Annotated in this window: 94 protein-coding genes and 1 pseudogene (1 of these 95 running past the window's edge); 46 read left to right on the top strand and 49 right to left on the bottom strand. The window is 56.3% G+C overall.

What is annotated here, in order from left to right; translation table 11 throughout:
- Window positions 1-293 precede the first annotated feature (293 nt).
- A complete protein-coding gene (locus tag AB6T85_RS02200; protein WP_253454042.1) occupies window positions 294-1,481 on the top strand; it encodes a CynX/NimT family MFS transporter in 1,188 nt (395 codons plus the stop codon).
- A 375-nt stretch (window positions 1,482-1,856) separates the two neighbouring features.
- Complete coding sequence (locus AB6T85_RS02195; RefSeq protein WP_253454040.1) at window positions 1,857-2,312, top strand: hypothetical protein; 456 nt, start codon at window positions 1,857-1,859, stop codon at window positions 2,310-2,312.
- Window positions 2,313-2,404: 92 nt separating this feature from the next.
- Here the strand turns inward: AB6T85_RS02195 and ahr are convergent, their stop codons facing one another.
- Window positions 2,405-3,421: an NADPH-dependent aldehyde reductase Ahr gene (gene ahr, locus AB6T85_RS02190; RefSeq protein WP_253454038.1), complete on the bottom strand. Its 1,017-nt coding sequence runs from the start codon at window positions 3,419-3,421 to the stop codon at window positions 2,405-2,407.
- Between the two features lie 165 nt (window positions 3,422-3,586).
- Entirely contained in the window at window positions 3,587-4,903 is a 1,317-nt protein-coding gene (locus AB6T85_RS02185) for a methyl-accepting chemotaxis protein (protein ID WP_253460967.1), read from the bottom strand.
- Window positions 4,904-5,181: 278 nt separating this feature from the next.
- Between AB6T85_RS02185 and AB6T85_RS02180 the strand changes: the two genes are divergently transcribed.
- The 3 genes from AB6T85_RS02180 to AB6T85_RS02170 are packed head-to-tail and all read left to right on the top strand — an operon-like array spanning window position 5,182 to window position 12,046.
- Window positions 5,182-6,684 carry an SrfA family protein gene (locus AB6T85_RS02180; RefSeq protein WP_301250764.1) on the top strand — a complete coding sequence of 501 codons (1,503 nt, stop codon included), beginning with the start codon at window positions 5,182-5,184 and terminating at the stop codon, window positions 6,682-6,684.
- 2 nt (window positions 6,685-6,686) lie between these two features.
- Window positions 6,687-9,668 (top strand): virulence factor SrfB, encoded by a 2,982-nt coding sequence (locus AB6T85_RS02175; RefSeq protein ID WP_253460964.1) that lies wholly within the window; start codon window positions 6,687-6,689, stop codon window positions 9,666-9,668.
- The gene (locus AB6T85_RS02170; RefSeq protein ID WP_253454033.1) at window positions 9,665-12,046 is read left to right on the top strand and encodes a virulence factor SrfC family protein; all 2,382 of its coding nucleotides are present in this window, start codon (window positions 9,665-9,667) and stop codon (window positions 12,044-12,046) included. Before AB6T85_RS02175 ends, AB6T85_RS02170 begins: the two co-directional genes overlap by 4 nt.
- Before the next feature lie 164 nt (window positions 12,047-12,210).
- Here the strand turns inward: AB6T85_RS02170 and AB6T85_RS02165 are convergent, their stop codons facing one another.
- The 6 genes and pseudogenes from AB6T85_RS02165 to AB6T85_RS02140 form a co-directional block, all read right to left on the bottom strand.
- The gene (locus AB6T85_RS02165) at window positions 12,211-14,676 is read right to left on the bottom strand and encodes a putative mucin/carbohydrate-binding domain-containing protein (RefSeq protein ID WP_369894694.1); all 2,466 of its coding nucleotides are present in this window, start codon (window positions 14,674-14,676) and stop codon (window positions 12,211-12,213) included.
- Between the two features lie 370 nt (window positions 14,677-15,046).
- Complete coding sequence (locus tag AB6T85_RS02160) at window positions 15,047-16,627, bottom strand: methyl-accepting chemotaxis protein (protein WP_369894693.1); 1,581 nt, start codon at window positions 16,625-16,627, stop codon at window positions 15,047-15,049.
- A gap of 118 nt (window positions 16,628-16,745) precedes the next feature.
- Complete coding sequence (locus tag AB6T85_RS02155) at window positions 16,746-17,765, bottom strand: AI-2E family transporter (RefSeq protein ID WP_253454027.1); 1,020 nt, start codon at window positions 17,763-17,765, stop codon at window positions 16,746-16,748.
- 252 nt (window positions 17,766-18,017) lie between these two features.
- Window positions 18,018-18,353, bottom strand: a complete 336-nt coding sequence (locus tag AB6T85_RS02150; RefSeq protein ID WP_125287612.1) for a helix-turn-helix domain-containing protein — start codon at window positions 18,351-18,353, stop codon at window positions 18,018-18,020.
- A 284-nt stretch (window positions 18,354-18,637) separates the two neighbouring features.
- A complete protein-coding gene (locus tag AB6T85_RS02145; RefSeq protein WP_253454025.1) occupies window positions 18,638-19,120 on the bottom strand; it encodes an RrF2 family transcriptional regulator in 483 nt (160 codons plus the stop codon).
- A gap of 203 nt (window positions 19,121-19,323) precedes the next feature.
- Window positions 19,324-20,192, bottom strand: a pseudogene (locus AB6T85_RS02140) (NAD(P)-dependent oxidoreductase).
- A 342-nt stretch (window positions 20,193-20,534) separates the two neighbouring features.
- Between AB6T85_RS02140 and AB6T85_RS02135 the strand changes: the two are divergent.
- On the top strand, window positions 20,535-21,716 hold the full coding sequence (locus tag AB6T85_RS02135) for a sugar transporter (protein ID WP_369894692.1): 1,182 nt from the start codon (window positions 20,535-20,537) through the stop codon (window positions 21,714-21,716).
- Window positions 21,717-21,794: 78 nt separating this feature from the next.
- Here the strand turns inward: AB6T85_RS02135 and rhaM are convergent, their stop codons facing one another.
- Genes rhaM through rhaB form a run of 4 tightly spaced genes read right to left on the bottom strand, consistent with a single transcriptional unit; the run spans window position 21,795 to window position 25,676 of the window.
- A complete protein-coding gene (gene rhaM / locus AB6T85_RS02130) occupies window positions 21,795-22,109 on the bottom strand; it encodes an L-rhamnose mutarotase (protein ID WP_253454018.1) in 315 nt (104 codons plus the stop codon).
- Window positions 22,099-22,941 (bottom strand): rhamnulose-1-phosphate aldolase, encoded by an 843-nt coding sequence (rhaD, locus tag AB6T85_RS02125; RefSeq protein ID WP_125287617.1) that lies wholly within the window; start codon window positions 22,939-22,941, stop codon window positions 22,099-22,101. Before rhaD ends, rhaM begins: the two co-directional genes overlap by 11 nt.
- A gap of 9 nt (window positions 22,942-22,950) precedes the next feature.
- Window positions 22,951-24,207 (bottom strand): L-rhamnose isomerase, encoded by a 1,257-nt coding sequence (locus tag AB6T85_RS02120; protein ID WP_253454016.1) that lies wholly within the window; start codon window positions 24,205-24,207, stop codon window positions 22,951-22,953.
- Window positions 24,204-25,676 carry a rhamnulokinase gene (rhaB, locus tag AB6T85_RS02115; protein WP_253454014.1) on the bottom strand — a complete coding sequence of 491 codons (1,473 nt, stop codon included), beginning with the start codon at window positions 25,674-25,676 and terminating at the stop codon, window positions 24,204-24,206. Before rhaB ends, AB6T85_RS02120 begins: the two co-directional genes overlap by 4 nt.
- A gap of 300 nt (window positions 25,677-25,976) precedes the next feature.
- Between rhaB and rhaS the strand changes: the two genes are divergently transcribed.
- Both rhaS and rhaR read left to right on the top strand, forming a co-directional pair.
- On the top strand, window positions 25,977-26,804 hold the full coding sequence (gene rhaS / locus AB6T85_RS02110; RefSeq protein WP_253454013.1) for an HTH-type transcriptional activator RhaS: 828 nt from the start codon (window positions 25,977-25,979) through the stop codon (window positions 26,802-26,804).
- An 8-nt stretch (window positions 26,805-26,812) separates the two neighbouring features.
- The gene (rhaR, locus tag AB6T85_RS02105) at window positions 26,813-27,664 is read left to right on the top strand and encodes an HTH-type transcriptional activator RhaR (RefSeq protein WP_253454011.1); all 852 of its coding nucleotides are present in this window, start codon (window positions 26,813-26,815) and stop codon (window positions 27,662-27,664) included.
- 25 nt (window positions 27,665-27,689) lie between these two features.
- Here rhaR and rhaT read toward each other — a convergent pair whose 3' ends face one another.
- A complete protein-coding gene (gene rhaT, locus AB6T85_RS02100) occupies window positions 27,690-28,724 on the bottom strand; it encodes an L-rhamnose/proton symporter RhaT (protein ID WP_253454009.1) in 1,035 nt (344 codons plus the stop codon).
- 351 nt (window positions 28,725-29,075) lie between these two features.
- Between rhaT and aldA the strand changes: the two genes are divergently transcribed.
- From aldA to AB6T85_RS02085, 3 genes are all read left to right on the top strand, one after another.
- On the top strand, window positions 29,076-30,512 hold the full coding sequence (gene aldA, locus AB6T85_RS02095) for an aldehyde dehydrogenase (RefSeq protein ID WP_369894691.1): 1,437 nt from the start codon (window positions 29,076-29,078) through the stop codon (window positions 30,510-30,512).
- Between the two features lie 366 nt (window positions 30,513-30,878).
- A complete protein-coding gene (locus tag AB6T85_RS02090; RefSeq protein WP_369894690.1) occupies window positions 30,879-32,156 on the top strand; it encodes an HAAAP family serine/threonine permease in 1,278 nt (425 codons plus the stop codon).
- Window positions 32,157-32,190: 34 nt separating this feature from the next.
- Window positions 32,191-33,558 (top strand): L-serine ammonia-lyase, encoded by a 1,368-nt coding sequence (locus AB6T85_RS02085; RefSeq protein ID WP_369894689.1) that lies wholly within the window; start codon window positions 32,191-32,193, stop codon window positions 33,556-33,558.
- 231 nt (window positions 33,559-33,789) lie between these two features.
- On the opposite strand, the gene AB6T85_RS02080 is transcribed toward AB6T85_RS02085, so the two are convergent.
- Both AB6T85_RS02080 and AB6T85_RS02075 read right to left on the bottom strand, forming a co-directional pair.
- Window positions 33,790-35,097, bottom strand: a complete 1,308-nt coding sequence (locus AB6T85_RS02080; protein WP_253454001.1) for an MFS transporter — start codon at window positions 35,095-35,097, stop codon at window positions 33,790-33,792.
- Window positions 35,094-36,524, bottom strand: a complete 1,431-nt coding sequence (locus tag AB6T85_RS02075) for a M20 family metallopeptidase (RefSeq protein ID WP_253453999.1) — start codon at window positions 36,522-36,524, stop codon at window positions 35,094-35,096. The genes AB6T85_RS02080 and AB6T85_RS02075 overlap by 4 nt, the downstream gene beginning before the upstream one ends.
- Window positions 36,525-36,675: 151 nt before the next feature.
- Here AB6T85_RS02075 and AB6T85_RS02070 point away from each other — a divergent pair, with 151 nt between their 5' ends.
- On the top strand, window positions 36,676-37,584 hold the full coding sequence (locus AB6T85_RS02070) for a LysR family transcriptional regulator (protein ID WP_301251701.1): 909 nt from the start codon (window positions 36,676-36,678) through the stop codon (window positions 37,582-37,584).
- A gap of 31 nt (window positions 37,585-37,615) precedes the next feature.
- Here AB6T85_RS02070 and AB6T85_RS02065 read toward each other — a convergent pair whose 3' ends face one another.
- A complete protein-coding gene (locus AB6T85_RS02065; RefSeq protein WP_369894688.1) occupies window positions 37,616-39,172 on the bottom strand; it encodes an ABC transporter substrate-binding protein in 1,557 nt (518 codons plus the stop codon).
- A gap of 418 nt (window positions 39,173-39,590) precedes the next feature.
- Window positions 39,591-40,019, bottom strand: coding sequence for an OsmC family protein (locus tag AB6T85_RS02060; protein WP_125287630.1), 429 nt, complete (start codon window positions 40,017-40,019; stop codon window positions 39,591-39,593).
- Window positions 40,020-40,143: 124 nt separating this feature from the next.
- On the opposite strand from AB6T85_RS02060, the gene AB6T85_RS02055 reads away from it, so the two are divergent.
- The gene (locus AB6T85_RS02055; RefSeq protein ID WP_125287631.1) at window positions 40,144-40,323 is read left to right on the top strand and encodes a GDFGVC terminal motif YodC-like protein; all 180 of its coding nucleotides are present in this window, start codon (window positions 40,144-40,146) and stop codon (window positions 40,321-40,323) included.
- 48 nt (window positions 40,324-40,371) lie between these two features.
- Window positions 40,372-41,610: a peptidase T gene (gene pepT / locus AB6T85_RS02050; RefSeq protein ID WP_369894687.1), complete on the top strand. Its 1,239-nt coding sequence runs from the start codon at window positions 40,372-40,374 to the stop codon at window positions 41,608-41,610.
- A 45-nt stretch (window positions 41,611-41,655) separates the two neighbouring features.
- On the opposite strand, the gene AB6T85_RS02045 is transcribed toward pepT, so the two are convergent.
- The 3 genes from AB6T85_RS02045 to AB6T85_RS02035 form a co-directional block, all read right to left on the bottom strand.
- Window positions 41,656-43,314 carry a methyl-accepting chemotaxis protein gene (locus tag AB6T85_RS02045; protein ID WP_369894686.1) on the bottom strand — a complete coding sequence of 553 codons (1,659 nt, stop codon included), beginning with the start codon at window positions 43,312-43,314 and terminating at the stop codon, window positions 41,656-41,658.
- A gap of 206 nt (window positions 43,315-43,520) precedes the next feature.
- Window positions 43,521-45,050: a carboxylesterase/lipase family protein gene (locus tag AB6T85_RS02040; protein WP_369894685.1), complete on the bottom strand. Its 1,530-nt coding sequence runs from the start codon at window positions 45,048-45,050 to the stop codon at window positions 43,521-43,523.
- A 439-nt stretch (window positions 45,051-45,489) separates the two neighbouring features.
- Entirely contained in the window at window positions 45,490-46,818 is a 1,329-nt protein-coding gene (locus AB6T85_RS02035; RefSeq protein WP_301251694.1) for an MFS transporter, read from the bottom strand.
- A 309-nt stretch (window positions 46,819-47,127) separates the two neighbouring features.
- On the opposite strand from AB6T85_RS02035, the gene AB6T85_RS02030 reads away from it, so the two are divergent.
- Window positions 47,128-48,051: a LysR substrate-binding domain-containing protein gene (locus AB6T85_RS02030; protein ID WP_253453985.1), complete on the top strand. Its 924-nt coding sequence runs from the start codon at window positions 47,128-47,130 to the stop codon at window positions 48,049-48,051.
- Here AB6T85_RS02030 and smrA read toward each other — a convergent pair.
- Both smrA and AB6T85_RS02020 read right to left on the bottom strand, forming a co-directional pair.
- Window positions 48,048-48,614, bottom strand: coding sequence for a DNA endonuclease SmrA (smrA, locus tag AB6T85_RS02025; protein ID WP_253453983.1), 567 nt, complete (start codon window positions 48,612-48,614; stop codon window positions 48,048-48,050). The genes AB6T85_RS02030 and smrA overlap by 4 nt on opposite strands.
- 72 nt (window positions 48,615-48,686) lie before the next feature.
- Window positions 48,687-49,640, bottom strand: coding sequence for a sugar-binding transcriptional regulator (locus AB6T85_RS02020; protein WP_369894684.1), 954 nt, complete (start codon window positions 49,638-49,640; stop codon window positions 48,687-48,689).
- Window positions 49,641-49,806: 166 nt separating this feature from the next.
- Between AB6T85_RS02020 and dalD the strand changes: the two genes are divergently transcribed.
- The 5 genes from dalD to uspE all read left to right on the top strand — a co-directional run bounded on the left by dalD (window position 49,807) and on the right by uspE (window position 56,327).
- Entirely contained in the window at window positions 49,807-51,201 is a 1,395-nt protein-coding gene (dalD, locus tag AB6T85_RS02015) for a D-arabinitol 4-dehydrogenase (protein WP_253453980.1), read from the top strand.
- A gap of 10 nt (window positions 51,202-51,211) precedes the next feature.
- Window positions 51,212-52,681, top strand: coding sequence for a xylulokinase (xylB, locus tag AB6T85_RS02010; RefSeq protein ID WP_369894683.1), 1,470 nt, complete (start codon window positions 51,212-51,214; stop codon window positions 52,679-52,681).
- Between the two features lie 55 nt (window positions 52,682-52,736).
- Window positions 52,737-54,029, top strand: coding sequence for an MFS transporter (locus AB6T85_RS02005; protein ID WP_253453976.1), 1,293 nt, complete (start codon window positions 52,737-52,739; stop codon window positions 54,027-54,029).
- 147 nt (window positions 54,030-54,176) lie between these two features.
- The gene (gene fnr, locus AB6T85_RS02000) at window positions 54,177-54,932 is read left to right on the top strand and encodes a fumarate/nitrate reduction transcriptional regulator Fnr (protein WP_125287641.1); all 756 of its coding nucleotides are present in this window, start codon (window positions 54,177-54,179) and stop codon (window positions 54,930-54,932) included.
- 444 nt (window positions 54,933-55,376) lie between these two features.
- Window positions 55,377-56,327, top strand: coding sequence for a universal stress protein UspE (uspE, locus tag AB6T85_RS01995; protein ID WP_253453971.1), 951 nt, complete (start codon window positions 55,377-55,379; stop codon window positions 56,325-56,327).
- Window positions 56,328-56,382: 55 nt separating this feature from the next.
- Here uspE and pntB read toward each other — a convergent pair whose 3' ends face one another.
- Together pntB and pntA are read right to left on the bottom strand one after the other, a co-directional pair.
- On the bottom strand, window positions 56,383-57,771 hold the full coding sequence (pntB, locus tag AB6T85_RS01990; RefSeq protein WP_369894682.1) for a Re/Si-specific NAD(P)(+) transhydrogenase subunit beta: 1,389 nt from the start codon (window positions 57,769-57,771) through the stop codon (window positions 56,383-56,385).
- Between the two features lie 10 nt (window positions 57,772-57,781).
- Window positions 57,782-59,314, bottom strand: a complete 1,533-nt coding sequence (pntA, locus tag AB6T85_RS01985) for a Re/Si-specific NAD(P)(+) transhydrogenase subunit alpha (protein WP_253453967.1) — start codon at window positions 59,312-59,314, stop codon at window positions 57,782-57,784.
- Window positions 59,315-59,830: 516 nt separating this feature from the next.
- Between pntA and ydgH the strand changes: the two genes are divergently transcribed.
- Window positions 59,831-60,781, top strand: coding sequence for a DUF1471 family protein YdgH (gene ydgH, locus AB6T85_RS01980; protein ID WP_253453965.1), 951 nt, complete (start codon window positions 59,831-59,833; stop codon window positions 60,779-60,781).
- A 265-nt stretch (window positions 60,782-61,046) separates the two neighbouring features.
- Window positions 61,047-62,438, top strand: a complete 1,392-nt coding sequence (locus AB6T85_RS01975) for a basic amino acid/polyamine antiporter (protein WP_369894681.1) — start codon at window positions 61,047-61,049, stop codon at window positions 62,436-62,438.
- On the opposite strand, the gene AB6T85_RS01970 is transcribed toward AB6T85_RS01975, so the two are convergent.
- Window positions 62,435-62,848 carry a hypothetical protein gene (locus tag AB6T85_RS01970; protein ID WP_125287647.1) on the bottom strand — a complete coding sequence of 138 codons (414 nt, stop codon included), beginning with the start codon at window positions 62,846-62,848 and terminating at the stop codon, window positions 62,435-62,437. The two genes, AB6T85_RS01975 and AB6T85_RS01970, sit on opposite strands and share 4 nt — an antisense overlap.
- Before the next feature lie 178 nt (window positions 62,849-63,026).
- On the opposite strand from AB6T85_RS01970, the gene rstA reads away from it, so the two are divergent.
- Window positions 63,027-63,758 carry a two-component system response regulator RstA gene (gene rstA, locus AB6T85_RS01965; RefSeq protein WP_369894680.1) on the top strand — a complete coding sequence of 244 codons (732 nt, stop codon included), beginning with the start codon at window positions 63,027-63,029 and terminating at the stop codon, window positions 63,756-63,758.
- A gap of 1,024 nt (window positions 63,759-64,782) precedes the next feature.
- Complete coding sequence (locus AB6T85_RS01960; protein ID WP_369894679.1) at window positions 64,783-65,577, top strand: DUF4225 domain-containing protein; 795 nt, start codon at window positions 64,783-64,785, stop codon at window positions 65,575-65,577.
- On the opposite strand, the gene AB6T85_RS01955 is transcribed toward AB6T85_RS01960, so the two are convergent.
- Window positions 65,568-65,891, bottom strand: a complete 324-nt coding sequence (locus AB6T85_RS01955) for a hypothetical protein (RefSeq protein ID WP_369894678.1) — start codon at window positions 65,889-65,891, stop codon at window positions 65,568-65,570. The two genes, AB6T85_RS01960 and AB6T85_RS01955, sit on opposite strands and share 10 nt — an antisense overlap.
- 624 nt (window positions 65,892-66,515) lie before the next feature.
- Between AB6T85_RS01955 and rstB the strand changes: the two genes are divergently transcribed.
- The 5 genes from rstB to AB6T85_RS01935 all read left to right on the top strand — a co-directional run bounded on the left by rstB (window position 66,516) and on the right by AB6T85_RS01935 (window position 71,056).
- The gene (gene rstB, locus AB6T85_RS01950) at window positions 66,516-67,817 is read left to right on the top strand and encodes a two-component system sensor histidine kinase RstB (RefSeq protein ID WP_253453955.1); all 1,302 of its coding nucleotides are present in this window, start codon (window positions 66,516-66,518) and stop codon (window positions 67,815-67,817) included.
- 25 nt (window positions 67,818-67,842) lie between these two features.
- Window positions 67,843-69,324 (top strand): carboxypeptidase M32, encoded by a 1,482-nt coding sequence (locus AB6T85_RS01945; protein ID WP_301251684.1) that lies wholly within the window; start codon window positions 67,843-67,845, stop codon window positions 69,322-69,324.
- A gap of 153 nt (window positions 69,325-69,477) precedes the next feature.
- Entirely contained in the window at window positions 69,478-69,993 is a 516-nt protein-coding gene (gene asr, locus AB6T85_RS01940) for an acid resistance repetitive basic protein Asr (protein ID WP_369894677.1), read from the top strand.
- A gap of 78 nt (window positions 69,994-70,071) precedes the next feature.
- Entirely contained in the window at window positions 70,072-70,155 is an 84-nt protein-coding gene (gene ydgU / locus AB6T85_RS23790; protein ID WP_495849197.1) for a small membrane protein YdgU, read from the top strand.
- A gap of 100 nt (window positions 70,156-70,255) precedes the next feature.
- Entirely contained in the window at window positions 70,256-71,056 is an 801-nt protein-coding gene (locus AB6T85_RS01935; RefSeq protein ID WP_253453949.1) for a trypsin-like serine peptidase, read from the top strand.
- 208 nt (window positions 71,057-71,264) lie between these two features.
- Here AB6T85_RS01935 and hrpA read toward each other — a convergent pair whose 3' ends face one another.
- Entirely contained in the window at window positions 71,265-75,161 is a 3,897-nt protein-coding gene (gene hrpA / locus AB6T85_RS01930; RefSeq protein WP_369894676.1) for an ATP-dependent RNA helicase HrpA, read from the bottom strand.
- 223 nt (window positions 75,162-75,384) lie between these two features.
- Here hrpA and AB6T85_RS01925 point away from each other — a divergent pair, with 223 nt between their 5' ends.
- Window positions 75,385-75,990 carry an FMN-dependent NADH-azoreductase gene (locus tag AB6T85_RS01925; RefSeq protein ID WP_253453945.1) on the top strand — a complete coding sequence of 202 codons (606 nt, stop codon included), beginning with the start codon at window positions 75,385-75,387 and terminating at the stop codon, window positions 75,988-75,990.
- 47 nt (window positions 75,991-76,037) lie between these two features.
- Here the strand turns inward: AB6T85_RS01925 and AB6T85_RS01920 are convergent, their stop codons facing one another.
- Both AB6T85_RS01920 and AB6T85_RS01915 read right to left on the bottom strand, forming a co-directional pair.
- Window positions 76,038-76,229, bottom strand: a complete 192-nt coding sequence (locus AB6T85_RS01920; protein ID WP_253453943.1) for a YnbE family lipoprotein — start codon at window positions 76,227-76,229, stop codon at window positions 76,038-76,040.
- Window positions 76,226-78,844: a YdbH family protein gene (locus AB6T85_RS01915; protein ID WP_369894675.1), complete on the bottom strand. Its 2,619-nt coding sequence runs from the start codon at window positions 78,842-78,844 to the stop codon at window positions 76,226-76,228. Before AB6T85_RS01915 ends, AB6T85_RS01920 begins: the two co-directional genes overlap by 4 nt.
- Before the next feature lie 177 nt (window positions 78,845-79,021).
- On the opposite strand from AB6T85_RS01915, the gene AB6T85_RS01910 reads away from it, so the two are divergent.
- Complete coding sequence (locus tag AB6T85_RS01910; protein WP_301729496.1) at window positions 79,022-80,014, top strand: 2-hydroxyacid dehydrogenase; 993 nt, start codon at window positions 79,022-79,024, stop codon at window positions 80,012-80,014.
- A gap of 9 nt (window positions 80,015-80,023) precedes the next feature.
- Here the strand turns inward: AB6T85_RS01910 and AB6T85_RS01905 are convergent, their stop codons facing one another.
- Window positions 80,024-80,287, bottom strand: coding sequence for a putative hemolysin (locus AB6T85_RS01905; RefSeq protein WP_125287660.1), 264 nt, complete (start codon window positions 80,285-80,287; stop codon window positions 80,024-80,026).
- A 395-nt stretch (window positions 80,288-80,682) separates the two neighbouring features.
- On the opposite strand from AB6T85_RS01905, the gene AB6T85_RS01900 reads away from it, so the two are divergent.
- Entirely contained in the window at window positions 80,683-80,970 is a 288-nt protein-coding gene (locus AB6T85_RS01900; RefSeq protein WP_253453937.1) for a putative quinol monooxygenase, read from the top strand.
- 44 nt (window positions 80,971-81,014) lie between these two features.
- On the opposite strand, the gene dbpA is transcribed toward AB6T85_RS01900, so the two are convergent.
- From dbpA to zntB, 4 genes are all read right to left on the bottom strand, one after another.
- Window positions 81,015-82,394, bottom strand: a complete 1,380-nt coding sequence (gene dbpA, locus AB6T85_RS01895) for an ATP-dependent RNA helicase DbpA (RefSeq protein ID WP_301251679.1) — start codon at window positions 82,392-82,394, stop codon at window positions 81,015-81,017.
- A gap of 194 nt (window positions 82,395-82,588) precedes the next feature.
- A complete protein-coding gene (gene ttcA / locus AB6T85_RS01890) occupies window positions 82,589-83,482 on the bottom strand; it encodes a tRNA 2-thiocytidine(32) synthetase TtcA (RefSeq protein ID WP_369894674.1) in 894 nt (297 codons plus the stop codon).
- A 156-nt stretch (window positions 83,483-83,638) separates the two neighbouring features.
- A complete protein-coding gene (ynaL, locus tag AB6T85_RS01885; RefSeq protein ID WP_301251677.1) occupies window positions 83,639-83,830 on the bottom strand; it encodes a proline-rich small protein YnaL in 192 nt (63 codons plus the stop codon).
- A gap of 242 nt (window positions 83,831-84,072) precedes the next feature.
- Window positions 84,073-85,056 carry a zinc transporter ZntB gene (zntB, locus tag AB6T85_RS01880; protein ID WP_253453929.1) on the bottom strand — a complete coding sequence of 328 codons (984 nt, stop codon included), beginning with the start codon at window positions 85,054-85,056 and terminating at the stop codon, window positions 84,073-84,075.
- A 321-nt stretch (window positions 85,057-85,377) separates the two neighbouring features.
- On the opposite strand from zntB, the gene bglF reads away from it, so the two are divergent.
- From bglF to AB6T85_RS01865, 3 genes are all read left to right on the top strand, one after another.
- Window positions 85,378-87,255, top strand: a complete 1,878-nt coding sequence (bglF, locus tag AB6T85_RS01875) for a PTS beta-glucoside transporter subunit IIABC (RefSeq protein ID WP_369894673.1) — start codon at window positions 85,378-85,380, stop codon at window positions 87,253-87,255.
- Between the two features lie 17 nt (window positions 87,256-87,272).
- A complete protein-coding gene (ascB, locus tag AB6T85_RS01870) occupies window positions 87,273-88,667 on the top strand; it encodes a 6-phospho-beta-glucosidase (protein ID WP_369894672.1) in 1,395 nt (464 codons plus the stop codon).
- Between the two features lie 158 nt (window positions 88,668-88,825).
- Window positions 88,826-90,139, top strand: coding sequence for a carbohydrate porin (locus AB6T85_RS01865; RefSeq protein ID WP_369894826.1), 1,314 nt, complete (start codon window positions 88,826-88,828; stop codon window positions 90,137-90,139).
- A gap of 204 nt (window positions 90,140-90,343) precedes the next feature.
- On the opposite strand, the gene licT is transcribed toward AB6T85_RS01865, so the two are convergent.
- From licT to AB6T85_RS01850, 3 genes are all read right to left on the bottom strand, one after another.
- The gene (gene licT / locus AB6T85_RS01860; RefSeq protein ID WP_369894671.1) at window positions 90,344-91,225 is read right to left on the bottom strand and encodes a BglG family transcription antiterminator LicT; all 882 of its coding nucleotides are present in this window, start codon (window positions 91,223-91,225) and stop codon (window positions 90,344-90,346) included.
- A gap of 160 nt (window positions 91,226-91,385) precedes the next feature.
- A complete protein-coding gene (locus AB6T85_RS01855) occupies window positions 91,386-91,715 on the bottom strand; it encodes a hypothetical protein (protein ID WP_253453922.1) in 330 nt (109 codons plus the stop codon).
- A 151-nt stretch (window positions 91,716-91,866) separates the two neighbouring features.
- Window positions 91,867-93,486 carry a peptide ABC transporter substrate-binding protein gene (locus tag AB6T85_RS01850; protein WP_369894670.1) on the bottom strand — a complete coding sequence of 540 codons (1,620 nt, stop codon included), beginning with the start codon at window positions 93,484-93,486 and terminating at the stop codon, window positions 91,867-91,869.
- Window positions 93,487-93,652: 166 nt separating this feature from the next.
- On the opposite strand from AB6T85_RS01850, the gene mpaA reads away from it, so the two are divergent.
- The gene (gene mpaA, locus AB6T85_RS01845; RefSeq protein WP_125287670.1) at window positions 93,653-94,360 is read left to right on the top strand and encodes a murein tripeptide amidase MpaA; all 708 of its coding nucleotides are present in this window, start codon (window positions 93,653-93,655) and stop codon (window positions 94,358-94,360) included.
- Here mpaA and ycjG read toward each other — a convergent pair.
- Window positions 94,340-95,320: an L-Ala-D/L-Glu epimerase gene (gene ycjG / locus AB6T85_RS01840; RefSeq protein WP_253453917.1), complete on the bottom strand. Its 981-nt coding sequence runs from the start codon at window positions 95,318-95,320 to the stop codon at window positions 94,340-94,342. The two genes, mpaA and ycjG, sit on opposite strands and share 21 nt — an antisense overlap.
- Before the next feature lie 158 nt (window positions 95,321-95,478).
- Between ycjG and tpx the strand changes: the two genes are divergently transcribed.
- Window positions 95,479-95,982: a thiol peroxidase gene (tpx, locus tag AB6T85_RS01835; protein WP_253453915.1), complete on the top strand. Its 504-nt coding sequence runs from the start codon at window positions 95,479-95,481 to the stop codon at window positions 95,980-95,982.
- Between the two features lie 348 nt (window positions 95,983-96,330).
- Window positions 96,331-96,972, top strand: a complete 642-nt coding sequence (locus tag AB6T85_RS01830) for an acyl-homoserine-lactone synthase (RefSeq protein ID WP_253453913.1) — start codon at window positions 96,331-96,333, stop codon at window positions 96,970-96,972.
- A 3-nt stretch (window positions 96,973-96,975) separates the two neighbouring features.
- On the opposite strand, the gene AB6T85_RS01825 is transcribed toward AB6T85_RS01830, so the two are convergent.
- From AB6T85_RS01825 to pspA, 8 genes are all read right to left on the bottom strand, one after another.
- On the bottom strand, window positions 96,976-97,692 hold the full coding sequence (locus tag AB6T85_RS01825) for a LuxR family transcriptional regulator (RefSeq protein WP_301729489.1): 717 nt from the start codon (window positions 97,690-97,692) through the stop codon (window positions 96,976-96,978).
- Window positions 97,693-98,085: 393 nt separating this feature from the next.
- Window positions 98,086-99,654, bottom strand: a complete 1,569-nt coding sequence (tyrR, locus tag AB6T85_RS01820; protein ID WP_369894669.1) for a transcriptional regulator TyrR — start codon at window positions 99,652-99,654, stop codon at window positions 98,086-98,088.
- Between the two features lie 91 nt (window positions 99,655-99,745).
- Window positions 99,746-100,783, bottom strand: coding sequence for a TIGR01620 family protein (locus AB6T85_RS01815; RefSeq protein WP_369894668.1), 1,038 nt, complete (start codon window positions 100,781-100,783; stop codon window positions 99,746-99,748).
- A complete protein-coding gene (locus AB6T85_RS01810; protein WP_369894667.1) occupies window positions 100,780-102,177 on the bottom strand; it encodes a YcjX family GTP-binding protein in 1,398 nt (465 codons plus the stop codon). The genes AB6T85_RS01815 and AB6T85_RS01810 overlap by 4 nt, the downstream gene beginning before the upstream one ends.
- Before the next feature lie 49 nt (window positions 102,178-102,226).
- Window positions 102,227-102,451 carry a phage shock protein PspD gene (gene pspD / locus AB6T85_RS01805; protein ID WP_253453899.1) on the bottom strand — a complete coding sequence of 75 codons (225 nt, stop codon included), beginning with the start codon at window positions 102,449-102,451 and terminating at the stop codon, window positions 102,227-102,229.
- A gap of 16 nt (window positions 102,452-102,467) precedes the next feature.
- Window positions 102,468-102,809, bottom strand: coding sequence for an envelope stress response membrane protein PspC (gene pspC / locus AB6T85_RS01800; RefSeq protein WP_253453896.1), 342 nt, complete (start codon window positions 102,807-102,809; stop codon window positions 102,468-102,470).
- Complete coding sequence (pspB, locus tag AB6T85_RS01795) at window positions 102,806-103,033, bottom strand: envelope stress response membrane protein PspB (protein ID WP_253453894.1); 228 nt, start codon at window positions 103,031-103,033, stop codon at window positions 102,806-102,808. Before pspB ends, pspC begins: the two co-directional genes overlap by 4 nt.
- Before the next feature lie 54 nt (window positions 103,034-103,087).
- The gene (pspA, locus tag AB6T85_RS01790) at window positions 103,088-103,753 is read right to left on the bottom strand and encodes a phage shock protein PspA (RefSeq protein ID WP_253453892.1); all 666 of its coding nucleotides are present in this window, start codon (window positions 103,751-103,753) and stop codon (window positions 103,088-103,090) included.
- A 154-nt stretch (window positions 103,754-103,907) separates the two neighbouring features.
- Between pspA and pspF the strand changes: the two genes are divergently transcribed.
- Entirely contained in the window at window positions 103,908-104,900 is a 993-nt protein-coding gene (gene pspF / locus AB6T85_RS01785; protein ID WP_301729487.1) for a phage shock protein operon transcriptional activator, read from the top strand.
- A gap of 6 nt (window positions 104,901-104,906) precedes the next feature.
- On the opposite strand, the gene AB6T85_RS01780 is transcribed toward pspF, so the two are convergent.
- Complete coding sequence (locus AB6T85_RS01780) at window positions 104,907-105,428, bottom strand: O-acetyl-ADP-ribose deacetylase (RefSeq protein ID WP_253453888.1); 522 nt, start codon at window positions 105,426-105,428, stop codon at window positions 104,907-104,909.
- Between the two features lie 461 nt (window positions 105,429-105,889).
- Between AB6T85_RS01780 and sapA the strand changes: the two genes are divergently transcribed.
- The 6 genes from sapA to AB6T85_RS01750 all read left to right on the top strand — a co-directional run bounded on the left by sapA (window position 105,890) and on the right by AB6T85_RS01750 (window position 112,476).
- The gene (gene sapA / locus AB6T85_RS01775; protein WP_369894666.1) at window positions 105,890-107,512 is read left to right on the top strand and encodes an ABC transporter substrate-binding protein SapA; all 1,623 of its coding nucleotides are present in this window, start codon (window positions 105,890-105,892) and stop codon (window positions 107,510-107,512) included.
- Window positions 107,509-108,474, top strand: a complete 966-nt coding sequence (gene sapB / locus AB6T85_RS01770; RefSeq protein ID WP_125287685.1) for a putrescine export ABC transporter permease SapB — start codon at window positions 107,509-107,511, stop codon at window positions 108,472-108,474. The genes sapA and sapB overlap by 4 nt, the downstream gene beginning before the upstream one ends.
- Entirely contained in the window at window positions 108,461-109,351 is an 891-nt protein-coding gene (gene sapC, locus AB6T85_RS01765; protein ID WP_253453884.1) for a putrescine export ABC transporter permease SapC, read from the top strand. The genes sapB and sapC overlap by 14 nt, the downstream gene beginning before the upstream one ends.
- Complete coding sequence (sapD, locus tag AB6T85_RS01760; protein WP_253453882.1) at window positions 109,351-110,343, top strand: putrescine export ABC transporter ATP-binding protein SapD; 993 nt, start codon at window positions 109,351-109,353, stop codon at window positions 110,341-110,343. The genes sapC and sapD overlap by 1 nt, the downstream gene beginning before the upstream one ends.
- Window positions 110,343-111,149, top strand: coding sequence for a putrescine export ABC transporter ATP-binding protein SapF (gene sapF / locus AB6T85_RS01755; RefSeq protein ID WP_253453880.1), 807 nt, complete (start codon window positions 110,343-110,345; stop codon window positions 111,147-111,149). Before sapD ends, sapF begins: the two co-directional genes overlap by 1 nt.
- 190 nt (window positions 111,150-111,339) lie before the next feature.
- Complete coding sequence (locus AB6T85_RS01750) at window positions 111,340-112,476, top strand: CMD domain-containing protein (protein ID WP_369894665.1); 1,137 nt, start codon at window positions 111,340-111,342, stop codon at window positions 112,474-112,476.
- Window positions 112,477-112,488: 12 nt separating this feature from the next.
- On the opposite strand, the gene AB6T85_RS01745 is transcribed toward AB6T85_RS01750, so the two are convergent.
- Entirely contained in the window at window positions 112,489-113,388 is a 900-nt protein-coding gene (locus AB6T85_RS01745; RefSeq protein WP_253453876.1) for a LysR family transcriptional regulator, read from the bottom strand.
- Window positions 113,389-114,135: 747 nt separating this feature from the next.
- On the opposite strand from AB6T85_RS01745, the gene AB6T85_RS01740 reads away from it, so the two are divergent.
- Complete coding sequence (locus AB6T85_RS01740) at window positions 114,136-114,333, top strand: YkvA family protein (protein WP_301251719.1); 198 nt, start codon at window positions 114,136-114,138, stop codon at window positions 114,331-114,333.
- A 125-nt stretch (window positions 114,334-114,458) separates the two neighbouring features.
- On the opposite strand, the gene AB6T85_RS01735 is transcribed toward AB6T85_RS01740, so the two are convergent.
- Window positions 114,459-115,343, bottom strand: partial view of a methyl-accepting chemotaxis protein gene (locus AB6T85_RS01735; protein WP_369894664.1) — the 3' portion only. It continues 762 nt past the right edge of the window; the window shows 885 of its 1,647 coding nt (coding positions 763-1,647); its start codon lies beyond the right edge, outside the window — the gene reads right to left on this strand; the stop codon is at window positions 114,459-114,461.

Raw genomic sequence — 115,343 nt, 5'->3', positions numbered from 1 at the left:
CTTTTACCGACGCTGCTACCCCGGCGATCGCCGAATGATACGGCCATCTACAAATGCGAATGAGAACTATAATTTTTTTTATTTCTTATGTAAAAGACTATTAATGAACTTTTCAGGATTTTGTAAGACGTAAGCCATGACGGGTAAACCGGCTACATAAGGGCATTCTGAAAAGGTTTACAACGGCGCTTTTTAGCCGTTAACATAGCGCCCAGACAGCCGGGCCAGCTCGGTTGCGTAAGCGTTAACGTCAACCAACGCATAATCAGCGGGCCGCGCCTGCTCTTTTTGCGATGTCGATAATGTCCCCAATTTTTACCCGTTCCGGTTTTTTCCTTACTGTTTTACTGCTTACCGCAGCCTGTTTGCGCGCCCCCCTGACGTCGATTGGCCCGGTGCTGGAAGATATTCGCCTGACCTTTAGCCTGACGGCTACCGACGCTGGCCTGCTTAATTTTATTCCGCTGATGATGTTTGCCCTGCTCGCGCCACCTGCAGCGTGGTCAGGCAATCGCTTTGGACTGGAGAAAACGCTGTGGCTCGCGGTCTGGCTGATCTTATCCGGTTCCGCTCTGCGCATTGCCGGCAGCAGCGCTGCGCTATGGCTGGGCACGGCGATCCTGAGCGGTGGTATTGCCGCCGCCAACGTGCTGCTGCCGCCGCTGATTAAGCGTGATTTCGCCCGGCATTCCGCCCGCTATATCGGTCTTTATGCCTGTGTCATGTCGATTACCGCCAGCCTGGCTTCCGGTATCGCGGTGCCGCTGGCATCGTTAACGAATGCGGGCTGGTTTTTTTCGCTGGCCGTCTGGCTGATCCCGGCGGCCATCGCGCTGGCGGCCTGGCTACCGCTGCTGAAACGCGCCCGGCAACGACAAACGACGCGCACACCGCTGGCGGTTTCTACGCTGCGCTCGCCGTGGCGTGCCGCATTAGGCTGGCAGGTTTCGCTGTTTATGGGATTGCAGTCGCTGGCCTTTTACACGCTGATTGCGTGGTTTACGCCCTGGGCTGAGGCGCAAGGATTCAGCCAGTTTGCCGCCGGCTGGCTGCTGTTTCTCTATCAGATTGTGGCAATCGTCGCCAATCTTGCCTGTATGCGGGCGCTGAAACGCCTGGCCGATCAGCGCGCTATCGCCCTGCTGGCTTCGCTGGCAATTTTTACCGGGCTGTGCGGCCTTTATCTGTTCCCTGCCCTGGCCGTGTTTTGGTTGATTATTGCCGGACTGGGCGCGGGCGCCTCTTTGGTGATAAGCCTTTCTCTGTTTGGTCTGCGTTCGGGCGATCATCATCAGGCTTCGCGCTTATCAGGCATGGCACAATGCGTAGGTTACGGTCTGGCCGCGCTGGGCCCGCTGGTTTTCGGCGTGCTGCACGAGCATTTTGACAGCTGGTCGGCCCCGCTGCTGTTTATGATTGCGTTAAGCCTGTTACAGGTGGCGATTGCGCCGCTGGCGGGAAGAAATAAGGTGATAGGTTAAGCCATTTGCCGCTTCGTTCCTGATTCGAAGCGGCACTTTACCCGCAAAAAATGCCTTTCTTACTGATAGTCTGTATCTGATTTAGCTGCGTTTTAGCCTGTATGAATGCGTGTTATCTCTGGGGTTCAGGTATGGGATTATTATCAGCACCTTTAGTATGATGTAACTAAAGTGCGATCATGACTCCCGTTAGCCGGTTTTTATCCATCACGATTATCGGAAAACTGAGATCTTGCCTGCTCAGGCACGTCAGGTCTTTGTCTGCGCCGGTTAAAAAATGCGATAAGGCACATTTTAAGAAGAGACCTGACTGTTTTCAGACGCGGCCAGGCGCTAAAATAGCGCCTTAAAAGCCGTAGAGGATAGTGAGGTATAATGATCTGTCGTTTCACCCTGGCCGTAGCGATGGCCGCCATAACCCTGACCGGCTGCACCAGCCACAAGAAAGATGAACCGGCCACAACATCGATAACGGCATCGGCTAAAGATTTCTTTAAAGGCCCGGCCGTGGTTTCGGCCGAAGATTTCTCCACGGGGCCAACTCAGGTTGACGTTTCCCACGTGACCAGCCGTACCGATGACGGCTCTGCCGTTTATGTCACAGTGGACGGTAAAGATGCCGGCGCGCTGATCCGCGGTCAGAGCCTGCAACTGCATTTGCCCGCAGGCGAGCACCAGGTTGGCGGCTATGTCCCTACCCTGCTCGGCTTTGGGCGTGTCACTATCCCGGCGGTAAAAGTGACCACCACGCCGGAAAAAGTAAAAAAGGTAGCCTACTCCACCGGCCTGAAGACCCCTGCTTTTACTGAAACGGACGCAGGCCAGGGCTAAGTACACATCATGGTTGTATCCGGCCAGGGCAGGCTAAAAAAAACGGCGACCGCAGGGTCGCCGTTCAGCATATCAGCAGCTAAAAGACCGCATCAGAAATCCGCTTTCAGCACCACACGATAGTTCGCCTTACCGGCGCGCACGTGATCCAGCGCTTCATTGATTTTTGACATCGGGAAATACTCCACGCGCGGCGCGATATCGCGGCGTGACGCCAGCTTCAGCAGCGAGCGCAGCTGGCCCGGAGAACCGGTAGACGAGCCGGTCAACGCTTTATCGCCCATAATTAGCTGGAAAGCGGAGACTTCAAACGGTTTCAGCACGGCGCCCACGGTGTGGAATTTGCCCTGCGGCGCCAGCGCGTCGAAGTAAGGTTTCCAGTCCAGATCCACTGCTACAGTGCTGATAATCAGATCGAAACGGCCCGCCTGGCTTTTCAGCGCTTCCGGATCGCGGCTGTTGATGACCTCGTCAGCGCCCATTTCCAGGATGGACTGCTTTTTATCTGGCGTGGAGCTGAACGCCACCACTTCCGCGCCCATCGCGCGCAGGATCTTGATAGCGATATGGCCCAGGCCACCAATGCCGATGACGCCCACGCGGCTGGTCGCCGTGACGTTGCTCATCAGCAGCGGTTTAAAGACGGTGATGCCGCCGCACAGCAGCGGGCCAGCGGTCGCCGCGTCCAGGTTTTCCGGCAGCGGAATAACCCATTGCCAGTCGGCGCGAAGCTTCTCGGCAAAGCCGCCGTTGTTCAGAATGGTAGGGATTGAACCCTGCTCGCAGTTAACCTGCTCGCCATTAATACAGGCGTCGCAGTGCTGACAGCTTTTCGCCGTCCAGCCAATGCCCACGCGCTGGCCAACGGAAAGCCCTTTGGACTTCGCTGCTTCGCCCATGGCGGACACGCGACCAATCACTTCATGGCCGGCAATAGTCGGATAGCGTGAGATGCCCCACTCGTTATCGATCATTGAGAGATCGGAATGGCAGACGCCGCAATATTCCACTTCGACTTCCACTTCCTCGGCGCTCAGCTCCGGCGCATCATACTCATACAGCTCCAGGGCCTTACCGGCTTCCATCGCTGCATAGCTTTTGATTTTCATGCTCTCTTCCTCTGTTTCGTTAACGGACTGAGTTTAGCAAAGCTCGCCGGATGGTCAGGGAGCGAAACGAGTCATTAGCGGCAGGGAGTGTATCAGGATGTAAAAATTGACGATCTGCGCCGCAATATGTCCACTATTGCGGCAGCCCGCCGGAAGATGAAGCCGCTATTTGGTCAGATGCTGCGTCACGTTGCCGATGGCGTCAACCACCTGCTCGGAGTTGTTCTGAATATTTACGATAACGTCGCCCGCTTCTTTTACCAGCGCCACGCCGCTGTCGGCCCGCGCCAGGTTTGCGGTAATATTTTTTTGCGCCAGCTGTGCCAGCTGCTGGTTACGATCGACCACGCTCGCGATCTCCTGGCTGGCGCTATTGATATTGGCCGCCAGGCTGCGCACCTCGTTAGCCACGACCGCAAAGCTGCGTCCATGCGTGCCCGCTCTGGCCGCTTCAACGGCGGCGTTTAACGCCAGCAGGTTGGTCTGATTGGCAATAGAACGGATCGTTTCCACTATCTCGCCAATTTGCGCGGACTGGGAGCTAAGGCCGTTGATGTCTCCTGAGACTTTATGCATCTCGCTGGCGACTTCGTTCATGCGCGCCACGCTGTTTTCAATCACGCTGACGCCGAGCCGCGTGTTTTGACTGGTTTCCACCGCCGCTTTATACGCGTGATCGACCGCTTCGCGCTCCTGCTGGTTTTTCTCTACCTGTGCCGTTACGTCGGTAGCGAATTTGACAACCTCATAAAGCTCGTTGTTAGCATCGAAAATCGGGTTATAGGTGGCGCGTAGCCAAATCGTTTCGCCCTTGCTGTTAACGCGGGGGAATTGCCCGGCGACAAAGTCGCCCTTTTGCAGCTTGTGCCAGAACTCGCTGTATTCACGGCTATTATACACTTCCGGCGCGCAAAACATGCGGTGATGACGCCCGATAATTTGCTCATGGCTATAGCCGGTGGTTTTTAAAAAGTTCTGGTTGGCGCGTAATACTTCACCCTTCAGGTTAAAAGCAATCACCGCCATTGAGCGGCTGATAGCAGTCGTCATCGCCCGCTGCTCCTGCGCATCCTGAATATGGCTAGTAATATCGGAGGCTAGCTTAACGATTTTAATCACCCGGCCGTGGCGATCCTGTACCGGCACATAGTTAGCTTCAAGCCAGATCGGGCGCTGATTTTTTGCCAGCCGCAGGAACTTATCGCTGAAACTTTCGCCACGCGCAAGGCGCTGCCAGAACTGACCATATTCCGGCGAGTGAATCAGCTCGTCGGTACAGAAAAGCCGATGATGCTTGCCAACGATTTCGCTCAGTTTGTAGCCCATTGTCTCTAAAAAAAGTGCATTTGCCGTCAGGATATGACCCTGTGGCGTAAATTCGATCATGGCGATGGCGTTGTTCAGCGAGCTGAGCGTTGCGCGTAAATGGCTGGCGTTGGATTTCAGCCAGGATAATATCCCCGATTTGGTAGAGCCGATCATGTTGTAACCTTTTGTCATATTTATGGTATTCGTCACAAAATCGTTATCGGCACTTTGGGTAAAAAATTAACCTCGGCCGCGCCTGTTATTGCGATAGGCGCTGCTTTTTCCAGCTATTTTCCTTAAAAATTAACCTGTTCCTGACTTTTTTTTGCGTCATGAGCTGAGTAAAACACGCTTTACCCTCTTATTTCTGCATTTGATTTAAGTCCACTCGACTACAGTAAATAGAAATTTGGATTAAAACTTATTGAATCCTGACTAAAAAAGGTCTTTGCGTGGCTAAACTATTTTTACGCAGCGGAAGCCTGGACGCGGTTCTGCCTCTTGGCGAAAACGGTCAGCCCGTTTATTTATCAGCCCTGCAGCTGCGCGAGACGCTGCGCCTGCGGAAACAGCAGCAGATAGCTGACTGCCTGGCTATCCCTCAACCCAACGATGCCGGTGACCGTCTGGACTGGTATTCGCCCATTTCCGGCAAAGTTATCTCCTGGGCTGCGGCCAGCGACAGCGCACGCGCGCACGCGTTAAATCAGCTGGTTGCCTGTCAGCAAACGGTGGCCGACCTGTGCCAGCGTGCGCTGCAGTCGGATAAAAACAGTCAGAAACTTTTTGGCGCGCTGCTGGCTAAAGCGATTCAGTTTCCCGATCAAAACTTTGTCTATCTGGTCGGCGGCAAACCCGTTCTGACCTTCTGGGGATTTGTCAGCCTTGAGAAAAAAGGCCAGCTGGATCCGCTGGATTGTCTGCGCGCCGTCGAAGAAGAAGTGCCGTTGACGCTGTCGAAAATGACGGCGGCCGCGCCGGTGGTTGCCGTCGCGCCTGCGGTAAGCGCGCCGCCTGTCGCTGCCGCCGTCGCGCCTGTCGTTACGCCTGTCGTTACACCTGCCATTGCGGCTTATCAGACCTCCGCCGAGCCGGAAAATGCGCCTGAGCCGCCGCCCGCTGCATCAGCGCCCGTTAAACCCGAGCCTGTGAAAAATACGGCTAAGCAAAACCTGCTGCGCTATGGCTGGATACTGCCTGCTGCCGCGCTGCTGGTTGTGTTTGGCGTGCAGATGAAAAACTATTTTTCCGCCATGCGTCAGGAAGTGACAGCGTCACAAGCCGCGAACGTAAATGAGCCGAAACCTGCGGTTGCGCCCGAGAAAACCGCTGCTGATATCAAGCAATCTGCTGCCGAACCGGCTAAACAAACCGCTGAGACGAAGCCGGCTGCCGATGCGGCTAAACAACCTGCCGAAACGCAGCCTGCTGCTGATGCGGTTAAGCAGTCTGCCGTTGCGCTGCCGGTAGCACCCGCCAGCGTCGCGGCCGTTACGGTGACGCCGGCGCAGTCCGCTGCTGAGACCACGCCAGCCCCGGTTGAACAGCCGCCTGCCGTGCCTGCGGGTAAAGATGATTTAGTGCTGCCTGCGGACGCGGTCAAGCTAGGCTCTACCCGTTTCCTTAACGGCAACTGGCGCGTGATTGTCGGCATTAAAACCCCGCTCACCGGCAAGCCGCCCGTGCTGCGCTATCAGCTGCGCAACGGCAAAGGCCAGGCGCAGATGACCCAGGGCGACGGCACGGTTTGTCGCGTGGAGGTCTACGCGGGCGTGATGAAATCCGGCAACCTGGTAATCAATAGCCGCACCCGAGCAAAATGCAGCGACGGTTCGCGCTACCACATGCCCGAGCTGACCTGTGTACAGGGCGCCGAAGGCACCGCCGCCGCCTGTAGCGGCCAATATGATGCCGATACCGTATTACCGATGACGATGAAGCGCGAGAGTAAATAATGATGCTGGCGACCGCAGATTTTAAACCGAACATGACGCTGATTCAGAACAGCGGCATCCAGTTCCTGGATTTTGCCCTGACGCCGGATCCGGAAAACGATTTGCCGGGCAAATTTGTCCGCCAGACGGCCAACGGCCCGCTGCTGCGTCTGAACTTTAACGCGCAGAGCGGCAAATATTTGCTGCCGATCGCGGTGGGCGGCATGCCGGAAGTGGTGAAGCCCGAGTTTAGTTTCCCGCTGGCGCAGTCGCTGGCGCTGCTGGACGGCGTGTGGCTGCCGCTGCCCTTCTTTCGCTTTAATCCGCCCCGCACTTTTATCGGCGGGCCTGATAACTGGGCGCGCGTGCAGATTGTCGCGCTGGATAAGCCCGATCAAAACGGCAAGACGCATCGCATTTGCCTGGCTTTCGAAACCCGCACCTGGCAGGAAGGCGAAGACGAGTCGCTGGCGCTGGTGGAGAGCGACGTCAAAAACGGCGTCAGCTTCGCGCTGGCTTATCGCAGCAACGAGCTGGGCGAGTTTCTGGATCATACCTGGATCGACGGCTGGCTGCGCGAGGTCTTCAGCCAGCAGGCCGCCGCCGTCGAGCAGCGTCCGCAGGTTAATATCCGCACAGCGCTGCGCGAATTCGAATACCAGGCCCATTACCTGAATATTCTGCATATGCTCGGCCACCAGCTGGCGATGCCGGAGCTGAAGATCAGCGCCGCCACGCTACAGGAGCCGGCCATCCCGGTCGATTTGATCCTGGACGTTGGCAACTCGCATACCTGCGGCATTATGGTGGAAGATCACGTTGACGATCATCACGGCCTCAAGCACACCTATGAGCTGCATCTGCGGGATCTGGGCACGCCGCACCGCGTCTATAACGAGCTGTTCGAGAGCCGCGTTGAATTTGCCCAGGCCAGCTTTGGCAAGCAGAACTTCTCGATGGAAAGCGGACGCGATGACGCCTTTATCTGGCCTTCGATTACCCGCGTAGGCCGCGAGGCGAGCAACCTGGCGCTGCAGCGTTTAGGCACGGAAGGCGCAACCGGCATTTCCAGCCCGCGCCGCTATCTTTGGGATGAGGATGCCTACACGCCAGGCTGGCGCTTCAGCCGCACGCCGGGCAACGCCGCGCTGGAGCCGCTGGCAACCGCCGCGCCGCTGACTAATCTGGTTAATGACGAAGGCGAGCCGCTGTTCAGCCAGCCGCTGGAGGAGCGCCTGCCGGTCTTTACGCCGCAGTACAGCCGTAGTTCCGTAATGACGTTTATGCTTGGCGAACTGTTGGCGCAGGCGCTGCTGCAAATGAACAGCGCGCTGCAGCGCCAGAAGATGCTGCACAGCAGCGCGCCGCGCCAGCTGCGTAATATTATCCTGACGCTGCCTTCCGCTATGCCTAAACCGGAGCGCGAGATTTTCCGTCGTCGGATGCAGGAAGCGATCGCGCTGATCTGGAAAGCGATGGGCTGGCATCCGGCGGATGACGACTTTACCAGCGCCAAAGACAAGGCAAAAAGCAGCGTGCCGGTGCCGGAAGTCCAGATGGAATGGGACGAAGCGACCTGCGGCCAGATGGTTTATCTCTATAACGAAACGCAGGTGAACTTCGGCGGTCGCGCCGAGGCGTTCTTTGTCAGCATGGCGCGCCCCGATCGCGTTCGCGCGCCCGACGAGCCGGTGGGCAAAACGCTGCGTATCGCCTCCATTGATATCGGCGGCGGCACCACCGATCTGGCGATCACCCAGTATCGCCTGGATGACGGCGTCGGCAACAACGTGAAGATTATGCCGCGCCTGCTGTTCCGCGAAGGCTTTAAGCAGGCCGGCGACGACATTCTGCTGGATGTGATCCAGCTTTACGTGCTGCCCGCCTTGCAGCACGCGTTCAAAGAAGCCGGTATGGTGAACCCGGAAGGCGTAATGACGCGGCTGTTCGGCCATGAAGGTCGTCTGGACGGACATTCCACGCTGCGTCAGCAGGTTACGCTGCAAATTTTCATTCCGGTAGGCCAGGCGATTCTGGAAGCCTATGAAAAATTCGATCCGCTGGAGCTGAACGCCGAGCTGGATGCCCGCTTTGGCGAGCTGCTGGCCCAGGCGCCGACGCAAAAGCTGCTCGACTATATCAACCGCGAGATCCAGCGCGAGCTGCCGAACGAGGCGGAAGCTTTCGATCTGCTGCGTGTCCCGCTGGTGGTCAGGCTGAGCAAGCTTCATGCGGAGTTCCTGTCGCCGCGTATGAATATTACCCAGAGCCTGCGCTCGATGTCGGAAGTGGTCGCCGTGTATGACTGCGATGTGCTGCTGCTGACGGGTCGCCCTTCGCGCTTCCCTGGCGTGCAGGCGCTGTTCCGCCATCTCCAGCCGCTGCCGGTCAGCCGTATTCTGTCGCTGGACGGCTACCACACCAACGACTGGTATCCCTTTAACAAACAGGGCCGGATTGAGAACCCGAAATCCACGGCGGCGGTCGGCGCTATGCTGTGCCTGCTGTCGCTGGATTTAAGGCTGGCGAACTTCTGGTTTAAGGCAGGTGATTTTCAGCCGTACTCCACTATTCGCTATCTGGGCATGCTGGACGGTAACGGCAGCCTGAGCGCCGAGAACGTCTGGTATGCCGATATCGATCTGGATGACGATAATTTCCGGCTCGACCCACGCGAGCGTTTTCAGGTTCGCGGCGCGCTGACGCTGGGATTCCGGCAGCTGGATAACGATCGCTGGCCCGCTTCGCCGCTTTACACCCTGTCGATCGCCGATCCGCAGCTGGCCCGCAGCGTGGCAGGCGACAAGGTGCTGAAGATCAAGCTGGCGGTGGCGGAAACCAAAGGCGAATTCGGCCCGGAAAGATTTGCTATTGCCGAGGCAACGCTGGACGACGGCAGCCGCGTGCCGCTGGAACATCTGCGGCTCAGGCTGAATACGCTGGCCAGCAGCGGCTCAGGATTAACCCATTACTGGATTGACAGTGGGAGCGTATATAAAAAATGAAAGCGTTGACGCCTAAGCCATCGGGGCAGTTCGGCAAAAAACTGGAAAACGTGACCAAGGGTATCGATCGCGCGCTGATTTGGCTGGAAAGCGCCCGTACCACCGCCCCACGTCTTAATATGGAAGCGGATCGCCTTGGCGTCCGGCTGCGGCATCAGCATAACAAGGCAACCCGGCTGAATGAGGCCGCGAGCAATGAGTGCGCGGTCGGCTTTTTCGGCCTGGCGCAGGCGGGCAAAGCCTGGCTGATCGCCGCGCTGGCCGCCAGTGAAAAAGGCCGGATGGAGCTGGCGCTGGGCAATACCACCTTTGACTATGCGCAGCTTAATCCGCAGCAGCAGAGCGCCACCATGGTGATGCGCTTCAGCGGCCGGCAGACCAGCACCGATAACGAATGGCCGGTGCAGCTGTCGCTGATGAGCGAAGAAGAGATCGCCGGCGTGCTGGCGCAAATCTGGGCCAAACGCAGCGGCAGCGAAACCATCGCGCTGGATGAGCAGCAGATTGCCGAGCGCATGAAAAGCGTCGCCGTTTATCGCCAGGCGCAGAGCGTGGAAGGCATGAGCAGCAATAACGTGGTGGCGCTGTGGCACCGTCTGAACGCCGCCCAGATTTGCCGCAGCAAGGCGCTGGAAAGTCATTTCTGGCCGCAGGCCGTGGAGCTGGCGCCGATGCTGGGCGTGGACGATCGCGCCCGCCTCTTTTCCCTGCTGTGGAATGAAGACCGCGATCTTTCCGCGCTTTATCGCCAGCTGGCGCACGTGCTGCATCATCTTTCCGGCGCGCGACGCGTGCTGGCGCCCATCAGCACGGTGGACGATCCCGGCCTGAGCGTATTAAACAGCAGCGGCCTGCGCTATTTTAACGCCTCATCGGATCGCGTTATTCAGGTAGTGCCGCAGCATAACGGCCGCAGCCTGAGGCCGGTTAACCTGGCGCTGGGCGAGCTGAACCTGCTGAGCCGCGAAGTGCTGCTGCCGTTCTACAGCGCGCCGCGTGAAAACCTGTTTGAACAGGTCGATCTGCTGGACTTTCCCGGTTTTGAAGAACCGTCAGTTCTGCCGGATGACAGCGCGCACGAACTGGCGCTGGCCTTTACCACCGCCAAGCGTCCTTTCCTGTTAACCCGCGCCGCAGAACGGCAGGATGTCGACTTGCTGATGGTCTGTAACGCTTCCAGCCAGCGCGCGGATACCCGCATCGTGGGCCGTGTGCTGGACAACTGGGTGAAGCAGACCCAGGGCCAGCCGCACAGCGGCCGCAAACCTGCGCTAATCTGGGCGCTGACGCCTTTTGACCAGCGTATTACGCACGGTCAGAACCACGACGCCGCCGTACAGCGCTACGTGGGCAATCCCGGCGATGCCTGGGGCACCATGCTGACGATGGACGATAAGGGCGTGAAGCGGATGGCGGGCTGGCTGACCAGCGAAGTCAGCCGCGAAAACAAAATGACGCGCTTGCAGGAACAGCTCAGCGAGATCCGTCGCGAGCTGAGCGATAACCTGCTGGGCCGCTGGTATCTGGCGGCGGAAAAAGAGGAGCCGGAGGCCCGCCTGCGCGTTGCCGAATCGCTGCTGAAGGCGTTGCAAACCAGAACCGGCGTGCACGGCGAGCTGCTGGAGCGGCTGCTGCCGACGCGCGAAACGCTGCGTCACCTGTTTATGCAGCAGCAACACCCCGCCGAGCGCCGCAGCAACGAAGAGTATGCCCTGACGGAAGAGGATCCCTTCGGCATTGGAATGAGTATCGATCTGTTGAGCAACGATCCTTTACCGCTGCCGCTGGATGCGCAGCAAACGGGCGAGGAGAGCGAAGCGGAAAATGGCTTTGCGCAACAGGTCTACCGTTACTGGATCAACCTGCTGGGACAGCTGCCCGAACAGGACGCGCTGCTGGAGCTGCTGGGCGTGACGCGCCCCACGCTGGAGATGCTGACCGAAGAGCTGACCACGGCCAGTATTCGTCTGGATATTGAAGGCGCGCTGGTGAAAATCCTGACGGATAAAGATGCGGCGAATACCCCGGCCGAGATGCTGGCCGATCGCCAGGTCTCCCGCGCGCTGAGCGTGCTGGGCGATTTCGTCGCCTGGCTCGGCTTCCAGCATCTGCCAGAGTCGGCGCGCCCCGACAGTAAAATCAATCGTGGCCAGAAGATCTTCGCCCGTCCGGAAACCCAGGCCGCCAGCCTGGGGCCGGGCCAGCGGCTGACAAAGCTGGCGCTGAAGCCTAATAACCATGCCGCCTACTATATCTATGACTGGCTGGTGGGGCTGAATGAAACCATTCTGCTGAACGCCGGTTATTCCGCCGCTCGGGAGATTGACGGCGAGCACCGCGCGCAGCTGGCTGAGATTTTGAAGCAGACAGGTAAGTAGCAGGCACGGGAGAAAGCCGTTGCAGGATGGCGGCGGTTTAGTTGAACCGCTGGTTACTTTCAATAAAGGTAAAAAACGCAGAGTACCCTTCCCATGTGCTCTGCGTTGCCATTTAACAGCAGCCCGAAATGAATACTTTTCAGGCTGCCTGACTCAGACCTGGGTTAGATCTCTGTCCATGGACGGCCGTCGCCGTCTGCCGCCCCGGTCGTGCTCTCCAGGCCGGGTTCGGTGCCCTGCCCAATCCACCATTTAGCCAGATAGTTTCGTCCTTTGTGCGTCACCCTGTCGCCTCCGACGTATATGCGACCGGCTTCCCAAAGCGGATAAAGCGGCGGAGCCGGCGCCACCGGTTCTTCAGGCACTTCAGGCACTTCAGGCACTTCAGGCACTTCAGGCACTTCAGGCACTTCAGGCACTTCAGGCACTTCAGGCACTTCAGGCACTTCAGGCACTTCAGGATGCTCCGTCAGCTCGTTATGCATAGAAAGATAAATATAATATTTTGCAAACAGGATATCGCGCAGCGGACGGCTCAAAGCCATGACGGCCAGCCAGAGATCGTCTTTAGCCGCCGCATAATCCGCGCCCACAACCGCATCGTTAGCGGCAATCGCCAGCGAAGCGCTTTCCAGCCTTTCGGCCAGATCCGTCTCTGGGTTGTTGTTTAATTTTTCATTTTTCAGGCCGCTGGCCGTAATAACAAAATGATTGGTTTCGCCAGTAGCATCGATTATGCCGGATACGGCGGGCGACAAACGTAAACGAGAAGGTTCACGATGGTAGATTTCAATCCGATCCCCGTAAGAGAAAGCGATTTCGTCGTGAGCAATAAGGCGATCGTTGCCCAGAAAAGTTCTTTTATAGATTTCTCTGTTGCTGCCGTCGCGGATCGTAATCTGAGCATAGGTTTGATCCGGGAAATAAACGTGCGGACTGTTTCCACCCGCATTAATGCTGAGCAGGCCTTTGCTGTGGTCCAGCTCGACGCTGGCAAAGCTGACATCGCCCAGCCCCAGCAGGTTAAATACCTGATTAAGTAACGGTGAGGCTATTTTACGCTGGTAGTGAATAACCTGCGCTGACTGCCCGGTTTTAACTTTCAGATAGCCTGGCTGCACAGCATACTTTTGGCTTTTACCGGTGGGTAAATGCAGCGTGTAAACGCCAACAGGCAGATCCTCAAGCAGCACTTCCTGCCGGTTAATTTTTACCTGCCGTACGACCGTTGCGCCGTCAAGCAGCGTCAGGGTTTCATTTTCAATCTGACGGAAGTCATCGATATCCAGTTTCAGGCTGACGCTGCCGGTCAGACCGGTTATTTTCAGTTGCTGAACATCCACCAGCGCCAGCGGACTACGCAAATTCAGCTGCTGCTGCAACGCCGCCAGTCGTCCCTCTTCTACCAGCTGATTTAACGGATAAACCGCCTTACCCTGGCAAAACAGATTATTGTCGCGCTGCTGGCGAGTGAGTGGCGCGCCAACCAGCTGCATAAAAGGCGTAACGTCAATTTTGGCGCCCGCTTCGGCAAAGCTGACAGAAAGCATATCCAGCAGCGAATGTTCTTCAGCAATAAAGCCGTCGCGGTTACTGAGCAGACGGTACTGCTGATTAAAGTGGGTAAAGGCTTCCATGCCCGCCTTGTTGACCATCTGCATCATAAAGTAGAGTTTCGAGCGCAGATCCCACTGATTTACTGGCGTGCCGTTACGCACAAAATCATTGATAACTTTTTCCACCGCAGCCTGTCTGCCGTAGTCGTACAGCCAGCCTTCCTGATATTGCCTGTCGCCCATTGTAAGATGCTGGTAGCAGGCACAGTGAATATTGTTCCAGACCTCGCGCACGTCGATAAATCTGTCCGACATGAATTTGCCTTCATAACCATGGGCAATTTCGTGCAGGCAGCCCCAGCCGGGCTCTTTGCTGAACAGCCAGAAGTCGCTAACGGTCGGGCTGGTTTCGGCGGTCCAGCGATCGCTGTAATAAGCCGCGCCCGGGCCGCTTTTGTCCGCCTTGATAAAGTAGCGGTTGCGGATATTCCTATCGGTAATAACAGGCGTCTGGAAAGAAAGGCCAAGCAGCGTGTTATAAAAATTAAAGATATTGCTGTAGCCTTCGATTAAACGGTCGATGCTATTTTGCGCGTGGAGCGTACGCAGTTTTTGTTTATCGGCTGCCGGAATTAAAATATTCACAAACTCGCTGCTGATTAATGCAAACTCAGCGTTCTGGCTGTCCCACAGCTGAAAGAAAGCGCTTTCGCTGCCGCCTTGCTCATAGACAGGCAGCGTGTTAGCCCTGTCGTCATATTCATATTCCACAACGGCAGTGGAAAGATCGTAAGGGGTATCAATAAAAGGCACAGAGGCCGCGCCGGCACTTAACTTCACCCAGGCGGAGCCAAAGCTGACAGAAGCTTCAGTTTGATCATCATTATTCAGTAAACGCAGCGTCAATGAGCCGTTATTGGGCGATAGCTGGCGGACTTTGATCGCCTGCCCTGCAGACAGGATAATTCCCAGATGCTGACGGTCATGATTAATTCCCTTACTCAGACCGGCCGCATCCATCCATACCGGCCTTTCCAGGGAATATATGTTTTTTACTTTACTCAGGGTTGCCATGATTATTTTCTCTTCAGGGGTTATGTCCAAAGAAAGATATCAGGCAAGCGTTATCGCCAGGCGGCAATTATTGATAACAGGTCAGCATTAAATGAAGGAGGTGGCTATATATTTAACTAATTAAAGGGTAAACGCCATGAAAAAAAGAATAGAAAAATATAATTACCCTGCTGGCTTAACAATAAAAGGTGACGCTCTTAACCCTGTCGCTAAATAATTTATTTTTTTAATAGTGAAATAATGGTTATTTAACAGGGTACTCTGTGGCAAAAATAGCAGAACGAAAAGGTACGTTGGGCAGGTCTTCCGCCTATTTATTTAGTAAAGAGAGAATGCGACAGCAGCCGGGCCGCCGTCGCGTTTCTGTGTCCTATACAATAGCGGAAAGCTTAAACACGCTGACGCTACACAGCAGATTTTCAGCCTGCTGCTGCAGGGACTGCGCCGCTACGGTCGATTCCTGCGACAATGAGGCGTTCTGCTGAGTGGCATCATCCATTTGCGTTACCGCGAGGTTAACCTGATCGATACCGACGCTTTGCTCATTACTTGCCAGCGAGATCTCTGCCACCAGCGAGCTGACGCGGTGCACGTTTTCCACAATATTTTCCATCGCCTGACCCGCGCGTTCGACCAGCGCGTTACCCGTATTGATACGGCTGACCGAGCTGTCAATTAAGGTTTTAATATCCCTGGCGGCAGCGGCAGAACGTTGCGACAGCGCCCGCACTTCAGCGGCCACCACGGCAAAGCCCCGCCCTTCGCTTCCTGCCCTTGCGGCTTCAACGGCGGCGTTCAGCGCCAGAATATTGGTCTGGAAGGCGATGCCATCAATCAGGCTGATAATATTGCTAATTTGGCTGGAAAAATGCTGAATCTCGCCCATCGTATGTACTACTTCCTTCACCACGCTGCCGCCCAGCTGCGCGGCTGACGTGGCATCCTGAGCGATATCGCTGGCATGACGTGCGTTGTCGGCATTTTTTCTGACTACGGATGTTAACTGCTCCATCGAGGCCGCCGTTTCTTCCAGCGCGCTGGCCTGTGCCTCATTACGACCGGAGAGATCCTGACTGCCCAGGGCAATCTGTGACGAAGCCGAGGCGATAGTTTCCGTGCCGTCACGCACGTCGGAAACGATACGCGTAAGATTGGTGTTCATCTCTTTCAGCGCGGCCATGAGCGAGGCCGTTTCATCACGGCCTTTCACCACGATTTGCGTCTGCAGATCGCCGGCCGCCACCGTCTGGGCGATTTTTACTGCCTGCGCCAGCGGCTGGGTGATGCTCCGTACCAGCCACCAGGTAATGATGCAGCCGGTCAACAGCGCTAACAGCATCGACAAGGCCAGGATCAGTCTGGTGTGCTGATAACTTTGCTGATTAGCAGCGGCGATCTGCTTATGTAAGCTTTGCGTGTGCGTCAGCACGTTGGCTACCACTTCGTCGATCATTTTCGTCGGCAGACGATCGACGCCGGTGACCAGACGATCGACGCGCTGCGCGCTGTCGGCATCACCCTGCTGGTAAGCCTGTAGCGCGCTGAGATAGCGCTCTTGCAGCTCGCCATGAAGCTTACGCGTCTCTCGCGCTTCACGGTTATCCATGCCTACCGTCGGCATCGTTTCGATCAGCGTGGCAAGCAGCTGCTGAGTCTTGTCGCCCTGTTCAATAAAAGCCGTCCTGTACTTAGCAAAAGCCTCCGGACTCTGGCCGCCGCGCAGCAGCGTATTTTTCCACTCCTGTACCTGAATCTTAAACTGCACTTGTGCATTTCGCGCGGTGTCGATAACCCGCTCAATCTGCATTTCCTGCTGCATGATCTGACTGCTTTGCTCAAGCGCGTTTTCGTTGATAGCGAGGCCGCGCAGGCCGATAAATAGCGTGGCGCAAAGCAATACTGCGGCCAGCAGGCCTAAACGCACGCCGATCTTATAATTAGAGAGTTTCATTTGATGCCCTGGTAGATGAAGCGGAAGCAATTTTCCGGTTCTTCAGGAGAAGTTATCGGCAGAAGAATAAAGAAGCTTTATAGCGGAGACTGGCCCCGAACGGGGCCAGTAAAGCAGCTTAAATCAGGCGGGCGTGGCGCAGTTCGCTTTTCAGATAGGCGTAAAACACCGGCGCGGCAACCACGCCCGCCAGGCCAAAGGCGGATTCAAACACCAGCATCGCCAGCAGGATTTCCCAGGTTTTGGCGTTGATACGGGTGCCAAAGATACGGGCATTGATGAAGTATTCCAGCTTGTGCACCAGAATCAAGAAAATCAGCGCGATCAGCGCTGCCTGCAAAGAGATGGAAAGCCCAATCAAAACAATAACCGTGTTGGAGATCAGATTGCCGATCACCGGCAGCATTCCGGCAATAAAGGTCAGGACGATAACGGTTTTGGCAAACGGAAAGTGCAGCCCGAACAGCGGCAGCACGCCGAACAGAAAGCCACAGGTCAGCAGCGTGTTGACCAGCGAGACTTTGATTTGTGCGAAAACCACATCGTGAAAAGAAGCCGCAAGCAGCGTCAGACGTTTTAGCATTGCCTGGGTTAGCGGCGCGTTGCTGGTATCGCTGCCGCTGATGCGCAGCGAGATAATCGCGCCCAGCAGCATTCCGATAAGCATAGTGGCAAAGGTGTGCGCGGCGGTACGGCCCAGCGTTTGCACCACAACCAGATGCTCGCGCAGCCAGGCCATAACCTGATGCTGCAGTTCATCGATATCTGCGGGCAGATAGCGCGTGACCACCGGCGACAGCGTATCCTGCGCATCTTCAAGCAGCTTGCTGGCGGCGGCATGGAAAGCCGCCGGACTGTGGAAGTCGTGCAGCAGAAAGCCAATCAGTTTGGTGATACCGCCCGCCAGCGCTAACAGCACCACCACGGTAAGAAAGAAAATGGTGATCCAACGCGCCAGCGGCCCTTTGACCAGCCTCTCTATCCAGGGCGTCAGCGCCAGAATGGTTTCGTAAACGATAAATCCGGCCAGAAAACACGGCAGCAGGCGTAAAGGAAAAATCATCAGCAGCGCGATAAAGACCAGCAGATAGCTGGCGGCTTCGCAAAGCTGGCGTTTGGTGAGGTTCCGTATCTCCATAGGGATTCCTGTCTGTCTGAAGTCAAAAAGCATTACAATTCAGACAGTATACAATCCTCCGCGTTTTTTCAGGCCTGTTTTGATTTGGTCGAACCTATATTTATGCACTGCGGCAGGAGAACGAAACGGAGGCGGGACGGAAAAGTTAGTTTTGCCCTGGTCGAACTGATATTTATGCGATGCGGCGAGGAACGAAACGGAGGCGGAACGGAAAAGTCAAAGCGGGCCGCTACGCCCGCCATTGAAAAGCAATCAGGCGCTGACCTGCACCTGACGACGCCATGCGCCCGGCGACTGGCCGAACTGACGTTTGAAGCTGCGGTTAAAAGATTGCTGGGAATCGAAACCGAATGAAATCGCCACGTCCAGAATAGGCTCGCCGCCTTTAGCCAGGCGCTCGGCGGATTTTTTCAGACGACGCGCGCGGATATATTCGCCTAAAGCGTGGCCGGTATGCTGCTTAAACATACGCTGCAGATGCCATTTGGAGTAGCCTGCCCGGCGGGCCACGGTATCCAAATCCATCTTGCCTTCAATATGCGTGTCGATCCACATTACCAGGTCGCTGATAAAATCATCATGGCTCATTGTCTTCCCCTTAGAATTATAACCTGTTTTTGCTGTTGACCTCCGCCGCCGGGCGGGGTAAAAGGTAACTGTCATTAGTGCATTTAGTAACGGTAAAACAGACGCGCGCTTAATGCAAGTATAATTGTTGCATTAAATGCGATCGCGAAGCGGCAAAAAGAGAGCGCACAACAAGCGGCGTAGTGCGTAAAGATTACGGCAGCCGTGGCGGCCCGACAGGATTTAAGACAATAAAAAAGCCGGGCATTGTCAGTGCCCGGCCATATTCAGGGTTATCTTGCCCTTCAGGTTTCAGCATTTTCACGGGTTTTCATCGCCTCGCAGCTGCCTTCGGGATAGCGGCGGTCGCGCTCATAGATTTCCCGTAGCGCGTCGGCAACCGTCCGCTTCGCCAGCACGTTGAGCGACGCCTGCTCGGCCTCGTGAGCCAGCTCTTTAAAGAACCAGCAGGTGTTGGCGCTAACCAGACAACGCGCCGGCACTTCCGGGCGGCCTGCCAGCAGCGGTTTATCCTCCAGCACGGAAGTATAGATATCGCAAAGCGTAATCTCCTCCGCCGGACGCCCCAGCCGGATAGTTCCGGTACGGCCCAGCGTAGAGACGATAATGCCATCGCGGGTCAGCGGCACCATCATTTTACGGACAAAACTGGGGTTGGCCTCAAGGCCCATTGCCAGAATTTTGCTGGTGCTGCGTTTACCTTCCCGCTCCGCCTGGGCTATGCAGAGCACCATTTGTAAAGCTGTAGGAAAACGAATATCAAGCATGTTCAGATCCTTGCTTTTAGCTGTGCCTCACCGTGTCGGCGGTGATCTAAAAAAGCATTAAAATCAATCAACTAATAAAGATGATAGTAAATTAATATACCAAATAGTGTTGCACTTTAGAAGAAAGCCGTTAAGCAGTTCCTGCTATTTACGCTATAACCCTGAATAACAGAGGGATTATTCCCTCTGTTTTGACAAGAAACTTACCTGTTTTCCTGCAAATAGCGATAGATGACCGACAGATCTTTTTCGCCATAGCCTGCATCCACGGCCTGCTGCCACAGTTCGGCGATGGTGGTTAATCCCGGCAGACGGCTTTCTTTTGCCGCCGCCAGCGCCAGGCGAGCATCTTTTAACGCCCAGGTCAGGTGCATTTGCGGTTCATAGCTGCCCTCTTTGATCATGCCCAGTTTCGCTTTGGCATAGGGAACCGCCAGCGGCCCGCCGTCCAGTACGTCCCAGAATTCATCCGGTGTAAAGCCAAACTCTTCCGCCATTTGGGTACTTTCCGCCAGCCCCTGCACCATAGAAATAAGCCAGGCGTTGACCACCAGCTTCATGCGCGACGCCGCGCCCGCCGCCCCCAACCACTTCACGCCTTTTGAGATGGCGGCAAAAACCGGCTCGACGGCCTGCGCTTTCTCCCGGTCGCCGCTGGCCAACACCAGTATTTGCGCGTTTTCTGCAGGTGCTTTAGTGCCCGAAACGGGCGCATCCAGAAAATCACGTCCGGACGCTTCTCGTGCAGGGTTGCGAGCAGCTTTTCCGTCGCCTCTACGCCAATCGTGCCCATTTGCACCAGGATCGCGCCCTGTTTCAGGCTCGACAGCGTTTTTTGCAGCACTTCCTCGGTGATTTCCGCATTCGCCAACATGCTGATGACCACGTCGGCCTCTTTCACCGCCTGTTCCGGCATTTCCGCCAGCCGCAGGCCGGCGCTTTGCAAATCTTCACCGCGCGCGCTGGTACGGTTCCAGCCGCTGGTGACAAAGCCGTTTTTCAGCAGGTTCGCGGCAAAAGCGTGCCCCATCGCGCCCAATCCCAATACGGCTACAGCGGAACGTTGATTCATTACAGACTCCTTATCGTAAGCGATAAATAACGGTATTCTCTTTCCAGGGTAGCGCAACCCCGTGCGAAATGCTGATTTTCCCGCAGCGGTTATGTAAGAAGGTGTTCCCTGCCTGGCGCATCCCGTAATTGTGGCTATACTCACCGGTCGACAGATTTTTCGCCGTTAAATCAAGAAACAAGGGTGAAAAGCGGTGAATGACCTTCGCCACGCGCCGATTATGCTGATTTACATAAAAACGGCGTTTTTCAATGTCATCTGTCGCACAAATCAAACACAATATGGACACTTTTCTGTTTTCGCGTAACGCGGAACTCACTTATCAACAAGTCGTTAAACCTGATGCAATCAATAACCGTTTCTCGCAAGACCGCATGGCTACGCGTCATTATGCTGGCCATCGCCGCATTTATTTTTAACACCACCGAGTTCGCGCCGGTTGGCCTGCTTTCCGATATCGCCAGCAGCTTCGCCATGCAGACCGCCCAGGTCGGCCTGATGCTGACGATTTATGCCTGGGTGGTGGCGCTGATGTCGCTGCCGATGATGCTGCTCACGCGGCAAATCGAACGGCGTTTTCTGCTCATTGCCATCTTCCTGCTCTTTATCGCCAGCCATGCGCTTTCGGCGTTCGCGTGGAGCTTCAACGTGCTGGTGGTTTCGCGCATTGGCATCGCGCTGTCACATGCTATTTTCTGGTCAATTACCGCCTCGCTGGCTATTCGCGTGGCGCCAGCCGGCAAGAAAACCCAGGCGCTGAGTATGCTGGCGACCGGTACGGCGCTGGCTATGGTGCTGGGCCTGCCGATTGGCCGCGTCATCGGACAGTATCTTGGCTGGCGTATCACTTTTGGCGTAATCGGCGTGGTGGCGCTGATGACTATGCTAACCCTGGCGAAACTGCTGCCGAAGCTACCAAGCGAACATACCGGCTCGCTAAAAAGCGTGCCGATGCTGTTCCGTCGCCCTGCCCTGGTCTCGCTGTACCTGCTGATCGTGCTGATTGTTACGGCGCACTATACGGCCTATAGCTATATCGAACCCTTTATTCAGGCCGTGGCGCAGATGGGTGGCAATTTCACCACCTTCCTGCTGCTGATTTTCGGCGCGGCGGGCATTATCGGTAGCGTGCTGTTCAGCGCGTTGGGCAACAAGTTTCCGGCGACGTTTCTGCTGGGCGCGATTACGCTGGTGTCGGTCTGTATGCTCGCGCTGTTAATCGCGGCAACGCATACCGTGGCGATCTCGACGCTGTGCGTTATCTGGGGGCTGTCGATGATGATTATCGGCCTGGCGGTTCAGGTCAGGGTTCTGACGCTGGCGCCGGACGCCACCGACGTGGCGATGTCGCTGATGTCGGGCATCTATAATTTGGGCATTGGCGGCGGCGCGCTGCTGGGCAATCAGGTGAGCCTGCATTTGGGCATGGCGCATATCGGCTATGCCGGCGGCGCAATCGGCCTCTTTTCGCTGGCCTGGTGCGCCTGGAGTATGAAACGCTATCCGCAGCTGCGGATTAACTAACGAAAAGGCTCATCAAATGATGAGCCTTATTTTTAGATGCGTTGTTGTCAGTCCTGAAGGCCCATCCAGGGCTTTTTACTATGCCAGATAGAATACCGGCTTAAGCTCTTCGCTGACCGGGCTGAAATCCGGGTTTGACGGCATCAGTTCACACATCGACCGCCACCAGCGCTGGCACACTTCCGTGCTGGCGACCGCGTTCCAGCGCGCTTCCGATTCGATCTCCACCACCGCAAACAGCAGATGGCGAGACTCGTCCAGAAAGATGCTGTAATGATGCGCGCCGTGCGCTTTCAGCGTCTGCGCCAGTTCTGGCCAGATGGGATTATGCCGCTGCTCGTACTCCTGATGCTTATCAGGATGCACCTGCATCACAAAAGCCTTACGCAACATGCGGATGCCTTGCTTCCAGCGCGGCGTGCCATGGCTGCACATTGAACCGTTCACCCAGCGCGACCAGCTGTTCCGTGGTAATGCTCTGGCGCATTCCGCCCATCGACAGCACTTTTACCACCACCTCGGAAGATTTCTCCGCCGTGTCGATCAGGCCAAAGGTTTCGTCCAGCGTCGGGCCTGCGCCGAAAATGCCGTGGAACGGCCACATCACCAGGCTGTGCGACGCCATCTGCTCCGCGGTTTTTTCGCCGATGCCGTCGGTGCCCGGCACCATCCACGGCACGATGCCCACGCCGTCCGGGAACACCACCAGACATTCGGTGCTGCCTTCCCAGAGCAGGCGGGTAAACAGCGCGGAGTCCAGCTCCACCACATAGCTCAGCGACATAAAGTTAGTGGCATGGCAGTGCATGATGACGCGATCGGCGCCGTTGGTCACTTTCATGCGCACGCTGTGCGACTGGAAATGGGAGGCCAGCTCGGAAGTGGGCAGGCCGCCGTTGCTCAATCCCCAATAAATGCTGTAGGCGCGGCCGTCTTCGCTGACGCGCAGCAGCACCAGGCAGTCCGCCGGATCCAGCTGCACGTTGCGGAAAAATTTGCCGGAGCCGGTGACGATAAACCAGCAGTTTGCCAGTTCCGGTACGGGCTGCGTCAGTTCAACCGTGCGCGGCTCACGGTAGAAATCCTGAGCAAACGGCCGGACTTCTTCATCAAGTAAGCGGTAGCTGACGTTGCCGCCGTTGCGTTCATCCCACCCTTTTAACCACATATCCGTAGTGGCTTTTACCATTCCCTGGACGAACCATGAAGTCAGAATGTGTTGCATGTTGCATCCTTAACGTTTGCTGAGAGTTTGTTGTTCATAATGGCGAACGCTGTCAAGCCAGCCTGCGCCCGCCGGGACGTCGTGACGTACGCAGTACGCTTCCCACACCGCCTGCCACGGCAGCGATTTTTGTTCTTCCAGCAGGGCCAGACGCGCGGTGTAGTCGCCTTCCAGCTCCAGCTTTTTCAGTTTGTCCACCGGCTCCAGCAGCGCCCGCAGCAGCGCTTTTTTGGCGTTGCGCGTGCCGATAACCCAGGCGGCGATACGGTTGATGGAGGCGTCAAAGAAGTCGAGACCAATATGCACCTTGTCAAACAGGCGCTGACGCACGATTTCATGCGCGATGGCCTGGGTTTCGTCATCCAGCAGCACCACGTGATCGCTGTCCCAGCGCACCGGGCGGCTGACGTGCAGCAGCAGACGCGGCACGTAGAGCATGGCAGTTGAGATCTTGTCGGAGATAACTTCAGTCGGATGAAAATGACCGGCATCCAGCGTCAGCGCCGTCTGGCGGCTGGCGGCATAGCCCAGGCAGAATTCGTTTGAGCCAACGGTATAGCTTTCCGCGCCGATGCCGAAAAGTTTGCTCTCTACCGCATCGATATGGTGCGCCGGATCCAGCTTCTCGCTGATGATCTCGTCAAGCGAGTTCGCCAGGCGTTCGCGCGGCGCAAAGCGATCGATGGGCAGATCTTTCATGCCGTCCGGGATCCAGATATTCATAATCGACGGCGTGCCCAGCTGTTCGCCAAACGCGGCCGAAATTTTGCGGCTGGCTTTACAGTGTTCGATCCAGAATTCACGGATCTCTTTATTGGCGCTGGCCAGCGTAAAGCCGTTTTCGCTCAGCGGATGCGAAAAGCAGGACGGGTTGAAATCCAGACCCAGGCCGTTGGTTTTTGCCCATTCCACCCAGTTGGCAAAGTGCTGCGGTTTGATTTCGTTGCGTTCGACCCGGCTGTCGCTTTCCAGATAAATGGCGTGCAGGTTCAGCCTTTTGGGGCCAGGGATCAGCGACATCGCCTGTTCCAGATCGGCGCGAAGTTCGACCGCCGTTCTGGCTCTTCCCGGATAGTTGCCGGTCGCCTGGATGCCGCCGGTCAACGCGCCCTGAGGATTTTCAAAACCGCGGACGTCATCGCCCTGCCAGCAGTGCATTGAGATCGGCAGCTGATCCAGCTGCTTCAGTGCGGCGTCAACGTCCACGCCTTGCTCGGCAAAGCGTGATTTTGCCAGTTCAAACGCCTGCTCAATTGCTTGGGTCATACGCATAGCTCCTTAACCGAATGTGTCAGTGACTGAAAAAGCGCCCAGCTGCGGCTGTAAGCGTCACTGGCCTGTGGAATAAAAGTGTTCAGCGGGAAATTTTGGGTGACCAGCTGGCGGAAATGGGTGACATCCCTGACGCTGCCGTGGGCGATCAGCTGGCTGCCGATATTGCCAAGCGTGGAGGCTTCGACCGGCCCGGCAACCACCGGAATACCGCAGGCGTTGGCACAAAGCTGATTCAGCAGCGGATTCTGACAGCCGCCGCCAACGATGTGCAGCTGGCTGAAAGGCGCGCCCCGTACGGCGGCAAGCTCTTCCAGCACGAAGCGGTAATAGAGCGCCAGACTGTCAAAAATACAGCGAGCCAGCGCGGCGGCCGTGGCAGGCGTCGGCATCCCCTGTCCGGCGCAGGCGTCCTGAATTTCACGCACCATATTGACCGGATTGATAAAGCGTTCATCGTTGGGGTTAATAAGCGACCGGCAGGCGGGCTGCGCTTCTGCCTCGCGCACCAGCGCCGGCAGATCGTCGATAGCCAGTTCGCGGCAGACGCGCTGCAGCAGCCAAAGGCCCATAATATTTTTCAACACGCGGTAGCGCCCTTCCGCGCCGCCCTCGTTGGTAATGTTGGCGGCCAGCGCGGCGGCATCGTTATAAGGTTGCAGGCTTTCAAAGCCCATCAGCGACCAGGTGCCGGAGCTGAGCCAGGCGACGTTGTCCGTGGTGAGCGGCGCCGCCAGCACGGCGCTGGCCGTATCGTGCGTAGCGACGGCGATGACCGGGACGGATAAGCCGGTGCTGGCCTTCCAGTCGCCAATTTTTACGCCGGGCGCGGTGGGCTTGCCGAACCAGGCGGGATTGGCACCCGTCCATTCCAGCAGCGCATTATCCCACTCGCCGCTCTGGCTATTCAGCAGCTGCGTGGTGGTGGCGTTGGTGTATTCCCAGTTAAGCTTGCCGGTCAGGCGATAGTGGAAATAGTCCGGGATCAGCAAAGCGTGACGTACGTCATTGAGCCATTCCGGCTGGCTCTCGCACAGCGCACGCAGCTGATAAAGGGTGTTGAAAGGCAGGAACTGGATTGCGGTGCGCTGGTAGATGGCTTCCCGACCCAAATCGGCGCAGGCCTTCTGCATTACGCCCCAGGTCCGGTCGTCACGATAGGAAACCGGCAGCCCAATCCGCTCACCCTGCTTATTCAGCAGCACGTAATCCACGCCCCAGGTATCAATACCGATACTGTCCGGCGCAATGCCCTGCTGAATCAGCTTGTCCAGCGAAGCAAGGATAAATTTTTCCAGTGCATCCACATCCCAGCATTGCCGCTCTTCCCTGACGACCAGGCTATTGACGCAGCGGGCGACCTCTTCCAGCGCCAGCTTGCCGCTTTGCAGATCAAAGCGGCCCAGCATCACGCGTCCGCTGGAGGCGCCCATGTCGATGGCAACACAATTTTGTAGGCTCATGGCGATGGCTTCCTGTCTGTTTAGTGCCCCCTAGTCTAAAAGCCGCTGCTTTTGGCACCTTCCTGCCAGTGCCAGGCGTGATCCCTCGCTGGCAACAGGGCAAAGGTGAACGTGAAGCAGCTCACATTTCCTGCTGAGGCGCCGGCAAATTAACGGTGTGACGCGACGCGCACTTCCCAACTTGCCTGCGCACTTTCTTGAAAAACAAGCGGATTTGCCGATGTTTCCGGTCAAAAAATCAAGGCAGCAACGCAGGCGGCGGCGGTAAACTGACCCCAGAGTCGACCCAGGAGATGCACCATGACCCTACTACATAGCGTGGACTTTTTTCCCGGCGGCGGCCTGCCCGTTGCCATTGAACCTCGTATGCCGCAGAGCGCCTTTCCTGAACATCACCACGAGGATTTTCACGAAATTGTGCTGGTTGAACAGGGTGCGGGCGTGCACGTGTTCAACGGCGAACCCCGTACGCTTTGCGGCGGATGCGTTTGCTTTGTGCGCGATCATGATCGCCATCTTTATGAAAAAACGGATCGTCTGATCCTGACCAACGTGCTTTATCGTGGGCCGGAGGCGTTTCGCTTTATTACCAACTTCCAGCATCTTTTACCTCAGGAAAAAGAAGGACATTACCCCTCGCACTGGCGTATCAGCGGCCGGGTGATGGAACAGGCGAAAACGCTGATTAAAGAACTGGGCGCGCCGGTAGATCCGAAACAGCCCGAAGCGAGGGCCGAGCAGGAGCTGCGCTTTATGCAGCTGCTGGTGCTGTTGCGGCGCGGATGCAGCGAGCAGCCCGGTGACGATCAGAGCGGGAGAATGCGCGGTCTGCTGGACTGGCTGGCCGACCATTACAGCGAGGAAGTGGACTGGGACGCGCTGGCGGATAAGTTTTCACTTTCGCTGCGCACGCTGCATCGCCAGCTGAAACAACAGACGGGCAGCACGCCCCAGCGTTACCTTAACCGCCTGCGTCTGTTGCAGGCGCGGCATTTGTTACGCCACAGTGAAATGCGTATTACCGATATCGCCTACCACTGCGGATTTGGTGACAGCAATCACTTTTCTACCCTTTTTAAGCGTGAATTTGGCTTTTCTCCGCGTACCATCAGGCAAAATGACCTGTGAGGTGACACGTGAGCAAGCCGCTTTGTCTGGCGAAAGCCGACTATTTTCCGTCCGGGCTGATGCCGGTCGCTATTGCCGACCGCGCGCCCCAGCAAACTTTCCCGTCCCATATTCATGAGTTCTGCGAGCTGGTGATCGTCTGGCGCGGCAACGGGCTGCACGTGATGAACGATCGCCCCTGGCTTATTACCTGCGGCGATCTGTTCTACATCAGTCCTGAAGACTGCCACAGCTATGAGTCGGTCAACGAGCTGGTGCTGGACAACGTGATCTACTGCCCGGAGCGCTTTCGTCTTGGCCTGGACTGGTCGCAGTTTCTGCCGCAGGAAAAAAAGGCCTGGCGGCTGACGACGCGCGGCATGGCTTTGGCGAGAAGCGTGATCCAGCAGCTGGCGCAGGAGAGCGCCAAAAGCGATCGGCTGTCGCGTCAGCTGACGGAGGCGCTGTTTTTACAGCTGGTGTTGATCCTACAGCGTCACCGCTACGCAGCGGACGTTGCCTGGCAGCTGCCTGAGGGCGAACAGCTGGATCTGCTAATGTCGGCCATTCAGGGCCAGCTGGCCCATTTCGATCTCAGCGATTTTTGTCTTCAGCATCAGCTGTCGGAGCGCGCGCTCAAGCAGCTGTTTCGTCAGCAGACCGGCATGACGCCAGGCCAGTATCTGCGGCAGCTGCGCATGTGTAAGGCTAAATTTTTGCTGCGCAGCACGCCTTCGCTGATTGGCGACGTGGCCGCGCTGTGCGGCTTTGAGGACAGCAACTATTTTTCCGTCGTGTTTACCCGGGAAACCGGCATGACGCCCAGCGCCTTTCGCCAGCAGTTCGAACAGCACCGTCAGAAAAAAGCCGCCGCATGGTAAGCGCCACATCCCTGTGGCGTTCCGATCAGGAGATCATCCCCAGACCAACGATGTTGGCGGCAAGAATAATAACCAGACAGCCGCCGCACAGCACGCTGACCGGACGTTTGCCGACGTTCTTCCACTCTTTCAGCACCAGCCCGACCAGCCCTCCGCAGAGCACGTAGAAACTCATGTGCAGCATCCAGCTGATAAAGTCATACTGCGCGGGAATGCGGGCGTGGCCCCAGGCATAGAAGAAGAATTGCAGATACCACATGGTGCCGCCCAGCAGCGACAGCAGCAGATTGCTGACCAGCAGCGGTTTCGCTACCGAGAAATCCGCCTTTACCGACAGGCTGGACTGGGTAGCCAGACGGATAAAGCAGTAGCCCAGGTTAACCAGCGCGCCGCCGCCCATAATCACCACATAGCTGGGCAGCGCGGCATATAAAGGATTGATGCCCAGCTCCAGGGCGGCGTCTTGCATCGGTTTGGCGGCGTTCATCGCAAACGACATGCCGGCGGAGAAAATTCCGCAGAACACAGCCAGCACCAGCCCTTTTTTAAGGTTGAACTCTTCCGCCGTAATGCCCATTGCCCGCTCTTTCAGCAGCCCGGCGCGGGAAACAATCGCCACGCCGCACAGCGCCACCAGTACCCCCAGCAGCGTCAGCCGGCCGCCCGTGGAGCTGAACAGTTCGACAAATCGCCCCTGTAACAGCGGCGTCATCAGCGTGCCGACCACCAGCGTTACGCCGATAGCGATCCCTATTCCCATCGACATGCCCAGGTAGCGCATGGTTAAACCATAGTTAATATTGCCAATCCCCCACATGGCGCCGAACAGAAAAACAGGCAGCAGCTGCGCGAGCGAAAAAGAGCCGTAAAATTCCCAAAAATCAGGCAGCAGCGCGGCGCTGACGGCCCAGGGCAGAATAAGCCATGACATGATCCCGCCTACGGACCACATGGTTTCCCAGGACCAGTGACGCACTTTTTTAAATGGCGCATAGAAGCAGGCGGCGCTGGCCGCGCCCACCAGATGCCAGAAAATGCCTGCAAAGATAAGGTGGCTCATGCTTTTTTTCCTTCGTAGGAGGGTAAAATTCCCGGTAGGCTGAGTCTACGAAGGTTGCCTCTCTCCACACCTTTGGCTGGCTGCCTGCGCCGGCATGAAAATGGCAAAATCCACCGTCTTATCCCGTCTGCGATCACAGATACAGGTTATCTGTCTTTGTTCTGAAAAACAGCCAAATATCTCCATTAACCTGCTGTTTATTCAGCAATCTTCGTCAAATCTCTTTGTCTTTTTGCCAGTTTCACGCGTGGCGTGGCGCTCAGAGAAAGGCATTAACTCTCTCAATGCGGCAGCATAACTGCAACATTGCATTAACTAAAACACAAAATATCATTTACGGAGACGACGCCTGTGACGCGCCTGCATCATTGTTTTATTAACGGCCAGTTTGTTGAGAATCGCAGCGATCGCTGGATTGACGTAATTAACCCCGCTACCGAAACGCTGCTGTGCCGCATCCCGCAAAGCGATAAAGAAGAGGCCGATCGCGCCATCAGCGCGGCCAAAGCTGCCCAACCCGCCTGGGAAGCGTTACCGGCCGTTGAACGTGGCCGCTGGCTGCGCCAGATTGCGGCAGGCATTCGTCGTCGTGAAGCGGAGCTGACCGCCACTATCGTGGCGGAAGGCGGCAAAACGCAGCAGCTGGCCCAGACGGAAGTGCTGTTTACCGCAGACTATCTGGACTATATGGCCGAATGGGCGCGCCGTTATGAAGGGGAGATTGTGCAAAGCGATCGCCCTGACGAAACCATCCTGATATTGAAAAAAGCGATTGGCGTGACCACGGGGATCCTGCCGTGGAACTTCCCTTTTTTCCTGATTGCCCGCAAAGCCGCTCCGGCATTGATAACCGGCAATACCATTGTGATCAAACCCAGCGAGCTGACGCCGGCCAACGCGATAATATTTGCTGAAATCGTTGAAGAGATTGGGCTTCCGCCGGGCGTGTTTAATCTGGTAACCGGCTATGGGCCGGAGGTAGGACAGGCTCTGGCCGCCAGCCCGGAAGTGGGAATGGTCAGCCTGACCGGTAGCGTAAACGCCGGGATCGCCACGCTGGAGGCGGCAGCGAAAAACGTCACCAAAGTCGCGCTGGAGCTGGGCGGCAAAGCGCCCGCCATCGTCATGAACGATGCGGATCTGGATCTGGCGGTAAAAGCCATCGTGGCTTCGCGCATGATCAATACCGGGCAGGTCTGCAACTGTACGGAGCGCCTTTATGTCCAGGAAGGCGTTTATGATGAGGTGGTGCGCCGCCTGACGGCGGCTTTTAATGCGGTCAGCTGCGGCGATCCCGCGCAGGACGACACGCTGGATATGGGCCCGCTGATTTCTGCCGACGCGCTGGCGCGGCTGGAGCACAAAGTGGCCCATGCTGTGGAACAGGGCGCGACTGTAGCGGCTGGCGGCAAACGCAAAGGCGATCGTGGGTTCTTCTTTGAGCCAACGCTGCTGACCAACGTACGCCAGGACATGGCTATCGTCCGGGAAGAGACTTTTGGCCCGGTGCTACCGGTTATCCCCTTCGCAACGCTGGATGACGCGATCGCGCTGGCTAACGACAGCGAATATGGGCTGACCTCCTCCATTTTTACCGAAAACCTGAATACGGCGATGCAGGCGATGAAAAAGCTGCGGTTTGGCGAAACCTACGTTAACCGCGAAAATTTTGAAGCGATGCAGGGTTTCCATGCTGGCTGGCGTAAATCCGGCATTGGCGGCGCCGACGGTCGCCACGGCCTGGAAGAATATCTACAGACCCATGTCGTTTATTTGCAGGCACGCTGAATAACCAGGGCCGATGGTAGTCGGCCTTTTTCTTCTCACTCAAAAGTTACCACGCGCTTATAATTCTGCGTGTTACCTCCGCTTAATTAATTTTTTTAAAATATAAAATATATTTTATTTCCAGCCTGATTTTTATCCCTCCTGATTATTAATCCTCAACAAACCCTCTCAGCAAAATAATAAAGTGCGCGTTAAGACTTTTTTAATATCCGATGCGAGATCCGGATCACTGTTTATCCGTCGCGTTCAGGTTAGTTTCCTTGCCGCCGCCTGAGTAGTTTAATATCGCGCTCCGAGCGGAATAACCCATACTAAATTTTGATAATTTGGCAGCTTTTTAGATTATTATTTTAACCGGAGAGTACAATGCATATTCCTCAGGCAGCCGCAGAACCGCTTGCCGCTACGACGTGGCGTAAAACCGATACCGTCTGGATGCTGGGACTATACGGCACCGCCATCGGCGCAGGGGTGCTTTTCCTGCCGATCAATGCCGGCGTTGGCGGGTTAATTCCGCTGATTATTATGACCCTTCTCGCCTTCCCTATGACCTATTACGCCCATCGCGGGCTGACTCGTTTTGTGCTGTCGGGTAAAAATCCCGGCGAAGATATAACGGAAGTGGTGGAAGAACATTTTGGTCGCGGCGCAGGCAAGCTGATAACCCTGCTCTATTTTTTAGCTATCTATCCTATTCTGCTGGTTTACAGCGTGGCGATAACCAATACGGTAGAGAGTTTTCTGACGCATCAGCTGGGTATGATCAGCCCACCGCGTATGGTGCTGTCGCTGCTGTTGATCGTGGCGATGATGGCTATCGTGCGGTTTGGCGAACAGATGATCGTAAAAGCGATGAGCGTGCTGGTTTTTCCATTTGTCGCCGCGCTGATGGTGCTGGCCGTTTATCTGATCCCTCGCTGGAACAGCGCCGCGCTGGATACGCTTTCTTTTACTACGACCAGCTCAGGCAGCCTGATGTTGACGCTCTGGCTGGCGATACCGGTGATGGTATTTTCTTTTAACCATTCGCCAATTATCTCTTCTTTTGCCGTCGCCAAACGCAAAGAGTATGGCGCGGACGCCGAGCCGAAATGTTCCCGCATTCTGGCACGCGCGCACGGCATGATGGTGCTGACGGTGATGTTTTTTGTTTTCAGCTGCGTCCTCAGCCTGACGCCGGCCGATCTGGCCGCGGCTAAAGCGCAAAATATCTCCATTCTTTCTTATCTGGCCAATCATTTTAACGTCCCGGTTATCGCCTGGATGGCGCCGATTATCGCCATGATCGCTATAACAAAATCTTTCCTGGGACACTATTTAGGCGCGCGCGAGGGGTTTAACGGCATCGTAGCAAAATCGTTGCGCTCCGTCGGAAAAGAGATCGGGCCGAAAAAGCTTAACCGCCTGACGGCGCTGTTTATGCTGCTGACCTGCTGGCTTGTCGCCACGCTGAATCCCAGCATTCTGGGCATTATCGAAACGCTCGGCGGCCCGGTGATCGCCATGATCCTGTTCCTGATGCCGATGTATGCGATCCGCAGGATCCCGGCGATGCAGCAGTATCGCGGCCACCTCAGCAACCTTTTCGTGGTGCTGGCAGGCCTGGTCGCCATTTCGGGCATTGTTTACTCGCTGATGAATTAATCGGCCGGGCCTTCTCTTTTCGCGCGGAGTTTTTATGATTAGCGTTTTCGACATGTTTAAAATCGGTATCGGGCCTTCCAGCTCGCATACCGTCGGGCCAATGAAGGCCGGTAAAACTTTTATTGATGAATTAATTGCCCACCATCTGCTCCTTGACGCCTCCTCGCTGGTTGTCGATTTATACGGCTCGCTTGCGGCGACGGGCAAAGGGCACAATACCGACACCGCTATTATTATGGGGCTGGCCGGCTGGCTGCCGGAAAGCGTCGATATTGATGCCATTGCGCCTTTTATGCAGCAGCTGGCCGCTACGGGTCATCTTCCCCTGGCTGAAGGCAAACACGAAGTCGCCTTTCCGCTTGAGCAGTGCATGGTTTTTCACAGCGTGAATTTGCCGCTTCATGAAAATGGGATGCGTATTACCGCCTTTGCCGGTTCCCGGCGCCTGTTGACCAGAGTCTACTATTCCGTGGGCGGCGGCTTTATCGTTGATGAAGCGCATTTTCATCAGCCACGGCAAAGCGCCGTTGCGGTGCCCTGGCCCTATAAAAATTCCGCCGACCTGCGCCAGCACTGCGCCGAAACCGGGCTGTCGCTTTCCGGGCTGATGATGCAAAACGAGCGGGCTTTACATTCTCCGCAGGAGTTGGATGCTTACCTGTTGCGGTTGTGGGAAGTCATGAGCAACGGCATTGCTCGCGGCATGACTACGGAAGGCATTATGCCAGGCCGTTTGCGGGTGCCGCGTCGTGCGGCAGCCCTGCGCCGCACGCTGGTCAGCAGCGATAAAACCACCAGCGATCCCCTGGCGGTAGTTGACTGGATCAATATGTTTGCGTTGGCGGTCAGCGAGGAAAATGCCACGGGCGGCCGCGTGGTAACCGCACCGACCAACGGCGCCTGCGGTATTATCCCGGCGGTGCTTGCCTATTACGATAAGTTTATTCGTGAAGTCAACGCCGGTTCGCTGGCTCGCTTTATCCTGGCCGCCAGCGCTATTGGCTCGCTGTATAAGATGAACGCCTCGATTTCGGGCGCGGAAGTAGGCTGCCAGGGAGAAGTGGGCGTCGCCTGCTCCATGGCCGCCGCCGGGCTGGCCGAACTGCTGGGCGGCAGCCCAGCCCAGGTTTGCATCGCGGCGGAGATTGCCATGGAGCATAACCTTGGGCTGACCTGCGATCCGGTGGCGGGCCAGGTGCAGGTACCCTGCATTGAGCGCAACGCCATCGCGGCCGTCAAAGCGGTTAACGCGGCACGGATGGCGCTTTATCGCGTCAGCGAGCCTCGGGTCTGTCTGGATAAGGTGATTGAAACCATGTATGAAACGGGAAAAGATATGAATGCTAAATATCGTGAGACTTCTCGTGGCGGCCTGGCAATTAAAGTGGTCACCGCCAGTTAAGCCAGGGTTGGCTTAGCCGTATCGATCGTTGCCCTGTTTGGCCCGCGTCATAACCACGCGGGCTTTTTATCGCTTTAGAAAGGCGCGCGCCTGTCGCGTTTGGTTGCTGCACATAGCCTGAAAGGCGCATATCCGTTGTTTCAGGCTGGTTTTATAAGGCACGCATCTTTTGTTCCTGGCCAGTTGCCAGAGTTTTTACTAAAGGCATGAACCTTTCGTTTCGGGCTGCTTCTACAGCGCTTCACCCCGCTCGCCCGTTTGTTCTTCTCCTGGCCTGGTTTGACTTTTCAGTAGCGCCCAGCCGCTGAGCAGCGTCAGTGCCATCAGGTAATAGCCCGGTGCCAGGCTGGTGCCGGTCGCGCTAATCAGCAACGTACAGATCAGCGGCGCAAAACCACCAAACAAGGTCACAGCGACGTTGTAACTAATCGCCATACCGCTGGCGCGCGTGGTCACCGGGAAGAGATCGGCCATCATTGACGGCACCACTGAGAAGTAGACCGATTTCAGCAGCGCCAACCAGCCGACCAGCAACAGCAGCCTGCCCGCCGTCGGCTGGTTCACCACCAGCGCGAAAGCCGGATAAATAGTTACCAGCAGCAGCGACAGCGAGCCCCACATCAGCGGCCTGCGCCCGATTTTTTCCGCCCACAGCCCCATCAGCGGCGTGACCACCGTCAGGATTATGCCCGCAAGCAGCGTGGCGCTGAAGGCCGTGGTCGCAGAAAGATGCAGGCTTTTGGTGGCGTAGGTCGGCACGTAGTTAAGCATATAGTTGATGCCGGTTGAAATAATCATCAGGCCGATCGCCAGCAGCATCAGGCTTTTCTGCTGCCCTGCCAACAGCCGAAGCGGCGAGCGAATTTTCTCGCGGCGGCTGAAGCTTTCCGGCTCGTGCAAATGACGACGAATGTACAGCCCGACCGGGCCAATCAGCAGGCCGAAGGCAAAAGGAAGGCGCCAGCCCCAGCTTTCCATCTGCGCCTCGCTCAGAGAGTGTGCCAGCCCAAGACCAAACGCCGAAGCCATCAGCGTGCTGGCTCCCTGAGTGGCGAACTGCCAGCTGGCGATAAAAGCGCGGCGCTGCGGGAAGTGCTCAACCAGGAAAGCCGTCGAGCTGCCGAATTCGCCGCCGGCGGAAAAACCCTGGATCAGGCGAGCCAGCAGCACCAACACCGGCGCGGCCAGGCCGATAGTGGCGTAAGCGGGCATAAGAACAATGATAGCGCCGCCCAGCATCATCAGGGAAATGGACATCAGCAGCGCTTTTTTGCGCCCGACGCGATCGGCATAGGCGCCCAGCACCACCGCGCCAAGCGGGCGGATCAGAAAAGAAACGCCAAAACTGCCGAAGGTCAGCAGCAGCGACACCGCCGGATCCGCCGTGGGGAAAAAAGCCTGCGCGATATAGCTGGCGAAGAAGCCATAAATCGCAATATCGAACCACTCCAGCGCGTTGCCGATACAGGTGGCGAACAGCGTTTTATACAGGTTGGGCGTGGCCGCTACAGAACGCTGCTGGTCGATTAAGGTACTCATTGCGCGCCTCCTTGCTGCTGCCTGAACCGCTGGTGGCTGGCAATCAGTTCGCTGCCCTTCTCGCCCAGATCCCACAGCAGCCGGGTCATTATCTGCAAACCCTCACGCGCAACAGATTGCAGCATGTGTTCATCCACGGCGTGTTGGCCGCAGGCCGGATAGGAGTGCGGGATCCAGAGCGTGGGCAGGTTCAGAATATGCGCGAAGACGTCATTCGGCAGTGAACCGCCCAGGTTTGGCAGCAGCGCGGGCTTTTTGCCGCTGACCTGCTGGATTGCCTCCAGCGCCCAGCCCACCAGCGGATTGCGCGGATCGAGCCGGGTTGCTGGCGAGCCGCGCAGCATCTTCACTTCTACCTGGCTGAATCCTGCTGCGGCCAGGTGCTCACGCAGGTGACGCTCAATGTTTTCCCAGTCGGTGCCCGGCACAAAACGCAGCTGGCAGACCGCCGTTGCGCTGCCGGGAATAGCGTTCATCGGCCGCGCCGGATTGCCCGTCAGAAAGGACAGCATCTCCAGAGTGTTCCAGCCATAGAGCCGTTCGGTAGGCGTCAGCCCCGCTTCGCCCCATTGCGCATCGATCTGCGGGCCGTTGACATCCTGTTGCAGGGTAATGTCGCTCAGGATCGCGCGGATCTCTTCCGTCAGCGCTGGCGGCTTCAGCGACGCAACCTGAAGCTGGCCGTGCTGGTTCACCAGAGAGGAAAAAGCGTTCGCCAGCTGGGTGCCAGGATTGCTGAGCAGGCCGCCCCAGTTGCCGGAATGGTAGTCGCGATCGCGGGCGTTGATGCTCAGCCGAACGTTTACCGCCCCGCGCGAGCCAAGAAACAGCGTGGGCCTTTCGGCGCTCAGCCTGGGGCCGTCAGAGGCGATAAAAATATCTGCGCCGAGCAGTTCCGGGTTTTCGCGACAGATTTGCGCCAGGCCGGGCGAGCTGATCTCTTCGCCCATTTCGAACAAAAATTTGCAGTTAAACCCCAGCCTGCCGCCGCGAGCCGCGTAGATCTGTTCGAGCGCGGCGATATTGACCGAGTGCTGGCCTTTGTTGTCCGCGCTGCCCCGCCCGTACCAGCGGTCGCCCTCTTCCGTCAGCCGCCACGGAGCCAGCCCTTCGCGCCAGTTTTCGTCGTCGCCGAACACTACGTCGCCGTGTCCGTAGCAGAGCAGCGTCGGCAGCGCGGCGTCTTCAATACGCGAGGCCAGCAGAAACGGGTAGCGCGGCGCCTGAGGATTATCGATTGCGATTAGCTCAAAGCCCATTGCCTGCATGGCCGGGGCGATTTCCTGCTGCAGGTAGCGCTGGATCTCCGCCTCGCGGTTCTCCCGCTGGCTTTCGGAACGAATGGCGATGCGTCTGGCCAGCACCTGTTTAAACTCACCGCGGTCAAACCATGCCATGGCCTGCGTCAGAAGCTGCTCGAGGGTCATAAGTCACCTGTGTTTGCTTTTATAGTGTTATGGCTTCCATCTAAGCTAAAATCTGGCTTTGCCACAATTATAAAAATATCAAACAAGCTTTGCTGCAAAAGCAAAGGTTCGCTGCACTACCAGGCAGCATGCACCATAAAGAGGCAGGTTTATGCTTAGTCCTGAAGTCCGCTATTTTCTGGCCGTCGCCAGTACAGGTTCGCTTAGCGCCGCCAGCCAGCAGCTGTTTGTGGCCGTTTCGGCTATCAGTCGTCAGATCCAGCGTCTGGAGGCGGATATTGGCGCGCCGCTGTTTGAGCGCCATGCGCGCGGTATGATCCTTAACGATGCGGGCAGAATTTTTGAGGGTCACGTCAGGCGAAGCCTGCTGGGCATGGAGCAGGCAAAAGCGGAAATCAAAGGCCTGAAGGCGGTACGGCGCACGGCGCTGCGCGTCGCCTGTACCGACGGCATGGCGTTCAGCCTGCTGCCGGGGCTGTGTTCGCGGTTCCGTCAGCTCAATCCGGCGGTCAGCTTTAACCTGACCGTAGGAAGCGTTGAGGAGGTGGCGGATATTTTGCGCCAGGGCGAATGCGATGTGGCTTTTCAGTTCAGCCTGCATCCGGAGCGCGGCGTCGAGGTGCTGGGCTCCTGGCCCGCGCCGGTGCTGATGGTGATGCGTAAAGACCATCCGCTGGCGGAAAAGTCGATCCGGCTGCAGGATTTATCCGCCTGGCCGATGGCGCTGCCCGATCGCGCTACCACGGTGCGCCAGCTGTTTGATCTCTCCTGTCAGATGAACGGCACCTTTATCGAGCCGGTACTCACCTGCAATAATTTCAGCACGCTCTATGCATTTTTACAGCAAAACCCGCTGGCGATCACGCTATGCAGCCCGTTCACGGTGCTGTTCCAATACGCCGGGCTGGATCTGGCGCTGCGTTCTCTCGGGATCGATCAGCTGACCCAGCGTACATTGCAGGTTCAGACCGTGACCGGCCGTCAGCGTTCAGCGGCGCTGAATCTGTTCCTTGCCTATGCCTGCGAAGAATTAGGCAAGCACAGCGGGAACGGGCGCTGAAATGGCCCGCTCCCGCGCCGAATAGCCGCGGCTATTTAAGATCGACCTGCCAGAAAAGGTGTTTGCCAAAAGGATCAACCTGATAGCCCGTCACCTCTTTGCGTACCGGTTCAAAAATGGTGGAATGGGCAATCATCACCGCCGGCATTTGATCGTGCATCATCTGCTGCGCCTGGCGGTAAAGCGCCACGCGCTTCTGATGATCCTGTTCCGAGCGCGCCTCAGTAATCAGCGCATCAAACGGCTTGTAACACCACTTAGCCGAATTCGATCCGCCTTTCGTCGCGGTACAGCTGAACAGCGGCCCGAAGAAATTATCCGGATCGCCTGTTGCGGTGGTCCAGCCCATCAGCGCCGCCTGATGCTCGCCGTTTTTAACGCGCTGCAGATACTCGCCCCATTCAAAGGTGACGATATGGGCGTTGATGCCCACTTTTTGCCAGTCGGCCTGGATCATCTCCGCCATACGGCGCGCGTTGGGGTTGTAAGGCCGCTGAACCGGCATCGCCCACAGCTCTATGGCGGTGCCCGGCGCCACGCCCGCCTCTTTTAACAGCGCTTTAGCGCGCTGCGGATCGTAAGGATAATCCTGTAAATCGCTGGCGGCGCTCCAGACGTCAGGCGGCAGCAAATTTTTTGCCGTCGTGCCCGTACCCTGAAAAATAGCGTCGATAATCGCAGGTTTGTTGATCGCCATCGCCAGCGCCTGGCGCACCCGGACGTTATCCGTCGGGGCTTTTTGCGTGTTAAACGCCAGAAAGCCCGTGTTGAGTCCGGGTTTTTGCATCACCACCAGATTGCTGTCCGCCCGTATTTTGGGCAAATCGGCCGGGTTGGGAAACGGCATCACCTGGCATTCATTTTTGGTCAGCTTGGCGAGACGTACCGAGGCATCCGGGGTAATAGAGAAAACCAGCCTGTCCAGCTTCGCTTTCCCCTGCCAGTATTCAGGGAAAGCGCGGTAAAGAATGCGCGAATCTTTCTGATACTGCGCGAGCACAAAAGGCCCGGTGCCGAGCGGATCGCTGTCGACCTTCTCCGGCGTGCCCGCTTTCAGCATGGCATCGGCATAGTCAGCCGAAAGAATAGAAGCAAAATACCAGGCCAGATCGGCCAGAAACGGCGCTTCGGCATGGGCCAGCGTAAAGCGCACGGTGTGCTCGTCCAGTTTCTCGATATTTTTAATCAGCGAGCCGAACTCCAGGCTTTCAAAGTTGGCGTAGGTGCCGCCGGAAACGTTGTGATAAGGGTGCTGCGGATCTTTCTGCCGCATAAAAGAAAAAATTACGTCGTCTGCGCCAAAATCGCGCGTGGGATGAAAATAGCGGTTGCTTTGAAATTTTACGCCTTTGCGTAAATGAAAGGTGTAAACGGTGCCGTCAGCACTGATATCCCAGCTTTCTGCCAGGCTTGGCATAAGTTCAGTGGTGCCGGGTTTAAAGTCCACCAGCCGGTTATAAACGGTCGCGGCGCTGGCATCTACGCTGGTGCCTGACGTATAAAGCTGCGGATTAAAATTTTCTGGCGATCCCTCCGAGCAGAATACCAGCGTATTGGCCGCCGCGCCCGTTGCCGCTGCCAGTAGCATAGCGGCTGTTACTCCTTTCAATACCGATTGCTTCATCCCCTTCTCCCCTGATTAAAAGATTAAGTCAGTGCCGGATATCAATGCCGTGAAGCCTGAGTCGGAATCAAGCCGCAAACCACTATTAACCTTGTTTTATCCAAATAGCAAAGGGAATTCGGTTTGATATTTATCCATACAACTTACTGATGGTACGGTTAATCCTGAATGCGCGCCCCGGCAGAAGCGAAATAAAATAGCGCGTTGGAGATAACGCTGATTAAACAGACCTGCTGTTAAGATCGGCCAGGTATTTAGAGGATGTTTACCGAGGAGATTTAATTAACGAGTAATTAGCAACACATTGCCAGCGCGCTATAAAGAGATTTTCAGTAGAAAGAAGAGATAATACCCTGCCGGGCGGCAGGGTATCGGGGCCCGATTAGTTCAGCTTATAATCCAGCGTAATTTCCGCATTCATCAGCTGGGAAACCGGACAGCCCGCTTTGGCCTGATTGATGATTTCATCAAACTTAGCGCTGTCGACGCCCGGCAGGGCGATCTGGCTCTGCAGCGCGATTTTGGTAATCTTAAAGCCTTCGCCAACTTTATCCAGCGAGACGTCCGCCGTGGTGTCAATGCTGTCCGGCACCAGACCTTCGTTGCCCAGCATCAGCGAGAGCGCCATCGAGAAGCAGGCAGCGTGTGCCGCGCCGATCAGCTCTTCCGGGTTAGTGCCCGGCTTGCCTTCAAAGCGGGTGTTGAAACCGTAAGGCTGTTCTTTCAGCGCGCCGCTTTCGGTGCTGATAGTGCCCTTACCTTTCTTGATATCGCCTTCCCAGTGTGCCTGACCTTTCTTATGAATAGTCATCAATATCCTCCCGTTTGCTTTGCGTGAAGGGTAAGTATAGTGACTTTTCAGCAGTTTGCTGACGAAGCACTTGCAAATGCTCATTTACTAACCGTTAATAGAAGGAGACCACAGGAGAAATACCATGTTTAAAACTGATGATATTGTGCAAAGTAAAACCGGCGGCCCAAAGATGGTGGTATTGCAGGTTAAAGGCGAGACGCTTTATTGTGCCAGAGTGGATGATGCCGACAAAAAAGAGATCGAGGTGCCTGCCAGCTCGGTCAATCTTTACCATGAAGACGGCGACTTTGGCGTTTGCTGATAAGCAGGGCCGCCCGGCCCTTTTCTTCTCTTAAGCACAGGATTGTCTATGTCTCAGCAACTGGCCAGCCAGTTAACCAGCCGTTTTTTCCACTATCTTGCCGTCACCAGCCAGAGCGATGCCGCCGCGACCAGCCTGCCCAGCACGCCCGGTCAGCAGACGCTGGCTAACCTGCTGGCGGAAGAGCTGCGCGCCCTGCGGCTGGAAAATGTGCAGGTCGATGAATGCGCGACCGTTACCGCTGTCCTGCCCGGCAAGGCGCCGGGCGCGCCGCGTATCGGTTTTATCACCCATATCGACACCGTCGATGTCGGCCTCTCGCCCCATATTCACCCGCAGATTTTGCGCTTTGAAGGCCAGGATCTCTGCCTCAACAGTGAACAGGAGATCTGGCTGCGGGTGGCTGAACACCCGGAGATCGTTCCTTATCAGCATGAGGAAATTATCTTTAGCGACGGCACCAGCGTGCTGGGCGCCGATAATAAGGCGGCCGTTACGGTCGTGATGACGCTCCTGGAAAACCTCCGCGACGCAGCGACGCACGGCGATATCGTGGTCGCCTTTGTGCCTGATGAAGAGATCGGCCTGCGCGGTGCCAAAGCGCTGGATCTGGAGAAACGCTTTAACGTCGATTTCGCTTATACCATTGACTGCTGCGAGCTGGGCGAAGTGGTCTATGAAAATTTCAACGCGGCGTCGGCGGATATCCACTTCACCGGCGTGCCGGCGCATCCGATGTCAGGCAAAGGCGTACTGGTGAATCCCCTGCTGATGGCCTGGGATTTTATCAGCCATTTTGACCGCCGCCAGACGCCGGAGCACACGGCCGGACGTGAAGGCTATATCTGGTTTAACGAGATGACGGCAAACGCGAGCGAGGCAAGGCTAAAAGCCTCTATCCGTGATTTCGGGCTGACGGGCTTTGCGCAACGCAAGCAGCAAATCAACGAGGTCGCCGCCTTGATTGCCGGACAGTATCCGACCGGCAAGGTGGAGGTCAGCATCAGCGAGATCTACAGCAATATCAGCAACGCTATCGGCGAAGATCGACGAGCGATAGATCTGCTGTTTGCCGCGCTGGAGACGCTGAACATTACCGCGAAGGTTACGCCGATGCGCGGCGGAACCGACGGCGCGGCGCTGTCGGCGAAGGGCATGCTGACGCCAAACTTTTTTACCGGCGCGCATAACTTCCATTCCCGCTTTGAATTCCTGCCGGTGTCCTCCTTTGTGAAGTCTTATCAGGTAGCAGAACAGCTTTGCCTGCTGGCCGCGCGGCAGGCATAAAAAAAGCGCCGGGTCACGGCGCTTCAGGCTAAGGCATAACGAGGATCAGAAAGAGACCCAGTCATCGGCGCTGGCTTTCGCCACGGCTGGTCGTGCGCTAATCGGCGCGGCCTTGACGTAAGGCGCCGGTGACGGCGTGGCGGCTGTAGCCGGTGAGAGACGGAACTTAGAAACGGAGAGCGTCAGCTCTTCGGTCTGGCGCTCCAACGCGCTGGCCGCTGTAGAAACCTCTTCCACCAGCGAGGCGTTTTGCTGCGTCACGCTGTCCATTTCGGTAATGGCGGTGCCAATCTGCGAAATGCCCTTGCTTTGCTCTTCCGAAGCGGAGGCGATCTGCTTCATGATCTCCACAACTTCCGCTACCGCCTGTAGCATGTCGTCCATGGTGCTACCGGCTTCGCCAACCAGTCGGGATCCCTGATTCACGCGAGTAACGGAATCCGCAATCAGCGTTTCAATCTCTTTAGCCGCCCCGGCGCTGCGCTGGGCAAGGTTGCGCACTTCGCTGGCTACCACGGCGAAACCACGGCCTTGCTCGCCTGCCCGCGCCGCTTCTACCGCTGCGTTCAGCGCCAGAATGTTGGTCTGGAAAGCGATGCTGTTAATCACGCTGGTGATTTCCGCAATCTTGCGAGAACTGCCGGAAATGCCCTGCATGGTATCCACCACGTCTTTTACCAGCTTGCCGCCCTTGCTGGCGGTGGTTGAGGCGCTCTGTGCCAGTTCGCTGGCCTGACGCGCGTTGTCGGCGTTGAATTTCACGGTGGCCGTTAATTGCTCCATGCTCGCGGCGGTTTCTTCCAGCGCGGCGGCCTGCTGTTCGGTACGGGAGGAAAGATCGTTGTTACCGGAAGAGATTTCCGCCGCGCCACGGTAGATATTATCCGTGCCGCTGCGGATGGCGCTGACGGCTTCCCGCAGGCTATCCTGCATGGCGCGCAGTAGCGGCATCAGCTTGCCAACGCAGTTGCGGCCGATATCTTCCAGCGGATGGCTCAAATCGCCCTCGGCGATGCGGCGGAAGTGCTCGCGCATTCCATCCAGCGGGCGCACCAGCATTTTTACCAGGTAGCGGTCGGTAAAAAGCAGGATCAGCAGGCCGGCAATCACCGCCATAACAATGATCATTTTAGTCATATCGGTCAGGTGATCGACGGTGACGCGCGTCACGTCCAGCTTTTCGCCAGCGGCAAGATTGAATTTATCCACGCTGGCGCCAAAAGCGCGGCTGAGCGGCGGCGTCACGCTGGCGGCATGACGACGGAAATCGTCCAGCGACGCCTGCTGCGCCAGCTGCATCTGCGGCAGAACCCCTTCGTCCAGCAGTTTCTGCCAGCTGGCGATGACGGCAGCAGCGTAGCCTGGCGCCAGTGGGCCTGGCGCTTCGGCTTTGAAATCGGCCAGCAGCTTGGTCATGTTATCCAGCGCTTTTTGTACCGAGGCCATATCCGCAGCCGCCGTTGGGCTTCCCGCCTGGCGGGATTCTACTGCGCGCGTCAGACGAGTAATAAAGCGAAAATATTGATCGTTGCCCTTGCTCAGGGTGGTCATCTGGTTCACCAGCTCACGGTCAACCTCGTTGCCCTGGCCCAGCGAATTCAGCGCGCAGACGCTGTAAATGCCCACCGCCGTCCATAGCAGGCAGAAAAGCCCGAGGATCGACAGCATTACGCTGCGGATGGTAAAATCTTTTAGCAAATTCATAACTACTCCGTAACGATGTTAAAACCCGAGTGCTCGTCCTGCGTGGTGGACGCTTGACAGGAGTTATCGGCATCGCCAACAAAATCATGAGTAATTATTTCTTTCTTATTCAGGGCGTTACTGACCATAGCGCAGCGTTAAGTCCTTGCTGCGCCTGTTATTTGTTTTTTTATCCGTTATAAATCCAGCGGGACGATGTTAAAAAATTATTCTCGAAGTTTAACAATATTTTTCATCAGCAGGCGAAACAGCTGCATCCGTCTGCGCATAAAGTTTTTCTCCAGCCTGAGCGTCGGGCCCGTTTCGCCGAAGCGCATCATTACGTCTGCGCCAGGCTGCCAAACCGGCCAGTCGGGTTCGCCTTCGAGCCGGTGAGAAAAGAGGCTGGCGTGGCGGGCAAAATTCAGCCAGTAACCGCTAACCTTTTTAGCAAACTCGCGATCGCCTGCGGTAAAGGGGCGATCGCCCATTTGCGTGGTCAGCTCGTCGAGGGTATTGAACGTATAGGGGATCTCATTGCCGTGCCAGGTTCCGTCAGGATAAAGGTCACGCGAATTTTCTGATACGTAATCGAAGTAGTAGCGCCAGACAGGGATACCTTTGCGGGCGTGGGAGAGCGCGGCGATATAGCCCATGGCGGTAAAAGTCATATCACGCGCCACCTGCCTGCCGAGCTTGTCGTCATCATACAGGCCGTCGTACAGCAGGCGGATCATTTTCATACGCAATCCCAGGCGCTGCGTGGCGCGCAGCTGCCGGATAATCAGCGCGGGATCGACCCCAAAATAGCTGAGGACGCTGGCCTCATCGCTGTTGCTGCCGATCATTAACGGCAGTTTGTGCTGGGCGGCGTTGTTAAAGACTTTCAGCATGGGTACGGGTAAAACCCGATCGCCCGCTATCGCCACCGGGCCGTTAGCCAGCGAACTCTCCAGCGGCCAGAAGGCGTCGGCAGGCAGCGCGCGCAGCTGCTCCGCCGTGGCGTGCGGCAAATCAAAATGGCGGGCCAGCTTTTCGCCGTTTGCCAGCGCCTTTTCGCGCGGTAGATCGGGCAGCGCATAGGGGCTTTGCGCGATGCCTTTATGAAACAATCCAACCGAAAGCGGCGAGGAAAAAAGCGAAAGCACGCTGCGCGCGCCGGATGATTCTCCGAAGATCGTCACGTTATGCGGATTGCCGCCGAAGGCAGCGATATTACGCTGTATCCATTGCAAAGCAGCGATTTGATCCAGCAGCGCAAAATTATTGACGACTTCGCCCGGCGCATACTCTTTATCCAGCGCCGGATGCGCAAAAAATCCCAGATGACCCAGCCGATAGTTAAGGGTAACCACCACCACGCCCTGCGAGGCCAGCGGCTGGCCGATATAGGGCGCCAGGCCTGCCGCGCCAATGGTAAAACCGCCGCCGTGGATCCAGACCATGACCGGCATTGGGCCCGCCGGCTCCGTTTCCGGCGTCCAGACGTTCAGATAGAGACAATCCTCACTGAACGCGCCTGGATCGCCGCCGCCCACCGCCATGCAATATTGCCGGTTCTGCCAGCTGGCCGCCCCCCATGCCGTGGCGTCACGCTCTCCCTGCCACGGCGTTACCGGCTTCGGCGATCGCCAGCGATACTCGCCGACAGGCGGCGCGGCATAAGGTATGCCCCTGAAAACAAAAACGTCCTTATCCAGACTGCCGCACAGGGTCCCTTCTGCCGTCCTTATCCTTATCAAGCGTTCGTTTTTCATTGCTGCGTCCTGAGTAATCTGCTGACTATTATTTGCAAGCGCCACGGCAAAGTCCAACAGGTGACCTCATTTACAGAAAATGCTTACGGTTCCTTAACATTTGGATCATGCTGTTCCAATTTTTCTGATTATTAATCAAATAATTATCATTTATGAAACCGTTCAGTTTATGTTGTAATTTGCAGCCTGCTAATCAACAGAACCGGGAAAACAACGTCGTTCTTTTGCAGGGCGTAAGGGGATATTTACAGCCAAAGTCAGCTCAAGCCGCGCCGTTTCCGACACGGTTTGATAACGAAATGGCGACGGCGGGCTGAAAGCTATTACCGCATCGTTTCCGACACGGTTTGATAACGAAATGACGACGGCTGGCTGAAAGCTATTACCGCGCCGTTTCAGGCATGCGTTTGACGACGAAATGACGACGGCTGGCCGGAAACTATTCTTCGCTACGCTGGTGGCCGAAGCGGTATTTCGCCAGCAGCATCAGCGAGGTCAGCACAGCCGGAATAGCCAGGCTGGAGAAAACTTCCGTAATATGCCAGCCCATCGCCAGCATCTGCGCGCCGGCAAAGGCGCTGAGAATAGCGCCCATGCGCCCTACGCCGTGCATCCAGCTGGAGCCGGTCGCGCGGGCGTGGGTAGGATAATAGCTGGCCGACAGCGCGTTCATGCCGGTATTAGCCCCGTTAAGGCAGAAACCGCTGCAAAAAGCGACCAGGCTCAGGATTAGCGTATTTGCCGGCGCGTAGCCAATCGCTACCGTCGCGATAGCGCCGGTAAAGTAGATGGCGGCCAGCGCCAGGTTGGCGTTAAAGCGATCCATCATCCAGCCGGCAAACAGCGAGCCAACGGTGCCGCCGGCCTGATACATGGCGGTCACCAGCGCGGCCTGCGTAACCGTCATGCCCATATCTTTCACCAGCGAAGGTAGCCAGCTGCCGATCAGATAGACCAGAAACAGCCCCATAAAGTAGCTGCCCCACAGCAGCACGCTGCCGGAGAGATAAGGTCGCGTCAGCACCAGCTTCACCGCGCCCTCGCGCTGCGCTTTTTCCGCCATGGCGAACTGGCTTCCCTGCTGTACCTGGCCCGGCGCCATTTTTTCAACTATCTGCCGGATGCGCTCTACGGGCGCCTGCCGCGACAGCAAAAAGCGCACCGATTCCGGTAACCATTTCAGCAACAGCGGCACGATCAGCAGCGGCAGCAGCCCGCCCAGAATCAGCACGGCGTGCCAGCCGTAATGAGGGATTAGCCAGGACGCAGCAAAGCCGCCGCCCGCCGCGCCGAAGGTAAAGCCGCAGAACACCACGGTAATAATGAAAGCGCGCTTGCGCTCGGGAGAGTATTCCGCCACCAGCGTGCCCACGTTGGGCATGGCCGCGCCCAGCCCAAGGCCGGTAAGAAAGCGGAACAGCATCATCTGATCGGCGTTATGCGAAAAGGCGGTCGCCAGCGTCCACAGGCCAAAGAAAAAAACGCTGCTGATGATGATGACGCGACGGCCAAAGCGATCGGCTAGCGGGCCGGCAAACAGGGCGCCCAGCGCCAGACCGATCAGCGCGGCGCTGATGATAGCGCCCAGCTGCTGCGTGGTGACGCCCCAGGAAACCTTAAGCGCCGGCGCGATAAAGCCCATCAGGGCGATATCCATGCCGTCCATCGCCACTACCGCAAAGCAAAGGGCGATAATACGTTGCTGATAACGAGTGACGCCGCCTTCGTTGATCAGGGCGCGGACATCTGTCGCAACAATACTCTCCACGTTAACGCTCCATGGCCAGCAGTGTGCAAAGCGGCTGGCGTCGGTTCCGAAAAAAAGTGTTGGCTATCATAACGGATTGTTATCGATTTCACCCGGTGAATTACCCGTTTGCGTAGCAATTTCCCCGAAAAAAGCAAGCATCCGCAAGGAAAAAAAGGGCTTTTATCAGTAAAGGTGATGAGGCTATTGCCTCCGGGCGGCGAAAAGTGATGGAAAAACGCCCTTATGTTAATGAAATTTTGCAATAAGGTTAACAGTATTCCAACGCGCCGCTTGCCTGCCTGCCACCTTGCTGACTACGCTGCAGTTATGGAAAAAAATTACCTGTTTAATCAGCGCATTCGTCTGCGCCATCTGCATACTTTTGTCGCCGTGGCGCAGCAAGGCACGCTGGGGCGCGCCGCCGAGGTGCTGTCGCTTAGCCAGCCTGCGCTGTCAAAGACACTGAACGAGCTGGAAGAGATGGCCGGGGCCAGACTGTTTGAGCGAGGCCGTCTTGGCGCGCAGCTGACCACGGCGGGCGAGCAGTTTCTGACCCATGCGGTGCGGATTCTGGATGCGCTTAACCATGCCGGTCAGTCGCTCAGCCCCGTGGCCGCGCGCGATCCGGCCGTGCTGCGCATTGGCGTGTTAACCACGGTAGCGCTGGGGATGCTGCCTTCAATTCTGGAACGCTTTCACCAGCAGCAGCCCAGAACGCTGGTTCAGGTCGCTACGCTGCACAACAACGTGCTGCTTGCCGGACTGAGAGCGGGCGAATTTGAAGTTGGTATTGGCCGCATGGCCGAAACGGAGATGATGACCGGGCTGACCTACGAGCTGTTGTTTCTGGAGTCTTTGCGGCTGGTGGTAAGGCCCGAACACCCGCTATTAAGTGACAACGTCACGCTGTCGCGGGCGCTTAACTGGCCCGTAGTGATTTCACCGGAGGGCACCGCGCCGCGCCGTATCGCCGATGCGATGCTGAAAGATCACGGCTGCCGCCTGCCGGACGCGGTAGTGGAAACCTCTGCGACCTCGCTCGCCCGTCAGCTGGCGCTTCGCTATAACTATGTCTGGTTCGTGCCTTCCGGCGCGATCAAAGACGACCTGCTGCATAATGCGCTGGCCGCGCTGCCCGTCGCCTCACATGGGCCGGGCGAACCGGTTGGCATCATTACCCGTACCGGCGCGCCCCTTAGCCGCAGCGCCGAAGTGCTGATGGCGACCATCCGTAAATCCCACTCCGGCTAGCGGCTGCGCTTGGCGTGCCGTTCGCGGTTGTCCAGGCGCGCCTGCTCGCTTTTACGTAGCCCCACATAGCAGGCGCCGTTGCCGCCGTGCTGCGGCTGAGCGCTGCAAAACGTCTGCACCTGATCAAACTGCTGTAGCCAGCGCGCCAGATAGCTGCGGACGATATTGGCGTGCGATTCATCCTCTTTGCCTTTGCCATGCACGATCAGCAGATTGCGGTAATTTTCGCGCTCCGCCTGCAGCATAAAGCTGTAAAGCGACTGACGGCAGATTTCCACCGGCTGACGCAGCAGATTAAGACTGGCATCGATCTGATATTTGCCCAACCGCAGCTTATCCAGCACGCCCTGCTGGATCCCCTCCGCTTTGTATTCCAACGGCGTTTCCCGGGGGATAACGGTCAAAAAGCCGCTGGTCAGCGGATTATCCAGCTGCTGCTCTTCCTGGCGCTGGCGAGGCGATTTCGTCGAAGGGGATTTTAACCAAAGAATGTTGCTGCAATCCTTGAGCGGCGTAACGTCTTCCATCGCGTCTTTAAACAGGTCTTCATCATTAAAGCTCATGATACAGGTTCCCCGGTGGCCACGATTAAGGATAGTGTAATGGTATCCTCACCGGGCCGCTCTGGCAAAACTTCAGGCGGACGCCGCCAGCGCATAACGTGCGCTCGCCTCGTCGGTGACCAGCCCGCTGATCCAACCGCCCTTTAGCACGGCGGCTATCGCCCGATGCTTTTCGCTGCCTCCCGCAAAGGCGACGATATTGCGTTGGGTATGGGCCGTCAGCCGCACGCTGGTCAAACGGCTGTCCAGAGCGGTTGCCGCTCTTTCGCCTTCCTCACCGATAAAATGGCCAAGCATCTCTGCGGCCACCCGATCCGCCAACAGCGTGGTCACTTCATCGTCGCTGATAAAGCCATCCGCGTTCAGCGGGCAGCCCGGCGAAACCTGACCAATGCCGACAAACATAATATCCGCCTGGGCGGCCTTCTCCGTAACGGTGCGGTAGATGCGATGATTGCACCACAAATCGCGATCGTCGACGCTGTCGGCATACAGCGGCGCGGGCAGGATAAAATAGCGTCCCTGCGTTTTTTCCGCCATCCACAGCGGCACATCATAACGGGTGCAGGAGCCGTCACTGGCGATAGCGCCGATCAACGAAACGCAGCTGTGCTGCGGCCTGTCCAGCTCTGGCAGCTCGTTGATAGTGGCCCGCAGGGTTCTTCCCGATCCTACCGCGACAATTTGCGGCTGCTCGCTTTTCAGCGTTTGCGCCATCACTTCCGCACCCGCTACGGCAATCATCTGCTGTAAGCCGCCGCCTTCCACATTGCCAGACGGCACTACCTGACAAAACGCCAGGCTGAATTTTTCCTGTAGCTGCTGCGCCAGCGTCATGCAGTCGGCCACGGCATGATTGACGCTGACGCTCACCAGCCCCTGTTCTGACGCCAGCGCCACCAGCCGCTGCGCTACCTGACGCGATACGCCAAGTTTTTCAGCGATATCCTGCTGGGTTTCTCCCGCCACGTAATACATCCAGGCTGCTCTGGCCGCCAGATCCAGCTTTTTGTCGTGCTTGCTCATTGTGATATCCCACTCCTTAAGCCCAATCCGAATAATTGCCCGATTGACGGGCAAAAGCAAATTTTGTGATCGCTCCCGCAGATCGTTGGTAAAAAATTCACCAGGCTGTAACGCAACTAAGCAAAAGCTCAACACAAGAGCAAAAGCCCATTTACAGGAGAGAATGATGACCGCTGCTTCCCCCTCTGTCTGGTTACATATCGGCGCCGGTTCTTTTCATCGCGCCCATCAGGCCTGGTATCTGCATCGTCTGTTGCAGCAGGACGGCCCGCGCTGGGAAATCGCGCTCAGCAATATTCGCGATGATGCCGTGCCCTTGCTGAATGCCCTGACGCAGCAAAACGGCGAATACGTGCTGGAAACGGTCACCCCAACAGGCGAACGTCAGTATGAGAAAATTACCTCAATCAAACATATCGTCCCGTGGGACGCCGGGCTGACGGCTATGGTTGCGCGAGGCGCAGACGCCGCCACGAAAGTGATCGCCTTTACCGTCACCGAGAGCGGCTACTACCTGGACAGCGACCACCGTCTCGATCCGCGTCACCCTGATATTACCGCAGATTTGCAGGGCGAAGCGCGCACGCTTTATGGCGCGTTACGCCGCGTTTTGCAGGCGCGAATGCAGGCGCACGGTCAGCCGGTTACGCTGTTAAACTGCGATAATCTGCGGCATAACGGCGAGCGTTTCCGTGAGGGCTTTCTCGCTTTTCTGCGTTTATGTCACGACGATGCGCTGCTGGCGTGGGTAACGGAGCAGACGACCTCGCCCAATACGATGGTGGATCGCATCACTCCGCGCCCGACGGCGGATATCGCCCCGCGCGTGCTGGAAGCGACCGGTTTTGCCGACAGCGCACCGGTTATGGGCGAAGCCTTTATTCAATGGGTGATTGAAGATAACTTTGCCGCCGGACGACCTGCACTGGAGAAGGTCGGCGTGACCCTGGTCGACTCCGTTCTGCCGTGGGAAGAGGCAAAAATCCGCATTCTTAACGCCAGCCACAGCTGCATCGCCTGGGCAGGGACGCTGGTCGGACAGGACTTTATTCACCAGAGCACGCAGACCCAGGCGATCAAAGAGATGGCCTGGGAGTATGTGACCCAGGACGTTATTCCCTCGCTGTCGCCCAGCCCGCTTGAGCTGGAAGCATACCGCGACGTAGTGTTGGCCCGCTTTGCCAATCCTTATATCCGCGATACCAACCAGCGAGTCGCGGCGGACGGCCTGTCAAAAATCCCGGGATTTATTACGCCGACCCTGACGGAATGCTACGCCCGTGGCGAGACGCCTCGCGCTACGGCGGTGCTGCCCGCGCTTTTTTTCCTGTTTTTACAGCGCTGGCATCGCGGCGAGCTTCCTTATGTCTATCAGGATGGCGCGCTGGAAGCAGAAAGCTGGCACCGCATCATGGCAAGCCCGGACGCGCTCGCACGTTTTGCCGCCGACGAGGCGCTGTTTGGCCCGCTTGCCCACGATACCGCCTTTGCCACGCTGCTGGCGGAGACGGTTGCCACGCTCGATGAATGGGCCAAAGTCCCTCAACCGGTGAACGAGTAAGGAGTCGGTAATGTATCTCGGGATCGATCTTGGCACCTCTGAAATCAAAACGCTGGTTATCGATGCCGCAGGCGAAATCGTGGCCGCCAGCAGTGTAAAACTGGACGTACAGCGGCCGCAGCCCCACTACGCGGAGCAGGAGCCGCACAGCTGGTGGCTGGCGCTGGAGCAGGCCATTGACGAGCTGCGCCAGCAGGCTGGTGCTCGCTGGCAGCAAATCCGCGCCATCGGGCTTTCCGGCCAGATGCATGGCGCGGTGCTGCTGGACAGGGAAAATCAGGTATTGCGCCCGTGCATATTATGGAACGACACGCGTAGCGCAGCCGAGTGCGAGGAGCTGACGCAACGGGCTGCCGACCTGCACAGCGTGGCGGGCAATTTAGCGATGCCCGGTTTTACCGCGCCGAAGCTGCTGTGGGTCGCCCGCCATGAACCCGAGATTTTTTCTCGCATCGCCAGCGTTCTGCTGCCTAAGGACTATCTGCGCTGGCAGATGTGCGGTGAAAAGATCAGCGATATGTCCGATGCCGCCGGTACGCTGTGGCTGGATATCGCCAGGCGCGACTGGTCGGATGCCTTGCTGGCGGCCTGCGGGCTGAACCGCGACCAGATGCCGCGGCTGACGGAGGGATCGCAGCCCGGCGGCAGGCTACAGGCTGATGTCGCGCGGCGCTGGGGCTTGCAGGAAGGTATAGTGATTGCGGGCGGCGGTGGCGATAACGCGGCCAGCGCGGTCGGGCTGGGGGCGATCGAACCCGGCGACGCTTTTATTTCCCTTGGCACCTCCGGCGTGCTGTTTGCGGTCAACGATCGTTTTCGTCCCGCGCCCGCCTCGGCCGTACACGCTTTTTGCCATGCCTTGCCCGATCGCTGGCACCAGATGAGCGTCATGCTGACGGCGGCCTCCAGCCTGCGCTGGCTGTGCGATCTGCTGAACGCCACCGAAACCGATCTGCTGGCCGAGGTGGCGGCGCTAAGCGAGACGGTTCAGCGCAGCGCCCCGCTCTTTTTGCCCTACCTTTCCGGTGAACGCACGCCGCATAACGATCCGCAGGCCACCGGCGCTTTTCATGGTCTGACCCATGCCACTAACCGTGCAGCGCTGGCCTATAGCGTGCTGGAGGGCGTCGCCTTCGGCATTGCCGACGGCCTACAGGCGTTGCGGGCGGCGGGCACCGAGCTGGAAAGCTGTTCGTTGACCGGCGGCGGCGCGCGAAGCGGGTTCTGGGCGCAGCTGATTGCGGATACGCTGGATCTGCCGATAGTTACCCATCAGGGCGGCGAAGCGGGCGGCGCATTGGGCGCGGCGCGTCTGGGCTGGCTGGCCGACGGCGGCGATCCGGCCGAGGTCTGCCGTAAACCTGCCGTGCTGCGGCGCTATCTGCCCAATGCGCTTCGTCATCATCATTTGCAAAGGCGGCTCGACCACTTCCGCCTGCTCTACCAACAGCAGCGCGATGCTCGCGCATCCGGTTTCTGAACACTGATGCGGACGCCTCAGGCGTCCGTCACCTGCACGCCTGAGAGGAAATATGATGAAATCAGCCAATAACTGGTTCGGCCTCCCCTTGTCGTTAATATGGGGTTATATCGCCATCGCCGTCTTTATGAGCGGGGACGGCTTTGAAATGGCTTTCCTGTCGAAGCACATTACCGATCTCGGCTTTTCGCCCGCGCAGTCTGCGCTGGTGTTCACGGTTTACGGCGGCGCAGCGGCGCTGGCGGCCTGGAGCTCCGGCGTAGTCGCGGAGATCATTACGCCGCAGCGCGCAATGCGTATCGGTTTTCTACTGTGGGTAGTGATGCATATTCTGTTTATGACGCTGGGCCTGGGGCTGCGCAACTATCCGCTGATGCTGCTGTTCTACGGCATTCGCGGTCTTGCCTATCCGCTGTTCATTTATTCGTTTGTGATGCTGATTGTGCAGAACGTGCCTAAACACCAGCTCTCTTCCGCCATGGGCTGGTTTTGGGCGATGTATTCCATCGGCATCGGCTGCGTCGGCAGCTATCTGCCCAGCTTTACCATTCCCTGGCTCGGTGAAACCGGCACCCTGTGGTTTGCTATAGCCTGGGTAGCGGCTGGCGGGCTGATGGCGATGACTCTGCTGCGCAAGGTCGGCGGCGAGAGCGAGAAAGCCAATCTTTCCCCACGTGAAAAACTGACCGAGCTGTCGCGGGCCGTGACCATTCTCTTCACTAACCGCAACATCTTCCTGGCCTGCCTGATCCGCATTATCAATACGCTGTCGCTGTTTGGCTTTGCAGTGATTATGCCGATGCTGTTCGTCGGGCGCCTGGGCTTTACCATGTCGGAATGGCTGCAAATCTGGGCGGTATTCTTTTTCGTTACCATCTTCACCAATATTATGTGGGGTGTGCTGGGCGAATATATCGGCTGGATCCGTCAGGTGCGCTGGTTTGGCTGCCTGGGCTGCGCGATTTCCAGCCTGGCCTTCTATTACCTGCCGGTGACCTTTGGTCATAACTTCTGGATGGCGCTGGTGCCCGCCGTCATGCTGGGCATTACCGTCGCGGCGTTTGTGCCGATGACGGCGGTATTTCCCGTGCTGGAGCCGAAGCATAAAGGTGCGGCGATCTCCATCTACAACCTCTCCGCTGGCCTGAGCAATTTTCTTGCGCCCGCCATCGCCTCGCTGGTACTGCCCTTTTTTGATATCAAGGGCGTGGTCTGGACCTACACCGCGCTTTACCTGTTAGCCGGGGTGCTGACGTTGATTATTCAGGTAGAACAACCCTCCAGAAAAAGCGCTAAAAACAACCTTAATAACTACGGTTCAACGGCCGCGACGCCCGATAAAACGTAGGTTTGGCTTTTGGCACTTTTTTAAACGGGACGTCACCAAAAGTGACGTCCCTGTTTTTTATGTGGCTAAAAAGGCCTGGATGAGTTCCCTTTGCTGAGCAAAAAATGTTAAAATTGACCTCAATCAATAATCACTCGAGCCAACACTATGATCCCGGAAAAACGTGTTATCAACAGACGTATCCAGTCTGGCGGTTGTGCGATTCACTGTCAGGATTGCAGCATCAGCCAGCTCTGTATTCCTTTCACGCTGAACGAGCACGAACTCGATCAGCTGGATAACATCATCGAGCGCAAAAAGCCTATTCAGAAAGGGCAAACGCTGTTCAAAGCCGGTGACGAACTGAAGTCGCTGTACGCCATTCGTTCCGGGACCATCAAAAGCTATACCATTACCGAACAGGGCGACGAGCAGATCACCGGCTTTCACCTGGCGGGCGACCTGGTAGGCTTCGACGCCATCAGTGGCGGTCAGCACCCCAGCTTTTCTCAGGCGCTGGAAACCGCTATGGTCTGCGAAATTCCTTTTGAAACCCTGGACGATCTGTCTGGCAAAATGCCCAGCCTGCGTCAGCAGATGATGCGGCTGATGAGCGGCGAGATTAAGGGCGATCAGGAGATGATCCTGCTACTGTCGAAGAAAAATGCGGAAGAGCGTCTTGCCGCCTTTATCTATGGCCTTTCCCGCCGCTTCGGCGAGCGCGGCTTCTCCCAGCGCGAATTCCGTCTGACCATGACCCGTGGCGATATCGGCAACTACCTCGGCCTGACGGTTGAAACCATCAGCCGCCTGCTGGGCCGCTTTCAGAAAAGCGGTATGCTGGCGGTGAAAGGCAAATACATCACTATCGAAAATCATGAGGTGCTGTCGCAGCTGGCTGGTCAAAGCCGCGCGATTGCCTGATGCTATGCCGGACTGGTTCGCCAGTCCGGCTGCTTTTCTTCGACCGGTGACCCGGTGCGTTAATCCATCTGTTTTTCCATTCTCTGGCCCGGTACGTTAATCCGGCCGGTTTTTCATTCTCTGGCCTGGTGCGTTAATCCGCCTGTTTTTCCATTGTCTGGCCCGGTACGTTAATCCGCCTGTTTTTCCATTCTCTGGCCCGGTGCGCTGACCTGGCAGTTTTGTCCATCCTGCCGCTTGATTTGCGTCTTTTCACTCGCCTTTCACTATGCTGTCATAGCCCCCGTTTAGCCGTTTTCGCGCGGTGGAAAAGCGGGTAGACGACCGTACCAGCCGCTTTTAGCGATCCTTTTGTTATAATATTGATCTGGCTATAACTTTTTCTTTCTTTCCCGACGTTGATTGGGCTATCTTTTAAGCTAACCAGCGTATGGAGGACCCGTTATGGCTAAGTACCAAAACATTCTCGTGGCGATCGACGCGCAACAGGACGACCAGCCAGCGCTGCGCCGTGCTGTCTATCTTAATCAGCGCCTCGGTGGTCAGATCACGGCTTTTCTGCCTATCTATGATTTTTCTTACGAAATGACGACGCTGCTGTCGCCCGACGAGCGCGTCACCATGCGCAAAGGGGTGATTAGCCAGCGCACCGAATGGATCCGCGAGCAGGCAAAAGCCTATCTGGCCGCGGGCGTGAACATTGATATCAAGGTGGTCTGGCATAACCGCCCCTACGAGGCGATTATTCAGGAAGTGCTGGACGGCGGCTACGATCTGCTGCTGAAGATGGCACATCAGCACGACCGACTTCAGTCGGTGGTGTTTACGCCTACCGACTGGCACCTGCTGCGCAAGTGTCCCTGCCCGGTATGGATGGTAAAAGACCAGCCCTGGCCGGAAGGCGGCAAGGCGGTAGTGGCGGTAAATCTCGCCAGCGAAGAGCCACATCACGACCCGTTGAATACTCAACTGGTCAAAGAGACGCTGGAGCTGGCGAAACAGGTCAACCATACCGAAGTCCATCTGGTTGGCGCCTATCCTGTTACCCCGGTAAATATCGCCATTGAGCTGCCCGACTTCGATCCCAGCGTTTACAACGATGCGATCCGTGGTCAGCACCTGCTGGCGATGAAGGCATTACGGCAAAGCTTCAGCATCGACGAAAAGTTTACTCATGTAGCAAAAGGCCTGCCGGAAGAAGTGATCCCGGACCTGGCGGATCGGCTGGACGCTGGCGTGGTGGTGCTTGGCACTATTGGCCGCACCGGACTGTCAGCGGCTTTCCTGGGCAATACGGCGGAGCAGGTTATCGATCATCTGCGTTGCGATCTGCTGGCGATCAAGCCGGAAGGCTTCGTATCGCCGATCGAACTGGATGATGACGAAGACGACTGATCGTTAGTCAAAAAAAAGGCCGGGGAACTCCCCGGCCTCTTACCTTCAGCGCCTGTTACAGCGCTTTCAGAATGGCATCCACCGTGGCTTTCGCATCACCAAACAGCATCTGGGTGTTGTCACGAAAGAACAGCGGGTTCTGCACGCCGGCATAGCCGGTGTTCATGGAACGCTTAAAGACCACCACGTTCTGCGCTTTCCACACTTCCAGCACCGGCATCCCCGCGATTGGGCTACGCGGATCTTCCTGCGCCGCCGGGTTGACGGTATCGTTGGCGCCAATCACCAGCACGGTATCCGTTTCGCTGAAGTCGTCGTTGATTTCATCCATTTCCAGCACGATATCGTAAGGCACCCGCGCCTCGGCCAGCAGCACGTTCATATGGCCCGGCAGACGTCCGGCGACCGGATGAATGCCAAAGCGCACCTTAATGCCCTGCGCACGCAGCTTCTCGGTGATTTCCGCTACGGGATACTGCGCCTGCGCTACCGCCATCCCGTAGCCTGGGGTGATGATCACGCTGCGCGAGTTTTTCAGCAGTTCCGCCGTTCCCTGCACGTCAATTTCGCGGTACTCGCCCGCCTCCTCGCCTTCGCCGGTCGAGCTGCTGTCGGTGCCGAAACCGCCTGCGATAACGCTGATAAAGGAGCGGTTCATCGCCTTACACATAATGTAAGAGAGAATGGCGCCGCTTGAACCGACCAGCGCGCCGGTCACGATCAGCAGGTCGTTGCTGAGCATAAAGCCCGCCGCCGCCGCCGCCCAGCCCGAATAGGAGTTGAGCATAGATACCACGACCGGCATATCCGCGCCGCCGATGGAAGCCACCAGATGCCAGCCGAACGCCAGCGCAATGATGGTCATCAGCAATAGCGCAAAGCCCTGCCATCCCGTGCTGTCGGTGCGCACAAAGATAATCAGCAGGCAAAGCGATACCACCAGCGCCAGCAGGTTAAGCCGGTGCCGGTGCGGCAGCGCCAGCGGCCGGGAAGAGAGTTTCCCGCACAGCTTGCCCCAGGCGACCAGCGAACCGGTGAAGGTCACCGCGCCGATAAAGATACCGATAAAGACCTCAGTGAGATGAATGTTCTCTATCACCGCATCCATTCCGGGCGCGTGATCGAGATAGCTGTTAAAGCCCACCAGCACCGCAGCCAGGCCAACGAAGCTGTGCAGCACCGCCACCAGCTCCGGCATTTCGGTCATTTCGACCTTTTTTGCCAGCCGCACGCCAATCGCGCCGCCGATCACCATCGCCAACAGCACCCAGCCGACGCTGCTGCTGTCGGGGCCAAGCAGCGTCGCCAGCAGCGCAATCGCCATGCCGCTGATGCCAAACAGGTTGCCCTGCTTAGCGGTTTCATGCTTCGACAGCCCGGCCAGGCTGCAAATAAAAACAATTGCGGCAACAATGTATGCTGCAGTCACTAATCCGCCAGACATTGATTACCCCTTAGTTCTTACGAAACATTTTCAGCATGCGCTGAGTCACGGTGAAGCCACCGAAGATATTGATGCTGGCAATCAGCACGGCAATAAAGGAGAAGAAGCTGACCCAGCCGCCGTGCCCCATTTGCAGTACCGCGCCGACCACGATGATGCCGGAGATAGCGTTAGTGACCGACATCAGCGGCGTATGCAGCGCGTGGCTGACGTTCCACACCACGTAGTAACCCACCACGCAGGCGAGCGCGAACACGGTAAAATGGGTCAGGAAGGCGGGCGGCGCAACGTTAGCGAGCCAGCCGAACAGCACGATAGCCAGCGCAAACAGCGCATATTTTCGGAAGGGTGAAGCGGGTTTCGCTTCTGGTTTCTCTGGCGCTTTGGCGGCCGCAGGCGCCGCTTTCGGCGCGGCGGAAACCTGAATCGGCGGCGCAGGCCAGGTGATTTCGCCCTGGCGCACCACGGTTACGCCCCGGATGACCACATCGTCGAAGTCGACAGTAATCTCGCCATTCTTCTCCTTGCAAAGCAGTTTAAGCAGGTTGACGAGGTTGGTGCCGTAAAGCTGTGAGGATTGACCAGGCAGGCGGCCCGGCAGATCGGTATAGCCGATAATTTTCACGCCGTTTTCAGTTGTGGTGACCTGGTCCGCTACGGTCAGCTCACAGTTGCCGCCGGTTTGTGCCGCAAGATCGACAATAACGCTGCCTGGCTTCATGGCAGCCACCATGTCGGCAGTGATCAGTTTCGGTGCAGGTTTGCCGGGGATTAGCGCAGTGGTGACAATGATATCCACTTCCTTCGCCTGCGCGGCGAACAGCGCCATTTCCGCTTTAATAAAGGCCTCTGACATCACTTTCGCATAGCCGTCGCCGCTGCCCGCCTCTTCCTCGAAATCGAGTTCAAGGAATTCCGCGCCCATGCTCTGCACCTGCTCTTTCACTTCCGGGCGGGTATCAAAAGCACGCACGATAGCGCCAAGGCTGCCTGCCGCACCGATGGCCGCCAGCCCGGCGACGCCTGCGCCGATAACCATCACCTTAGCCGGTGGCACTTTGCCTGCGGCGGTGATCTGGCCCGTAAAGAAGCGGCCAAACTCATGCGCGGCCTCGATGATCGCACGATAGCCGGCGATGTTAGCCATCGAGCTGAGCGCATCCAGCGACTGCGCGCGGGAAATACGCGGCACCGCATCCATCGACATCACGGTGACGTTGCGCGCCGCCAGCTTCTCCAGCAGCGCCGGATTTTGCGCGGGCCAGATAAAGCTGACCAGCGTACTGCCCTCACGGGTTTGCGTAATTTCTTCATCCCCGGGCGCGTTGACTTTGAGCACGATATCCGCCTGCCAGACGGCGTCGGTATCGACCAGCGTAGCGCCCGCTGCGGCATAAGCGTCGTCGTCAAAGCTGGCTAACCTGCCTGCGCCCCGCTCCACCGCCACGCTGAAGCCCAGCGCCAGCAGCTGCTCAACCGTTTTGGGCGTGGCGGCGACTCGCGTTTCATTGGGCAACCGCTCTTTGGTAATTCCAATCAGCATAGTATTCCCTTTCATCAGAGGTAAGACGATTTCTTACTGCGGCGGCGCGGCTTAAGCGCCACCTGTTTTACTGCGAACACCTTATAAACTACTGAAAACGGCACGGTCATACCAGCCGTTGCCGTACCGTTTGCCCTTTTTATATCTGAAAAATTCGGCGCAGGCGGCAAAAACGCGATTTTCAGCGCTTATTTCGCGATGTTCCTCGCATAATCTGCTAAGGAAAAGTAACAAAACGGTAAAGAAGCGGCGACAAAAGGTAATATTTAACAGCCAATTAACTGTAATAACGATAGTATTTAGTGGCTTAAGTGGTAAAGCCGTTGGCAAAGGTATTATTTAACATTTTTTTAATATGACCTGCCGCCGCTGCGCTTATCGCGGTGCCGCCTGACTCAAAATGGCTGAGACAGGACGCATTATTACATGCAATAATCGAGAGCTAATCTGTTACACATCAAGAGTCCAGCACGTTTTCGTACTCATTTTTTTTGCGCAAGGCGAAGGATTATTTTTATGAAGCTGAAGATTACTATTCTGGCATCAGCCCTGTTGTCGCTCACCTCACTTTCCGCTTATGCGGCCCAGGAACTGACGCCGGAAAAAGCGGCGGCGCTGAAGCCTTTCGATCGCATCAGCATTACCGGCCGTTTTAATGCCATTAACGAAGCCAACGAGGCGATTTCAAAACGTGCCGACGAGCTGGGCGCGAAAGCTTTTTACGTACAAAGTATTAACGACAGCAACAACAATGGCGGCAACTGGCGCGTGGTGGCGGATATCTATCGCGACGATGCGCAGCCGGCGCCGAAATCGCAGGATCGCGTGATCAATGGCGTGCGCGAGCTGACCAAGTCGGAAGCCTATAAGCTGGAACCCTTTGATACGGTTTCCGTCAGCGGCTTCTACCACAGCCAGCCGGACGTTAACGACGCTATTACCCGAAAAGCGAAAGAGAAAGGCGCGGCTTCGTTCTTTATTATCCGTCAGATCGACGCCAACAGCGGCGGCAATCAGTATATTACCGCCTATGTTTACAAAGCCGATGCGAAAGCGCGCCAGGTGCAGTCTCCGGATCTGATCCCGGCCGATTCTCAGGCAGGTAAAGCTGCCATCGCCGCAGGCGGTACTGCCGCGAAGGCTGTGCAGATCCCCGGCGTCGCCTCTTCCGAAACGCCAAGCAATAAAGTTGGCCGCTTCTTTGAAACGCAGTCCTCTACCGGCGAACGCTATACCGTGAGAACGCCGCAGGGCAAAAGCGTGCAGGAAGTCAACGCCATTACCGCAGCGCAGATGCAGCCGTTCGACAGCGTAACCTTTACCGGCCACTTCGGTACGCCTACGGAGATCTCCGACGCCGTGGGCCGGGCCGCGATTGAGAAAGGCGCCAAGTATTATCATATTACTCGCCAGTGGTCTAACCAGAGCGGCGGCAACCTGACCGTTTCTGCCGACCTGTTTAAGTAAGCATCAGCAAAGGCGCGCCTGTACGTCTGGCGCGCCTCTCTCAGGCAAAACGCTACAGCGCTCACCGCCGCCCCGCTGCATAACTTCCCGCCATAATTTGCATACTCAATCACTTTTCGCCCTCTTTCGCATTGCATCTCGCTGGGCCACTCCGTAAAATCGCCGCCGGTTTCAGGGGATCTCTTCGGGTTTAGCCGTGCAAAGCGTATAAATTGCGAGCCATTCATCCTGTTATGGTTTTTTATTCTGGTTTTGGGATGCTTTTTTGGACAAAAAATTAGGTCTTACCGCGCTGACGGCGCTGGTACTGAGTTCCATGCTGGGCGCCGGCGTTTTTAGTCTGCCGCAAAATATGGCGTTAGTGGCCGGCCCGGCGGCGCTGCTGACGGGCTGGGCGATCACCGGCGTCGGCATTATTATGCTGTCGCTGGCGCTGCTGCTGCTGACCCGCCTTAAACCCGAGCTGGACGGCGGCATCTATACCTATGCCCGTGCCGGTTTTGGCGAGCTGGTCGGCTTCTGCTCGGCCTGGGGCTACTGGCTGTGCGCGGTTATCGCTAACGTCTCATATCTGGTGATTGTGTTCTCCGCCCTGAGCTTCTTTACCGACTCGCCGGGCCACGTGGTGTTTGGCGATGGCAATACCTGGCAGGCCATGCTGGGCGCTTCGGTGCTGCTCTGGCTGGTGCACTGGCTGGTGCTGCGCGGCGTGCAGACGGCGGCGAGTATTAACCTTGTCGCCACCCTGGGCAAGCTGGTGCCGCTGGGGCTGTTTGTGGTGCTGGCGATAGCGGCCTTCAATCTCGATCGTTTCCGCTTTGATTTTTCAGGCATCGAGCTGGGCGTGCCGGTTTGGGAGCAGGTCAAAAACACCATGCTGATCACGCTGTGGGTGTTTATCGGCGTGGAAGGTGCGGTAGTGGTTTCCGCACGGGCGAGGAACAAAAAAGATGTGGGACGCGCCACGCTGCTGGCGGTAATTGCCGCGCTGGTGGTCTATCTGTTGGTTACGCTGCTTTCTCTTGGCATTGTGCCGCGAGCGGAACTGGCCCAGATGCGTAATCCTTCGATGGCGGGCCTGCTGAACCGCCTGATTGGCTCATGGGGCGATATGGTTATCGCGCTGGGGCTGATCGTCTCGGTTAGCGGCGCCTATCTCAGCTGGACGATTATGGCGGCGGAAGTGCCGATGCTGGCGGCCGGAAACGGCACCTTCCCGCGCTCGCTGGCGAAGCAGAACGCGCGCGGCGCGCCCTCTGCCTCGCTTTGGCTGACCAATCTGAGCGTTCAGGGCTGCCTGATCCTGATTTGGCTGACCGGTTCAGATTACAACACGCTGCTGACCATCGCTTCCGAAATGGTGCTGGTGCCCTATCTTCTGGTCGGTGCCTACCTGTTTAAAGTCGCTCGCGCGCAGCAGAAAACGGCGGCGCTGGTCGTCGCATTGGGTGCCAGCGCCTACGGTTTGTGGCTGCTGTACGCCTCCGGGCCGCTGCACCTGCTGCTTTCCGTGGTGCTTTATGCGCCCGGGATGCTGCTGTTTATCTGGGCGCGCCGCAACGGCCGGGGAAATGGCTATCTGAATAAACTGGAAAAAATAGCGATGGGCGTACTGATTGCCGGTGCTGCACCGGCAACGTGGATGCTGCTGCGTTAGTGAGAAAAAGCGGGCATGGCGATCGTTAACCGATCGTCATGCTGTTCCAGCGAAAGTGGCTTGACGTACTCTTCGCGGATAGCCTCAAGCTGCTGTTCAGAAAGCGGATAAGGCAGCAGGATTTCAAAGCGTTCAATGTGCTGTTGTTCAGCCAGGGTTATCAATCGGGCGATATTTATCTCATCGCTTACCTGGGTAGAAATGATTTGCAGCGCCAGCGCTTTCAGCCTTTCCGATGGCGGACAGGACTGGTCGGGCGAGTTTTTGGTCACCATGCCGAAAATAGGCATGACGCCGTAAATAGCGTCGACAAAGCTCCAGCGTTTTTTACAGGAAGCCGCGAGAAAATCGATATAGTTCAGGCAGATATGGCAATCCCGTCCCGTTGAAGCCAGCTCTTTATCAGACACCCTTTTCTCCCCTTTCTCCGTTAATCAACGCACCGCGTCGTCAGGCAACAACCCTGTCGAATATAATGACATATTTTACGCCATTTATACTATACATCGAGAGTTATTTAGCCCTGACTTATAGTAGTCAGCGTAAACATTGGGTAATGTTGTTACTCCCAGGTAAAAAAATGTCGCTATGAATAAAATAGTATTCGTTGAGGACGATCGGGATGTGGGCGAACTTATCGCCGCCTACCTGAAGCGTCATGATATTGAAGTGATCGTAGAAAGCCGTGGCGACCGCGCCGAAGCCACCATTGTGGCCGCCATGCCGGATCTGGTGATGCTGGATATTATGCTGCCCGGCAAGGACGGCATGACGCTGTGCCGCGATCTGCGCGCCAGCCAAACATGGTCCGGCCCGATTGTGCTGCTGACCTCGCTGGACAGCGATATGAATCATATTTTATCGTTGGAGATGGGCGCCAACGACTATATCCTTAAAACCACGCCGCCTGCGGTGCTGCTGGCGCGCCTGCGGCTGCATCTGCGTCAGGCCGCGACGCACAGCGGCGACGAGGCGGTGATTGCTCCGGCCATGAGCGCACAGAAAACCCTGCGTTTCGGCACGTTGACCGTGGATGCCGTTAACCGCCAGGTCACGCTGGGCGGCGAAATCATCGCTCTTTCCACCGCTGACTTCGATCTGCTGTGGGAGCTGGCGACGCATGCCGGATCGATTCTTAACCGCGATGCCCTGCTGAAAACGCTGCGCGGCGTAAGTTACGACGGCATGGACCGCAGCATCGACGTGGCGATCTCACGCCTGCGTAAAAAGCTGCTGGACAGCGCAACCGAGCCTTATCGCATTAAAACCATCCGTAATAAAGGCTATCTGTTTGCGCCACACGCCTGGGATACGCAATAAAAATCGTTCGTCTGGCGGATGTCGGTAAAATTTTGTTCTGCCGATCCGTGTCAGGACGATTGTGCAGCAGGCAGCCTTTTTGTTCTGCCGATTCGTTCAAGGACAATCGCGCAGCAGGTAGTCCTGTTCCCGACATTACCAGCCGGGACATGTAACCGAAACAGCGGCTCAGCACTTTAATAAAACCGAATAAACCTGTGACAAGGCCCACCGAAGTGGGCCTTTGCATTTTCAGTGGTAAAATCCGGTATGGCCCGGAGGGCCAAAATGCTGAGCCGCGCTCCGTGGAAGCGGCGGTGGCCCTATATGTTGACTGCCGCTGCCTGCTGTCCCTGGCGCACCAGCATGATGATGCCGGTCTGATGATGGGCTGGAATGATGATGCGTGCCGTCAGCCACTACGCAGCCAGCCAGGGCTGCGCTTCCCAATACTATGAGCAAACCTGATATTACTTTTTTTACAAACATAATCTTTTCCGGTTAAGTAGCACCCGCTCAGAATATGGCTGGGATTTTATACCAACGTTAAATGCAAAGGGAGTTTTACAGCATTCTTCAAATTTAATGCCCAGGATCAATTTAATACAGAAAATTTTTTCTGGCATGAGAAAACATGACACAAAAGCGAACACCCAAGGACATGCATCACTTTTTAGCGCCAAAATCCTTCCTTTCCTGTTCTGAAACCAGACGTTATAAGTTGATGATACCGTGAAAACAGATAAGCCTTTTCAACTTCTCCATAGGGTGAAAGAGGATTTATGCAAAGACACATTAACACATTCCAATTAAATAACTTTTTTGAAAATAAAAATCAAATAACCGCTATAAAAATAGCTATAAGTTCCAATATTAATAATTAAGTAAATCTGTTTTTGGAGAGAAATTCGTTGGGATTTTAAAGAATATCTCTTTACAATCACCAGAGAAAAACACATAGTATTTTTATCTAATTTTCCTTCAGAAACGGCCTTATTTTAACTATCTTACCGGTAAGCTATTTCAATGGATAAAAGGATGAGTTATGGATAACTACTTAGCGAGAGCCCCCTTCACCCGTTACTTCCTTACAATGGCAGACCTTGAGGCACGGCAACTTTCAAGACTTGCTGCCCAACTGGCGGATCGCCACCTCAGAAATACAGCTGTAAGAATGGATTTCAGAGACAATATACAAAATTTTATCGTTCATCAGTTACAAACTATCCGAACCGCCCGGCAGGATCGTCTCTGCCAGCAATCTCTCAATAATCTGAAGCAGGAAAGAGCGTTTCTGGAAAGTCAGGATCGCCAGCTAAGCATGGGTAATGCTAAAATCGTTGCGACCGCTCAGTTAAGGCAGGAAAATGGAATATGGGGTTATGTAATTAATGGTGTTGGCGTAGTACTGAGTGGGTTTCAGATTGTTGCGGGTGGTGGGATATTAGCGGCTTCGATTGGATCGGGCAACATTATTGGAGTTGCATTTGGTGGTATGCTCGCCTTACACGGTCTTAACGCATTTCAGGAAAGCATTTCTGACTTTTTTGATGGTAAAAACGATCGTATTGGTGATTTAAAACAAGGTTATATCTACGCGGTGAAACTCCCTGGCTTCGATAGCAGAACCGGCAGGCTTGCATATAGCTATATGGATTTATTCTTATCAGCTTATGGTATGTCGCGACTGATTATGAAACCAGATGCATGGAGGCTGTTTCACTACCTGAGATCGGATTATGTGCGGAACATTAAGAACATGTCACGAACCGACCTTCTGATTGAAATTGCAAGTGATGCCATGACAATTAAATCAATTCATGGTGAACATCATAAATAGCTGTTATTCCTGATAAACAGATATGCCTTGGCACCCAACTTTAACGGTGCCAGAAACCAGAAAACAATCAAAGTAAAAATTAATGTTAAAATGGTTGATAAAAAATCAGGCTTCCCTCTGATAAAATAAGCCCCTCCAAAATAAAAAAGCACAACTAAAAGAAATATTACACATCCAATAAACCTTTTCCTTAAGTCAATCAGCAGCGCCTGATACGTTGTTGTATCTTGTTCAACCCGATGTTTGAGCAAAGCAATTTCCCTGGCACTAAACCCCTGCTCTGAAAGTTTTTCTTCCATTTCAATATTTGTCATCTGTCATCCTTACTTGACGTTATCCCCATCAGTTATAATAACGCGCTCGATGCAAAGGGCAACACAAAACCCCATTTTTTCCGGGGCTATAACTGTACTATCAATAAGCTGTCCATGCTGAAACAGGGGTTCGCCGAATGTATAGCGGCGGTATTCATACTATAAAATTATCTCCCCCCGAGTTTTATACGTTAAGGGAGCAGAAAAAGCTTACGGGATATTTTCCAAAAATTTCCGTGACTCTTCAGCGGCGCGGATTTTGCACCACAAGGATATACAAGCTTTATTTTGTGTTCGTCTCCGGATCGAAGCGTGGTAGCCAAACCTCTCACTATCGGGACTCTGGAACATCTATCCGGGACAGAGCCGTGAGGCGAGCAGGGTTTTATCGCCGCCCATATCAGACAAGGCATACATTTTACCTGCTGGAGGCTATCTGCCGACGCAGGCCCGGCTTTCATTGCTAATCGGAGGATGCAGAAATGGTTTACACCGTCTGCTCACCGTGAATAAATGCACTGGGCCGAACTGTTGAACAAGCGCACAGGGGGATTACGTCCTGCCCCCACAGTGCCCTTTCAGCCATCGCGATATAGCTAAATTTATGTTTTTAGGTAAAAAAAAATGAAGAAGCTGTTTATTCAGTTTTATCTGCTGCTGTTTGTCTGTTTTCTGGTCATGGCGATGCTGGTGGGGCTGGTGTATAAATTTACCGCCGAGCGTGCCGGGCGAGAGTCAATGGATGACCTGATGAAAAGCTCGCTCTACCTGATGCGCAGCGAGCTGCGGGAAATCCCGCCCCGCGACTGGAATAAAACCATCGATAATCTGGATCTTAACCTCTCTTTTAAGCTGCATATCGAGCCGATGAACAAGTATCAGCTGGATGCGCCTACCATGCGCCGCCTGCGCGCGGGCGGGATCGTGGCCCTTGATGACGAATACACTTTTTTACAGCACATTCCGCGCAGCCATTATGTGCTGGCCGTGGGGCCGATCCCTTACCTCTTTTTCCTGCACGAAATGCGCATCCTGGATATCGTGCTGCTGGCCTTTATCGGCATTTCGCTGGCGCTGCCGGTGTTTATCTGGATGCGGCCGCACTGGAAAGACATGCTGCGGCTGGAGTCGGCGGCGCAGCGCTTCGGCCAGGGCCATCTGGACGAGCGGATCCATTTTGATAACGCCTCCAGCCTGTTGCGGCTCGGCGTGGCCTTTAATCAGATGGCGGACAATATCAATACGCTGGTGGTCAGTAAAAAGCAGCTGATTGACGGCATCGCCCATGAGCTACGCACGCCGCTGGTGCGCCTGCGCTACCGGCTGGAGATGAGCGATAATCTTAGCGCCAGCGAAGCCGCCGCGCTGAATCGCGATATCGGCCAGCTGGAGTCGCTGATTGAAGAATTGCTGACCTACGCCCGCCTGGACAGGCCAAAGGTCGATCTGCATCTTCAGTCGCTCGATCTGGCTGCCTGGCTGAGCGAACGGCTGGACGATATCCGCATGGTGCATCCCGAATTTACCCTGGAGCTGGATACGCCGCAGCGTCAGAACCTGGGCGTGGCGGACACGCGGCTGATGGAGCGAGTGCTGGATAACCTGGTCAATAACGCGTTGCGCTATGCCCGGCAGCGCCTGCGCGTCGGGCTGTGGTTCGACGGCGATACCGCCTGCTTGCAGGTAGAGGATGACGGGCCGGGCATTCCACTGGCCGAGCGCGAACGGGTATTCGAGCCTTTCGTGCGTCTTGACCCCAGCCGCGACCGCGCGACCGGCGGCTGCGGGCTTGGGCTGGCGATTGTGCACTCGGTAGCGCAGGCCTTTGGCGGCACCGTGACTATCGACGCCAGCCCGCTTGGCGGCGCAAGCGTTCGCTTTTGCTGGCCGGTTGATTTACCCTTAACGCCTCCTCGCGCTGTCTGACAGCGCCATGACTAAAAGGATATCTATGTCATCCGCCTATGCAAATCTGACCCGAACCTTTACCCGTCTTTCCCGCTTCGGCCATCTGTCAGCCATCGCCGGCTGGGATATGATGACCATGATGCCGCCCGGCGGCAGTAGCGCACGCGGCGCGGCGCTGGCCGAACTGAGCGTGCTGCGTCATGAAATCCTGACCGATAAAGCCGTGGCGCAATGGCTGGATCAGGCTGCCAATGAAACCCTGAATGACGTGGAGCGCGCTAACCTGCGTGAGATGCGCCGCGCTTACGATCAGGCCGCCCTGCTGCCTGCCGCGCTGGTCGAGGAAAAATCTCTCGTCGGCGCCCGCTGCGAACACGCCTGGCGTCAGCAGCGCCCCGCCAATGACTGGCAGGGTTTTGCCGCTAATCTGAAGGAAGTAGTAAAGCTGAGCCGGGCGGAAGCCGAGCTGCGCGCGCAGGCGAACGGCTGCTCCCGTTACGATGCGTTACTGGATCTTTATGAGCCTGGCATGACCGCCGCCAAGCTGGACAGCACCTTCGGCGAGCTGAAGCAGTGGCTGCCTTCGCTGCTGGCGCGTATTGTCGAGAAGCAGTCACGCCAGCCGGTTGCCGTACCGGTTGGCCCTTTCGCGGTGGAGTCGCAGCAGCTGCTGGGCAACGCGCTGATGAAGCTGCTTAATTTTGACTTTAACGCCGGGCGACTGGACGTCAGCGCGCATCCGTTTTGCGGCGGCGTTCCGGAAGATGTACGCATTACTACCCGCTACAACGCTAACGAATTTATCAGCGCGATGATGGGCGTGATCCACGAAACTGGCCACGCCTGCTACGAGCAGAATCTGCCGAAGCAGTGGGCCGGTCAGCCCGTTGCACTGGCCCGCTCCACCGCGATTCACGAGTCGCAAAGCCTTTTCTTTGAAAAGCAGCTGGGCCGCAGCACGGAGTTTTTGAGCCTGCTGCTGCCGCAGGTTAAAACGCTGATGGGCGACCGTCCTGAGCTGGAAGAAGCTAACTTTATCGCCCTTAACCAGCGCGTTAAGCCTGGTTTGATCCGCGTGGATGCGGATGAAGTGAGCTATCCCGCGCATATCATTCTGCGTTATGAGATCGAGCGTGCGCTGATCGAAAGCGAGATTGAAGTGGACGACATCCCGACGCTGTGGCAGGAGAAGATGCAGGCGCTGCTGGGGCTGGACACGACCGGCAACTATCGCGACGGCTGTATGCAGGACATTCACTGGACGGACGGCTCGTTCGGCTATTTCCCTACCTACACGCTGGGTGCCATGTACGCGGCACAGCTTTTCAACAGCGTGAAAAAGGCGCTGCCGCAGGTGCACAGCGATATCCGCGAAGGAAATCTGCAACCGATCTTTGACTGGCTACAGCAGAATATCTGGCAGCACGGCAGTCGTTTCACCACCCGTCAGCTGATTGAAAACGCCACCGGCGAAGATCTTAATCCGCGCTTTTTCCGGCAGCATCTGGAAAACCGCTACCTGTAACCAGTCCGCAAGCCCGTCGCGCCGGCGGGCTTTGTACAATCGGTAACACGCCGATACCAATCACTCACGGAAAGCCCGCCGCCCTTCCCTTATAGTCTCTTCACCGGCCCCGCAGTGGGCTGAAAAATGAAATAACACTTTGAGGGTTGTGCAATGAAAAAATTATTCGCTCTGGTTGTAGCCGCTGCTATGGGTATCTCTTCAGTTGCTTTTGCTGCTGAAACCACCGCCGCGCCAGCCACTACCGCACCGGCTGCTTCTACTACCGCCGCGCCAGCTCATGCCGCTAAGCATCACAAAGCGCACAAGAAAGCCGTGCAGAAAGCGCAGGCTGCTAAAAAACACAAGAAAGCCGTTAAACAGCCGGTAGCCCAGAAAGCTCAGGCAGCCAAGAAGGCCCACAAGAAAGCCGTTAAGCCAGCTGCACAGAAAGCGCAGGCTGCCAAGAAAGTACACCACAAAAAAGCGGCTAAACCAGTAGCGCAGAAAGCGCAGGCCGCCAAGAAAGTGCACCATAAAAAAGCAACCAAGCCAGTAGCGCAGAAAGCTCAGGCCGCCAAGAAAGTACACCACAAGAAAGCCGCTAAGCCAGTAACGCAGAAAGCTCAGGCCGCCAAGAAAGTACACCACAAGAAAACCGCTAAGAAAGCCGCCGCGCCTAAAGCGTAATTGCCGAAGCAAGCCTTCAACTTAGTCTGTTCACTTAAACACCCGGTTCAGCCGGGTGTTTTTTTCCTGGAGTATCGGATGATGGTGCGCCGCTATTTATTCGAAATTATCCTGGCCTGTATGATTATCTGCGGCGCTATCGCCTTTAGCTTCTATCTTTAATACCCGTAGCCTGCTGATTTATAAATTAAACTTCCTTTTTACCGCCAGCCGACTATAGTTATTACCACCTGCGGTTTTTAATCTCCATTCAGAGAGAGACATGCGCCTGAAAGCTTTTTTTTTAATGGGATGTTTAGCCCTTTCATTTTGTAGCCACGCCGGTGACGACGACGCACAGGATGTCAGAACGCTGTTTTTCGGCAAAGACGATCGCCACCCTGTCAGCGATACCGCCAGCCAGCCGTGGGAAGCAATAGGCCAGCTGGAAACCGCCAGCGGCAACCTGTGTAGCGCCACCCTGATTTCGCCTCATTTAGCCCTGACTGCCGGCCACTGTCTGCTGGCGCCGCCGGGCAAAATCGATAAAGTCGTTGCGCTGCGTTTTATCGGGCATGATGGCGACTGGCGCTACGAAATTCACGATGTGGATACCCGGGTCGATCCCGCTTTAGGCAGAAAGCTTAAGGCCGACGGCGACGGCTGGATCGTGCCTTCATCGGCCGCACCTTACGATTACGGGCTGGTCGTACTGCATAATCCGCCTTCCGGCATAACACCCGTGCCGCTGTTTGACGGCAGCCGCAGCGATCTGACCGCCGCGCTGAAAACGCAACAGCGTCGGGTAACTCAGGCGGGCTACCCGGAAGATCATCTTGATACGCTCTATTCACACAGCAACTGTCTGATTACCGGCTGGGCGCAGAAAAATGTGCTGTCGCATCAGTGCGACACCCTGCCTGGCGACAGCGGTTCGCCGCTCCTGCTAAAAAGCGACAGCGGCTGGCAGCTGATTGCGGTACAAAGCTCTGCACCGGCGGCAAAAGATCGTTACGAAGCGGATAACCGCGCCATTGCCGTCACCGCTTTCCGGGACGGCCTGGAAACGCTGGCGCAGGAATAAAGGGATAAATGAATGCCGTCGGTTTGCGGCATTCAGGCAGGTTTTTAAGCTGTACTAGTGAATATCCTTTTTGCCTTTTCTCCAGCCGGATGCAGCAGGCAAAGCCGCTCACCAATCCTTAACGCGTTTTTACTGCTAATTCTTTTAGCAACAGCTATTTAAGTTTAAGAGCGTCCGCTGGCCTGTATTGCCTGCGGACGAGTTAATCTCAGAGCACTATCTCATCCATCGCCTGCTGAATACGCTTTTCCGAAACCGGATAAGGCGTGCCCAGCTGCTGAGCGAAATAGCTGACGCGCAGCTCTTCAATCATCCAGCGGATCTCTTTTACATCCTCATCATCGCGGCGAACCGGCGGCAGCTTGTTAAACCACCCCTGCCAGGCCTGCTGAACTTTCTCTATCTTGACCATTCTGGCGCGGTCGCTGTGCGGATCGACCGGCAGCTTTTCCAGACGGCGCTCGATAGCCTGCAAATAGCGAAGGGTGTCGGCAAGCTTGTTCCAGCCGTTGCCGGTAACGAAACCGCGATATACCAGGCCGTTCATCTGCGCTTTGATATCGGAAAGCGCCAGCGCCATCGTCATATCCACGCGCCCTTTCAGCCGCTTGTTGATAGCAAACACCGCCGTCAGGATCTGCTCGACCTTTTTGGCTATTTCCACCACGGTTTCGTTCAGCTCCGCTCGCACTTTTTCATGCAGCTGGCGGAAGCCCTCTTCCTGCCAGGTCGGGCCGCCATATTCGGCAATCAGCTTGTCCACGCCGCAGGCGATGCAGTCATCTATCAAATCCAGCACTTTGCCATAAGGGTTAAAGTAAAGCCCCAGCTTGGCTTTGTTCGGCAGCTTTTCATGCAGATATTTAATCGGCGAAGGGATATTGAGCAGCAGCAGCCTGCGCTGACCGCGCCACATCGCTTTTTTCTGCTCGTGCTCGGAATCAAACAGCCGGATCGCCACGCTCTCTTTTTCATCCACCAGCGCGGGCCATGCCTTCACGCTGTAGCTGCCGCGCTTCTGCTCGAAATGGTCTGGCAGATCGCCGAAGCTCCAGATATGCAGGCCGCTCTGCTCCAGCCCGTCATCCGCCACCAGCGACAGCGTTTCCTGCACTTTGGCCTTCAGCTGCTCTTTCAGCGCGGCGAGATCGCGTCCTTCCGCCAGCTTGCGGTTATGTTCGTCCACCACGCGGAAAGTCATTTTAAGATGATCGGGCACCTGATCCCATTGCCAGGCCTCACGGTCGATAGTGACGCCGCTCATCCGACGGAATTCGCGCTCCAGCGCGTCCACCAGCGGCAGCTCCAGCGGCGTGGCGCGCGCCAGAAAAGCGTCGGCGTAATTCGGCGCGGGCACAAAGTTACGGCGTAACGGTTTTGGCAACGACTTAATCAGCGCGATAACCAGCTCCCGCCGCACGCCGGGGATCTGCCACTCGAAGCCTTTTTCCTCAACCTGATTCAGCAGCGGCAGCGGGATATGCACCGTAACGCCATCCGCATCGGTTCCCGGCTCGAACTGGTAGCTCAGCTTCAGCTTCAGGTTGCCCTGCTGCCAAAAGTTAGGGTAATCCAGCTTGCTGATGTTCTCAGCGCCTTCGCGGATCAGCATCTCTTTAGCAAAATTAAGCAGCTCGGGCTGCTCGCGGCTCGCCTTTTTCCACCAACTGTCGAAATGCCGGGCGGAAATCACCTCGTGCGGAATACGCTGGTCATAAAAGGTAAACAGCGTCTCGTCATCCACCAGGATATCGCGTCGGCGCGATTTATGCTCCAGCTCTTCCACCTCTTCACGCAGTTTAAGATTGGCGCGGAAGAAGGCGTGACGCGTCTGCCAGTCGCCTTCCACCAGCGCGTGGCGGATAAACAGCTCGCGCGACAGCACCGGATCGATCGGGCCGTAGTTGACCTTGCGCGCCGCTACGATCGGCAGGCCGTACAGCGTGACTTTTTCACTGGCCATCACGGCGCCCTGGCCTTTCTCCCAGTGCGGCTCGCTGTAGCTGCGTTTAATCAGATGCTGCGCCAGCGGCTCGATCCATTCCGGCTCGATACGGGCGGCAATACGGCCCCAGAGACGGCTGGTTTCCACCAGTTCAGCGACCATCGTCCACTTCGGCGGCTTTTTAAACAGGCCGGAGCCGGGGAAAATCGAGAAGCGGGCGTTGCGCGCGCCGGAGTACTCCTGCTTCTCGACGTCTTTCTGACCAATATGGGAAAGCAGCCCGGTCAGCAGCGCGGTATGCACGCCCCGGAAATCCGCCGGTTCGCTGTTCAGCGGAATACCCAGCTCGCGCACCACCTGCCGCAGCTGAGTATAGATATCCTGCCATTCGCGCACGCGCAGATAGTTCAGGTAGTCCGTTTTGCACAGGCGTCGGAACTGGCTGGACGACAGCGCTTTCTGCTGCTCCTGAAGGTAGTTCCACAGATTGACGAAAGAGAGGAAATCGGAATCTTTGTCGGCAAAACGGCGATGTTTCTCGTCGGATGCCTGCTGTTTCTCTACCGGGCGCTCGCGCGGATCCTGAATTGAAAGCGCGGCAGTGATAATCATCACTTCGCGGGTACAGGCGTATTTTTGCGCCTCCAGCACCATTTTCGCCAGGCGCGGATCGACCGGCAGCTGCGCCAGCGAACGGCCGGAAGGCGTCAGCTTGTAGTGCTGGTCGTCCAGGGTTATCGCGCCCAGCTCTTCCAGCAGCTTAACGCCATCCTGAATATTGCGTTTGTCCGGCGCTTCCACAAAAGGAAACGCGCCGATATCGCCCAAGCCCAGCGCGGTCATTTGCAGAATGACCGAGGCCAGATTGGTGCGCAAAATTTCCGGATCGGTAAAGGCCGGACGGCTTAAAAAATCCTCTTCCGAATAAAGGCGGATACAGATGCCCTCGGAAACGCGGCCGCAGCGTCCTTTACGCTGGTTTGCCGACGCCTGGGAAATCGGCTCAATCGGCAAACGCTGAACCTTGGTGCGGAAGCTGTAGCGGCTGATACGCGCCGTGCCGGGATCGATAACGTACTTAATACCGGGCACGGTCAGCGACGTTTCCGCCACGTTGGTCGCCAGCACGATGCGCCTGCCGCTGTGCGACTGGAAGACGCGATTCTGTTCGGCGTTGGAAAGGCGCGCATAGAGCGGCAGGATCTCCGTATGCGGCAGATCGCGACGGTTCAGCGCATCGGCGGTGTCGCGAATTTCCCTTTCGCCGCTCATAAAGATCAGGATATCGCCACGGCTTTCCTGACCCAGCTCGTCCACCGCGTCAAAAATCGCCTGTAGCTGATCGCGTTCGGTGTCGTCCGCCTCTTCCACAATCGGCCGGTAACGCACTTCGACCGGATAAGTGCGGCCGGAGACTTCAATCACCGGCGCATGGTGAAAGTGCCGGGAAAAGCGCTGCGGATCGATAGTGGCCGAGGTAATGATAATCTTTAAATCAGGACGGCGCGGCAGCAGCTCGCGCAGATAGCCCAGCAGGAAGTCGATATTCAGGCTGCGCTCGTGCGCCTCATCAATAATGATGGTGTCGTACTGCATCAGCAGGCGATCCTGCTGGATTTCCGCCAGCAGGATACCGTCGGTCATCAGCTTGACCTGCGTCGTTTCGCTGACCTGATCGTTGAAGCGCACCTTGTAGCCCACGCAGCCGCCGAGCGAGGTTTCCAGCTCGGCCGCAATGCGATCGGCCACCGTTCTCGCCGCCAGACGACGCGGCTGGGTGTGACCAATCAGCCCCGTGATGCCCCGGCCCAGCTCCATGCAAATCTTCGGCAGCTGGGTGGTTTTCCCCGAGCCGGTTTCGCCTGCCACAATCACCACCTGGTGATCGCGAATAGCCTCGGCGATTTCCTGTTTCTTCTGGCTGACCGGCAGGTTTTCCGGGTAGCGGATGGTCGGCGTGGCCGCTTTCCGCAGCGCCACGCGCTGTTCCGCCGCGGCGATTTCGCCGCTCAGCTCATCGGCTATCGCCTGCTGAGCCGCAGGGTTCTTCACTTTTTTTGCGCCGTGCAGGCGCTTTTGCAGCCGCTGACGATCTCTGAGCATCAGCGCGTCCAGGCGCGGCGCCAGCGTCGTTAAAGGCGTACGGGGAGTATCAGACATAAAAAAGCTCGCTAATCGCCAGCAGGCTGGCAAACAATAAAGTATGAATAAAAAATTTTGCGTATTGTAGCACAGACAACCACTTAGCTACGGCTGCGGCGCGCTAACCTTGTTCAGTAAATTCGAACACGGGCTTCAGAATATTGCACTATCCCTACGGCTGATTTGCCAATAGAGTGTAAGTCATTGAGCGGACACATCCGCATAACAAAGGAAATTCATTATGAGCAAAGTTTTAGTACTGAAATCGAGCATTCTCGCAGGCTACTCACAGTCCAACCAGCTGGCCGATCACTTTGTTGCAGAGTGGAAAGCGGCGCACAGCGGCGATGAGATCGTGATCCGCGATCTGGCTGCAAATCCGATTCCGGTACTGGACGGCGAACTGGTCGGCGCGCTGCGTCCTTCCGATGCTGCTCTGACGCCGCGTCAGCAGGAAGCCCTGGCGCTTTCCGACGAGCTGATTGCTGAAATTCAGTCTGTGGATACCGTTGTTATTACGGCGCCGATGTACAATTTCAACATCCCGACGCAATTAAAAAACTACTTTGACCTGATTGCCCGCGCCGGCGTAACTTTCCGCTACACCGAGAAAGGCCCGGAAGGTCTGATCGTCGGTAAAAAAGTAATTGTGATCACCAGCCGCGGCGGCATCCATAAAGATACGCCAGCCGATCTGCAAACGCCTTACCTGAAGCTGTTCCTGGGCTTCCTGGGTCTGAGCGACGTACAGTTCGTTTACGCTGAAGGCATGGCATACGGCCCGGAAGCGGCCACCAAAGCCAGCGAAGAAGCGAAAGCCACGCTGAACCAGCTGGTTAACGCCTGATCTTTTCCTCAGATCTCGCCTGAAAAAGCAGCCGCCCGGCTGCTTTTTTATTGCCGCAGCGGCGCATCTTCGCCGTTTTTCAGCAGCGTCTGCACGTCTTTGTCCGCTTTAATCACGATTTCATGCTCGATTTTCACGTTCATATTGATGGTAATCGGCTCTTTTGGGGCAGCGACCTCAATACGGGGCACGCAGCCGCTGAGCAGCATCCCCGCGAGGATCGGCAGAGCTGTTTTCATTCGGTTTTTCCTTGTGCTGACAGCGTGGCGTGCTGCTCTGTCCAGGATTGCAAATTGTCACCAAAGCGCAGGCTACGCCACAGCTGAAAAATATTTTCCTGCTGCGTGTAGTGCAGCGAGACGTGCTGATTTTTATCGCTGAAGCGGCTGGTGCCGTTGACCTGCGCCGTCATGGTCATCTCGCCTTTATTATCAATATTCAGCGTGGCCCGACTGCGGGAAATTTCCATATAGCGCAGCCAGTCCATCGCCGCGCCGGTGGCAATATTACCGGAAGCCAGCGCGTCGGCGAAATCTTTATCCAGCCGCAGCGTCAGCGGGCCGCTGTTGGTGATCCAGCCCTCTTTGACCAGCCAGGCAGAGTTTTGCAGCCACAGCGGCAGCGCGCCGTCAACGCGGCCGGACATGGCGATTTTTTTCGGCTGAATGGCCGTTACCAGCTCGCTCATGCTGATAGCTTTCAGCCGTAGCGTGGCCGCTTCGGTTTGCGGTAGCTGAAGGCTAAGCAAACTCAGCTCGCCGCCCAGCACCTCCACCCCGACGTTGCTCAAGCGCAGCGGCCGGGCGGTGCTCCACGGATACCAGCCCTGAAGATCGGCGCGAATATTTTTTAGCGCAAACTGGTTTTTAATTGCCTTGATGCGCAGCGAAACCGGGCCTTTGGCGCCAAAGTACCACTGGCCCGCTTGCAGCCTGAACGGCAAAGAGAAATCGATGCCGGTAAACTGGTTATCCGGCGTGCGCACGCTGCCATCGCTGACCACCCAGTGGCCGCCTGCGGCAAAACCCTGATCCGCCGCCGCTGAAAAAGCGACCTGAGCTTTCAGCGTGCCGCCGCGAACAGACATTTTCAGATCGTCGTTCAACAGTGACTGGAAAACCCTTAGCGACTGCTGCGGCCACCAGGCCTGGCCACGCAGCCGCGTACCGTCCCAGCGGCCCTGTATCCGTACCGGGCCGACCGGATCGGCGGTCAGTTTGCCCTTATAGAGGAAACGAGCGGGATCGCTACCGTTGAGGTCAAGCATTAACTCTGCGGGCGGCAGATAACCGCCGCTGTCGAGGCTGGTGCGCTGCGCGTTGAGCCGCAAGCTTGCGCTAAAAGCGGGGATTTTCTCGTCGCGTAGCCAGCGAACTGGTTCCACCAGCGTTAACCTGGGCGCGGCCATTGTTACCCCGCCGTAGCGAATTTTATCGAATCCTGTGGACAAAGAAGCGAGTTCGATTTGCCGATCCTGCCAGCTTCCACACCCTTTTACATCCCATTTGGCCGCCAGCGGTGCCATCAGCCCGTCGCCCCAATAGCGCCATCGCCAGCGGCCTTTATCCGGCCAGAATCCCGTGGCGCGGCCGTCCAGATGAAGGCGGAACCGTCCCATCTGGGTATCGTGCGCGCTAAGAATGGCCTGGAGCCGTCCTTCAATGCCCGCTGAAGAGACCGCCACGCCGGAAAGCGGCCAGCGCGCTTCGTCCACTTCCAGCGTAGAAAGCAGACGCCCGCGCATCCGCAACAGCGCGCCGGGCTGAAGGCGCAGCACGGGATCAAGCAGCGGGCCTTGTAGCTTGCCGGGAATGCCGGCGAAAAATAGCAGCTGCGCCAGTTTGCTTTCGCCCGTCAGGCGAAACGGCAGCTGGCTTTGCGTCCAGTCCAGATGGCCCGGCCCTACTGACAGCACGACGTTGCCTTTGCCGCCGCGTCCCTGCGTCAGCACGTTGAGTCGACCTGTGACTTCCATACCCGGCAGCCCTTGCCGCCAATCCTTTAGCATCAGGGTCACGCCGCCCGACACCGGTTGTGCGGCCCAGGGCCAGCGCCATTTGCCCTGGCTAATCGCAATTTGCTGTGCCGAAACCCGCCACGGCAGCAGCAGCAGCGGCTCCTTCAGATCCTGCGCCCTGAGGCTCAGCGTACCGCTGTTCTGCTGCCAGTTGAGGCTGGCCCGCAGCGGCTGTGGAACGCTTGCCGTTTTCAGCGTGGCCGCCAGCTCGCCGCTATCCGGCAGCCGGTCAGGTATTTTCGGCAGCGTCAGCAAACCGTTCATGGTGATGGGATCGGTCATGCCCGCTACGCTAAGCGCCAGCGACTGTACATCCAGCTGCTGGCCCGCCAGCACGGCCCGTAACGAAAGGTTTTCGCCCTGCCAGTGAATAAGCTGCCGTTGCGGATCGAGGTTGAGCCGCAGCGCTCCCGCCCAGCTTTGCCAGGGAAGCAGGCTGACGCGCTCAATGGCAACGTCTGCTTTTGGCAACATTGACTGCCACTCCGCCAGCGAACGCGGCGCGGCAGGCTGATCGCTGCTTGTTGACAGCTTGCTGAAACAGGCGCTGTTGACTTCAAGCAGCGTCGCGCCCAGCGTCCAGCGGCCTGCGGCTCTTCCCAGCGTCACGTTGCTCGCCTTTGCCAGCTCGCAGTCGCCTGTGCGATAGCGAAGGCCGGGCAGCCACAAGGCGCCTGAACGCCAGCGGGGGTTGCCATCCAGCCTGACCGTGGTGGCAGCGGGCAGCCAGAAGCCCGCCAGCCGCGGCAGCCACCAGCTCAGCGTCAGCAGCCCGGCGCCGCTTAAAACCGCAGCCGCTGCGATGGCGATAATAAATAGCTTCCAGCCCCGGCTCATACGTCAATCTATTCCTTAGGTTAAGGCGTAAATCATGGCACGTCCTGCGCGCCGCGAGAAGATTTTAGCGGGTAATTATTCACCTGCCGAACAAATATTGCCTGCCATTGGCTGACTAGCCGCCCAATGCAAAGTATTGTTAAGGGAGAGCTGTCTGACGGATACAGGAGATCATGCATGAAACTTGCGGTATACAGTACCAAACAGTACGACCGGAAATACCTTGAGCAGGTTAACGAAAGCTATGGATTTGAGCTGGAATATTTTGATTTCCTGCTGACCTCGCGCACCGCGAAGACGGCGGCCGGCTGCGATGGCGTCTGCATTTTCGTCAACGACGATGGCGGCCGCGAGGTGCTGGAGGAACTGGCGTCGCTGGGCGTCAAATATATCGCGCTGCGCTGTGCCGGATTTAATAACGTCGATCTGGACGCGGCAAAAGCGTTGGGATTGAAAGTGGTACGCGTGCCGGCCTACTCGCCTGAAGCCGTGGCGGAACACGCCGTTGGTATGATGATGACGCTGAACCGCCGTATTCACCGGGCCTACCAGCGAACCCGCGACGCCAACTTCTCGCTGGAAGGCCTAATCGGCTTCAATATGCACGGCCGCACCGCCGGTATTATCGGTACGGGCAAAATCGGCCTTGCCACGCTGCGTATCCTGAAAGGATTCGGTATGCGGCTGCTGGCTTTCGATCCCTATCCTAATCCGCAGGCGCTGGAGCTGGGCGCTACCTACGTCGATATCAAAACGCTGTTCAGGGAATCGGATGTGATTTCACTACACTGTCCGCTAACGCCCGAAAACAATCACCTGCTGAACATGGCGGCTTTCCAGCAGATGAAAGATGGCGTGATGATTATCAACACCAGCCGTGGCGGCCTGATCGATTCTCAGGCGGCGATTGACGCGCTAAAAATGCAGAAGATCGGCTCGCTGGGTATGGACGTTTACGAAAACGAACGCGATCTTTTTTTCGAAGATAAATCTAATGACGTTATTCAGGACGATATCTTCCGTCGCCTGTCCGCCTGCCATAATGTTCTGTTCACCGGCCATCAGGCTTTCCTGACGGCAGAAGCCCTGACCAGCATCGCCGCGACCACCTTGCAAAATCTGCAACAGCTTGAAAAAGGCGAACTCTGCGATAACGAGCTGACGGGCTAACGCCGCTTTTTAGCGAGCGCAGCTGCCGCTGGCTAGCGCGCTTTCGCCGCAGCGACGCCCGTTGGCCAGCTGGCACATGCCTACAGCACTTCCATCCAGCTGGCGCGAAAGCGCCAGCGTTCCCCCGGCGTCGGAGCAGGCGCTGGCGGCCAAATCGGACATCACAACTTTAGGCGGCACGTGGGCGCTGGTAGCCTGCTGCGGTGGCTCGTTATCGTGGCTACAGCCGGTAAGCAGGACGCAACCAGCAAGCAGAAATATCGCTGCTCTCATCAGAAAACTCCGGAAGAAGGACTTAGGCGTGGGTCAGCATATGTCAGGATGCCGTCAGGGTCGAGCGCAGTCACGAATATTTACTAAATTAAAAATAATGAATGGCAATAGCCGCTGGTCTGATTTTACCAATAAGGTCATCAACGCAGACAGTAGTGACAGTGTCACCAGGATGAACCTGGCGCCCGCCTGAAGCTGAGCATAAGCGTGACGTTGTCACCTTCGTCGACTTTTAGCTGTTGGCATTACGTGCGTTGACACTAAAGCCTGGCTGAATAAATAGCGTAACGACCTGAAGGATTAAGCAATTTATGGCATGATGTCTTTCTCTCTTCGGCGGCTAATCCTGTCGAACGGAAACGGCCTTACACCGGGTTTTATCTAAGGAGAATAAAATGAGCGACAAACATGTGCGTATCGTGGCGAAGTTTACCGCCAGAGCAGGTAAAGCAGACGAACTGAAGAAAGTGCTAAACGCGGGCGTTAAGCCGGCACGCGCGGAAGAAGGCTGTATTCATTATGACCTGTACCGCAGCGTAGAAGACGGCAACGTGTTCCTTTTTCACGAAACCTGGCAGGACGCGCAGGCCGTAGAGACGCATGGCAATCAGCCGCACTTTAAAACGCTGATGGCCGATGCCGAACCTCTGGTGGCGCAGCCGCCGGAAGTGCTGAAGTTCTGAAGCAAGAACACCCTGTTCAGGGTGTTCCGGGCCTGCCGGCGCCGCTACTTCAAAAGTCGGGCGCGGCAGGTTTTCCCTTTGATTTTCACCTGCTGCAATTGCTTCATCACCTGGCGCGCGCTGCTCTGACGGATAGCGACATACGCCTGCGTTGGGCCAATATCGATTTTACCGATAGCGTCGCCGCTCAGCCCTGCCTCACCGGTTAACGCGCCCAGAATATCGCCAGGGCGGATTTTTGCCTTACGCCCGCCGTCCAGGCTCAGCGTCGCCATTTCCGCCGGTAGCGGACGAGGCGCCACGCTTTTCAGCTCCGACACGCTGCGCCAGCTCAGCTTCTGCTGTAAAAAGTCTTCCAGCGCGTGGGCGCGGATCATCTCGTCCGGCGCAACCAGACTGATCGCCAACCCTTCCGCACCCGCGCGGGCCGTACGGCCAATGCGGTGCACGTGCACTTCCGGATCGTACGAAAGCTGATAGTTGACCACCATTGCCAGCGCTTTAATATCCAGTCCGCGCGCGGCGACATCCGTAGCCACCAGCACGCGACAGCTGCCGTTGGCAAAACGGATCAGCACCTGGTCGCGGTCGCGCTGTTCCAAATCGCCATGCAGCGCCAGCGCGCTGATTTGCTGCCCTTCCAGCGCGGCGGCGATATCGTCGCATTCGCGTCGGGTGTTGCAGAACACCACGCAGGAAGACGGCTGCTTATCGCTAAGCAGGCCGATTAACGCCGGCAGTTTCTCTCGCGAGCCGGCTTCATAAAAAGTTTGCTCAACCGCTGGCAAATCGCTGACCACATCTGTTTCCACGCTCAGCGGATCGCGCTGAACACGCTGGCTAATCTTTGCGATATCCTGCGGCCAGGTCGCGGAGAACAGCAGCGTCTGACGCGCGGGCGGCGTGTAGCTGATAATGGCGTCGATATCATCGCGGAAGCCCATCTCTAACATGCGGTCGGCTTCGTCCAGCACCAGCGTACTTAGCTGGCCCAGCTGCAAGGTTTCACGCTTCAGATGATCCAGAATACGCCCCGGCGTGCCGACGACGATATGCGGCGCATGCACCAGCGAATCACGCTGGGCGCCCATCGGCTGGCCGCCGCACAGGGTCAGAATTTTGATATTGGCGGTAAAACGCGCCAGGCGACGCAGCTCTTTGGTGACCTGATCGGCCAGCTCGCGCGTCGGGCAAAGCACCAGCGATTGGGTAACAAACTGCGTGGCGTCGATGCGCTGCATCACGCCGAGGCCGAAAGCGGCCGTTTTGCCGCTGCCCGTTTTTGCCTGCGCGCGGACGTCGCGACCTTCCAGGATCGCCGGTAACGATGCGGCCTGAATGGGGGTCATGGTGTGGTAGCCCAGCTCGTTCAGATTGGCGATCTGGCTGGCTGGCAGGGAAGTCAGGGTTGAAAAAGCGCTCACAAATTACTCTCTGAAAAACCGGAGGGGAAATTGCCGCTGAGTGTAGCAGAAAAGCGCTGGCGGACGTTACTGCCGCGGAGGGAATTGTGTGCCGGGCCGACGAAGGGATGCACGGGCAGCAAAAGCAGCGGCTGAAAAAGCAGGCGCGGCTTCCGCTGCACGGTTAACGACAGGGAGCGGCCTCCCCGGCTTACTCAGATATTGGTGACGTCGATAAACATCGCTTTATCAATGTTGGTAGAGGAAACCGTCGCTTCGGTAAAAGCGTACTCCTCTCTTTCGCCTTCGCGATCCAACGGCAGATTGACGAAATCGAACAGATTGCGATCCGCCAGCTGGCTTGGACTGACGTTTTGCAGCGATTTGAATACGCTTTCCACGCGTCCCGGCTCTTTTTTATCCCACTCGGCAAGCATTGCTTTAATCGCCTGACGCTGTAGGTTTTCCTGCGATCCGCAAAGGTTGCAGGGAATAATCGGGAAGTCTTTCTGTTCAGAATAGGCGATCAGATCTTTTTCGCGGCAGTAGGCCAGCGGCCGGATAACCACATTGCGGCCATCGTCGGAACGCAGCTTGGGCGGCATTGCCTTCATGCGCGCGCCGTGAAAAATATTCAGAAACAGGGTTTCCACAATATCATCAAGATGGTGGCCCAGCGCGATTTTGGTGGCGCCGATGCGTTCTGCAAAAGAATAGAGCGTGCCGCGGCGCAGTCTTGAACAAAGCCCACAGGTGGTTTTGCCTTCGGGAATTTTCTCTTTTACAACAGAGTAAGTGTCTTTATCCACGATATAGTAAGGGATATTCAGGCTCTCGAAGTACTCTGGCAAAATATGCTCGGGAAAACCAGGCTGCTTCTGGTCGAGATTCACGGCGACCACCTCAAACTTCACGGGCGCAACCTTTTGCAGACCCAGCAAAATATCCAGCATGGCAAAGGAATCTTTACCGCCGCTCATGCAGGCCATCACCACGTCATTCTCTTCAATCATGTTGTAATCAATGATGGCGTTGCCGACGTTTCTTCTGAGGCGCTTTTGCAACTTGTTGAATTCGAGCGTCTCTTTTCTTGTATCAGTCTGATTCATAAATACTTATTACGCCGAGCGGACAAACCGGCGGCGGGTTTCCTGGTTGAGCGTTGGACTGTCGCGGATTATACGGGTTTTTAACAGAGGTGGAAATATTCGGGAAGCGGCCGTCAGCTGCAAAAAAGGCCGGCGATGTTAACCGGCCTGGCCGTGCTACATGTGCGGCGGCGGATCGGTGATGGGATCCGGCATATCAGGCGGCGGATCGGGCATCGGCTGCGGTGTTGGAATAGGATCGGGAATCGGTACGGGATCGGTCGGCACCGGATCGGAAGCTCTTGGTGTATCCATTACGTAGTCGGACAGCATATCTTCCTCCTCGAACATAAGGTGAACTGTAAGCATAGGCACCACCGCCAGCGCTGGCAAACGGGCAAAAAAAAGCCGGCTTACGCCGGCCTGTATGAATTAAAAATGCTATGCAGTAATTCAAAAAAGGAAGTAAGACAATATGGAGCGCAACGCCCATCGCTTGACGTTGCATTCACCTGCGAGAAAGAGTTTGCCCCAGCCGTCTGCTCCTTTTATTGATATCGATCAGCTTTATTGCCCCTTTTTGCGCTTTATCGCGGCAGAGTGGCGGTAAATTACAGCCATTTACGGCGACGTAACCACCAGGCAACGCCAAGCACCAGCGCCACTAACAAAAAGCAGAAGGTGGCAAAGCCGAAGCGCCACTCGCCGCCCGGGATGCCGCCAAGGTTGACGCCAAACAGGCCGGTGAGAAAGGTTGTCGGTAAAAAGACCATCGCCAGCAGCGACATGGTATAGGTACGACGGTTCATCGCTTCCGCCATCACCGTGCTGATCTCATCCGACAAGACTGCCGTGCGCGCCACGCTGGCATCCAGGTCGTCCAGCCCACGACCCAGCCTGTCGGCGATATCCTGCATGCGTCGTCGATCGTCATCGCTCATCCACGGCAGCCTTTCACTGGCGATACGCGAAAATACGTCGCGCTGAGGTGCCATATAGCGCCGCATAATAATCAGCTGTTTACGGATCAGCGCCAGCTCGCCTCTGGGCGGCACCTGCTGATCGACTACCGCATCTTCCAGTTCGATAATTTTATCGTGTAGGTCCTCAATAAACTCGCTGGTGTGATCGGTTAAGGCGTCGCAAACGTCCACCAGCCAGCCGCCGCCGTTGGTCGGGCCGTTGCCGTTTTGCAGATCGGTCAGCACTTCATCAATAGCGAACACCTTACGCTGGCGGGTAGAAACAATGAGCCGGTCATTAATAAATACCCGCACAACCACCAGCTGATCGGGACGCGATTCGGTATTCAGGTTGACGCTGCGCAGCGTAATCATCGTTCCGTCGCCCAGACGATTGACTCTTGGGCGCATACTGTCGCCGCCCAGGGCGTCACGCACGGCATCCGGGAGCAGCGGCGTGGACATCAGCCATTCTGCGCTTTCCCGGTGGGTGTAATTCAGGTGCAGCCAGCAGGGCTTGTCACAGTGAATTACGTCTTTATCATCAATCGGGATCAGTCCGCCCTTTCCGTCCAGCTGGCAGGAAATAATGGCGTCCGATACCTGTAAGGCCTTGCCTGCTATGCTTTCCACAACCTTTCCTCGCAGCATAATCAATGCGATACAGTCTAGCCTGCGCGAATGCCAATGCAAAACCTCCTTTCTGAGCACACAGGTTAAAAAGCGTGTCAGTGTGCAAATAAAACTCGATCCGCCTCACGATTCAGTCATCAACCCATCGCCGATGCTTGTTATTTGTTCGCCTTTAAGAAACTATCCTGAATGCTAATCAGGGTTGTCACTGTCTACGCAGGCAAAACCTGAACCGCTTATTTTCATGCCCGTGGCGAAAATAAGCGGTTCAGGTTTTTTTTTGGTTTTTTTCAGTTAAGGCGAAGGTGCAGGGAGCGTTTTATGAACTATCAGCAGCTGGCCCAACAAATTCTGCAAGGCGTGGGCGGCCGGGAAAACATAGCGTCACTGGTACACTGCGCGACCCGACTGCGCTTCAGGCTTAAATCCGTAGCGCTGGCCGATACGGCCTCGCTAAAAAACAATCCGGGAATTATTACGATCGTCGAGAGCGGCGGTCAGTATCAGGTGGTGATAGGCAATCATGTCGGCGACGTCTATCAGGCGCTGTTGAGCGAAGGCGGCTTAAGTGAAGGCGAACAGGCTGCCGCTGCGCCCGTAAAACTGTCTCTCTTTAATCGTTTTATCGATATCGTTTCGGGCATTTTCACCCCGTTCCTTGGCGTAATGGCCGCTTCCGGCGTGCTGAAAGGCCTGCTGGCGCTGGCGCTGGCGATCGGGCTGCTGCAGGAGCAGAGCGGCAGCTATCGGGTTCTTTTCGTCGCCAGCGATGCGCTGTTTTATTTTTTCCCCCTCGTGCTCGGCTACTGTGCCGGTAAAAAATTCGGCGGCAACCCTTTTACGTCGATGGCGATTGGGGCTGCGCTGGTGCATCCCTTAATGCTGGAAGCCTTTAATCAGGCGCAAAGCGGCGAAGCGCCGCTCTCCTTTTTCGGCGTTCCTCTGATCCTTATCAATTACGCTTCGTCGGTGATCCCCATTTTACTCGCCGCCTGGGTCGCCAGCCTGCTGGAGAAAATGGTTAATTCGCGCCTGCCGGATGCCATCCGGAATTTTATTACGCCGCTGCTTTGTCTGGGGGTGGTGGTACCGCTGAGCTTTTTAGTTATCGGTCCGGTCGCCACCTGGCTCAGTAACCAGCTGGCTGACGGCTATCTGTGGATTTACGCCCTGAGTCCGCTGATCGCCGGGCTTTTCCTCGGCGGTTTCTGGCAGGTGCTGGTTATTTTTGGCCTGCACTGGGGGCTGGTGCCGCTGATGATTAATAACCTCAGCATGCATAGCCAGGACTTTATGATGCCGCTGCTGTTCGCCGCCGTAATGGGCCAGAGCGGCGCGACGCTGGGCGTGCTGCTGCGAACCCGCGATCGCAGGCTGAAAGGCATTGCCGCTTCCGCCTTCAGCGCCACCATTTTTGGCATTACCGAGCCGGCGGTTTATGGCGTCACTCTGCCTAACCGCCGTCCCTTTATCTTTGGCTGTATCGGCGGCGCGCTGGGCGCGGCGCTGATCGGTTTTTACCATGCCAGCGTTTATTCGTTTGGACTGGCCAGCATCTTTACGATTTTTCAGAGCGTGCCTAAAACGGGCATTGATATCACCGTTTATGCCGTGCTGGCAGGGGCCCTGCTGTCGCTGATTTTTGCGGCCGTCGCCACTTACTTTTTCGGTCTTGCTCCACAGCAGGAAACCGAAACCCTCGTCGATGCGACGCCGGAGCCTCCCCCGGAAAAGCTGACGCACACCTTTACCCTGACCAGCCCGCTAAGCGGCAAAGTAGTGCCGCTGGAACAGATCGCCGACGAAACCTTTGCCAGCGGCCTGCTGGGGAAAGGCGTAGGGATTGTGCCCGACTGCGGTCGTGTCGTTTCCCCACTGGACGGTCGCGTGGCTTCGCTGTTTCGCACCGGACACGCGATTGGCCTGATCGCCGAAAACGGCGTGGAGCTGCTGATCCACGTCGGGCTGGATACGGTACAGCTGAACGGCAACTATTTCATCGTTCACGTGGCGCAGGATCAGCCGGTGCGCCGTGGGGAGCTACTCATTGAGTTCGATCTTCCGGCTCTGCGTGAAGCCGGTTATGACCTGACCACGCCCGTCATCATCAGCAACAGCGACGACTATCTTGACGTGCTTCCCGCCAGCGATCGGGAACAGGTAGCGGAAAACGGCGCGTTGCTGAAGCTGATTATGTAACTGCTTAAGGAGCAATTATGCATACATTTCCACAAAACTTTCTTTGGGGCGGCGCGATGGCCGCTAATCAGGTTGAGGGAGCATGGCGGGAAGGTGGTAAAGGCCTGTCGACCTCCGATCTGCAACCGCACGGCATTTTTGGCGAACGCGTTGCGCGCCAGCCGGGCGATTTTAACATCAAGGATATTGCCATCGATTTTTATCATCGCTATCCGGAAGATATCCGGCTGTTCGCCGAAATGGGCTTCACGGTGTTACGCATCTCCATCGCCTGGACACGCATTTTCCCACAGGGCGACGAGGAGCAACCCTGCGAGGCCGGACTGGCTTTTTACGATCGCCTGTTTGACGAGATGGCTAAATATAATATTGCGCCGATGGTGACGCTTTCGCATTACGAAATGCCCTACGGCCTGGTCAGCAACTACGGCGGCTGGGGCAACCGTCAAACAATTGTTTTTTTTGAACGCTATGCCCGCACGGTATTTGAGCGCTACAGGCACAAAGTAAAATACTGGCTCACCTTTAATGAGATCAATATGTCACTGCATGCGCCTTTCACCGGCGTAGGCCTGCCGGAAAACAGCAGCAGGCAGGCGATATACCAGGCCATTCACCATCAGCTGGTGGCAAGCGCACGGGCAGTAAAAGCCTGCCATCAAATTGTGTCTGAAGGCAAAATCGGCAATATGCTGCTGGGCGGCCTGCTTTATCCTCTGACCTGCCGTCCTGAAGATATGCTCGAAGCGCTACAAAAAAATCGTGAATGGCTGTTCTTTGGCGATGTACAGGCGCGCGGCGCTTACCCACCCTATATGGCACGCTTTTTTAAACAGCAAGGTATCGAAATAGCTATCAGCGAGCAGGACAACATCGATCTGCGCGAACCCGTTGATTTTATCTCCTTCAGTTATTACATGAGCGGCTGCGCCACGGCGGATAAAACAGCGGCCCTGGCGCGTGGCAACGTGCTGGATATGGTGCCGAACCCACATCTTCCCGCCTCTGAATGGGGATGGCAGATCGACCCGCAGGGACTGCGGCTGCTGCTGAATATGCTTGCCGATCGCTATCAAAAGCCGCTGTTTATCGTGGAGAACGGCCTGGGCGCCAGGGATAAGGCAGAAGCGGATGGCGCAATCAACGACGATTATCGCATCGCTTATCTGAACGATCATCTGGTGCAGGTGCGTGAAGCCATTAAAGACGGCGTGGAGGTCTGGGGCTATACCAGCTGGGGGCCAATTGATTTAGTGAGCGCCTCGAAAGCCGAGTTTTCCAAACGCTACGGTTTTATCTATGTCGATCGCGACGACCAGGGAAACGGTACGCTGGCGCGCAGGCCCAAAAAGAGTTTTTGGTGGTATCGCGAGGTTATAAAAACCCAGGGTGCCTCTCTGAGCCAGCGGTGAATAAATCCAGGCCGGACATGCTCAATCCGGAGGGCAGTTAACGCCTTCCGGCAATGTCGTTAATAGCCTGCCTGAATCGGTTAAAGGAATAACGGATGAGAAAGATCGCTTACACCTTTAAAGTCAGAACGCTCATTACGCCAATCGTTTTTGGCCTGATGGTTTCAGGCCCGCCCGCTTACGCCAGCGAAGCCTGGCAAGGAGAGGCTCTGGGCTTTGTTCCTTCCACGCCAGGGCTGCTCGGCGATATGGGTGGGGTAAGACCGGTTCTGGAGGCGGATGGTTTCCATTTCAACCTCGGCTATTTAAGTCAGGTTGCTTATAATGCTGCCGGTGGTTACAACCACGATCGTCATGCAGCCTATATCGATCAGTTTTCGCTGACGTTCGGGCAGGATCTTGAAGACCTGACGAATATTGCCGATGCCAAAATCGAGGGCAATATTGTTAATCGCAATCACGATGACAGCCTGACCTTTAAACGATTACAGGATCCCAGGGTCAGCGCTAACGATATTGCTCAGGAAAGCTCTGGCCGGGGTTCCATCACCCGTCTGGGCTGGTTAACTTTCGCCCGGACCTTTCACGATCGCCGTCTGCACTGGCGCATTGGTATGATGAACAAGGTGCAGGATTTCGATCAAATAATCCCCTGTGACTTTCAGCTACTTTCGCAGTGCGGCGGCAAATCAGCTAACTCTTTTACCTGGTATAACTGGAACGTGCATTACTGGGGAACCACGCTGCAATATAAACTTAACGATGAGCTGACCTTAAAAGGCGGCATAATGGAGCAGAACCCAAATGCTGAGTCGCGCGGCCATGCCTGGAGCGGGTCAACCAGAGGCAGCAAAGGCGTGGTGCTGCCGTTGGAGCTGGAAATAAAAACTCGCATAAATAACCTGCCCGGAATTTATAACCTGGGCCTGCTGTTTACCAATGCGCCGCAAACCGATTTTTATGCCGGAAAGTCCCAGGCTACCGGCGCTGACGATGCGGAAGGTTATCGTAGCCATCATCGAACCTGGTTTCTGTACGGCGGCTTTAACCAGCAGCTTACCCGACACAAAGACGATGCCACCCGCGGGCTGAGCTCTTCATTCAGTATGAGTTTAAGCGATAGGCGCAGTAACCTGCTGCATCGGGTCGCAGCCGTTTCGTTACGCTATCACGGCCTGGCCGATGCACGGCCCGATGACTGGCTGGGACTGGGCGCTACATGGATTGAAATAAGCAAGGATTACCGCCGGAACCAGCAATACCTTAACGAGCTACAGGGAACACATGACTATGTCGATGCGCTTTATCACCCTCTTCCTGGTCACACCGTCAACGCCGAGCTCTACTATCGCCTGCGTGCGACCTCGTGGTTGGAGGTTCAGCCAGTAGTGCAATACTGGCACCGTCCCGGTGCTTTACGGGAAACGCAGGACGCCTGGGTAAGAGGAGTAAAAACGGTTATTACTTTCTGATTAAAAACATCGGCACGCCGCGATGAATTTTCCGCCGGTATGGGAGACTTCAGGCGGCGTTCTCTGATAGTGGATTTGTAAGCAGCCCTGATAAGGTTTGAAATCTGTAGCCTGTAATCCATAGCACGTAAGGCATAACTGATAATGCTTACTATAAGCCGCGGCCCGGTATCCCGATACCAGATTTCGTCGCCCTGCTCTTTGTCAGGCCTTCCCTGCGAGCTTACGCCTCATCCTCATGCTCTTCAGGGCCAGCGTCTCTTTTCTGACCCGCTCAATATGAATGGTCAGAAACATGCGCTCTTCCGTTCCCAGCGTATAGGCATAATTTTTTACGATATGGCGGTCGATCTTCTCAACGCAGCGATAGGCTTGTGGGTAGCGGTTGCGCACCACGTCGTGCAGCGAGCGGTCGTCGCTGACCACGCCGTTTTTCCCCAACATCCGCTGGGCAAAGAACTTAAGATGGGTGACAAAGCGGTTATAGCTCAGCGAGTCGGGCTGATATTCGATCTGCAGATGATATTTCACGATATCCAAAATTTGCTGCATAAACCGCGTGATGGCGTGTACCTCCGGCATCGCGCTATGCAGCTGCGCGTTAACCAGATGCAGCGCAATGAAACCAGCTTCATCTTCTTCAAGACGCACGCCCAGCCGCTTCTCAATAATCGTCAGCGCCGCCAGGCCAAGCTCATATTCTTTAGGGTAAAGCGAGCGGATCTCCCAACGCAGTACGTTGCGCAAGGGAATTTGCTGCTGCTGGCGCTGAAGCGCGAAGTGGATATGATCGGTCAGACCAATCGCCACGCTTTCATGCAGAGCGGTGGTCAGCGCCTGCCTCGCCTGTGCGATAATGCATTCGCTGACGGCAAGCACCTCTGGCGGGATTTCCGTCAGCAGCTCGGCTAACCGCCCTGTCAGCTCGCTGCTTTGCAAGGCAAAGACTTTTTCCACCCGCGTGGGATCCAGCCGCTCGCCCGGTCGTTTCTGAAAGGCCAGCCCGCGCCCCATCACGACCTGCTCTTTGCCCTGTTTATCCAGCACTATCGCCACGTTGTTATTGAGTACTTTGATAATATCCATTTAGTTACCCACAAATAAAAAAACCTGACGGTCGGATCGCGCCGATGTCAGGTTTTGCCTGCAGCGAAGCAGTAGCAATCCAGCCGCTACCATAGATCATTGCGGGTGTAGCTCAAGCGCTGCGTGATGAAACTGTGAGATCTCTCGTAAATCGCGTTTTTCAGCCCGGCAGCGTGGCGGAACATTTGGTTTTTTCCAGTTGTTTCAACTGGATCATCCGCTGGTCAGCATGTTTCTGCGCCAGGCTTTTCGCCACGCCGTTGCCAATGCCGAAGTCACCGATAAAACCCAGTACGGTAAGCCCGCTGAACTCGCCGGTTTTATCAATCTGCTGCTGTACCTGCTGCTGGCTGGCAATTTCCTTTTGCACTGCCGGGCAGTCCAGAGTCGTTTTTTGTACTTCACTCACCGAGGGTGAAGAAGGATAGTGTTTCAACGCGCAGCCGGATAGCAGCACTAGTAAAGAAAGCAGCGTAACGATTTTAGTCATAAAGCACCTGATAACGGGGAGTCACTGTCCGTTATTATCTCTCGTCAATCCGATAACGATGCGTAAAGCACCTGCACGATTAGCTGGTTTATTGAGCGTTAGCGAAGAGGCCGCCTGCTATGGCCGGAGCGACAGCTGCTCCGGCGCGTACTTAGTTATGCTTAACGATATAAAGCATCCGGCTGTACGCCACATCCTCCGGATTCGTTATCGGATAACCTTTGACCCAGGGCTTGATCAGGCGGCCGTTAGAGAGTTGATAAAGAGGCGCGATGGGCACCCGATCCGCGAGGATTTGTTCCGCCCGATTGTAATTCTCATTACGGATCCCGGCATTGGTTTCCCGGCTCGCTTTGGTCAGCAAGTCGTCATAGGCCGTATCTTTAAAGCGCGAAATATTGCCGCTGTGGCTGGCGGTCAGCAGACTCAGGAAAGAGGAAGGCTCATTATAGTCGCCTACCCAGGAAGCGCGGATCACATCGAAACTGCCGCTATTGCGGCTGTCGATATAGGTTTTCCACTCCTGATTCTGTAGCTTCACGTTAACGCCCAGGTTTTTCTTCCACATAGACGCGACGGCGATGGCGACCTTCTGATTGTTTTCAGAGCTGTTATACAGCAGCGTCAGGCTGAGCGGGTGCGTCGGCCCATAGCCCGCCGCCGCCAGCAGCGTTTTAGCCTGAGCGTCCAGCTCTGCCTGAGAATGCTGCTGCAGGAAGCCCGGCTGCGGCTTAAAGCCGTTGGTAACGTCCGGCGTAAAATGCCAGGCGGGTTTCTCGCCGGTGCCCAGCACTTTTTCCGCAATAATACGGCGATCGATACTCCACGAAAGCGCTTTGCGCACGCGCACATCCGCCGTCGGCCCTTTCTGCGTGTTAAAAGCGTAGTAATAAGTGCCCAGCTGATCCGGCGTATACACCTCGTCAGGGATCTGCTTTTTCAGCAGGCCATACATGTTTTTAGGAAAAGATTCGGTAATATCGATATCACCCGCGCGATAGCGTTTGGTCGCGCTTGACTCCTCGTTGATGGGCACGAAAGTCACTTTATTAATGACGCTATGCGCGTTATCCCAATAGCGATCGTTGCGCACCAGCACCAGCTTTTCATTTACCACCCTTTCCTGCAATTTATAGGCGCCGTTGCCTGTCAGCCTGTCGGGCTGCGTCCAGGCAGAGCCCTGCTGCTCCACTACTTTTTGCGGCACCGGATAGAGGCTGAAGTTAGCGGTCAGGCTGACGAAGTAAGGCACGGGCTTGTCCAGCGTCACTTTCAGCCGATGGTCGTCCAGCGCGCTAACCCCCAGCTTATCGGGCGTCATCTCGCCTTTGGTGATAGCGGCGGCGTTAGCGATCCCGGCCAGATCGGCAAACCAGGCGAAGGTGGAGGCGGTTTTCGGGTCGACCAGCCGCCGCCAGCTGTAAACAAAATCGCTGGCGGTCACGGGATCGCCATTCGACCAGCGGGCATCCTTACGCAGCGTGAAAATCCAGGTTTTATTGTCGGTGGTTTGCCACTGGGTCGCCACGCCCGGCACGCTTTCGCCCTGCGCGTTTTGATTGGTCAATCCTTCAAAGAGATCGCGGATAACCTGGATTTCCGGCAGCCCTACCGCCTTAGCGGGATCGAGCGAGGCGGGTTCGTCTTTGATATGCCGAACGATTTCCTGGCGGGCGGCCAGTTCGGTGCCGGCCGGCACCTCTGCGGCGCAGAGAGAAGCGCTGACGCTCAGGGCCAGCAGCGTCAGCGTAAAACGAAAAGCGTTCCTCATCAGGATACCTCAGTCAGGGCAACGGAATTTAGAGGGAACTTTAGCGCAACTGATTGTGATAATTACAGCATTTTCCGGCTCGTCAGTTCACAACACGGAAAACATCCTCCTTTGAGTACGCCGGGTCTGCTATAAAAAGCTTTTAGACAAATCCTCTGGAGTCACTATGCCTCAGAATCATCCACGGCCCCGGCGCGGCAAGCTGGAGGCCGATCGCCTGCGCTATGGCAGCAGCGTGCTGGGCGCCCCCCTGCTCTGGTTTCCCGCACCGAATGCGGATGATGCCAGCGGGCTGATCCTGGCCGGGACACACGGCGACGAAACGGCGGCGGTGATCACCCTTTCCTGCGCCATGCGCACGCTGCACGAAAGGCATCGTCGCCATCACGTGGTGCTGGCGGTTAATCCCGACGGCTGCCAGCTTGGCCTACGGGCAAACGCGCGCGGCGTGGATTTGAACCGTAACTTTCCTGCGGCTAACTGGCAGCCGGGCGAGACAGTTTATCGCTGGAACAGCGCGGCGAATGAACGAGACGTGACGCTTTCCACAGGGGAAAGCGCCGGATCAGAACCGGAAACGCAGGCGCTGTGTGCGCTGATCCATCAGCTCAAACCGGCGTGGGTGGTGAGCTTTCATGAGCCGCTGGCCTGTATTGAGGATCCGCTCGACAGCGAGGCGGGCCGCTGGCTGGCCGAAAAGATGGGCTTGCCGCTGGTCACGTCTGTCGGCTACGCCACGCCAGGCTCGTTCGGCAGCTGGTGCGCCGATTTGGGGCTGCCGGTGATCACCGCCGAGCTGCCGCCCGTTTCGGCAGACGAGGCCAGCGAAAAATATCTGACCGCGCTGGTCGAGCTATTGAGTAAGACTTTCTGAAAGCGCGATTCTGCCGCAGCGGAACGGCAAGGCGGTCACGTCCTGCGCCAGCCAGGTAGGCCCATCCAGATCGACAAAGCGGGCCGTGCCGGCCAGCGGCAGCGCGGCGCGAATGGCTCTGGAGGTGCAAAGCATACAGCCCAGCATCACCTCCAGCCCGGCCGTTTTGGCGGCGGCGGCCAGCGCCAGCGCCTCGGTCAGCCCGCCCGTTTTATCCAGCTTGATGTTAATCATTTCATAACGTCCCGCCAGCTGAGGCAGGCTTTCGCGGGTGTGGCAGCTTTCATCGGCGCAGATCGGCAGCGGATGGATAAAGTTGGCCAGCAGCGCATCGTCCGCCGCCGGTAAGGGCTGCTCAAGCATCACCACGCCCAGATCCGCCAGCAGCTGACAGCGCGCCGCCAGGCCTTCGCTGTGCCAGGACTCATTGGCATCGACGATCAGCGTGGCGTCCGGCACGGCGGTGCGGATAGCCACCAGCCGTTCCGTAATCAGCGCGTTGTCCATTTTGATTTTCAACACCTTCGCGCCGTTCTGCCACAGCGCCAGCGCGCCGCTGGCCATGACTTCCGGCGAGTCGATACTGATGGTCTGAGCCATTTCGACCACGTCGGGACGCACAACATGAGTCATCCGCCACAGATCGCTGTTTGCCCTGCGGGTTTCCAGATCCCACAGCGCGGAGTCGATAGCATTACGCGCCGCGCCAGCGGGTAACGCCTGCTGTAGCTGCTCACGCGTCATGCCCTGCTCCAGATCTTTGGTCAGCGCCGTGATTTGCGCCTGCACTGAAGCCGCCGTTTCACCATAGCGCGCATAGGGCGTGGCTTCGCCGGTGCCGACGATCCCCTCTTCCTCCAGTTCCACCACCAGCACGTCCGCTTCGTTGCGGCCGCCGCGTGCGATAACAAAAGGCGCGCGCAACGGCCAGGTTTCCGGCCAGACTTTGACACTTCTCATTAAAGGTTCCTTTTGGCAGAGCAATGATTCTTTCCACACCATAGCCATTCCACGGGGATTTTGACAATAAAGCGGGAAATGTTGTGTTTAGCGCTGTTGGAGTTTAGCCCCATAGCTTACACTCAGACATTCGTTTACCGCGTTAATAAGGAAAAGTTATGACTCAGACCGTACATTTTCAGGGCAATCCGGTCGCCGTGGCAGGCGAGCTGCCGACGCCGGGCCAGACCGCGAAACCATTTACGCTGGTAGCTAAAGATTTTTCTGATGTTTCGCTCTCGCACTATGCGGGCAAGCGCAAGGTGCTGAATATTTTCCCGAGCGTGGATACCGGCGTTTGCGCCGCCTCGGTGCGTAAATTTAATGAGCTTGCCGGAAAGGTAGAAAACACGGTAGTGCTGTGCATTTCTTCCGATCTGCCATTTGCCCAGTCGCGTTTTTGCGGCGCGGAAGGCCTGAATAACGTGGTTACGCTTTCCACCCTGCGTGGTGAGACGTTTAAAGAAGAGTATGGCGTGGCGCTTAACGACGGCGCGCTAAGAGGACTGACGGCGCGTGCCGTCGTCGTGCTGGACGAGCAGGATAAGGTGCTGCATAGCCAGCTGGTCGATGAAATCGCCACCGAGCCGGATTATGACGCCGCGCTGGCCGTGCTGAAGTAATTTAGTAAGCCGGTTAGTAACCGGCTTGTTATTTTTTAGGTGTTTTTATTAGCCACGTTTAATACTTTAGTTTTTCTTAAAAGAAAATACATCTCCGTAAAATCTTACGGTTATCAATTCAAAAATTTTTAAATCTCAATCCTTTTGATAACCGTTAAACTCCCCTGCCATGCAGAAAAATATCTGCACTTCGTCCTGCAACTTATTGTAAGAATGAAATCTTTTTTTCTACATCATAAATCACTCGCAAAAATGATAATTACCATTATCATTTTCAGGTCTCGGCGTCATCTCAGGAAATCAAATTGTGTTGCCGCATATAAACTCAAAATTTATACGGGTAGCATTATGTTTAATATTTATAGCATTAACTATGTAGATCTTTCTTCGAGGGCAAAAATTGATTTGTATACCCTAAGGAAAAGCACTTTTTATGACAGACTTGGATGGGCTGTGACATGTATAAATGGAATGGAAAACGATCAGTTTGATGATGTACAAACAAACTATATTCTTGGTGTTGTCGATCAAGAAATAATATGCGGAACAAGAATAATCCCTATGAGTAATGCTAATATGCTTGAAAAAACATTCTTTAGCTTTTTCAAAGATATCGAAATACCGGAAGGAAAGTATATTGAATCAACACGCTTTTTTGTGGATAAAATGCGCACCAGAAATCTATTAGAATATAACTTCCCCGTCACTAAAATTCTTTTTTTATCGCTAATTAATTTTGCACGGAAACACCAATATGAAGGCATCATTGCTGTAGCCAGTCATGCTATGATGCAAATCATTGAACAATCAGGCTGGAAAATCACAAAACTGAAAACAGGACAGTCAGAGAAGGGCGAGCCTGTCCATTTATTATTAGGACATATTGATGATGAAAGTTGTAGGAAATTAAAAGAGGAAATCCTTGATAAAGAAAAAAAACTTCCTCAAACTTTGTTAGAACAGTGGCCTTTTGTGCTTAATAAGCTTTAATTTTTATCTAACTGGCCTCACAAGTTGAAGTTCCACGCCGAGACGCACTGCGTGCCTTGCATTTGTTACGCCTAACTTTTTAACGATATTAGACATATGAAACTTCACTGTAGTAGTTTTAATACCTAAAATCATTCCCGTTTCAGGGTAAGTTTTCCCCACACTTGTCCAATACAATACTTCATTTTCTCTTTCTGTAAAAAGATCAGTTCCAGATACAGTTTCCTCTTCGTTATCTGGCAATGAATTAAGCGCTAAGTATTTCTCATGGACGGTGGCAAGCAATAAGTCGATGAGAGCTTTATTTTCATTGAGACAGGATTTTATTTCTTCTTTTTTTTCAGGATCAATAATAAAAGAGAGAGTGGCAAGGTTATTTTTATAATCATGCAAAACACAGGTAAAACCATTAATGACACTATGCTTTTTTGCTTTGGCGAATATTCCTGATAAATCAAAATCGTTTCCAACCTTGATTTTCTCGTCCCAGAAGAATGGTGTGAGACGATTCAAAGCCGTAATAACCACGGGATCGGTGTATTGCAGGCTATTTTCTTGATAGTATTTCACCCATTCAGCAGGGTAATTAGTAACATGAAATATACGTGACAGATTTTTTTTAGAAAGGATAACGTAAGCCCATTTTAGCTCACCAAGATGGTGTAGTGCCGCTTCAATAAATTCTTTAAGAATATCATTGACTTGAAATTCCATCTTCATTTTCAACCTCCGGCAGTCAGTTTAGAAAATAATAATTTCGGTATTCTTTTTAATATGATACAGACATCCTTTAACATATCACTTTAAGGGCTTACAAATAAATCCTGGCAGCCACATTCACCATCTGTTGCTATTTTTAATCAACCATCTTAATAATAACCCTTGGTAAGGAAATTATGTTAATCATCACCAAGAGTTATACCATCCAGACGAGCTTATTTCTAGATGCCCCCCCTCATTTAGGGGGGCATCTGTTGCCTAACCCCAACACGAGAACCTTGTTACGGTCTTGCCTTAATTGATCAGATAAAATTTATCCGATGTCATTTTATTTTTCTTTAATGACTATGTGATCATATCAGCCATGACTCTTGCTGAACGATCATTAATCAATTATTTCCCTTCGCTGTCCGCTTTTTTACTCAGCCCATATTCCCTCAGCTTGTTGGCGATAGCGGTATGCGAGACGCCAAGCCGTTTCGCCAGCTTGCGCGTGCTGGGATAAGAGAGATAAAGTTTGGTCAGCACCGAACGCTCGAAGCGGCTGGTGATGTCGTCCAGCGATCCTTCCATTGCCTCTTCGCCAAGCTGAATATCCATCGAAAACTCCGGCAGAACGATATCCTGCGGCCGCAGCTCATAACCTTCCAGCTGGGTCAGCGCCCGATAAAGCGCGTTTTTCAGCTGGCGGACGTTGCCGGGCCAGGTATAGCGGCTAAGGAAGGCATTAAGCTGAGGAGAAAGCTTGGGTCTGGCGACGCCCTGCTCGTCGGCGAAACGCGCAACAAACATTTCCGTCAGCGGCAAAATATCCTGAGGGCGATCGCGCAGCGGCGGCAGGTTCAGCGTCAGCACGTTCAGCCGATAAAAGAGATCTTCGCGAAACTCGCCGCGCTGCACCATTTCCGTCAGGTTTTTCTGCGTGGCGCAGATTACCCGCACGTCTACGTGCACTTCATGCTCTTCGCCTACGCGGCGGAAAGTGCCGTCGTTAAGAAAACGCAGCAGCTTGGTTTGCATTCTTGGCGACATCTCGCCTATCTCGTCCAGCAGCACCGAGCCGCCGTTGGCCTGCTCAAAAAAGCCCTTTTTGCCTTCCAGCGCGTTGGGATAGGCGCCGGCGGCATGACCAAACAGCTCGCTTTCCGCCACGTCGTCCGGCAGCGAGGCGCAGTTCAGCGCCAGGAAAGGTTTTTTACCGCGCGCGCTGCGCAGATGGCAGGCGCGTGCCAGCATATCTTTGCCGGTGCCGGTATCGCCTACAATCAGCAGCGGCGCATCCAGCATCGCCAGCTTGCGCGCCTGGTCCACGACCTGACGCATTTTTGGCGTAACCGCCACGATATGCTGGAACTCGCTGTCGTCGTTAACCGCCAGGTTCTGTAGCTGTTGGCCCATTCGGGCGGTGGATTTAAGCATAACTACCGCGCCAGCTGGCCGGTCTGCCTGTTCGTGCTCGCCTGCGGTAAAAATAGGCGTGATTTCCATCAGAAAGTCGCGGCCCTGCAATACCACATGATGCGCCTGCGGCTCAATGCGCTCGTTTTCCAGCCAGCGCTGAAAATTAAAGCCGCCAATCAGCGCGCCTGCGCCGTAGTTACGCATTTTCTCTTCATTAAGCGAAAACAGCGTCTGAGCTGCCGGGTTCGCCAGCTCAATTTTGCTTTTCATATCGATGGAAAACACCGGCTCCGGCAGCGCAATCAGCAGCGCGCTTAGCGCCCGATGCTCGCGTTCGGACGGCAAAAAGGCCACCGTGCGCACGTCGGTGACGCTGGGAATACGACGGATTTCCGCCATCAGCTGGCTGAACTGCTCGAAGGGCACAGCTGAAAAGTTAAGATAGATGCGGCCGATTGAGGCAATCTCGATGCCGCGCAGGTCGATGTTCCTTTCAACCAGCAGATCGAGCAGTTCGCGGGTCAGACCAAGTCGGTCGTGGCAAAAGACTTCCAGACGCATGTATAAACCTTTATCAATTCCGGGCGGACATTAATAATACCCCATTGCCGCAGGGGTCAGAAGCGTTCTGGAAGGAAAAGTTGACAGTTGCCTACTTCTGCAACGTCTCTTTCAATTTCACCACCAGGTCGCGGCGGAAATCGCCCAGCCTCGGCTTGTCGCCTTCCAGCCAGGGCAGCGGACGGCACAGCTCCATCGTCTTGATGCCCAGCCGCGCGGTGAGCAGGCCTGCACCGATGCCCTGCGCGGCGCGAGCGGAGAAGCGCGCGGCAATGTCCTGCGACATCCAGTCCATACCCACTTCCCGCACCAGCTCGGAAGCGCCAGCGAACGCAATGTTTAACAGCACCAGCCGGAACAGACGAATGCGGCTGAAATAGCCCAGCTCGATGCCGTACAGCGCGGCGATGCGGTTAACCAGCCGCAGGTTGCGCCAGGCGATAAACGCCATATCCACCAGCGCCAGCGGGCTGACGGCGATCATCAGCGTTGACTCGGCGGCGCTGCGGCCGATTTCGCGTCGCGCCTGGCTATCCAGCATCGGCTGCACTATCTGTGCATAGAGCGCCACGACTTCGCGATCGTTATGCGTTTCGTGCAGCGAGGCATGCCAGCGTTGCAGCGCCGGGTTAGTGCGATCCAGCCCGGCCTGGCGCGCCAGCCTTTCACAAAATTCGCGCCCTTTGCCCATGCTCTGGCTGTTTAACAGCTCGCGGCCGATATCTCGCTCTTCGGCCCGCTCGCGCAGCCGGTAAAGCCGTCGCCACTCGCCTACCAGGGAACCGGCGCCGGCCACGACGATCAGTCCGCCCGCCGCGCAGCCTCCCAGGGCGATCCAGTCCTGCGCCTGCCAGGCCTGATAAGTCCACTGCACACCCTGCGCCACGACGCTCAGGCCAAACAGCGCCAGACCGGTTTTTACCAGCGTGCGCCACAGGCTACGTTTAGGCCGCAGCGCCGCCTCGACCGCCTTTTCGCCCGCGTCTTCCTCTTCCACATGCGCTTCCGGCTCCGCAGCGATAAAGCTCGCCTCCTGCGGGGTAAAATGTCTGGCGGATTTTATAGCGGCATCTTTTTCCGCGGTCAGCGGCTGCGCAAAGTCGATACGCGGTTTAAGCGGTGCGTTCATCGCAGTTTATCTCCCAGTAAAAATTCCAGCGCCGCGTCCAGACGGATATGCGGCAAAGGCCTGTCTGCATCCAGCTGCTGCGGCCTGAACTGTTCAAAATGAAACCCCTGCTGCTGCCAGAATGCGTTGCCCGGCAGGCGCGGCGGCACCTCGCCCGGATAGACGGTTAGCGGCTCGTTGTCGGTCAGCCGGTGACCGCGCAGCGCCGGTATCTTTTCGCCCTGATGATCGACAAGCCCGCTTTGCGTAGCCTGCACCGACGCCAGGCCCAGGCACTCCATATCGATACCCTCAAAAGCAGCATTCTGCCATGCATCCTGTACCAGCTGCTGCAACAGTGACACCAGGTTGGCGTGCTGATCGCTGGTAACGTGATCGGATTTGGTGGCGGCAAACAGGAGCTTATCGATTACCGGTGAGAAAAGGCGGCGGAACAGCGTGCGCTGGCCGTAGGAAAAGCTTTGCATCAGCTGCGTCAGCGCCAGCCGCATATCGTTAAACGCCTGTGGCCCGCTGTTAAGCGGCTGCAAACAGTCCACCAGCACGATTTGGCGGTCAAAGCGCAGGAAGTGGTTTTTGTAGAAGTCTTTAACCACGTGCTGGCAATAGTAGTTATAGCGCGCGCGCAGCATCCCGATATTACTGTTGGCATCCGCCTGCGCCAGCCTGGAGGCGTCCGCCTCTTCCGCCTGCGGCCAGGGGAAAAACTGTAAGGCTGGCGCGCCGGCCATATCGCCCGGCAGCACAAAGCGGCCAGGCTGGATAAAGTGCAGCCCTTCCCGTTTACACTTATGCAGGTAGTCTGTCCACGCCGCCGCGATTGCCGCCAGCCGGTTTTCATCCGCAGGCGCAAACGGATCCAGATCGGCGCAAAGCTTGCGCCATGGCGCTGACCAGCTGGCGCGATCGCCATTCAACAGACCCGCCATCTGTCGCGACCAGCCAGGATAGTCCTGCGCCAGCATGGGCAGATCCAGCAGCCATTCGCCGGGGTAGTCGACAATTTCAAGATAAAGCGTGGAGGCATCTTTAAAATGGCGCAGCAAAGATTCCTGCGAGCGATAGCGCAACGCCAGACGCATTTCGCTGACCCCGCGCGTCGGCGTCGGCCAGGCGGGTGGCTCGCCATACAGCTGCGCCAGGCCTTCATCATAGGTAAAGCGCTGAATACCCATATCGCGCTGTGGCACGCGCTTAACGCCCAGCAGGCGACCTTCACGCGCAGCGGAAAACATCGGCAGACGCGCGTCGGCGTTAACGTTAAGCAGTTGATTGACCAGCGAGGTGATAAAAGCCGTTTTGCCGCTGCGGCTCAGGCCGGTGACGGCGAGGCGCAAATGACGATCTGCGCCCCGGTTCATTAATGAAAGCAGTTCTGTCTGAAGTCGTTTCATTGGTCCATATCCTTAAGGCCGACGGCTCAGAATAGCATAGCCGCGACGTTCAGGGTTTGTTCCAGCGCGCCGTTGCGCCCCGCAGCGCGCGGCGGATAAGCGGCTCCAGCGCCCAGGCTAACAATATTTTCAGCGGCCGACGCGCGACGGATTTCACCGCCCAGCCGGTCAGGCCAGCCGGGCCGTAGCTTAACGCGCCCAGCAGCACGAACTTACCGGCCTTTTTCAGCGTGGGCGCGGCGTTGCGGTGTAAAGCAGATTGCCAGTTACGCATGGTGTTCTCCGGGCGCCTACAGCTGACGGAATCGGCTGCGCACGCTAAAGGTTTCAGAAGTGACGTAGCGTTCTATATCGCGTACGCCTGGCTCACCGCCGCGCAGCTCCGCCTCCAGCTGGTCTAAAAGCATGTGTGCCGTCGGGGCGTTTTCCTCCGCGCTTTGCGGCTTCTCGTCCAGCACAAAGGCCAGCAGAAAATAGGCGATCAGCGTGAGCATAAACAGACCAAAGATCATCGACAGCACGACGATAACCCGCACCAGCCGTACCGGGATATCCAGATAGTCGGCAATCCCGGCGCAGACGCCTTTTACCTTGCCGCGCGCGGGAATGCGGTAAAGTTTCCTGCTGCTCATGGCTGCCTCCAGTTAGGGTGCTCGGCGTCGAGGATCTCCTCCAGCGCCTTGATACGTTCGCGCATCCTGCGGGCATCCTGAGTCAGCTGCTGCAGCCTTTGTAGCTCGCCTTGCGACAGTGTGGCATCACTGTTTTGACGCTTGCTGTAGTGCAGCCATAGCCAGATGGGGGCCACAAACAGCATAAATATCGTCAGCGGGATCGCCAGAAATAACGCGCTCATTCATTCTCCTTGAATTGATATGCCGGGCATTCCGGGGAATGCCACCGGCAAAGATTATTCGCTACGGTTCATTTTTGCCTTCAGCGCCGCCAGCTGCTCAGAGATGGCATCGTCGGCCTGAAGATCGGCGAATTCCTGATCCAGCGTTTTCTTTTTGCCAAAGCTGTGGCTTTCCGCCTCAGCTTCCATATGGTCGATGCGGCGCTCAAAGGATTCAAAACGAGCCATCGCCTCGTCAATTTTACCGCTGTCCAGCTGGCGACGCACGTCGCGGGAAGAAGAAGCGGCCTGATGACGCAGCGTCAACGCCTGCTGACGAGCGCGCGTTTCGCTCAGCTTTTTCTCCAGCTCGCCGATTTCGCCCTTCATACGGGTCAGCGTTTCTTCAACCTGTTCGGCTTCGCGCGTCAGCGAGGCGGTCAGATCGTTCAGTCTTTGTTTCTCAATCAGCGCGGCGCGGGCCAGGTCGTCTTTATCTTTACGCAGCGCCAGCTCCGCTTTCTCCTGCCACTCGGCCTGCTGGATCTCCGCCTGTTCAATGCGGCGCTGCAGCTGCTTTTTCTCTGCCAGCGCGCGGGCCGAAGTGGAACGCACTTCCACCAGCGTATCTTCCATTTCCTGAATCATCAGGCGCACCAGCTTTTGCGGATCCTCTGCTTTTTCCAGCAGCGAATTGATGTTGGCGTTTACGATGTCGGCAAAGCGAGAAAAAATACCCATAATCTTCATCCTCTTAAATTGTTTTGGCGTTACGGGTATTACTATTCAAATCGCGTGCCAACTTTTATCTTATTGATTTTCCTTAATTACGCCGGTTTACAGCCGCGCCTTGTTTCTCTAAAGTGGCGTAATTAACCAATACCTGGTGAAAAAAATGGAAAAAGAAACCCTGCTTGGCGAGTCGAATAACTTTCTGGAGGTGCTGGAGCAGGTTTCACGTCTGGCACCGCTGAATAAGCCGGTGCTGGTTATCGGCGAGCGCGGTACCGGCAAAGAGCTGATCGCCAGCCGGCTGCACTATCTTTCCGAGCGCTGGCAGGGCCCTTTTATTTCATTAAACTGTGCGGCGCTGAACGAGAATCTGCTGGATTCCGAGCTTTTCGGCCACGAAGCCGGCGCGTTTACCGGCGCGCAGAAGCGTCATCTGGGTCGGTTCGAGCGCGCCGACGGCGGTACGCTGTTTCTGGACGAGCTGGCGACGGCGCCGATGCTGGTACAGGAGAAACTGCTGCGGGTGATTGAATATGGGCAGCTGGAACGCGTCGGCGGCAGTCAGCCTTTGCAGGTCAGCGTGCGGCTGGTCTGCGCCACCAACGCCGATTTGCCGCAGCTGGCCGAAGAGGGAAAATTCCGTGCCGATCTGTTGGACAGGCTTGCTTTTGACGTGGTGCAGCTGCCGCCGCTGCGCGAGCGTCGTAGCGATATCCTGGTGATGGCGGAGCATTTTGCTATTCAGATGTGTCGGGAGCTGGGCCTGGCTTTCTTCCCCGGCTTCTCGCCGGGGGCGCGGCAGGCTCTGCTGGACTATGGCTGGCCGGGTAACGTGCGGGAACTAAAAAACGTGGTGGAACGCTCTGTCTATCGTCACAGCGAAACGGATCAGGAGCTGGATACCATTATTATCAATCCTTTTCAGCGCCTGTACGCCGCCCCCACAGCGCCAGCGGCAGAGCGGCTGCCCGCGCTGCCGCTGGATCTCCGCCGCTGGCAGCATCAGCAGGAAAGGGATCTGCTGCAAAAGAGTTTAAAGCAGGCGCTCTACAACCAGCGCCGCGCGGCGGATTTGCTGGGTGTCACCTATCACCAGCTACGCGCAATGATGAAAAAGCACAACGTGGAAATCGGCGCTGAAGACGGCGAGCTATAGGCAATTTTAGCCGCGCTGCTGGAGCAAATTGTGCCAGATAGCGTAACTCTCCTGCTCAAAGCAGACGATATTGACCTGTTCTACCGCCTCGTGCAGCCTGGCGGAGATCGCTTCAAAGGCAATTTCTGCCGCCAGCGTTTTGGGGAAACGATAGATGCCGGTGCTAATATTAGGAAATGAAACGGATTTGATCTTATGCTCGTCAATCAGGTCGAAGCAGCGGTGATAAGCGCTACGTAACAGGTCAGGCTCGCCGTTTTGCCCGCCGTTCCACACCGGCCCTACGGTATGGATAACGTAACGGGCAGGCAGGTTGCCCGCTCCCGTTATTACGGCATCGCCTTCTTTACAGCCGCCCTGTCGCGCGCGGATCGCCCTGCACTCTTCCAGAATCGATTTTCCCCCGGCGCGATGTATCGCGCCATCCACGCCGCCGCCGCCCAGCAGCGACGAGTTAGCCGCGTTGACCATCGCCTCTACGGGGATTTGCGTAATATCACCCTGTAATAATTTGATTTTATCAGACATAAGCGCCTCCTTTTAGCTACCAGTATAGTCGGCCGTGGCCTCTCTTTCACCGCGGCACGATCGTAGACCGCCGCAAAATGCGCAAAAAAAAGCCCGCGCAGGGCGGGCTAAAAATACTGGAAGCAATGTGAGCAATGTCGTGCCCTTCTCCGGTAGAGCCACCGTTGAAGCGCAGAAGAATAATAATCATTCTCATACATAGCTGTAAAGTATTTATTGAGAATAATTCTCATTACCACACTAAGATCGGGCGTATTTCGCCAACCTGACCTTGCTCGCTGCCAGAAAACGCCTGACGTTTTTGACCAACGCTTCGCGACCTTTTATCAATAACAAAGGGGCATCAACCCCAAAGCACACAACGGCCCGCGTATGAAAAAACGTCAGTTGTCCCCGCAAACTTTGGGGGAGCACCAAGAGTGCGGTACACTGTGAGGATTGCCTGATATTTCAGATGACCTATGCGCAAACTACTCTGCACTTTTCTTGTCGGCCTTAGCCTGTTCAGCGCTATGGTTGCCGCCGCTCCGCCGGAAGACATCCGCCAGAGCGGCTTTGTCTATTGCGTGAACGGCGCGGCGACCACCTTTAATCCGCAGCTGGTCAGCGGCGGGCTGGTGGTTGATACGCTGGCTGCGCAGCTTTACGATCGCCTGCTGGATGTCGACCCCTACACCTATCGTCTGATCCCGGAACTGGCGGCAAGCTGGGAGACGCTGGATAACGGCGCGACCTACCGCTTTCATCTGCGGCACAACGTGCCTTTTCAGAAAACGGCATGGTTCACCCCTGGCCGACCTATGAACGCGGACGACGTGGTGTTCAGCTTTCAGCGTATTTTCGACCGCAAATCCGCCTGGCATGGCGTTAACGGCGGCAGTTATCCCTATTTCGACAGCCTGCAGTTCGCCGACAGCGTCGCCAGCGTGAAAAAGCTGAGCAGCGACACGGTCGAGATCCGGCTGAACGCGCCGGACGCTTCCTTTTTGTGGCACCTGGCTACCCACTATGCGCCGGTGCTTTCGGCGGAATATGCCGCGCAGTTGAGTAAAGTCGATCGGCAGGAGCAGCTGGATCGCCAGCCTGTCGGCACCGGGCCGTTTAAGCTTAGCGAATACCGCACCGGCCAGTATATCCGCCTCGCCCGCCATGCTAATTACTGGAAAGGCATGCCGCGCATGCCGATGGTGGTGATTGATATGGGCGCGGGCGGCACCGGACGCCTTTCCAAACTCCTGACCGGCGAATGCGACGTGCTGGCCTATCCTGCCGCCAGCCAGATTTCAGTGCTGCGCGACGATCCGCGCCTGCGGCTGACGCTGCGGCCCGGTATGAATATCGCCTATCTGGCGTTTAACACGCGCAAAGCGCCGCTGGATCGCGCCGAGGTGCGTCAGGCGCTGGCGCTGGCAATTAATAATGAGCGGCTGATGGAGTCCGTTTACTACGGCACGGCGGAAACGGCGGCTTCTATTTTGCCACGTGCTTCCTGGGCTTATGATAACAACGCGCGCGTCACCGAATACAATCCGCAAAAATCACGTGAGATGCTCAAGGCGCTGGGCGTGGAAGATCTCCAGCTGACGCTGTGGGTACCGGCCACCTCGCAGGCCTGGAACCCCAGCCCGTTGAAAACCGCCGAGCTGATCCAGGCCGATCTGGCGCAGGTTGGCGTTACGGTAAAAATTGTGCCCGTCGAGGGACGCTTTCAGGAAGCGCGCCTGATGGAGATGAATCACGATCTGACGCTAACGGGCTGGGCTACCGACAGTAACGATCCCGACAGCTTTTTCCGCCCGCTGTTAAGCTGCGCCGCTATCGGCTCGCAGACCAATTTTGCGCACTGGTGCGACGCCGCTTTTGACGAGACGCTACAAAAAGCACTGCTCTCGCAACAGCTGGCGTCGCGCATCGAGTACTACGGCAAGGCGCAGGCTATGCTGGCGCAGTCGCTGCCGGTGCTGCCGCTGGCCTACTCGCTGCGGCTTCAGGCCTATCGCCATGATATTCACAGCCTGGTGCTCAGCCCGTTCGGCAATGCCTCTTTTGCCGGCGTTTATCGCGACCCAAGGACGAAGCCATGATTATCTATACGCTGAGAAGGCTGGTGCTGTGGCTGGTGACGCTGTTTCTGCTGACGGTGGTCGGTTTCAGCCTGAGTTACTTTACGCCCCACGCGCCGCTACAGGGCGCTTCGTTTAGTGATGCAATCCTGTTCTGGTATCAGGGGCTGATGCAGTTTGACTTCGGCGTATCCAGCATTAACGGCGAGCCGGTTTCCCTGCAGCTGTTAGAAGTCTTCCCCGCTACGCTTGAGCTGTGCATTCTTGCTTTCGTGCTGGCGATGGCCGTTGGCATCCCGTTCGGCATTGCCGCCGGCGTGATGCGCAACCGCTGGCAGGATAAAGCGATCAGCGCGCTGGCGCTGCTGGGCTTTTCAATGCCCGTGTTTTGGCTGGCGCTGCTGCTGACGCTGTTTTTCTCGCTGGATCTGGGCTGGCTGCCGGTTTCTGGCCGCGTCGATCTGCTTTATCCCATGAAAAACATCACCGGTTTTGCGCTGATTGACGCCTGGCTGAGCGATTCGCCCTGGCGGCACGAGATGTTGAAAAGCGTGCTGCTGCACCTGATATTGCCGGTAACAGCGCTGGCCGTAGCGCCTACTACGGAAGTGGTGCGTCTGCTGCGTATCAGCACGCGCGAAGTGATGGAGCAAAACTATATTAAAGCCGCCGCCACTCGCGGTCTTTCACGACTGACCATTATCCGCCGTCACGTGCTGCATAATGCGCTGCCGCCGGTTGTGCCTCGCCTGGGACTGCAATTTTCTACCATGCTGACGCTGGCGATGATCACTGAAGTGGTGTTCAGCTGGCCAGGTCTGGGACGCTGGCTGGTGGACGCCATCAGGCAGCAGGACTACGCGGCGATTTCCGCAGGCGTAATGATGGTTGGCGGTCTGGTGATTACTGTGAACGTGCTGGCCGATATTCTGGGCGCGCTGACGACGCCGCTGAAGCATAAGGAATGGTATGCCCTCCGATAACATTTACGCCGAAAAACGGCTGCCCAGCACTTTCCGCACCACGTGGCGGCTGTTTTATCATGACACCACCGCGATGGTCGGTTTCTACCTGTTTATCGCGCTGCTGCTGCTGTGCCTGTTTGGCCGCCTGCTTGCGCCTTACGGGCTGGCGCAGCAGTTTTTAGGTTATCAGCTGCTGCCGCCCTCGTGGTCGCGCTACGGCGATGTTTCATTTTTTCTCGGCACGGACGATTTGGGCCGCGATCTGCTGAGCCGCCTGCTGAGCGGCGCGGCGCCAACGGTAGGCTCGGCTATCGCCATTACCGTACTGGCCTCGCTTTGCGCCATGGTGCTGGGCGTTTTTGCCGGGCTGACCAGAGGATTGCGTTCGGCGGTGATGAACCACATTCTGGATACCTTTCTTTCCATTCCTTCGCTGCTGCTGGCGATCATCGTGGTGGCGTTTTTTGGCCCAGGTTTAAGCCATGCCTGGCTGGCAGTATTCCTGGCGATAATTCCTCGTCTGGTGCGCTCGGTCTATACCGCCGTGCACGACGAACTGGAAAAGGAGTATGTCACCGCCGCCCGTCTGGATGGCGCCTCCAGCATGAATATTCTTCGCTATGCGATTTTCCCCAATATCCTGGCGCTGCTGGTTTCGGAATTTACCCGCGCGCTGTCGATGGCTATCCTGGATATCGCCGCGCTGGGCTTTCTGGATCTGGGCGCGCAGTTGCCTTCTCCCGAATGGGGAGCCATGCTTGGTGATGCGCTGGAGCTGATTTACGTCGCACCCTGGACGGTGATGCTGCCCGGCGCGGCGATAATGCTCAGCGTGCTGATTGTCAATTTGCTGGGCGACGGTATTCGTCGCGCCATCGTTGCGGGAGTTGAATAATGCCGCTGCTCGATATTCGTAATCTGACCATTGAGTTTATGACCGCCGATGGCCCGGTCAAGGCGGTCGATCGCGTCAGTATTACGCTGACCGAAGGGGAAGTTCGCGGCCTGGTGGGCGAATCCGGCTCGGGCAAGAGCCTGATCGCCAAAGCGATCTGCGGCGTGACCAAAGATAACTGGCGGGTTACTGCCGACCGTATGCGCTTTGACGATATCGACCTGCTTAAGCTGTCGCCGCGCGAAAGGCGTAAACTTGTTGGCCATAACGTGTCGATGATTTTTCAGGAGCCGCAGTCCTGCCTCGATCCTTCTGAAAGCGTGGGTAAACAGCTAAAACAGGCTATTCCCCGCTGGACGTGGAAAGGCCGCTGGTACCAGCGTTTCGGCTGGCGGCATCGTCGCGCTATCGAGCTACTGCACCGCGTGGGCATCAAAGATCATAAAGATATTATGCGCAGTTTTCCCTATGAGCTGACCGAAGGCGAATGCCAGAAAGTGATGATCGCCATTGCGCTGGCCAACCAGCCGCGCCTGCTGATTGCCGATGAACCCACTAACGCGATGGAACCGACGACGCAGGCGCAGATTTTCCGTCTGCTTTCCCGGCTTAATCAGAACAACAACACCACGATTTTGCTGATCAGCCACGATTTGCAGATGCTGAGCCACTGGGCGAACCGCATCAACGTAATGTACTGTGGCCAGACGGTGGAAACCGCCACCAGCGAAGATTTGATCGTGCAGCCGCACCATCCTTATACGCAGGCGCTAATCAGGGCGATGCCGGATTTTGGGCGCTCGCTGCCGCATAAAAGTCGTCTGAACACCCTGCCCGGTGCGATCCCTTCGCTGGAGCACCTGCCCATTGGCTGCCGTCTGGGGCCGCGCTGCCCTTATGCGCAGAAAAAATGTATCGAAACGCCCCGCCTGGCGGGCGGAAAATCGCACCTGTTCGCCTGTCATTTCCCGCTGAATATGGAGAGTCAGTAATGGTTGAAACGCTGCTGGAGGTGCGCAACCTCAGTAAAACCTACCGTTACCGAACCGGCCTGTTTCGGCGTCAGCATGTTGAGGCGGTCAAAGAGGTCAGCTTTACGCTACGCGAAAGACAGACGCTGGCGATCATCGGCGAAAACGGCTCCGGTAAGTCGACGCTGGCGAAAATGCTCAGCGGCATGATTGAGCCGAGTGCGGGCGAAATCCTGATTGACGATCGGCCGCTGCAATATGGCGATTACGGCTACCGCAGCCAGCGTATCCGTATGATCTTTCAGGATCCGTCCACTTCGCTGAATCCACGCCAGCGCATCGGCCAGATCCTGGATTTCCCGCTGCGTCTGAATACCGATCTGACCGCCGAAGCGCGGGAAAAGCGCATTATCGCCACCCTGCGCCAGGTCGGTTTGCTGCGCGATCACGCCGCTTATTATCCTCATATGCTGGCGCCGGGACAGAAGCAGCGCGTCGGTCTTGCCCGCGCGTTGATCCTGCAACCTAAGGTCATTGTCGCCGACGAGGCGCTGGCCTCGCTGGATATGTCTATGCGCTCGCAGCTGGTGAATCTGATGCTGGAGCTACAGGACAAGCACGGCATCGCCTATATCTATGTGACGCAGCATCTGGGCATGATGAAGCATATCAGCGATCAGGTAATCGTCATGCATCACGGCGAAGTAGTAGAGCGCGGCAGCACCGCAGATGTCCTCGCCTGCCCGCTACACGATCTGACGAAAAGACTGATTACCAGCCACTTTGGCGAAGCGCTGACGGCGGACGCCTGGCGTAAAGATCGTTAGTCCCGCTCTTTTAAACGCCCGTTCTGCCAGGAATGGGCGAATTTCCAGCCGGTTCCGCTGCTTCTTTCACCATTATGCTTTTCCGCTATTTATTAGCACCGATCGGTCTTTGCCGGTTATTCCGCTTGCGCGAGGATAGGCTTGCCCTCCGGTCCGTACTCAGGGCCAGCCAACTTGAAAAGGAATGACTATGGAACAGCGTCGGCTTAAAAGCCATAGCCACTGGTATCACGAAACTCAGGCCACGCTCGCCAGCCGGGCAGAGCCTCTGGTGCCCGAGGCCGCTGATATTGAAGACCGTTTTTTGCTGGGACTGGCCGCGCTTTGTGAAGGCGGGCTGCGGCAGACGCTACAGGAAGCGCAGCCGGCGCTGCTGGCTTCAAGAGATCTCTACTCGCTGCTGTTTCCTTCGTCGCTGACCGCCTCGCTGACGCATACGCTGACGTTATACGATCGTCTCAGCACCGCACTTACCGTGGCGCAGGTTACCGGCGTTCAGCGCCTGTGTAACCATTACGCCGCACGCCTCAACCCGCTAAGCGGGCCGGACTCTTCACGTGAGAGCAACCGTCGCCTGACGCAAATTACCGAATATGCCCGCCAGCTGGCGATGCAGCCGACGCTGATTGACGAGCCGGCATTGCAGCGGCTGGATGAGGCAGGCCTGACCGCGCCGGATATCATCACCTTTAGCCAGATTATCGGTTTTGTCTGTTATCAGGCGCGAGTGGCGGCTGGCGTGCATGCCCTGCTCGCCCTGCCGGTTCGCTGGATCCCTGGCGTAACCGTTCCGCCAGATGCGGACGAATACGGCTTTACCGACCAGCATAGCTGGCAGCCCCGGCTGACGCCCGTTGAGCTGCGTTACGCCACGCACAGCCAGCTGGAAGCGCTGACCTTCTGCCAGCCTCAGCAGGCATTAAGCCGCAGCGCCTGGCTGCTGGCGCACGACGGGGATGCCCTGTACGGCTGGGGTCAGCTGATTAAGGTACTGGAAGAGCAAACGACGACGCCGGAAGGCCAGCTTGCCGCCGCAGTAGCCGCACGGATCAACGGCAGTGCAGCCTGCTTTAACCGGTACGCGCCGGAAGCGCTGCGTAGCGCGTTAAAAACAGGCGTTGATGACGCGATCGGAAGCGCCAGCGCCGTCGATCGGGCAGTGATACAGACCGCCGCGCAGCTGACCCGCTCGCCGGAGCGCTTCAGCGCCGCGCATTTACAGCCGCTGAAAGAGGCGGGTTTTTCGCTGCAGAGAATGATGAACGTGATTTTCAGTACGGCGCTGGCAGGCTGGAATAACCGGCTGATGCAGTCGCTGGGGAGTTAGCGTTCGTCGCGGCTAACGTTCGCTAAGCCAGCGGCGTACCTCGTCAAAAAAGTGCTGGGACAGCGGCGTCGCTCTGCCCGGCTCGGCAATAACCACTGCGGCCTGGCGGCTCATCGGCGCAATGGCCAGCGGGCGCGACTGCAATTCCGGCGTCATGGCCGGCAGCAGATGGCCGCGAGGCGAAATCAGGCAGCCCAGCCCTACCTGAACGCCCTGCGCCAGTTGAAACACGGAGGTGGTTTCCAGTATCACCCGCAGATGGATATCGGCTTCCCGAAAGTGGGTATCCAGATAGCGTCGGAAATAGCGCGTCTGCTCCGCCAGACACAGCGGGATCTCTTTTAGTTCGTTCAGGCTCAGCGGCGCTTCGCCCACCAGCTGCGGAAAATGTTCGGGATGGAAAACCACTTCCACGCCGTTGTCCGCCAGCGGTTCGGCCTGGAAATGCAGCTCGCGCAGCGTGACCAGCTCAAAAAAGCCAATGCCGACGTCCACCGTATAGCTGTTCAATGCGTCAAGCAGCTGATCGGCGCTGAGCACCGAGACGCGATAGTTAAGCTGCGGATAACGTTCCTGGATGCCTTTCAGCACCAGCGGCAGCGAGATGCTGCACTGCGGCACCACGCCAATACGTAGCGTGCCCGCAACGCCATGTTTTAACGATTCGACTTCCAGCTTGAGGCCCTGATAGACGGAGACGATTTCCCGCGCCCACGTCAGCACCCTTTCGCCTTCTGGCGTAAAGCCGTCGAAGTTATTGCTGCGGTTGATCAGCGATAGCCCCAGCTCGCGCTCCAGGTTTTTCAGACGCATCGACAGCGTCGGCTGGCTGACGAAGCTCGCCTCCGCCGCACGGCCAAAATGGCGCTCGCGCTCAAGGTTACACAGGTAAATAAGTTGTTTTATATCCATTTTTCTTATTTTTCAGAAGGTTATGTCAGACAGGCTTTATTGACTGGTAAGCAGGCATCCGGGCGCAAAATCAGCCCGGTCGACAGGCATTGCTGACTAAAGAAGATCTTCAGCCAGCGCGCCTGAGATGTCAATTTAAAGAGCCCTAAAGGCTAATGTCGTGCTGCTGAACGTCAATAATGGCTGTTGTCCGCGCTCATTCAGCAAAAGCATTTGTATGCAAGTTTCCCTGATAAAATTCCGTCGGAACAAATTTCAGGCTCAGGTACGTGCCTCCAGCCATTTTATAACATTGGGATTAATTTAGTGTGCCGGGTCAACCGGCTCTGATTATTTGCCTGCATACCTTACAGGCTTTTTTTACCTTCAGGCCAGATAGCTCGTTAATAATGGATTTTTATTATTGCAGCCCGACAATTGCGGCATTTTTTTTGGTGCGTAATAAAGTTGCCCGGCATCTCTTTACTGAAATGGTTAACGGTAGCTTTAGTTTTACGACAGAAGCCGTACATAAATACCGGGCCGCTCACAAAGAGATAAAGCCCTGAAGAGATATGCCGATGAACAACAGGGTTTAATTTCAGGAGAAAGAGATGGAAAACAAGTTCACCACCGCTAAAGATTTTAACGATGACGGCTTTTGGTAAAAATTGTTAAGTACGTTAAAAAAGCGGGGCATGAAGTCATTGAAAAAGCGCTTTGGTTCTATTTTTCTGCGCAGAGACCAGACACGCCAATTTGGGCAAAATGACGATTTACGCTGCGCTTGCTTATTTCGTTTTGCCGATTGATGCCGTCCCTGATGCTTTGCCCGTTGTTGGTTTTACGGATGACCCTGGTGTCCCGGCTGGGGCGCTGGCTGCTGTGTCGATGTATATCAACGAAGATGTAAAAACCAGGCTACAGAAAAAATGGCAGACTGGTTCGACTAAACGTTATTGCTGATGACTGGTGACGATATCAGCCCAACGAGCACGCCCGAAAGGGCTATCGGCGCTGCATTGGCTGTGGATCAAGAGCGTGGAAAATGACTTTAACGCCAAAGCCCCCATTACTGGGGGCGAACCACATTAAAAACTTTCCCAATCCCCGGCTGATACAGCGGCCGCCTTCGCGGGCGTACGGCTCACGGATGGCTTAACAAAGGTCTCGGTTTTTTTGTACATCCGCGTATCTGAAGTTAACTTAAAGGCAGACACCAGTTGGCTGAGCGTCTCCGCCTGATCCTGTAGCGATCTGGACGCGGACGAGGCTTCCTCGACCAGCGCAGCATTTTGTTGCGTCACTTCGTCCATCTGCCCGATAGCCAAATGAACCTGCTCAATACCGCGGCTTTGTTCCGCTGCCGAAGTAGCAATCTCATTGACAATAGTCGCGACCTGGTTGATTGAGCTGGTCACTTTTGCTGAGTTTTCACCCACGCTGGCCGCCTGCAGCGCCCCGCTTTCGACGTGCATAACAGAGGCGTTGATCAGATCTTTAATCTCTTTTGCCGCAGAGGAAGAACGCTGCGCAAGATTACGCACTTCGCTTGCCACCACTGCAAAGCCTCTGCCATGCTCGCCAGCTCTTGCCGCCTCAACGGCAGCGTTCAGCGCCAGAATATTGGTCTGGAATGAAATCCCCTCGATCAGCCCCGTTATTTCGGAAATTTTTCCGGAGCTGGTGCGGATATCTTCCATCGTATTCAACATATTCCTCACGGACTGACCGTTTTCTGTCGACAGCTTATTAGCGCTATCGGCCAGCGTGCTCGCCTCGCTGGCACTGAAGGAGTTATTTTTTACCGTTTCACTCAGTGCAGCCATACTCGAAGAGGTCTCTTCAAGCGAAGCCGCCTGCTGCTCGGTACGAGAAGACAAATCTTCATTACCTGCGGCAATTTGTGAAGATCCTGAGCTTACGGATAACGATGCGCTATTAACAGCCGTTAACGTCTCTGAAAACTTAGTCAG

This window comes from Erwinia aeris, assembly GCF_041224955.1.
GTDB lineage: Bacteria > Pseudomonadota > Gammaproteobacteria > Enterobacterales > Enterobacteriaceae > Erwinia > Erwinia aeris.
Note: the sequence above shows the minus strand (reverse complement) of the source record. Positions and strands in the feature narration are given on the sequence as shown.

Excerpts from the sequence above, each read along its gene's own strand:
- AB6T85_RS02200 (WP_253454042.1), top strand. The coding sequence starts at position 294 with ATGTCGATAATGTCCCCAATTTTTACCCGTTCCGGTTTTTTCCTTACT.
- AB6T85_RS02195 (WP_253454040.1), top strand. The coding sequence starts at position 1,857 with ATGATCTGTCGTTTCACCCTGGCCGTAGCGATGGCCGCCATAACCCTG.
- ahr (WP_253454038.1), bottom strand. The coding sequence starts at position 3,421 with ATGAAAATCAAAAGCTATGCAGCGATGGAAGCCGGTAAGGCCCTGGAG.
- AB6T85_RS02185 (WP_253460967.1), bottom strand. The coding sequence starts at position 4,903 with ATGATCGGCTCTACCAAATCGGGGATATTATCCTGGCTGAAATCCAAC.
- AB6T85_RS02175 (WP_253460964.1), top strand. The coding sequence starts at position 6,687 with ATGCTGGCGACCGCAGATTTTAAACCGAACATGACGCTGATTCAGAAC.
- AB6T85_RS02170 (WP_253454033.1), top strand. The coding sequence starts at position 9,665 with ATGAAAGCGTTGACGCCTAAGCCATCGGGGCAGTTCGGCAAAAAACTG.
- AB6T85_RS02165 (WP_369894694.1), bottom strand. The coding sequence starts at position 14,676 with ATGGCAACCCTGAGTAAAGTAAAAAACATATATTCCCTGGAAAGGCCG.
- AB6T85_RS02160 (WP_369894693.1), bottom strand. The coding sequence starts at position 16,627 with ATGAAACTCTCTAATTATAAGATCGGCGTGCGTTTAGGCCTGCTGGCC.
- AB6T85_RS02155 (WP_253454027.1), bottom strand. The coding sequence starts at position 17,765 with ATGGAGATACGGAACCTCACCAAACGCCAGCTTTGCGAAGCCGCCAGC.
- AB6T85_RS02150 (WP_125287612.1), bottom strand. The coding sequence starts at position 18,353 with ATGAGCCATGATGATTTTATCAGCGACCTGGTAATGTGGATCGACACG.
- AB6T85_RS02145 (WP_253454025.1), bottom strand. The coding sequence starts at position 19,120 with ATGCTTGATATTCGTTTTCCTACAGCTTTACAAATGGTGCTCTGCATA.
- AB6T85_RS02135 (WP_369894692.1), top strand. The coding sequence starts at position 20,535 with ATGCAATCAATAACCGTTTCTCGCAAGACCGCATGGCTACGCGTCATT.
- rhaM (WP_253454018.1), bottom strand. The coding sequence starts at position 22,109 with ATGTTGCGTAAGGCTTTTGTGATGCAGGTGCATCCTGATAAGCATCAG.
- rhaD (WP_125287617.1), bottom strand. The coding sequence starts at position 22,941 with ATGCAACACATTCTGACTTCATGGTTCGTCCAGGGAATGGTAAAAGCC.
- AB6T85_RS02120 (WP_253454016.1), bottom strand. The coding sequence starts at position 24,207 with ATGACCCAAGCAATTGAGCAGGCGTTTGAACTGGCAAAATCACGCTTT.
- rhaB (WP_253454014.1), bottom strand. The coding sequence starts at position 25,676 with ATGAGCCTACAAAATTGTGTTGCCATCGACATGGGCGCCTCCAGCGGA.
- rhaS (WP_253454013.1), top strand. The coding sequence starts at position 25,977 with ATGACCCTACTACATAGCGTGGACTTTTTTCCCGGCGGCGGCCTGCCC.
- rhaT (WP_253454009.1), bottom strand. The coding sequence starts at position 28,724 with ATGAGCCACCTTATCTTTGCAGGCATTTTCTGGCATCTGGTGGGCGCG.
- AB6T85_RS02090 (WP_369894690.1), top strand. The coding sequence starts at position 30,879 with ATGCATATTCCTCAGGCAGCCGCAGAACCGCTTGCCGCTACGACGTGG.
- AB6T85_RS02085 (WP_369894689.1), top strand. The coding sequence starts at position 32,191 with ATGATTAGCGTTTTCGACATGTTTAAAATCGGTATCGGGCCTTCCAGC.
- AB6T85_RS02080 (WP_253454001.1), bottom strand. The coding sequence starts at position 35,097 with ATGAGTACCTTAATCGACCAGCAGCGTTCTGTAGCGGCCACGCCCAAC.
- AB6T85_RS02075 (WP_253453999.1), bottom strand. The coding sequence starts at position 36,524 with ATGACCCTCGAGCAGCTTCTGACGCAGGCCATGGCATGGTTTGACCGC.
- AB6T85_RS02070 (WP_301251701.1), top strand. The coding sequence starts at position 36,676 with ATGCTTAGTCCTGAAGTCCGCTATTTTCTGGCCGTCGCCAGTACAGGT.
- AB6T85_RS02065 (WP_369894688.1), bottom strand. The coding sequence starts at position 39,172 with ATGCTACTGGCAGCGGCAACGGGCGCGGCGGCCAATACGCTGGTATTC.
- AB6T85_RS02060 (WP_125287630.1), bottom strand. The coding sequence starts at position 40,019 with ATGACTATTCATAAGAAAGGTCAGGCACACTGGGAAGGCGATATCAAG.
- AB6T85_RS02055 (WP_125287631.1), top strand. The coding sequence starts at position 40,144 with ATGTTTAAAACTGATGATATTGTGCAAAGTAAAACCGGCGGCCCAAAG.
- pepT (WP_369894687.1), top strand. The coding sequence starts at position 40,372 with ATGTCTCAGCAACTGGCCAGCCAGTTAACCAGCCGTTTTTTCCACTAT.
- AB6T85_RS02045 (WP_369894686.1), bottom strand. The coding sequence starts at position 43,314 with ATGAATTTGCTAAAAGATTTTACCATCCGCAGCGTAATGCTGTCGATC.
- AB6T85_RS02040 (WP_369894685.1), bottom strand. The coding sequence starts at position 45,050 with ATGAAAAACGAACGCTTGATAAGGATAAGGACGGCAGAAGGGACCCTG.
- AB6T85_RS02030 (WP_253453985.1), top strand. The coding sequence starts at position 47,128 with ATGGAAAAAAATTACCTGTTTAATCAGCGCATTCGTCTGCGCCATCTG.
- smrA (WP_253453983.1), bottom strand. The coding sequence starts at position 48,614 with ATGAGCTTTAATGATGAAGACCTGTTTAAAGACGCGATGGAAGACGTT.
- AB6T85_RS02020 (WP_369894684.1), bottom strand. The coding sequence starts at position 49,640 with ATGAGCAAGCACGACAAAAAGCTGGATCTGGCGGCCAGAGCAGCCTGG.
- dalD (WP_253453980.1), top strand. The coding sequence starts at position 49,807 with ATGACCGCTGCTTCCCCCTCTGTCTGGTTACATATCGGCGCCGGTTCT.
- xylB (WP_369894683.1), top strand. The coding sequence starts at position 51,212 with ATGTATCTCGGGATCGATCTTGGCACCTCTGAAATCAAAACGCTGGTT.
- AB6T85_RS02005 (WP_253453976.1), top strand. The coding sequence starts at position 52,737 with ATGAAATCAGCCAATAACTGGTTCGGCCTCCCCTTGTCGTTAATATGG.
- fnr (WP_125287641.1), top strand. The coding sequence starts at position 54,177 with ATGATCCCGGAAAAACGTGTTATCAACAGACGTATCCAGTCTGGCGGT.
- uspE (WP_253453971.1), top strand. The coding sequence starts at position 55,377 with ATGGCTAAGTACCAAAACATTCTCGTGGCGATCGACGCGCAACAGGAC.
- pntB (WP_369894682.1), bottom strand. The coding sequence starts at position 57,771 with ATGTCTGGCGGATTAGTGACTGCAGCATACATTGTTGCCGCAATTGTT.
- pntA (WP_253453967.1), bottom strand. The coding sequence starts at position 59,314 with ATGCTGATTGGAATTACCAAAGAGCGGTTGCCCAATGAAACGCGAGTC.
- ydgH (WP_253453965.1), top strand. The coding sequence starts at position 59,831 with ATGAAGCTGAAGATTACTATTCTGGCATCAGCCCTGTTGTCGCTCACC.
- rstA (WP_369894680.1), top strand. The coding sequence starts at position 63,027 with ATGAATAAAATAGTATTCGTTGAGGACGATCGGGATGTGGGCGAACTT.
- AB6T85_RS01960 (WP_369894679.1), top strand. The coding sequence starts at position 64,783 with ATGGATAACTACTTAGCGAGAGCCCCCTTCACCCGTTACTTCCTTACA.
- AB6T85_RS01955 (WP_369894678.1), bottom strand. The coding sequence starts at position 65,891 with ATGACAAATATTGAAATGGAAGAAAAACTTTCAGAGCAGGGGTTTAGT.
- rstB (WP_253453955.1), top strand. The coding sequence starts at position 66,516 with ATGAAGAAGCTGTTTATTCAGTTTTATCTGCTGCTGTTTGTCTGTTTT.
- AB6T85_RS01945 (WP_301251684.1), top strand. The coding sequence starts at position 67,843 with ATGTCATCCGCCTATGCAAATCTGACCCGAACCTTTACCCGTCTTTCC.
- asr (WP_369894677.1), top strand. The coding sequence starts at position 69,478 with ATGAAAAAATTATTCGCTCTGGTTGTAGCCGCTGCTATGGGTATCTCT.
- ydgU (WP_495849197.1), top strand. The coding sequence starts at position 70,072 with ATGATGGTGCGCCGCTATTTATTCGAAATTATCCTGGCCTGTATGATT.
- AB6T85_RS01935 (WP_253453949.1), top strand. The coding sequence starts at position 70,256 with ATGCGCCTGAAAGCTTTTTTTTTAATGGGATGTTTAGCCCTTTCATTT.
- hrpA (WP_369894676.1), bottom strand. The coding sequence starts at position 75,161 with ATGTCTGATACTCCCCGTACGCCTTTAACGACGCTGGCGCCGCGCCTG.
- AB6T85_RS01925 (WP_253453945.1), top strand. The coding sequence starts at position 75,385 with ATGAGCAAAGTTTTAGTACTGAAATCGAGCATTCTCGCAGGCTACTCA.
- AB6T85_RS01920 (WP_253453943.1), bottom strand. The coding sequence starts at position 76,229 with ATGAAAACAGCTCTGCCGATCCTCGCGGGGATGCTGCTCAGCGGCTGC.
- AB6T85_RS01915 (WP_369894675.1), bottom strand. The coding sequence starts at position 78,844 with ATGAGCCGGGGCTGGAAGCTATTTATTATCGCCATCGCAGCGGCTGCG.
- AB6T85_RS01910 (WP_301729496.1), top strand. The coding sequence starts at position 79,022 with ATGAAACTTGCGGTATACAGTACCAAACAGTACGACCGGAAATACCTT.
- AB6T85_RS01905 (WP_125287660.1), bottom strand. The coding sequence starts at position 80,287 with ATGAGAGCAGCGATATTTCTGCTTGCTGGTTGCGTCCTGCTTACCGGC.
- AB6T85_RS01900 (WP_253453937.1), top strand. The coding sequence starts at position 80,683 with ATGAGCGACAAACATGTGCGTATCGTGGCGAAGTTTACCGCCAGAGCA.
- ttcA (WP_369894674.1), bottom strand. The coding sequence starts at position 83,482 with ATGAATCAGACTGATACAAGAAAAGAGACGCTCGAATTCAACAAGTTG.
- ynaL (WP_301251677.1), bottom strand. The coding sequence starts at position 83,830 with ATGCTTACAGTTCACCTTATGTTCGAGGAGGAAGATATGCTGTCCGAC.
- bglF (WP_369894673.1), top strand. The coding sequence starts at position 85,378 with ATGAACTATCAGCAGCTGGCCCAACAAATTCTGCAAGGCGTGGGCGGC.
- ascB (WP_369894672.1), top strand. The coding sequence starts at position 87,273 with ATGCATACATTTCCACAAAACTTTCTTTGGGGCGGCGCGATGGCCGCT.
- AB6T85_RS01865 (WP_369894826.1), top strand. The coding sequence starts at position 88,826 with ATGGTTTCAGGCCCGCCCGCTTACGCCAGCGAAGCCTGGCAAGGAGAG.
- licT (WP_369894671.1), bottom strand. The coding sequence starts at position 91,225 with ATGGATATTATCAAAGTACTCAATAACAACGTGGCGATAGTGCTGGAT.
- AB6T85_RS01855 (WP_253453922.1), bottom strand. The coding sequence starts at position 91,715 with ATGACTAAAATCGTTACGCTGCTTTCTTTACTAGTGCTGCTATCCGGC.
- AB6T85_RS01850 (WP_369894670.1), bottom strand. The coding sequence starts at position 93,486 with ATGAGGAACGCTTTTCGTTTTACGCTGACGCTGCTGGCCCTGAGCGTC.
- mpaA (WP_125287670.1), top strand. The coding sequence starts at position 93,653 with ATGCCTCAGAATCATCCACGGCCCCGGCGCGGCAAGCTGGAGGCCGAT.
- ycjG (WP_253453917.1), bottom strand. The coding sequence starts at position 95,320 with ATGAGAAGTGTCAAAGTCTGGCCGGAAACCTGGCCGTTGCGCGCGCCT.
- tpx (WP_253453915.1), top strand. The coding sequence starts at position 95,479 with ATGACTCAGACCGTACATTTTCAGGGCAATCCGGTCGCCGTGGCAGGC.
- AB6T85_RS01830 (WP_253453913.1), top strand. The coding sequence starts at position 96,331 with ATGTTTAATATTTATAGCATTAACTATGTAGATCTTTCTTCGAGGGCA.
- AB6T85_RS01825 (WP_301729489.1), bottom strand. The coding sequence starts at position 97,692 with ATGAAGATGGAATTTCAAGTCAATGATATTCTTAAAGAATTTATTGAA.
- tyrR (WP_369894669.1), bottom strand. The coding sequence starts at position 99,654 with ATGCGTCTGGAAGTCTTTTGCCACGACCGACTTGGTCTGACCCGCGAA.
- AB6T85_RS01815 (WP_369894668.1), bottom strand. The coding sequence starts at position 100,783 with ATGAACGCACCGCTTAAACCGCGTATCGACTTTGCGCAGCCGCTGACC.
- AB6T85_RS01810 (WP_369894667.1), bottom strand. The coding sequence starts at position 102,177 with ATGAAACGACTTCAGACAGAACTGCTTTCATTAATGAACCGGGGCGCA.
- pspD (WP_253453899.1), bottom strand. The coding sequence starts at position 102,451 with ATGCGTAACTGGCAATCTGCTTTACACCGCAACGCCGCGCCCACGCTG.
- pspC (WP_253453896.1), bottom strand. The coding sequence starts at position 102,809 with ATGAGCAGCAGGAAACTTTACCGCATTCCCGCGCGCGGCAAGGTAAAA.
- pspB (WP_253453894.1), bottom strand. The coding sequence starts at position 103,033 with ATGAGCGCGTTATTTCTGGCGATCCCGCTGACGATATTTATGCTGTTT.
- pspA (WP_253453892.1), bottom strand. The coding sequence starts at position 103,753 with ATGGGTATTTTTTCTCGCTTTGCCGACATCGTAAACGCCAACATCAAT.
- pspF (WP_301729487.1), top strand. The coding sequence starts at position 103,908 with ATGGAAAAAGAAACCCTGCTTGGCGAGTCGAATAACTTTCTGGAGGTG.
- AB6T85_RS01780 (WP_253453888.1), bottom strand. The coding sequence starts at position 105,428 with ATGTCTGATAAAATCAAATTATTACAGGGTGATATTACGCAAATCCCC.
- sapA (WP_369894666.1), top strand. The coding sequence starts at position 105,890 with ATGCGCAAACTACTCTGCACTTTTCTTGTCGGCCTTAGCCTGTTCAGC.
- sapB (WP_125287685.1), top strand. The coding sequence starts at position 107,509 with ATGATTATCTATACGCTGAGAAGGCTGGTGCTGTGGCTGGTGACGCTG.
- sapC (WP_253453884.1), top strand. The coding sequence starts at position 108,461 with ATGCCCTCCGATAACATTTACGCCGAAAAACGGCTGCCCAGCACTTTC.
- sapD (WP_253453882.1), top strand. The coding sequence starts at position 109,351 with ATGCCGCTGCTCGATATTCGTAATCTGACCATTGAGTTTATGACCGCC.
- sapF (WP_253453880.1), top strand. The coding sequence starts at position 110,343 with ATGGTTGAAACGCTGCTGGAGGTGCGCAACCTCAGTAAAACCTACCGT.
- AB6T85_RS01750 (WP_369894665.1), top strand. The coding sequence starts at position 111,340 with ATGGAACAGCGTCGGCTTAAAAGCCATAGCCACTGGTATCACGAAACT.
- AB6T85_RS01745 (WP_253453876.1), bottom strand. The coding sequence starts at position 113,388 with ATGGATATAAAACAACTTATTTACCTGTGTAACCTTGAGCGCGAGCGC.
- AB6T85_RS01740 (WP_301251719.1), top strand. The coding sequence starts at position 114,136 with ATGACGATTTACGCTGCGCTTGCTTATTTCGTTTTGCCGATTGATGCC.